This window comes from Pyxidicoccus sp. M15 (genome assembly GCF_056858435.1).
The window spans coordinates 11,217,733-11,330,294 of the sequence record NZ_CM166495.1 but is presented as its reverse complement, the minus strand read 5'-3'; the positions used below and the strand labels follow the sequence as shown (position 1 = coordinate 11,330,294).

Annotated in this window: 97 protein-coding genes and 1 pseudogene (2 of these 98 only partly in view); 42 read left to right on the top strand and 56 right to left on the bottom strand. The window is 70.6% G+C overall.

What is annotated here, in order from left to right; all coding sequences use genetic code 11:
* The 7 genes in view from ACX9TP_RS41905 to ACX9TP_RS41875 are tightly spaced (at most 2 nt apart) and all read right to left on the bottom strand, a layout consistent with a single transcriptional unit that may run on beyond the window.
* A protein-coding gene (locus ACX9TP_RS41905; RefSeq protein ID WP_482976292.1) for a GH1 family beta-glucosidase crosses the window boundary here: on the bottom strand, positions 1–1,270 show its 5' portion. Its footprint begins 101 nt before the window's first position; only the first 1,270 of its 1,371 coding nucleotides appear in the window; the start codon lies at positions 1,268–1,270; its stop codon lies off the left edge, out of view.
* Positions 1,251–2,243, bottom strand: coding sequence for an ABC transporter ATP-binding protein (locus ACX9TP_RS41900; RefSeq protein ID WP_482976291.1), 993 nt, complete (start codon positions 2,241–2,243; stop codon positions 1,251–1,253). Before ACX9TP_RS41900 ends, ACX9TP_RS41905 begins: the two co-directional genes overlap by 20 nt.
* Entirely contained in the window at positions 2,240–4,000 is a 1,761-nt protein-coding gene (locus ACX9TP_RS41895) for a dipeptide/oligopeptide/nickel ABC transporter permease/ATP-binding protein (protein ID WP_482976290.1), read from the bottom strand. Before ACX9TP_RS41895 ends, ACX9TP_RS41900 begins: the two co-directional genes overlap by 4 nt.
* Positions 3,993–4,973 carry an ABC transporter permease gene (locus tag ACX9TP_RS41890; protein WP_482976289.1) on the bottom strand — a complete coding sequence of 327 codons (981 nt, stop codon included), beginning with the start codon at positions 4,971–4,973 and terminating at the stop codon, positions 3,993–3,995. The genes ACX9TP_RS41895 and ACX9TP_RS41890 overlap by 8 nt, the downstream gene beginning before the upstream one ends.
* Positions 4,974–4,975: 2 nt before the next feature.
* A complete protein-coding gene (locus ACX9TP_RS41885) occupies positions 4,976–6,616 on the bottom strand; it encodes an ABC transporter substrate-binding protein (RefSeq protein ID WP_482976288.1) in 1,641 nt (546 codons plus the stop codon).
* Positions 6,613–7,476, bottom strand: coding sequence for a glycoside hydrolase family 16 protein (locus ACX9TP_RS41880; protein ID WP_482976287.1), 864 nt, complete (start codon positions 7,474–7,476; stop codon positions 6,613–6,615). Before ACX9TP_RS41880 ends, ACX9TP_RS41885 begins: the two co-directional genes overlap by 4 nt.
* Positions 7,473–8,699, bottom strand: coding sequence for an ROK family transcriptional regulator (locus ACX9TP_RS41875; protein WP_482976286.1), 1,227 nt, complete (start codon positions 8,697–8,699; stop codon positions 7,473–7,475). Before ACX9TP_RS41875 ends, ACX9TP_RS41880 begins: the two co-directional genes overlap by 4 nt.
* Positions 8,700–9,261: 562 nt before the next feature.
* On the opposite strand from ACX9TP_RS41875, the gene ACX9TP_RS41870 reads away from it, so the two are divergent.
* On the top strand, positions 9,262–9,585 hold the full coding sequence (locus ACX9TP_RS41870) for a hypothetical protein (protein ID WP_482976285.1): 324 nt from the start codon (positions 9,262–9,264) through the stop codon (positions 9,583–9,585).
* A 90-nt stretch (positions 9,586–9,675) separates the two neighbouring features.
* On the opposite strand, the gene ACX9TP_RS41865 is transcribed toward ACX9TP_RS41870, so the two are convergent.
* The 3 genes from ACX9TP_RS41865 to sitA6 all read right to left on the bottom strand — a co-directional run bounded on the left by ACX9TP_RS41865 (position 9,676) and on the right by sitA6 (position 11,903).
* On the bottom strand, positions 9,676–10,314 hold the full coding sequence (locus tag ACX9TP_RS41865) for a hypothetical protein (protein WP_482976284.1): 639 nt from the start codon (positions 10,312–10,314) through the stop codon (positions 9,676–9,678).
* 188 nt (positions 10,315–10,502) lie between these two features.
* On the bottom strand, positions 10,503–11,222 hold the full coding sequence (gene sitI6, locus ACX9TP_RS41860) for a SitI6 family double-CXXCG motif immunity protein (RefSeq protein ID WP_482976283.1): 720 nt from the start codon (positions 11,220–11,222) through the stop codon (positions 10,503–10,505).
* A gap of 6 nt (positions 11,223–11,228) precedes the next feature.
* On the bottom strand, positions 11,229–11,903 hold the full coding sequence (gene sitA6, locus ACX9TP_RS41855; protein ID WP_482976282.1) for a SitA6 family polymorphic toxin lipoprotein: 675 nt from the start codon (positions 11,901–11,903) through the stop codon (positions 11,229–11,231).
* 477 nt (positions 11,904–12,380) lie between these two features.
* Here sitA6 and ACX9TP_RS41850 point away from each other — a divergent pair, with 477 nt between their 5' ends.
* From ACX9TP_RS41850 to ACX9TP_RS41830, 5 genes and pseudogenes are all read left to right on the top strand, one after another.
* A complete protein-coding gene (locus tag ACX9TP_RS41850; protein WP_482976281.1) occupies positions 12,381–13,193 on the top strand; it encodes a hypothetical protein in 813 nt (270 codons plus the stop codon).
* On the top strand, positions 13,190–14,113 hold the full coding sequence (locus tag ACX9TP_RS41845) for a type VI immunity family protein (RefSeq protein ID WP_482976280.1): 924 nt from the start codon (positions 13,190–13,192) through the stop codon (positions 14,111–14,113). The genes ACX9TP_RS41850 and ACX9TP_RS41845 overlap by 4 nt, the downstream gene beginning before the upstream one ends.
* Positions 14,114–14,129: 16 nt before the next feature.
* Complete coding sequence (locus ACX9TP_RS41840; protein ID WP_482976279.1) at positions 14,130–14,567, top strand: hypothetical protein; 438 nt, start codon at positions 14,130–14,132, stop codon at positions 14,565–14,567.
* Between the two features lie 69 nt (positions 14,568–14,636).
* A complete protein-coding gene (locus ACX9TP_RS41835) occupies positions 14,637–14,879 on the top strand; it encodes an IS66 family transposase (protein ID WP_482982306.1) in 243 nt (80 codons plus the stop codon).
* Positions 14,845–15,090, top strand: a pseudogene (locus ACX9TP_RS41830) (IS66 family transposase); the annotation flags it as partial. The gene ACX9TP_RS41835 and the pseudogene ACX9TP_RS41830, both read left to right, overlap by 35 nt.
* A 65-nt stretch (positions 15,091–15,155) precedes the next feature.
* Here the strand turns inward: ACX9TP_RS41830 and ACX9TP_RS41825 are convergent.
* Positions 15,156–15,422 carry a DUF6289 family protein gene (locus tag ACX9TP_RS41825; RefSeq protein WP_482976278.1) on the bottom strand — a complete coding sequence of 89 codons (267 nt, stop codon included), beginning with the start codon at positions 15,420–15,422 and terminating at the stop codon, positions 15,156–15,158.
* Between the two features lie 202 nt (positions 15,423–15,624).
* Complete coding sequence (locus ACX9TP_RS41820) at positions 15,625–15,765, bottom strand: hypothetical protein (RefSeq protein WP_482976277.1); 141 nt, start codon at positions 15,763–15,765, stop codon at positions 15,625–15,627.
* Positions 15,766–16,399: 634 nt separating this feature from the next.
* Here ACX9TP_RS41820 and ACX9TP_RS41815 point away from each other — a divergent pair.
* On the top strand, positions 16,400–16,579 hold the full coding sequence (locus ACX9TP_RS41815; RefSeq protein WP_482976276.1) for a hypothetical protein: 180 nt from the start codon (positions 16,400–16,402) through the stop codon (positions 16,577–16,579).
* A gap of 305 nt (positions 16,580–16,884) precedes the next feature.
* Here the strand turns inward: ACX9TP_RS41815 and ACX9TP_RS41810 are convergent, their stop codons facing one another.
* From ACX9TP_RS41810 to ACX9TP_RS41790, 5 genes are all read right to left on the bottom strand, one after another.
* Entirely contained in the window at positions 16,885–18,933 is a 2,049-nt protein-coding gene (locus tag ACX9TP_RS41810; protein WP_482976275.1) for a TonB-dependent receptor plug domain-containing protein, read from the bottom strand.
* Between the two features lie 134 nt (positions 18,934–19,067).
* Complete coding sequence (locus tag ACX9TP_RS41805; RefSeq protein ID WP_482976274.1) at positions 19,068–20,111, bottom strand: PEGA domain-containing protein; 1,044 nt, start codon at positions 20,109–20,111, stop codon at positions 19,068–19,070.
* 58 nt (positions 20,112–20,169) lie between these two features.
* A complete protein-coding gene (locus tag ACX9TP_RS41800) occupies positions 20,170–21,273 on the bottom strand; it encodes a serine/threonine-protein kinase (protein WP_482976273.1) in 1,104 nt (367 codons plus the stop codon).
* Positions 21,274–21,449: 176 nt separating this feature from the next.
* Complete coding sequence (locus ACX9TP_RS41795) at positions 21,450–22,148, bottom strand: imm11 family protein (protein ID WP_482976272.1); 699 nt, start codon at positions 22,146–22,148, stop codon at positions 21,450–21,452.
* 180 nt (positions 22,149–22,328) lie between these two features.
* On the bottom strand, positions 22,329–23,036 hold the full coding sequence (locus tag ACX9TP_RS41790; protein ID WP_482976271.1) for a metallophosphoesterase family protein: 708 nt from the start codon (positions 23,034–23,036) through the stop codon (positions 22,329–22,331).
* A 90-nt stretch (positions 23,037–23,126) separates the two neighbouring features.
* Between ACX9TP_RS41790 and ACX9TP_RS41785 the strand changes: the two genes are divergently transcribed.
* The 8 genes from ACX9TP_RS41785 to ACX9TP_RS41750 all read left to right on the top strand — a co-directional run bounded on the left by ACX9TP_RS41785 (position 23,127) and on the right by ACX9TP_RS41750 (position 31,950).
* Positions 23,127–25,766: a DUF5916 domain-containing protein gene (locus ACX9TP_RS41785; RefSeq protein ID WP_482976270.1), complete on the top strand. Its 2,640-nt coding sequence runs from the start codon at positions 23,127–23,129 to the stop codon at positions 25,764–25,766.
* 130 nt (positions 25,767–25,896) lie between these two features.
* The gene (locus ACX9TP_RS41780) at positions 25,897–26,778 is read left to right on the top strand and encodes a tetratricopeptide repeat protein (protein ID WP_482976269.1); all 882 of its coding nucleotides are present in this window, start codon (positions 25,897–25,899) and stop codon (positions 26,776–26,778) included.
* Positions 26,779–26,802: 24 nt separating this feature from the next.
* Positions 26,803–27,393 carry an RNA polymerase sigma factor gene (locus ACX9TP_RS41775; protein WP_482976268.1) on the top strand — a complete coding sequence of 197 codons (591 nt, stop codon included), beginning with the start codon at positions 26,803–26,805 and terminating at the stop codon, positions 27,391–27,393.
* A gap of 82 nt (positions 27,394–27,475) precedes the next feature.
* A complete protein-coding gene (locus tag ACX9TP_RS41770) occupies positions 27,476–28,180 on the top strand; it encodes a DUF4384 domain-containing protein (RefSeq protein WP_482976267.1) in 705 nt (234 codons plus the stop codon).
* A 155-nt stretch (positions 28,181–28,335) separates the two neighbouring features.
* The gene (locus ACX9TP_RS41765; protein ID WP_482982305.1) at positions 28,336–29,139 is read left to right on the top strand and encodes a GNAT family N-acetyltransferase; all 804 of its coding nucleotides are present in this window, start codon (positions 28,336–28,338) and stop codon (positions 29,137–29,139) included.
* A 70-nt stretch (positions 29,140–29,209) separates the two neighbouring features.
* On the top strand, positions 29,210–29,896 hold the full coding sequence (locus ACX9TP_RS41760) for an iron-containing redox enzyme family protein (protein ID WP_482976266.1): 687 nt from the start codon (positions 29,210–29,212) through the stop codon (positions 29,894–29,896).
* Positions 29,897–29,991: 95 nt separating this feature from the next.
* Complete coding sequence (locus ACX9TP_RS41755) at positions 29,992–31,011, top strand: SPFH domain-containing protein (RefSeq protein WP_482976265.1); 1,020 nt, start codon at positions 29,992–29,994, stop codon at positions 31,009–31,011.
* Positions 31,012–31,029: 18 nt separating this feature from the next.
* Complete coding sequence (locus ACX9TP_RS41750; protein ID WP_482976264.1) at positions 31,030–31,950, top strand: diacylglycerol kinase catalytic domain-containing protein; 921 nt, start codon at positions 31,030–31,032, stop codon at positions 31,948–31,950.
* Positions 31,951–31,975: 25 nt separating this feature from the next.
* On the opposite strand, the gene ACX9TP_RS41745 is transcribed toward ACX9TP_RS41750, so the two are convergent.
* Positions 31,976–32,419, bottom strand: a complete 444-nt coding sequence (locus ACX9TP_RS41745; protein WP_482976263.1) for a protease — start codon at positions 32,417–32,419, stop codon at positions 31,976–31,978.
* A gap of 209 nt (positions 32,420–32,628) precedes the next feature.
* Complete coding sequence (locus tag ACX9TP_RS41740; RefSeq protein WP_482976262.1) at positions 32,629–33,741, bottom strand: M35 family metalloendopeptidase; 1,113 nt, start codon at positions 33,739–33,741, stop codon at positions 32,629–32,631.
* A 539-nt stretch (positions 33,742–34,280) separates the two neighbouring features.
* On the opposite strand from ACX9TP_RS41740, the gene ACX9TP_RS41735 reads away from it, so the two are divergent.
* Positions 34,281–35,207 (top strand): TPR end-of-group domain-containing protein, encoded by a 927-nt coding sequence (locus tag ACX9TP_RS41735; RefSeq protein ID WP_482976261.1) that lies wholly within the window; start codon positions 34,281–34,283, stop codon positions 35,205–35,207.
* Between the two features lie 246 nt (positions 35,208–35,453).
* On the opposite strand, the gene ACX9TP_RS41730 is transcribed toward ACX9TP_RS41735, so the two are convergent.
* Positions 35,454–35,963, bottom strand: coding sequence for a peroxiredoxin (locus ACX9TP_RS41730; protein ID WP_482976260.1), 510 nt, complete (start codon positions 35,961–35,963; stop codon positions 35,454–35,456).
* 502 nt (positions 35,964–36,465) lie between these two features.
* On the opposite strand from ACX9TP_RS41730, the gene ACX9TP_RS41725 reads away from it, so the two are divergent.
* The 7 genes from ACX9TP_RS41725 to ACX9TP_RS41695 all read left to right on the top strand — a co-directional run bounded on the left by ACX9TP_RS41725 (position 36,466) and on the right by ACX9TP_RS41695 (position 41,684).
* A complete protein-coding gene (locus ACX9TP_RS41725) occupies positions 36,466–36,888 on the top strand; it encodes a PTS sugar transporter subunit IIA (protein ID WP_482976259.1) in 423 nt (140 codons plus the stop codon).
* A gap of 33 nt (positions 36,889–36,921) precedes the next feature.
* The gene (locus tag ACX9TP_RS41720; RefSeq protein ID WP_482976258.1) at positions 36,922–37,407 is read left to right on the top strand and encodes a PTS sugar transporter subunit IIB; all 486 of its coding nucleotides are present in this window, start codon (positions 36,922–36,924) and stop codon (positions 37,405–37,407) included.
* Between the two features lie 4 nt (positions 37,408–37,411).
* Positions 37,412–38,128 carry a PTS sugar transporter subunit IIC gene (locus ACX9TP_RS41715; RefSeq protein ID WP_482976257.1) on the top strand — a complete coding sequence of 239 codons (717 nt, stop codon included), beginning with the start codon at positions 37,412–37,414 and terminating at the stop codon, positions 38,126–38,128.
* On the top strand, positions 38,125–38,892 hold the full coding sequence (locus ACX9TP_RS41710; RefSeq protein WP_482976256.1) for a PTS system mannose/fructose/sorbose family transporter subunit IID: 768 nt from the start codon (positions 38,125–38,127) through the stop codon (positions 38,890–38,892). The genes ACX9TP_RS41715 and ACX9TP_RS41710 overlap by 4 nt, the downstream gene beginning before the upstream one ends.
* A 20-nt stretch (positions 38,893–38,912) precedes the next feature.
* On the top strand, positions 38,913–39,191 hold the full coding sequence (locus ACX9TP_RS41705) for an HPr family phosphocarrier protein (RefSeq protein WP_482976255.1): 279 nt from the start codon (positions 38,913–38,915) through the stop codon (positions 39,189–39,191).
* A gap of 46 nt (positions 39,192–39,237) precedes the next feature.
* Positions 39,238–41,067, top strand: a complete 1,830-nt coding sequence (gene ptsP, locus ACX9TP_RS41700; RefSeq protein WP_482976254.1) for a phosphoenolpyruvate--protein phosphotransferase — start codon at positions 39,238–39,240, stop codon at positions 41,065–41,067.
* Between the two features lie 134 nt (positions 41,068–41,201).
* The gene (locus ACX9TP_RS41695) at positions 41,202–41,684 is read left to right on the top strand and encodes a hypothetical protein (protein ID WP_482976253.1); all 483 of its coding nucleotides are present in this window, start codon (positions 41,202–41,204) and stop codon (positions 41,682–41,684) included.
* Positions 41,685–41,696: 12 nt separating this feature from the next.
* On the opposite strand, the gene ACX9TP_RS41690 is transcribed toward ACX9TP_RS41695, so the two are convergent.
* The 5 genes from ACX9TP_RS41690 to ACX9TP_RS41670 form a co-directional block, all read right to left on the bottom strand.
* Entirely contained in the window at positions 41,697–42,215 is a 519-nt protein-coding gene (locus tag ACX9TP_RS41690) for an MgtC/SapB family protein (RefSeq protein WP_482976252.1), read from the bottom strand.
* Positions 42,216–42,226: 11 nt separating this feature from the next.
* Positions 42,227–42,832 carry an MXAN_6521/LA_1396 family lipoprotein gene (locus tag ACX9TP_RS41685; RefSeq protein WP_482976251.1) on the bottom strand — a complete coding sequence of 202 codons (606 nt, stop codon included), beginning with the start codon at positions 42,830–42,832 and terminating at the stop codon, positions 42,227–42,229.
* 58 nt (positions 42,833–42,890) lie between these two features.
* Complete coding sequence (locus ACX9TP_RS41680) at positions 42,891–45,608, bottom strand: efflux RND transporter permease subunit (protein WP_482976250.1); 2,718 nt, start codon at positions 45,606–45,608, stop codon at positions 42,891–42,893.
* 133 nt (positions 45,609–45,741) lie between these two features.
* A complete protein-coding gene (locus ACX9TP_RS41675; protein ID WP_482976249.1) occupies positions 45,742–47,883 on the bottom strand; it encodes a site-specific recombinase in 2,142 nt (713 codons plus the stop codon).
* Between the two features lie 105 nt (positions 47,884–47,988).
* Entirely contained in the window at positions 47,989–48,567 is a 579-nt protein-coding gene (locus tag ACX9TP_RS41670) for an ABC transporter substrate-binding protein (protein ID WP_482976248.1), read from the bottom strand.
* A gap of 240 nt (positions 48,568–48,807) precedes the next feature.
* Here ACX9TP_RS41670 and metK point away from each other — a divergent pair, with 240 nt between their 5' ends.
* Entirely contained in the window at positions 48,808–49,977 is a 1,170-nt protein-coding gene (metK, locus tag ACX9TP_RS41665) for a methionine adenosyltransferase (RefSeq protein ID WP_482976247.1), read from the top strand.
* Positions 49,978–50,091: 114 nt separating this feature from the next.
* Here the strand turns inward: metK and ACX9TP_RS41660 are convergent, their stop codons facing one another.
* The 3 genes from ACX9TP_RS41660 to ACX9TP_RS41650 form a co-directional block, all read right to left on the bottom strand.
* Positions 50,092–50,970: an IS630 family transposase gene (locus ACX9TP_RS41660; protein ID WP_482974667.1), complete on the bottom strand. Its 879-nt coding sequence runs from the start codon at positions 50,968–50,970 to the stop codon at positions 50,092–50,094.
* The gene (locus ACX9TP_RS41655; protein ID WP_482982262.1) at positions 50,894–51,085 is read right to left on the bottom strand and encodes a helix-turn-helix domain-containing protein; all 192 of its coding nucleotides are present in this window, start codon (positions 51,083–51,085) and stop codon (positions 50,894–50,896) included. Before ACX9TP_RS41655 ends, ACX9TP_RS41660 begins: the two co-directional genes overlap by 77 nt.
* A gap of 178 nt (positions 51,086–51,263) precedes the next feature.
* Positions 51,264–52,097: a penicillin-binding transpeptidase domain-containing protein gene (locus tag ACX9TP_RS41650; RefSeq protein ID WP_482976246.1), complete on the bottom strand. Its 834-nt coding sequence runs from the start codon at positions 52,095–52,097 to the stop codon at positions 51,264–51,266.
* A 391-nt stretch (positions 52,098–52,488) separates the two neighbouring features.
* Here ACX9TP_RS41650 and ACX9TP_RS41645 point away from each other — a divergent pair, with 391 nt between their 5' ends.
* Positions 52,489–55,185 (top strand): CHAT domain-containing protein, encoded by a 2,697-nt coding sequence (locus ACX9TP_RS41645; RefSeq protein WP_482976245.1) that lies wholly within the window; start codon positions 52,489–52,491, stop codon positions 55,183–55,185.
* A 223-nt stretch (positions 55,186–55,408) separates the two neighbouring features.
* Positions 55,409–55,849 carry a hypothetical protein gene (locus ACX9TP_RS41640; protein ID WP_482976244.1) on the top strand — a complete coding sequence of 147 codons (441 nt, stop codon included), beginning with the start codon at positions 55,409–55,411 and terminating at the stop codon, positions 55,847–55,849.
* Positions 55,850–55,898: 49 nt separating this feature from the next.
* Here ACX9TP_RS41640 and ACX9TP_RS41635 read toward each other — a convergent pair whose 3' ends face one another.
* Entirely contained in the window at positions 55,899–56,369 is a 471-nt protein-coding gene (locus tag ACX9TP_RS41635; protein ID WP_482976243.1) for a YchJ family protein, read from the bottom strand.
* A gap of 115 nt (positions 56,370–56,484) precedes the next feature.
* On the opposite strand from ACX9TP_RS41635, the gene ACX9TP_RS41630 reads away from it, so the two are divergent.
* Positions 56,485–57,378 (top strand): undecaprenyl-diphosphate phosphatase, encoded by an 894-nt coding sequence (locus ACX9TP_RS41630; protein WP_482976242.1) that lies wholly within the window; start codon positions 56,485–56,487, stop codon positions 57,376–57,378.
* Between the two features lie 14 nt (positions 57,379–57,392).
* Entirely contained in the window at positions 57,393–57,995 is a 603-nt protein-coding gene (locus ACX9TP_RS41625; RefSeq protein ID WP_482976241.1) for a CoA pyrophosphatase, read from the top strand.
* A gap of 4 nt (positions 57,996–57,999) precedes the next feature.
* Here ACX9TP_RS41625 and ACX9TP_RS41620 read toward each other — a convergent pair whose 3' ends face one another.
* Both ACX9TP_RS41620 and ACX9TP_RS41615 read right to left on the bottom strand, forming a co-directional pair.
* Complete coding sequence (locus tag ACX9TP_RS41620) at positions 58,000–59,415, bottom strand: MBOAT family O-acyltransferase (protein ID WP_482976240.1); 1,416 nt, start codon at positions 59,413–59,415, stop codon at positions 58,000–58,002.
* A 1-nt stretch (position 59,416) separates the two neighbouring features.
* Positions 59,417–62,146 carry a GDSL-type esterase/lipase family protein gene (locus ACX9TP_RS41615; protein ID WP_482976239.1) on the bottom strand — a complete coding sequence of 910 codons (2,730 nt, stop codon included), beginning with the start codon at positions 62,144–62,146 and terminating at the stop codon, positions 59,417–59,419.
* A gap of 193 nt (positions 62,147–62,339) precedes the next feature.
* On the opposite strand from ACX9TP_RS41615, the gene ACX9TP_RS41610 reads away from it, so the two are divergent.
* A complete protein-coding gene (locus ACX9TP_RS41610) occupies positions 62,340–63,404 on the top strand; it encodes a mannose-1-phosphate guanylyltransferase (RefSeq protein WP_482976238.1) in 1,065 nt (354 codons plus the stop codon).
* Positions 63,405–63,433: 29 nt separating this feature from the next.
* Here the strand turns inward: ACX9TP_RS41610 and ACX9TP_RS41605 are convergent, their stop codons facing one another.
* Positions 63,434–65,032, bottom strand: coding sequence for a Tox-REase-5 domain-containing protein (locus ACX9TP_RS41605; protein ID WP_482976237.1), 1,599 nt, complete (start codon positions 65,030–65,032; stop codon positions 63,434–63,436).
* Between the two features lie 255 nt (positions 65,033–65,287).
* Here ACX9TP_RS41605 and ACX9TP_RS41600 point away from each other — a divergent pair, with 255 nt between their 5' ends.
* From ACX9TP_RS41600 to ACX9TP_RS41580, 5 genes are all read left to right on the top strand, one after another.
* The gene (locus ACX9TP_RS41600; protein ID WP_482976236.1) at positions 65,288–67,390 is read left to right on the top strand and encodes a serine/threonine-protein kinase; all 2,103 of its coding nucleotides are present in this window, start codon (positions 65,288–65,290) and stop codon (positions 67,388–67,390) included.
* A 120-nt stretch (positions 67,391–67,510) separates the two neighbouring features.
* On the top strand, positions 67,511–69,346 hold the full coding sequence (locus tag ACX9TP_RS41595; RefSeq protein ID WP_482976235.1) for a CotH kinase family protein: 1,836 nt from the start codon (positions 67,511–67,513) through the stop codon (positions 69,344–69,346).
* A gap of 85 nt (positions 69,347–69,431) precedes the next feature.
* On the top strand, positions 69,432–70,802 hold the full coding sequence (locus ACX9TP_RS41590; RefSeq protein WP_482976234.1) for a phosphomannomutase/phosphoglucomutase: 1,371 nt from the start codon (positions 69,432–69,434) through the stop codon (positions 70,800–70,802).
* A 2-nt stretch (positions 70,803–70,804) separates the two neighbouring features.
* Positions 70,805–71,356, top strand: coding sequence for an NADPH-dependent FMN reductase (locus tag ACX9TP_RS41585; RefSeq protein ID WP_482976233.1), 552 nt, complete (start codon positions 70,805–70,807; stop codon positions 71,354–71,356).
* Between the two features lie 16 nt (positions 71,357–71,372).
* Entirely contained in the window at positions 71,373–72,305 is a 933-nt protein-coding gene (locus ACX9TP_RS41580; RefSeq protein ID WP_482976232.1) for an ROK family protein, read from the top strand.
* A gap of 79 nt (positions 72,306–72,384) precedes the next feature.
* Here ACX9TP_RS41580 and ACX9TP_RS41575 read toward each other — a convergent pair whose 3' ends face one another.
* A complete protein-coding gene (locus tag ACX9TP_RS41575) occupies positions 72,385–72,792 on the bottom strand; it encodes a hypothetical protein (RefSeq protein ID WP_482976231.1) in 408 nt (135 codons plus the stop codon).
* Positions 72,793–72,940: 148 nt separating this feature from the next.
* On the opposite strand from ACX9TP_RS41575, the gene ACX9TP_RS41570 reads away from it, so the two are divergent.
* The gene (locus ACX9TP_RS41570; RefSeq protein WP_482976230.1) at positions 72,941–73,762 is read left to right on the top strand and encodes a helix-turn-helix domain-containing protein; all 822 of its coding nucleotides are present in this window, start codon (positions 72,941–72,943) and stop codon (positions 73,760–73,762) included.
* A 59-nt stretch (positions 73,763–73,821) separates the two neighbouring features.
* Here the strand turns inward: ACX9TP_RS41570 and ACX9TP_RS41565 are convergent, their stop codons facing one another.
* From ACX9TP_RS41565 to ACX9TP_RS41555, 3 genes are read right to left on the bottom strand one after another with little or no spacing between them, the layout of a single operon-like run.
* Complete coding sequence (locus ACX9TP_RS41565; RefSeq protein ID WP_482976229.1) at positions 73,822–74,370, bottom strand: peptidase M23; 549 nt, start codon at positions 74,368–74,370, stop codon at positions 73,822–73,824.
* Positions 74,371–74,429: 59 nt separating this feature from the next.
* Positions 74,430–75,404, bottom strand: coding sequence for a HEAT repeat domain-containing protein (locus ACX9TP_RS41560; RefSeq protein WP_482976228.1), 975 nt, complete (start codon positions 75,402–75,404; stop codon positions 74,430–74,432).
* A 23-nt stretch (positions 75,405–75,427) separates the two neighbouring features.
* Positions 75,428–76,570, bottom strand: a complete 1,143-nt coding sequence (locus tag ACX9TP_RS41555) for a HEAT repeat domain-containing protein (protein WP_482976227.1) — start codon at positions 76,568–76,570, stop codon at positions 75,428–75,430.
* 165 nt (positions 76,571–76,735) lie between these two features.
* Between ACX9TP_RS41555 and ACX9TP_RS41550 the strand changes: the two genes are divergently transcribed.
* Positions 76,736–78,700 (top strand): fibronectin type III domain-containing protein, encoded by a 1,965-nt coding sequence (locus tag ACX9TP_RS41550; protein WP_482976226.1) that lies wholly within the window; start codon positions 76,736–76,738, stop codon positions 78,698–78,700.
* A gap of 84 nt (positions 78,701–78,784) precedes the next feature.
* Here ACX9TP_RS41550 and ACX9TP_RS41545 read toward each other — a convergent pair whose 3' ends face one another.
* From ACX9TP_RS41545 to ACX9TP_RS41525, 5 genes are all read right to left on the bottom strand, one after another.
* The gene (locus ACX9TP_RS41545; RefSeq protein WP_482976225.1) at positions 78,785–80,089 is read right to left on the bottom strand and encodes an MFS transporter; all 1,305 of its coding nucleotides are present in this window, start codon (positions 80,087–80,089) and stop codon (positions 78,785–78,787) included.
* Positions 80,090–80,125: 36 nt separating this feature from the next.
* Positions 80,126–81,136: a MerR family transcriptional regulator gene (locus ACX9TP_RS41540; protein WP_482976224.1), complete on the bottom strand. Its 1,011-nt coding sequence runs from the start codon at positions 81,134–81,136 to the stop codon at positions 80,126–80,128.
* Positions 81,137–81,292: 156 nt separating this feature from the next.
* Positions 81,293–82,321, bottom strand: coding sequence for a pectin acetylesterase-family hydrolase (locus ACX9TP_RS41535; RefSeq protein WP_482976223.1), 1,029 nt, complete (start codon positions 82,319–82,321; stop codon positions 81,293–81,295).
* Positions 82,322–82,402: 81 nt separating this feature from the next.
* On the bottom strand, positions 82,403–83,920 hold the full coding sequence (locus ACX9TP_RS41530; RefSeq protein WP_482976222.1) for a class I adenylate-forming enzyme family protein: 1,518 nt from the start codon (positions 83,918–83,920) through the stop codon (positions 82,403–82,405).
* Positions 83,920–85,596 (bottom strand): isovaleryl-CoA dehydrogenase, encoded by a 1,677-nt coding sequence (locus ACX9TP_RS41525; RefSeq protein ID WP_482976221.1) that lies wholly within the window; start codon positions 85,594–85,596, stop codon positions 83,920–83,922. The genes ACX9TP_RS41530 and ACX9TP_RS41525 overlap by 1 nt, the downstream gene beginning before the upstream one ends.
* A gap of 200 nt (positions 85,597–85,796) precedes the next feature.
* Here ACX9TP_RS41525 and ACX9TP_RS41520 point away from each other — a divergent pair, with 200 nt between their 5' ends.
* The gene (locus tag ACX9TP_RS41520; RefSeq protein ID WP_482976220.1) at positions 85,797–86,825 is read left to right on the top strand and encodes a BPSS1187 family protein; all 1,029 of its coding nucleotides are present in this window, start codon (positions 85,797–85,799) and stop codon (positions 86,823–86,825) included.
* 132 nt (positions 86,826–86,957) lie between these two features.
* On the opposite strand, the gene ACX9TP_RS41515 is transcribed toward ACX9TP_RS41520, so the two are convergent.
* Positions 86,958–88,955: a CBM96 family carbohydrate-binding protein gene (locus ACX9TP_RS41515; RefSeq protein WP_482976219.1), complete on the bottom strand. Its 1,998-nt coding sequence runs from the start codon at positions 88,953–88,955 to the stop codon at positions 86,958–86,960.
* Between the two features lie 281 nt (positions 88,956–89,236).
* Between ACX9TP_RS41515 and ACX9TP_RS41510 the strand changes: the two genes are divergently transcribed.
* Complete coding sequence (locus ACX9TP_RS41510; RefSeq protein WP_482976218.1) at positions 89,237–92,080, top strand: cation-translocating P-type ATPase; 2,844 nt, start codon at positions 89,237–89,239, stop codon at positions 92,078–92,080.
* 3 nt (positions 92,081–92,083) lie between these two features.
* Here the strand turns inward: ACX9TP_RS41510 and ACX9TP_RS41505 are convergent, their stop codons facing one another.
* Entirely contained in the window at positions 92,084–92,980 is an 897-nt protein-coding gene (locus ACX9TP_RS41505) for a DUF547 domain-containing protein (protein ID WP_482976217.1), read from the bottom strand.
* A 105-nt stretch (positions 92,981–93,085) separates the two neighbouring features.
* On the opposite strand from ACX9TP_RS41505, the gene ACX9TP_RS41500 reads away from it, so the two are divergent.
* Positions 93,086–94,129, top strand: a complete 1,044-nt coding sequence (locus ACX9TP_RS41500) for a Rieske 2Fe-2S domain-containing protein (RefSeq protein ID WP_482976216.1) — start codon at positions 93,086–93,088, stop codon at positions 94,127–94,129.
* 33 nt (positions 94,130–94,162) lie between these two features.
* Here ACX9TP_RS41500 and ACX9TP_RS41495 read toward each other — a convergent pair whose 3' ends face one another.
* Complete coding sequence (locus ACX9TP_RS41495; protein ID WP_482976215.1) at positions 94,163–94,381, bottom strand: hypothetical protein; 219 nt, start codon at positions 94,379–94,381, stop codon at positions 94,163–94,165.
* Positions 94,382–94,526: 145 nt separating this feature from the next.
* A complete protein-coding gene (locus ACX9TP_RS41490) occupies positions 94,527–95,957 on the bottom strand; it encodes a TolC family protein (protein WP_482976214.1) in 1,431 nt (476 codons plus the stop codon).
* A 314-nt stretch (positions 95,958–96,271) separates the two neighbouring features.
* Between ACX9TP_RS41490 and ACX9TP_RS41485 the strand changes: the two genes are divergently transcribed.
* Entirely contained in the window at positions 96,272–96,763 is a 492-nt protein-coding gene (locus ACX9TP_RS41485; RefSeq protein ID WP_482976213.1) for a MarR family winged helix-turn-helix transcriptional regulator, read from the top strand.
* Between the two features lie 43 nt (positions 96,764–96,806).
* Here ACX9TP_RS41485 and ACX9TP_RS41480 read toward each other — a convergent pair whose 3' ends face one another.
* The 10 genes from ACX9TP_RS41480 to ACX9TP_RS41435 form a co-directional block, all read right to left on the bottom strand.
* Positions 96,807–97,601: an energy transducer TonB gene (locus ACX9TP_RS41480; RefSeq protein ID WP_482976212.1), complete on the bottom strand. Its 795-nt coding sequence runs from the start codon at positions 97,599–97,601 to the stop codon at positions 96,807–96,809.
* 16 nt (positions 97,602–97,617) lie between these two features.
* Positions 97,618–98,055: an ExbD/TolR family protein gene (locus tag ACX9TP_RS41475; protein WP_482976211.1), complete on the bottom strand. Its 438-nt coding sequence runs from the start codon at positions 98,053–98,055 to the stop codon at positions 97,618–97,620.
* A 3-nt stretch (positions 98,056–98,058) separates the two neighbouring features.
* Positions 98,059–98,769, bottom strand: a complete 711-nt coding sequence (locus ACX9TP_RS41470) for a MotA/TolQ/ExbB proton channel family protein (protein WP_482976210.1) — start codon at positions 98,767–98,769, stop codon at positions 98,059–98,061.
* Between the two features lie 237 nt (positions 98,770–99,006).
* On the bottom strand, positions 99,007–100,002 hold the full coding sequence (locus ACX9TP_RS41465; protein WP_482976209.1) for an aldo/keto reductase family protein: 996 nt from the start codon (positions 100,000–100,002) through the stop codon (positions 99,007–99,009).
* A 12-nt stretch (positions 100,003–100,014) separates the two neighbouring features.
* Positions 100,015–100,497, bottom strand: a complete 483-nt coding sequence (locus tag ACX9TP_RS41460) for a DoxX family protein (protein ID WP_482976208.1) — start codon at positions 100,495–100,497, stop codon at positions 100,015–100,017.
* Positions 100,498–100,547: 50 nt separating this feature from the next.
* A complete protein-coding gene (locus ACX9TP_RS41455) occupies positions 100,548–101,372 on the bottom strand; it encodes a helix-turn-helix transcriptional regulator (protein WP_482976207.1) in 825 nt (274 codons plus the stop codon).
* Positions 101,373–101,384: 12 nt separating this feature from the next.
* On the bottom strand, positions 101,385–103,349 hold the full coding sequence (locus ACX9TP_RS41450) for an alpha-amylase family glycosyl hydrolase (RefSeq protein WP_482976206.1): 1,965 nt from the start codon (positions 103,347–103,349) through the stop codon (positions 101,385–101,387).
* Between the two features lie 86 nt (positions 103,350–103,435).
* A complete protein-coding gene (locus ACX9TP_RS41445) occupies positions 103,436–105,229 on the bottom strand; it encodes a WD40/YVTN/BNR-like repeat-containing protein (protein WP_482976205.1) in 1,794 nt (597 codons plus the stop codon).
* A 177-nt stretch (positions 105,230–105,406) separates the two neighbouring features.
* Complete coding sequence (locus tag ACX9TP_RS41440; protein WP_482976204.1) at positions 105,407–107,290, bottom strand: YCF48-related protein; 1,884 nt, start codon at positions 107,288–107,290, stop codon at positions 105,407–105,409.
* Positions 107,291–107,359: 69 nt separating this feature from the next.
* Complete coding sequence (locus ACX9TP_RS41435) at positions 107,360–109,270, bottom strand: hypothetical protein (protein ID WP_482976203.1); 1,911 nt, start codon at positions 109,268–109,270, stop codon at positions 107,360–107,362.
* Between the two features lie 458 nt (positions 109,271–109,728).
* Here ACX9TP_RS41435 and ACX9TP_RS41430 point away from each other — a divergent pair, with 458 nt between their 5' ends.
* Positions 109,729–109,959, top strand: a complete 231-nt coding sequence (locus ACX9TP_RS41430) for a hypothetical protein (protein ID WP_482976202.1) — start codon at positions 109,729–109,731, stop codon at positions 109,957–109,959.
* 1,487 nt (positions 109,960–111,446) lie between these two features.
* Here the strand turns inward: ACX9TP_RS41430 and ACX9TP_RS41425 are convergent.
* On the bottom strand, positions 111,447–111,791 hold the full coding sequence (locus tag ACX9TP_RS41425) for a hypothetical protein (RefSeq protein WP_482976201.1): 345 nt from the start codon (positions 111,789–111,791) through the stop codon (positions 111,447–111,449).
* A gap of 329 nt (positions 111,792–112,120) precedes the next feature.
* On the opposite strand from ACX9TP_RS41425, the gene ACX9TP_RS41420 reads away from it, so the two are divergent.
* Positions 112,121–112,562, top strand: partial view of an RHS repeat-associated core domain-containing protein gene (locus ACX9TP_RS41420; protein ID WP_482976200.1) — the beginning only. 6,335 nt of this gene lie beyond the right edge of the window; only the first 442 of its 6,777 coding nucleotides appear in the window; its start codon is at positions 112,121–112,123; the stop codon falls past the right edge of the window.

The following is a 112,562-nucleotide window of genomic DNA, read 5'->3' as shown; positions in this document are numbered from 1 at the left end:
AGACGATTCCGAAGCGCTTCTGGTAGCCGTAGGCCCACTCGAAGTTGTCCATGAGGGACCAGGCGAAGTAGCCGGCCAGCGGCACGCCCTGCCCGATGGCCTCCAGCGACGCCTCCAGGTGCGTGCGCAGGTAGTGGACGCGCTTGGTGTCGCGCACGCGGCCGTCGGCGTCGGGGCCCGTGGCGTAGGCGGCCCCGTTCTCCGTGATGTAGATGCGCCGCGGCTGGTAGTCCTGGTGCACGCGCACCAGCAGGTCCTTCAGGCCGCCCGCGTAGACCTCCCAGTCCATGTCCGTCTTCTCCGGCTCGGCATGGACGGTGCGGGGCTCGTTCTGGGCCTCGGGGATGCGGTCGCTGCGGATGATGCCGCGCGAGTAGTAGTTGATGCCCAGGAAGTCGGTGGGCGCGGCCATGGCCTCCAGGTCACCGGGCTTCACGAAGTCCAGCTTCTCCGAGGGGATGCGCCCCGCGGCCACGTGGTCCGCGATGACGTCCCGCGGGTAGCCCCGGCCGTAGATGGGGTCCAGGTACCAGCGGTTGAAGCCGCCGTCGAAGGCGCGGCACGCGTCCAGGTCCGCCGCGCTGGGGGACGCGGGCTGGGCGGGGACGAGGTTGAGGGTGATGCCCACCTCCGCCTTCTTCACGTTGGCGCGGATGACGGACACCGACTGACCGTGCGACAGCAGCACGTGGTGGGCCGCGGCGAGCGCCTCGCTCCAGTTCTTGTGTCCCGGCGCGTGCTCACCGTTGGCGTAGCCCAGGACGCTGATGCACCAGGGCTCGTTGTGGGTAATCCACTTCGACACGCGGTCGCCGAGCGACTGGCTCATCTGGTCCGCGTACTCGACGAAGGCGCTGACCGTGTCGCGCGCCGTCCAGCCGCCCTTGTCGTCCAGGGCCTGCGGGAGGTCCCAGTGGTAGAGCGTCACCATGGGCTCGATGCCGGCCGTGAGCAGGCCGTCCACCAGGCGCGAGTAGAAGTCCAGGCCGGCGGTGTTCACCTTGCCGCGGCCCGCGGGGAAGATGCGCGGCCAGGCGACGGAGAAGCGGTAGGACTTGATGCCCAGCCAGCGCATCAGCTCCACGTCTTCGCGCCAGCGGTTGTAGTGGTCGCACGCGACGCTGCCGTCCGTTCCGTCGGCAATCTTGCCCGGCGTGGCGGCGAAGCGGTCCCAGATGGACTCGCCACGGCCATCCGCTTCGGTGGCGCCTTCAATCTGGAAGGCGGAGGTGGCCACGCCCCAGAGAAAGTCAGGAGGGAACTGCCGCATCGTCAGGGACTCCTTTCGAGGATTCGAGGTGGCAGCGGACGTGGTGGTCCGCCGCGGGGAGGTGTTCAGCAGGGAGGGTGTCGTGACAGCGCGCCTCCGCGTGGGGGCAGCGGGGCGCGAACGCGCAGCCACGCGGCGGCGCCGGGCCCGCGCCGGCCTTCACCGGCAGCGGCGTATGGAGGAAGTCCGCGCCATCCGGCACGGCGGACAGCAGCAGCCGCGTGTACGGGTGCCGGGGGGCGGCGAGGACTTCCGAGGTGCGTCCGGCCTCGACGACGCGGCCCGCGTACAGCACGAGGATGCGGTCCGCGAGGTGGCGGGCGCTCGCCAGGTCATGGGTGATGAAGAGGATGCCGATGCCGCGCTCGCGCGTCAGGCCGCGCAGGAGCTGGAGCACGCCCCGGCGGGTGGACACGTCCAGCATGGAGGTGGGCTCGTCCGCGATGATGACGTCCGGCTCCACCGCCAGGGCGCGCGCCACGGCCACGCGCTGGCGCTGGCCTCCGGACAGCTCGTGCGGGAAGCGGCGGGAGAAGGACTCCGCGGGCGTCAGGCCCACCGACTCCAGCAGCGCGTGGACGCGCGACGTCAGCTCCGCCCCGGTGGCCCGCCCGTGGCGCAGCAGGGGCCGCTCCAGGTGATAGGCCACGGTGTGGACGGGGTTGAGCGAGGCGAACGGGTCCTGGAACACCATCTGCACGCGGCCCCGGTAGGCCAGGGACGCGCGCTTCTCGCCGGCGAGCACGTTGGTGCCGCCCAGCCGCAGGGTGCCGCCGTCCGGCGCGTCCAGGCGCGCCAGCACGCGGGCCAGGGTGCTCTTGCCACTGCCGGACTCGCCCACCAGCGCGACGATTTCGCCGCGCTTCAGGGTGAGGGACACGTTGTCCAGCAGCGTGCGCCGGGCGCGCGACAGGAAGCCGCCCACGGGGACGGTGCGCGTCAGCCCGGTGGCCTCCAGCAGGGGCGTGCTCATCGGTGGCCTCCACGCAGCGCGGTGCGCGCGGGCGCGAGCTCGTTCGCCGCGAGTGCCACGTCGGGCAGCGGTCCGTCCGTGTCGGCGGCGGTGAGGTGGGGGAAGGACGACAGCAGCAGGCGTGTGTACGGGTGGCTCGCCGAGGTGCGGATGCGCTGCGCCGTGTCCACCTCCACCAGCTTGCCGCCCTGGAGGATGCCCACCCGGTCCGCCAGCGCGAGCAGCAGCGGCAGGTCGTGAGTGATGAAGAGGACCGCGAAGCCCAGCCGGCTCTTCAGCTCCAGCACCCGCTGGAGCAGCTCCTTCTGCACCACCACGTCCAGCGCGGTGGTGGGCTCGTCCATCACCACCAGCTTCGGCTGCAGCGCCAGCGCCAGGGCAATGCCCACCCGCTGCCGCATGCCGCCCGACAGCTGGTGTGGCCACGCGTTCACCAGCCTGGGCTCCAGCCCCACCATGGCCAGCAGCTCCCGAGCGCGGGCATACGAGGACGCCCGCGAGGTGGGGCCATGTGCCGCCAGCGTGTCGTGGAACTGCTCGCCCAGGGTGAGCACGGGGTTGAGCGCGCTCATTGCGCTCTGGAACACCATGGACACCTGCGCCCAGCGGAAGGCGCGCAGCGCGTCCGCACCCAGCGCGGTGACGTCCGTGTCGCCCAGGAGGATGCGCCCCTGCGAGATGCTCGCCGCGGGGGGCAACAGGCGCAAGAGCCCGTAGCCGATGGTGGACTTGCCGCTGCCGGACTCACCCGCCAGGCCGAAGACTTCTCCGGGGGCGATATCGAAGGACACGGAGTCCACCACCCGCGAGCGACCGCGCTCCGTCGCGTAGTCGATGCACAGCTCGCGCACGCTGAGCAGCACGCCGGGTGGGAGGGGCTCACCCTGCGCCGCCGTCACCGCGGGCGTCACCGGGGCCACGGCCGGAGGCATGCGGAGCGAGGGGTTGGTCAGCTCGTCGATGGCGGAGGAGAGCAGCGTCAGCGAGAAGCCGACCAGCGCGATGCACACGCCGGTGGGGACGAAAATCCACCACGAGCGCGTCAGCAGCGCCGCGTCGTTTCCCGCCCAGTAGAGGTTGGTGCCCCACGTCACCGAGCCCACGTCGCCCAGGCCGAGGAACTCCAGGCCCACCTGCGCGCCCACCGCGTACAGCGTGTTTCCGATGAAGGACGAGCCCACCAGCGAGGCCATGTTGGGCAGCAACTCCCGCGCGACGATGCGCGAGCGGCTCTCGCCCACCACGACGGCGGCGGCCACGAAGTCGCGGTTGCGCAGCGCCAGCGCCTCGGCGCGGAAGACGCGCGCATTCCAGGCCCAGCCCGCCACCGTCAGCACCGCCACCATGCGCATGGGCCCGGACGGCAGGTACGCGCCCAGGACGATGGCCAGCGGCAGCCCGGGGATGACGAGGAACACGTTGGTGGTGAGCGACAGCGCGTCGTCCACGCGGCGGCCCAGGTAGCCGGCCGTCACGCCCACCAGCGCGCCCACCAGCGTGACGAGCGCGCCCACCGCGAAGCCCACCGCGAGCGTCTCTCGCGCGCCCACCACCGTCTGGGCGAGCACGTCCTGCCCCTGGCCCGTGGTGCCGAAGAGGTGCGCGCGCGAGGGCGGCTGGTGGGGCCGGCCCACCAGGTCGCTCGGGTCCATGACGAGCCACGGCCCGACGAGGGCGAGCACCAGGAAGAAGAGCAGGATGCTCCCGCCCACCGCGGCCTTCCGGTGGCGGAGCAGGCTTCGGATGGAGTCACGCATGGGCGCGGGTCCTCGGGTCCAACCAGAGGCAGAGCAGGTCCACGGCGAAGTTGGCGGCCAGCACCGCCAGGGTGATGACCAGGAAGAGCCCCTGCATCAGCGGGTAGTCCTGGTTGCGCACCGCGAGGATGAGCAGGTACCCGGTGCCCGGATACGAGAAGACGATTTCCGTCAGCAGCGAGCCGCTCAGCACGAAGCCCAGCGCCATGCCGAAGCCGGTGACGTTGGGCAGCAGTGCGTTGCGCGCGGCGTAGCGCAGCATCACCTGCCGCGGCGGCAGGCCCTTGGCGTGCGCCAGCCGCAGGGTGTCCGTGCCCAGCGTGGCCACCATGGTGTTGCGCATGCTCAGCATCCACCCGCCCAGCGTGGCCACCACGATGGAGGCCGCCGGCAGCACCGCGTGCCGCGCCACGTCCGCCGCGAAGGCGAACGACAGCCCCGGCTCCATGTCGTGTGAGTACGCGTGGCGCAGCGGGAACCACCCCAGCCCGAAGCCGAAGAGGTACAGCGCCAGCATGGCCAGCCAGAAGTAGGGGAACGCGCCCAGGAAGGCGAGCGCGGGCGCCACCACCGAGTCCAGCCACCCGCCCCGGTTCCACGCGGCCAGCACGCCGAGGAACGAGCCCAGCACGAAGCTGAAGACCACGGCGCACCCCGCCAGCCCCAGCGTCCACACCAGCCCGGTGCCGATGACGTCGGACACGCGCGACGGGTAGTACGCGTAGGACAGGCCCAGGTCTCCGGTGAACAGGTGCTTGAGGTACGTGAAGTACTGCACGTGCAGCGGCGCGTGGGTGAAGCCGAAGGCGGCGCGCAGCGCGTCCATGGCCTCGGGCTGGATGCGGCCCTCGAAGCGCGCGAACATGGCCGTCGCCGGGTCCCCGGGCGCGAGCCGGGGGATGACGAAGTTGAGCGTGAGCGAGGCCCACGCCGCGAGCAGGTAGAAGCCGAGCCGCCGCAGAGCGTACTGCATCGTCAGTTCTCCCTCGGAGCGAGCGACGTCAGCACCAGCAGGCTGTCGGGCTCGGCGTGGGGGGACAGGCGCGCGTAGGGGCGCGACTGGCTCGGCCAGCCCGTGAAGCGGCGCGAGTTGGACTCGCCCCAGGACGGGTTGGGGAAGAGGGGAATGGCGGGCGCCGTCTCCGAGAAGCGTCGCTGCACCGCGGCCATCAGCGCCTTCTGCTCGTCCGGCGACGTCTCCGTCTCGAAGCGCATGAGCAGCGCGTCCGCCTCCGCGTCGCCGAAGCGGTGCCAGTTGAACGCGGCGACCTCACCCACCGGGCGCACCGTGCGCGGCGACAGCAGCCACTTGTAGAAGATGTACGGCGTGGGCCCGTCCAGAGACCAGGAGATGGCCAGCTGGAACTCGCCCTTCTGCAGGCGCGCGTACCAGGCGCCGAACTCGTACGTCTTGAGATGTGCCTGCAGGCCGAGCTTGCGCAAATCACGGGCCAGCACCTGCCCGGCGCGCACCCAGTCGGACCAGCCGCCCACCACCTCGATTTCGAGCTCCAGCGGCTGCCCGTCCGCCATCCGCCGCACGCCGTCCGGCCCCTTCTTCAGGCCCGCCTCGTCCAGCAGCGCGTTGGCCGCCGCCTCGTCATGGCGCACCCACGCGCCCTTCGCGGCTTCCGCGTCGCGCCAGCCCGTGTACGAGTCATTGAGGGCCGTGGCATCCGCCGGGCGCGTGTAGCCATACATGGCGATGTCCACCAGCCGCTCGCGGTCCAGCGCCATGCTCAGCGCCTTGCGCACGCGCACGTCGTCCAGCGGGGGACGGGTGGTGTTGGGGTAGAGGAAGACGGTGCTGCCGAAGAGGGGGAACCAGCGCGCGTGGTGCTCCGGGTCCTTGGACACGAAGGTGCGGTCCACGGCGGGCACGAAGTTGCCGGCCCAGTCCACCTCGCCCTCCACCAGCGCCAGGTTGGCCTGGTCATTGGTGGGGAAGGCCAGGAAGCGCAGCGCGTCCACCGCGGGCCGGCCCGGCTGCCAGTAGCGCGGGTTGCGGCCCAGCTCGTACACCTGGTTGCGGAAGACGCGCACCTGGGTGAAGGGCCCCGTGGCCACCGGGTCCGGGTTGGTGAACGTGACGGGGTCCGCCACGTGCTCCCAGATGTGGCGCGGCACCAGCGGCTGGTGCGCCAGCTCCGTGAAGCCGGGGATGTAGACGCGCGAGAAGTGGAAGGCCACCGTGTGCGGCCCCTCGGCGCTCACCTCGGAGAGGAAGCGCCACGCGCCGCCCGTGTCCAGGGCGGGGTGCTTCTTGAGGAGCTGGAAGGTGTAGGCCACGTCTTCCGCGGTGAAGGGGCGGCCGTCGGACCACTGGACGCCCTCGCGCAGCGTGAAGCGCAGCGTCTTTCGGTCCTCGGACCAGGCGTGCGCGGTGGCCAGCCACGGGTGCCACTGTCCGGTGGAGGGGGTGAACACCTCCAGGCACTCGTAGATGCCAGCCCGCGTGGGCCAGCGCGCGTTGGCGCCGGTGAACAGCGGGTTGAAGTTGCGTACCCACGCGCTCTGCATCTCCACGGACACGAACAGCACGCCCGGAGCGCGCGGGCGCGGCTCCGACGAGCAGGCCATCAGCAGCACGGGGAGCAGCCAGAGCGCGCGACTCATGCACGCCTCGCGTAGACGCGCACGTAGTCCACCTTCATCTGCTGGGGGAACACGGTGGTGCGGTCCGGCGGCCCCACGAAGTTCCCGCCCACCGCCACGTTGAGGATGATGAAGTGCGGATGGTCGAAGACCCACCGCTTCCCGGCGGGCAGCTTCGCGGGCGTCGCCTCGAAGAACGTCACCCCGTCGAGCATCCAGCGGATGCGGTCCGGGTCCCACTCCACCGCGTAGACGTGGAAGTCCTCGTTGAGCTTCCCGCCGCTGGAGACGTGCTCGGCGCCGAGGTTGTCCCCCCCGGAGTAGCCCGGGCCATGGAGCGAGCCGCGGACGATGGCCGGCAGCTGGCCCCGGTACTCCATGATGTCGATTTCGCCGCAGTCGGGCCAGCCGACGTCGGCGATGTTCGAGCCCAGCAGCCAGAACGCCGGCCAGATGCCGCGGCCCACCGGCAGCTGGATGCGCGCCTCGTAGCGGCCATAGGCCCGGTCGAACTTCCCGTGCGTCTTGATGCGCGCGGACGTGTAGTCCTTGCCGTTGTAGCGCTCCTTGCGCGAGGTGAAGACCAGGTTGCCGGCGCCGTCGAGCGAGACGTTCTCCGGCCGCGCCGTGTCGAACTCGAGCTGCTCGTTGCCCCAGCCGCCTCCTCCCACGTCGTGCACCCAGCGGTCGGCGGAGGGCGGGGTTCCCGCCGGTCCATCGAACTCGTCCTGCCACACCAGCTGCCATTCCGGGCCCGGCTGCGGCTGGGCGGTGTCGGGCGGCGGCGCCTCGGGCTTGTCGTTGCGAGGGCTCGCCGGGTCACACGCGAGGACGCCCAGGCCCAGTGCCGCGAGCCAGGGGAGGAGACGGAGAGAGGTCATGCCGTTTTTCCTACGTGTTGGATGGGGAAGAGGGAGCGGCTGCGCAGCGCCGCCTGGAGGACGAGGGTGGCCGCGCCCACCGCGATGGCGCGGTCTCCCAGCGCGGAGGTGACGATGCGCGTCTCCGCCATGGACGTGGACAGCGCCCGCTTGCGCACCGACGCGCGGAGCGGGTCCAGCAGGAGGTCTCCCACCGAGGAGATTTCTCCGCCCAGCACGACGATGGCCGGGTTGAGCAGGTTGAGCAGGCCCGCCACGGCGATGCCCAGGTAGTGCCCCAGGCTGTCGATGACCTGCCGCGCGGCGGGCTCGCCCGCGCGGGCGCCCTCCACCAGGTCCTTCACGGTGGGCGAGCGGCGGCTCTTGGTGCCCATCAGCTCCCGCGCGCGCTCCAGCAGCGGGCCGGTGCCGATGAGGGTGACGAGGCAGCCGCGCAGGCCGCAGACACACTGCGGGCCGGACGGGTCCACGGCGATGTGGCCAATCTCACCGGCGGTGCCGCCCGAGCCACGGTAGACGTCCCCGTGGATGATGAAGCCCGAGCCGATGCCGGTGGCCAGCTTGATGTACGTCAGGTCCTCGCCCCCGGTGCCCGCGCCCCAGTAGCACTCCGACAGCGCACCCAGGTTCGCGTCGTTGTCCACGAACACCGGCATGCCGAACGCGGACTTGAGCCAGTCCTGCACGTCGTAGTCGCGCCACGCGGGCACGATGAGCGGCGACAGCCGGCCCGGGGCGGACGGGTGGACGGGGCTCGGGACGGCCACGCCCATGCCCACCACCGAGCGGCGCGGCACGCGCTCCGCTTCCAGGCACTCGTGCACCAGCTCCTTCACCTTCTGGAGCGTGCCCTTCGGGTCGTCGCGCACCGCCTGGGCGGCGTGCCGCTGCACCCGCACGCGCCCGCGCAGGTCCGTGAGGATGACCGTCACGTGGGTGGCGCCCAGCTCCACGCCGAGGATGCTGTACGCGTCGTCGCAGAAGCCGATGAGGGTGGGGCGGCGACCGCCGCGGGACACCCCGGCGCCAATGCTGCGCACCAGCCCGGAGTGCTCCAGGTCCGCGACGATGGCCGACACGGTCGACGGGCTCAGCTCCGTCCGCCGGGCAATCTCCGCCCGGGAGATCTGCCGCTCCCGCCAGATCATGTTCAGCAACAGGCTGCTGTTCTGCGCCCGCATGCCCGCCGCGTCGACCGTCGTCTCCACCGTTCCCACTCTCATCGTGCCCCTACGCTCCGTTCCGCCGCGGGGAAGCTGTGGTGGGTGCTCAGCGCCACGAGATGCCGTCGCTGAAGCCACCCACCACCTTCCGGTCTCGGACGCGGCTGGCGCCGATTGTGTACTGCTTCGGCGCCGTCGTGAGCGCGACGTCGACCCTTCCCTCCGCCCCCGTACATGCGAAACGCTTGTGCCGCTGCATGCTCCCCTCCACTGCGGGATGACTTTGTACATACGGCGAAGAAATGCAGTGAAGCCGAGAGTCGTCGTCTGCGTTGCGCGCCGCGTTGCCGTCGCTGCGCTGCGTCAGAGAAGAGTTCCTCCTCCGCGCGCCTGCTCGGGCCGGCTGCGCCTCCGGGTCCCCGCCTCCCTCCCGCCGCGAACGTATCCGAGTTCGTTCGAGTGGTGAAGAAAGTACCAGCGTCTCCGTTGCGATTGCAAGCGGGGTACTTCCGGCCAGGCGACGTGTGGGGTGGGGTGGGGTGGGCCTGGGCCGGGCGCGGCCCGGGCGGTAGGCTCCGGCGGCAGGATGGGGCTCGGAGGTCGGGCCCGGAGGCGCACCGGCATGGCACAGGACCTGAACTCGCTGCTCCAGTCGCTGCAGGAGCTGACGCGGGCGGCGAAGGAGGGGCGGCTCTCGCGCGAGGAGCTGGAGGTGGAGGTGCGCAAGGCGACGCTGGCCTTGCAGGAGGTGCTCACGCGGCTGGGCGGTCAGCTCCAGGCCACGGCCTCGCCGGCGACGGCGGCGCTGGTGGAGGTGTTCCGCTCGCAGCTGGCGACGGTGCTCCAGCAGAACGACGAGGAGAACGTGGAGCTGGAGCAGACCGACGAGATGAAGAAGCTCAGCGAGGAGCTGGAGCGCCTCAAGCGGGGCTTCATCCGGAGCTGACGCGAGGGCCCGACACGGCCCCGGAACGCACGACGGCCCGCCAACCCCAGGAGGGTGGCGGGCCGCCTTGTTTCAGAAGAGGTGGGTGCTTCAGGCCGCGGCGGCGGGAGCGGCGCCGCCGGTGGCACCGCCCGCGGGCGCGGCGCCCTGGCTGCCCATGGACTGCATGAGCTGGCCAATCATCTGCACCATCTGCTGGAGCGTCTTGAGCAGCTTCTTGATGGGGTCCTTCTCGTCCTCGTCCTCGGCGACGCCGCCCGCGCCCTCGGCGCCACCGGCCTGCTGCGCGCCCTCGGCGCCACCGGGCTGCTGGGCGCCACCGGCCTGCTGCGCACCCTGGGCGCCACCGGGCTGCTGGGCGCCACCGGCCTGCTGCGCGCCCTCGGGGCCGCCGGCCTGCTCGCCGCCCTCACCAGCCTTCTCGCCGGCCAGCGTCTTCAGCACGCTCACCAGCTGCTGGAGGGTGTCGAGGATCTTCTTGAGCGCCTCCTGCGGGTTGGCCTGCTCGGTCGCGCCGGCCTTCTCCGCCTTGCTCTTGCCGGATACACCCTCGAACCCGCTCTCACCCATCAGCGAGCGGAGGATGGGGTTCTGGCTGAGCGCCTTCAGCGCCGTCTGCGCCGTCTCCAGCCCCGGAATCTTGCCGGCCTCGGGCGCCTTGAGCTCGGAGCCGATGGAACGGAAGGAACCCAGCGAAGGACCCGCGGACAGCTTGGAGATGCCGCTCATGGTTATGCTCCGGGCGAAGAGAGGGGGTAGTTTGATAGGGGCTGAAATCCAACCCCTGCAACCATTGTCGTACATGAGGGTTTTTGGTTGCTTGTTGCCTACATTTTCCCCGTTCTTCGCCTGGAAGTCCTGGAGTGACAGGGGTTTAGGTTGATTGACCTGCCCCCAGAAACGCGGCCCGGCGCCGACTATCGCGTTGGCAGCTCGTGGAAAGTGATGCCGTCCAGCTCCAGGCGGCTCACGGCCTCCACGAACCGCTCGGTGCCGATAACCATCGTGGCGAAGTTGCCGACCCGGAACAGGTCCAGCTCCGGAGGCAGGGAGGCCGCAGCCAGGATGGGTTCATCCGGCCGCCCGAAACCCTGTCGGCCACAGGTCGGGCAGGGTGGAGCCTCATCCGGGGGGAGGCAGTCCGGATGGAGCCGACCGTGAGGCTCGATTTGCAGCTCCAAGAGGTCTGGAGGGTTCTTCTGGCGGAATCGCAGCTCTGTGCGGCAGCCCTTCAGCCCACGCACCCCCTCAGCTTGGAGTCGCTCGAGAGCGTGCCGGTGCACGAGAAGCACCTCGATTACCCAGGCGAAGGGAGGGAGATTTCCAAAGGCAGTGCCCACCAACGGCCCGAAGCCTGTACCGGGCGGCAACATGGCATTGGCGGGCGCCAGAGGACGCACCAGCTCACGAAGACGTGCGAACTCCAGGAAGGCCTCAGGTCTGGCCTTCAGGAACTCGCGTTGCTCGGGCAGTTGGGACAGGTCAACACAAGGATATTTGTGACCCGAACCGGCCCATGTGACGCCGCACGTGTGACACCGCGCGCCGGGAAGCTTCCACTTGTGGGCACCATCCGCTGCCCCGCCGTACTTGCGTGCGACCTCCCTGTCCTGACTCGCCCAGAAGAACTGGCTCATTCGTTCTCATGCTCCCGGGCGGGAATAGTAGGGCTGAATGGGACCACCGACGAGTTCGAAGCGGTGAATCAGGCGCCCCGCGTGCTGGAAAATCTGGGTTGGTGACGCATTGGGGTACTGATTCTTGAAGTGGTGCCACGCTTCATTCCACTGGCCTCCAGGTGCCCCAGTTCCGCTGTGAATGCGGTGATGGAGGTCTCGCGGGATTGGCATGGTGTAGTTGTGGATTCTGACGCCCTGAATTTCAAACCAGTCTTTGAGGGCCTGTTCCTGGGGGAAGATGTGGTGCTTCTCCCAACGGCCAGCCGTGAGCTGTCGTGACGGCGGGATGATGCGGTCCGGGGCGCCGTTCCAGTTGGGGAACACCATGACGGCCCCACCTGGGAGCTTCCCCGCGCCTCCCCAGTTCCTCCGGGGCCCCATTCCCGGTGCCGCAGCAGCCGCAGGCGGGCGCGCGGGAGGGAAGCGCGCCAGCTCGAGTTCTCCGGGCAGCTTCCCGCACGGATAGAAGCCGCACGCGTCCCCCAGACACAGGAGCGAGACGCACTGGTCATCCCCTGGGGCGTGGCACTCCAGCTCGGCCTCGTCCCATGCCTGTTGCATGGGTGGATCGGCGACGGTGGAGCAACCCAGCCAGGAGAAGGCAAACAACGAAAGGGCGAATGCATGAAAGGCGCGCATAGTCAGCGTGCCCTATCATTCCTCCTTGCCCTGGCATCTGCACGAGGCTGGCCCCAAGGGGAGTGGCTGCACTGAAGGGCAGAGGCCCCCCGACACCTCGGTTTCAGCGGCACCGGCTGGGCCAGAGAGGCCGCCCGACAGGCAAGGAGTGCGCGCGCAGGCAGGCGGCGGGGGGCCGCGCACCCCTCGAGGGCCACGGCCCGCCAGCGTCCGAGGGAGCGCACAGAGGGACTACCGGACGCCGAGGTGAAAGTGGCCACCAATTCCGCCTTCTGTGAAGCGGCCCCCTCCCGCGCAGTACCGGGCGCTGGCGCGGTTGCTGGAACCGTACTTCTGCGAAGAGGGCGGTGACTGGCCTCCCATGACCCGGCAATTCATGCACCGCGGGCTCCGCCGCCTCTGCCGGTGAGCGGTATCTTCTCTCGAGGTGCCTTGCGGCCCCGGCTTCCCACCCCCTGCCGCCACTGGATGAAGGACATGCCCGCTCGACGTGCCCCATCTTGGCAACCCGCGCTCCTGCTCGTGGCAAGCGCCCTGCTCGCGGCCTGCGCCAGCGGCCCCCGGCGCGAGGAGCTGCGCCTGGACACGGAGACCGCGCATCGCCTCCGACATGCGGCCCTTCTGGGCAAGGGCGCGAGTGCCCTTGCCTCGGGCGCGGCGCGAGCCATGGGCTCCAACCTCGCTGAGTGGGTCCCTGCACTCTTCGGGGTGCTCGGGAGCGAAGGCGCGGTGGGAGAACTCGAAGAGCGTCTCTGGGAGTGCGCCAGGCAGGCCGAACGCAAGGTGAATGGCCGTTATTTCGGCAATCGGGCGCCGACGCGGGCGGAGTGCGGCGAAGAGGTCAACGTGGATGGCTGCGGCGAGCGAATCACCCGGGCCATGCTCCTGGGACAGCAGAAGCATGTCCTGGCCCTCCAGTGTGCTCGCGAGGTGCTGGAGGAACTGTGGCCCGCGCCGTTCAGCGTCGAGCAGCGCTACCGCTACTACCCGAACGCCCGGTGGCTGGAGACGGTGAGCCGGCAAGAAGAGGCGCGCCTCATCAAGGAAGGATGCTCGAAGGAGCTGTGGCGCACCATCAAACCGGACCTGGTGCTCCATGCGGACGGAGACCTGCTGCGCTCCGTGCTCACCCTGGACTTCAAGTTTCCCTGTCCCAACACCAATGAGCCCAGGTGGACGCGATACGGAGAGAGCAGCGCCTATGCCAACTCCAACCAAGGCGAGGTCTACGAGGGCGCACTGGGGGGAAAGCCCTTTCTCATTTCGCCCGGCCTGGGGGTGGCTCCATGAGCAAGGATATTCCCGTCATCCGCATTCCGAGCATGCGCAGCGATGTCGAGGTTCGCGACGGCGTCATCCTCTGCTTCTTCATGCGCCGCTCGCACGGAGACGTGGCTTCAGCGATGTGGCGCGCCCTGCAGGCCTACAGGCGTGCCATCTCGCCCAACGCATTGAACTGGTACGGCGCGGACGATGGAGACACCCTGCCGTTGGACGCCAAGGGATGGGAGCACATCCGCGAGAGGATGCTCGAGCGGCCATGGGCGGGCGCCGCGCGGCACGTCTCGCTGGCCGAGGCGACTGGCGAAGCGGGCGGGTACCACTTCAACTACGATGGCCGCCAGCTCGAGCATCCCTTGCACTGGCGCAAGGAGGGCGCCAGCAGCGCGGTGTCCTTCTCGTTTCCCACCGAGTACCTCCTGGAGCACGGCCCCGCGCACCTGCGTGCGCTGGCCCTGGAGCTTGGCCGGGAGCTGCCCTTCAGCTTCGGCTACGCCAGCCTCGCCTTCGTCTCGCATCCCGGGCTCTGGCACGGTGTCCGGAAGCAGCTCGTCGGTCTGCTGGAGCGCTACCTGGGGCTGGACCTGTACCTGCTGAGTGAGACGGGCAACGTCATCGGTACCGGGGCGCGGGGGGCGTACTGGCTGACCTTCCTGGGCCCGCCGCTGCTGAACCAGCTCGGCGGTCAGGAGGCGTTGCGCGAGCAGCTCTGCTTCCCGGAAGTCACCTTCGAGCCAATGGAGAGGGAGCGGCTGCTGCTGACGCTGGGGGAGTGGCCAGAGGCCATGGACACGGAGAAGGGGCCCCCTCCCGCGCAGTACCGGGAGCTGGCGCGGCTGCTGGAGCCGTACCTCTGCGAGGAGGGCGGCCTGTGGCCTCCCATGACTCGCGAGTTCATGCACCGCTGGCTCCGCCGGCTCTGCCGGTGAGCGGTAGCTTCTCGAGGTGCCTTGCTGCCCCGGGCCGCTGCTTCGGCTGCAAGAGGCGCCGCCCGCGCGGGTCCACCAGGTGGTGGAGTTGCCGCGCATCGTGCCCGAGGTGAAGCAGTACGCGCTTCACGCGGGCTGGTGTGCCGGCTGCAACGCCTGGCGCTGCGCACCGTTGCCGGCGGGCGTGCCCGAGGGCAACTTCGGGCCGCGCCTGACGGGCTTCATCGCGCTGTGCACCGGACGCTTCCGTCTGTCCAAGCGGCTGGTGCAGGAGTGGGTGGAGGACGTGCTGGGCGTGGACCTCGGGCTCGGCAGCGTCAGCAACCTCGAGCAGGCGGTGAGCCAGGCCCTGGCAGCTCCGGTGGACGAGGCGCGCGCGTACGTCCAGACGCAGCCGGCCGTGCATCAGGACGAAACCGGATGGTGGCAGAAGCACGCACGCGCCTGGCTGTGAGTGGCCAGCACCGCGGCCGTGGCGGTCTTCCTCATCGTCAAGAGTCGCGGCAACGCCGTGGCCCAGACCATGCTGGGAAAGAACTTCGGGGGCACGCTCATCTGCGACCGGTGGTGTGACTACAACCGGGTGCACGCCCTGAAACGGCAGGTCTGCTGGGCGCACCTGGTGCGCGAATTCGAAGGCTTCGTCGAGCGCGGCGGGGAGGCGAAGCGGCTGGGAGAGTTGCTGCTGGCGGAAGTCTTCGTTCTCTTCGAGTGGTGGCACCTGGCTCGCGTTTGTCTATACCGAGCGCATCGAGCCCACCAGTAATCTCGCCGAGAGGGACCTGCGCCATGCTGTCATCTGGCGCAAGACCCGCTTCGGCACCCAGCGCGAGGCCGGCAGCCGCTTCGTCGAACGCATCCTCACCGCCGTGATGAGCCTCAGGAAGCAGGAGCGCAACGTGCTCGACTCTCTCACGGACGCCCTCGAAGCTCATCTCCACGGCACGCCCGCGCCCTCGCTGCTGCCCGGCACGTAACCTCAGCTCACGTTCCCGGCCCGTCACAGTCCCTACCGCGACCTCAGCGAGTTCGTCGTTTCAGCTCAAGGGCACTCGCCCAGGCTTTCTTCGACGAAGTAGGAGCTCCTGCGTCCCGTGCGTTCGGGCGTGCTGCCGCAATAGCAGCGCTCCGTGCCGACCACCGTGGTGTGCGTGGCGTCGCTGTAATAGGTGATGAAGGACTCCGTCAGACAGATGAGCCGTTGCTCCTGTGAGTCCACCTCCGGCTGCAATCCCGCGTCGGTCTCGTCCACGCCACAGCCGAACTGAAAGCCGACTACCGCTAGCCCCAGAATCAAGAATGAACGCATTGCTCCTCCAGATGGGTGAGGTGCTCCAGGTGATTGCAGCGAGGGTATGATGCCATGAATTCCCGCCAGCACATGCGGGCCACTCCATTTCGTGGCACATGAAATACTCCAACACCTATAGAAAGACGCTCACGGGGGCAGGCATTGTTTCTGTCACACGTGGGCAATGTCTGGATCCAGAGGAACACAACTGGATGGATTTCTAGCGGTTGGGAGGAAGCAGCTCCCGGAGGGCGTCGGCGACGAGCCCCTTCGCTCCACGTGCCGCCGTCTCCAGCATGTCCCGGATGCGGCCGAGCGTGGCGGGCTCCACGCCCTCCAGCGCGCTGAGCGCCGCGCCCACTTTCTCCGAGTCCCCGGCAGACGCAGCAGGCGGGGAAGCAGCGACACCGCCGCCTTGAGCAGCGGTGGAGAAACTGCTGAGGGTGGTGCGCCACCGGGTGCTGCGCCTGCTGGAGAAAAGAGGGGCCTGCCCGCGCGAGGGCCCGAGGACGCGCAGCTCACGTGGAGGGCTGAGCGAGACACCCACCGTCTCGGATTCTCCAGCGACGAAGGGCCTGCCCTTGCGAGCGGGCTTCCACCGCGCGAGGGAGCGCGCAGGTGGGACTGATAACCGGAGCCTCCCGGCAGACCCGTTCTGACGCTTCGTCTGACATCGGGCCCGGCTCGCTCACGGCCATGGCATCCGAGCGCTCGGAAGTCACCAGCTGGGCCACAGAGGCCGCCCGACAGGCAAACCGTGCGCGCGCAGGCAGGCGGCGGGGGGGCCGCGCACCCCTCAAGCGCCACGGCCCGCCAGCGTCCGAGGGGGACGCACAGAGCGGCGACCGGACGCCGAGGGGAAAGTGGCGGAGGCCCCTCGCCTACGTGGTGGGCAGCCAACGGCTTGTCGCCCGGGGCCGTGAATCATCCACGCGGGGCGGCGCTGCTCACGCTAGGGTCCGCCACACTGACGTACCCCTTCCCCGGAGAAGACGATGCCCCAGGACAAGAAGACCCCGGCCGCGACGAAGGTTCCGGCCGAGAAGAAGGCCCCGGCCGCGCCCGCTGCGAAACCGGCGCCCGCCGCAACCGAGAAGCCCGTGCGCCGGGCAGGCAAGCCCAGCAACTCCTTCCTCGTGCAGAACCCGCCCTCGAAGCGGTTCCCCTCCCGCTGAGGAGGTCGCCAGAGCGCGTCATCCGTGAGTGACGCGCCACTCCCGGGCGTGGCGAACACGGCGTGGAGGGAGAGGCGGAGCGCTTCAACCGCCATCCCCACCGGGACTCCCGTCCCGCCACCCCTGCAACCCGGAGCCCCGATGTAGGCACTCCCGTTGTCGGACGTGACAGCGGGCGCGTTGTCCCAGGAACGCAGTCAGCAGGAGTGCTCCGGCCGTACGCGCCTGCGCGAAAACGAATTCAATATGTATGTGTTTCTCGCGCGTTGCCTCTGCGCCTGCCCGCCGCGTCGTGCATTCTCAGACTACGAGTCGCTCCCCGGGTCGAGCAGGTAGCTCACGCGCACCAGGAACTCGCGGGAGAAGACTGGCAGCGGGGCGTGGCCGCCGTTGTAGGGCTGGGCCAGGCGGAAGTCCGTGCCCATCAGGTTGTAGATGCCCGCACCCAATTCCAGCCCCGGCGTGCCCACGTTCTGCGCGCTGACGAAGAGGTTGAGCAGCAATTGCGTGGGCAGCGTCTCCACCGCCGAGTCCCCCGCCTCGTCCGGCGCATCCACCGCGTAGCGCTTGCCCACGAGCACCGCGCTGGGGCTGACGGTGAGCCACGGCAGCACCTTCACGTTTCCGGCGACGGACGCCTTGTGGGTGGGCATCGCGGTGAAGGCGTTGGAGTGCCCGGGCACCTGGTAGTCCTCCACGTCGTTGCGTCCGGACGGCGTGTAGAACGAGTAGTTCAGCGCGAGCCGGCCCCAGCCCGCGCGCAGGTGGTAGTCCAGCTCGACGCCGCGGCTGCCCAGCCGCCCGAGGTTCCGGTACGCCTCCGTGTTCGACACCGCGTCGTACGAATAGATGATGGGGTCCGTCACGCCCATGTCGAAGACGTTGGCGCTCACCGTCTGCCCCTCGCCGAGCCGCAGTGTGCCCTCCAGCTCGAACACGGTGGTGCGCTCCGGCCGGACGTCGTCGCCCAGGCTGATGTTCTCGATGCCCGGCGCGCGGAAGGCGCGGCTGAAGAGCGCCTTGGCGCTGAATGGCCCGAAGGCGCGCAGCAGCACCAGCCGCGGCACGAAGGAACCGCCGAAGGCGCTGTGATTCTCGTAGCGCGCGCCGGCCACCACCGTGGCGATGGGGTTGTCCAGGTAGGCCTCCATGAAGCCCGCCAGGTTGAGGTACGAGACGCGCTCGGCGCCCTCCTCACCGAAGGCCGTCTGCAGGCCCACGTCCGCGGGCCCGTTGAGCCGGCCCTCGTCGGACGTGACGTCCACGCCTCCGGTGAGCTGGAGGAAGTCCAGCGCCGCCCAGCGCGCCATGGCCCGCCCGCGCAGCCGCCGCACCTGCTTGTCGTAATAGAAGGCCGAGTCCTGGTCCGAGTCGCGGAACGGCTCGGACAGGGTGAGGTTGAAGCGCGAGGCGAGCTCCAGGCGCTCGCTGGGGCGGAACCTGTTGCTCAGCTCCGCGTGGAAGGACTCGAACTCGGTGGGGGCCGGTGCGTCGAGCACCTCGTCGAAGGCGACGATGGTGGACGTGGTGTTGCGCTGGTACAGCACGCTCAATTGCAGGTCCTTGTAGCCCACGCCCGCCTGGACCGTGGTGGGGTCCAATTGGCTCTGCCCGCCCATGGTGGCCGAGTTGCCGAAGTAGTCCTGGAACTCGGCGTCGCTGCGCTGACCCTGGCCCATGGACGCGGAGGCGAAGACGCTCAGGCCCGGCGCGGACTCGAAGACCTTGCGCCCGGAGACGGTGAGGCTGCGGCGGCCGTTGACCGTCTCCAGCTCGCCGTAGGTGCCCGTGAGCTGCAGGTCCGTGCTGCCCTGGACGCCGCGGGTGATGACGTTGATGACGGCCAGTTCCGCGTTGCCGCCGTAGATGACCGAGCCCGGGCCGCGCACCACCTCGATGCGCTCCACCAGCTCAATCGGGAACTCGTGGCCGAGCTGCATCGTCGAGTAGAGCTGCTCGTTCATCTCCTTGCCGTCGATGACGAGGAGCACCTTGCCCTCGTACCCCCACAGGCCGCGGAAGCCGGGGCCCACCGAGCCCTGCACGTCCACGCCGAAGAAGAAGCCTGGAATCTGGAGCAGCAGGTCCATCAAGTCCCGAGCGCCGGAATCGCGAATCTCGTCCGCGTTCATCGCGGTGACGACGGCGGGGGACTCCTGGAGCTTCGTGACGGCGAAGGAGGCCACCTGGCTGTGGACCTCGGGCTCCTCGCCGGTCGGCTCGGCGTCCTCCGGGGGCGTGGAAGGCTCCACCTCATCCGCGGAGGAGGAGGGCTCCTGTGCGAGGGCGGGGCTCGTGCACAGGGCGAGGGACAGGGCTACGGGACCAACGGGCCACCAGGAGCGGACGCGCATGGGACTCTCGGACAAAGGTGAGCGCCGGCCTTCGGGGCCATCGCTCGGGGGTGTGGGGAGGGGACAGGGCGCGCCGGCCTCGGGGCTGGCGCTCGGGGGAAGGGGCGGGGAGCCAGGGCTCCCGGCGCGGTGGCTCAGCGAACGCGGACGGCGGTGAGGCGGTCGGGCTCGACTTCGACGGTCAGCTTGCGCTTCACCACGCCGTTGACGCGGACCTCCACGCGGGCGGGCCCGGCCGGAAGGCCCTGGGCCTTGAGGGGCGGGAAGCCATAGGGGCGGTTGTTGATCCACACCTCGCCGTAGAGCGCGGGCGACGTGACGTCGAGGTCCCCCTTCCCCGTGGCGGCGCGGGCCACGGGAGGCGGTGCGGCGGGCGCCGGAGTGGCCACCGGCTGCATGGCCGCCGCCGCGGGACTCGTGGGCGCCGGAGCCGCCGCCACCGGCTGCGGCGCGGGGCGGGACGGCGGAGGCGTCAGCTCGGCGGTGAGGTCCTTGTTGATGGAGTGGACCTCCTCCTCGCCCAGCTCCACCGTCTGCTCGGACAGCCGGCGCTCTCCCTGCGCGAGCGCCACGCGGTACGTCCCCGCGCGCAGCGGCACGCGCGCGGGCGTGAGGTCCACCGTCTTCCCATCCACCAGCACCATCAACCCCGGCGGCGTGGACGTCACCAGCAGCAGCCCGTTCCGGGGCTCCTCGGCCGCCGCGTCAGGCTCCTCGCGAGGCTGCGAGCGCGACGCCACCCGGACGGGCCGGGCCTTCGGCTCCCTGCGCGTCGGCGCGGAGGGCTCGCGCACGGCCCGGGTCCGCTCGCCGCGCGTGCGGCTCTGCTCGCGGGTCCGCAGGTCCGCGGCGATGCGCAGCAGCTCCACCAGGTCGCCCTTGTCGTCCTTGCGCAGCCGCAGGGCCTCGGTGAACTCGGCCACGGCCGTCTCGTAGTCGCGGTCCTCCAGCGCGGCCAGCCCCGAGGCGCGCCGGGCCCGGGCGAGTCCGGAGCTCGGGTCCTCCGCGGGCGCAGGCGCGACGGAGGCCACCGTCACTGGAGACGGGGGCCTGGGCGCCTCGGCGACGGCGGGGGCCACGGGGCTCGCGGCGCGGCGGCTTCGCAGCACACCGTAGACCACGCCATTGGCGGTGACGGTGCCCAGCAGGATGACGGCAATCCAGGTCGACTGTTTCATCGGTGTCTCACTGCGGCCCGAGGGAGCGGAGGGACTGCCCCGTCAGGCCACGGCCGCTTCAGGCGGCGAAGTACCAGAACAGCGCGGTGCCAATCGCGGAGACCCCCGCCGCCACCGCGATGCCCCAGGGAAATCCCGCCGCGCCCGCACGCGCCGGAGCCGTGCCACTCGGAGTCAGCGCGAGCAGCCCGGTGCTCTCTCCCGCGGGAGGCGGAGGCTTCGCGCTCGGGGAGCCGCTCGGCGTGCGGGCGGTGCCGGAGCCGAACGCGGGCAGCGCCGTGGGCAGCTGCCCCGACGGGTCCGGCGGACACAGCTTCGTCACCAGCATGGCCAGCTCGCGCCCGCCCGACGTCCAGTGCTGCGAGGAGCGGAACCTTTCCAGGTCCACGTGCAGCTCGCGCGCGCTCTGGTACCGGGCGTCCGGCTCCTTCTGCAGCAGCTTGAGGAGGATGGCCTCCAGGCCGGGCGGGAAGTCCGGGATGGCCTCAGACGGCGCGGGCACGTGCGCCTGCGACGCGGCGACGATGGTCGCCTCCACCGTCTCCCGCTTGAACAGGCGCTTCCCGGTGGAGGCCTCGTAGAGGACGATGCCGAGCGAGTACAAATCGGAGCGGTGGTCCAGCTCCCGGTTCGTAATCTGCTCCGGCGACATGTACGGGTACTTCCCCTTCACCACGCCGGTGACGGTGCGCTCCATGTTGACGGAGCTCTTCACGATGCCGAAGTCGGCCAGCTTGACGATGCCGTCGCGCGACACCAGCACGTTGCCGGGCGTGATGTCCCGGTGCACCAGCTTGAGCGGCGTGCCGTCCGGCAGCGTCTTCGCATGCGCGTACGAGAGCGCGTCGGAGATGGCCAGCCCCACGTCCACCGCCACCCGCGGCCCCAGCGGGAAGGCGCCCTTCCACGCCTGGCGCAGCACCCGGTCCAGGGACTGGCCCTGAATCCACTCCATGGCCAGGTAGTACTGCCCGTCGATTTTCCCGAAGTCGAAGACCTGGACGATGTTCGGATGCGTCAGCAGCGCGGCGACCTTCGCCTCGTCGGCGAACATCCGGCTGAAGGCCTCCAGGTTCGCGTACTCCGGAAGGATGCGCTTGATGACGCAGGGCTTGGAGAAGCCGTCCGGCCCGTCGATGGAGGCCAGCAGCAGGTGTGCCATGCCTCCAGACGCGAGTTGCTGGAGAATCCGGTATTTTCCGAAATACGCCTCTCCTGTGTCCAACGCGCGCCTCAGGTATAGCTGGAAAAAGAGGAACGTACTGGAGAAGCGGCCTACCCCACAAGTTTGCAACCGGGTGTCAACCAGATTTGAACACCGGGGAGGGGGGCCCTCCCTCAGACGGGCTTGGGCGTCTTGCGGCGGGCCTTGCGGTGCTGCTTCTTGGGTGGGGGCTCCGTCACCTCCGCGAAGCGCGCGCCGGTGATGCCCGCGTGCTCGAGGGCTTGCTTGATGCCCTCGGAGACGATGAGGCTGACGGGCCAGCCCCAGGAGCGGAAGACGCGGGCGCCGTCCGTCTTCTCGGGGTCGATGCGCAGGCCGCGCACGCTGCGGTAGTGACCCACGCGCTCCGGCCGTCCATCCTCGGGGGTGTAGCGGTGGACCTCCGCGCACCTGCGGTCGTCGATGCAGCGCACCAGGCGGGTGGCGACGAGGATGAAGTACGGCTCGTCGCAGTCCTCCACCTCCACGGGTAGGAGCTGCACGTCGTCGGGCGCCAGCTCGCGGAAGATGGACGCCACCCGCGCGTGCACCACCGGCGTGAGGCCGGCGCCAGCCAGGGAGAAGTCGAGCGGGCGACCCTGCGGCTGGACGGTGGCGCGCAGCTTTCCCAGGCCCCGCACCGGCGCGCCGGAGGTGAACAGCCAGACGGAGTCCACCTTCTTCTTGCGCTCCAGGGAGAAGGGGTCCCCCAGCTCGCGCCGGCCGGGGGCGCGGAAGTCGTCGTGCAAGTCGTAGTAGCGCACGGGCCGGGCCGGCCGGGAGGGCGCCCGACGAGCGGCCGACTTCCGGCGGGAGGGCGCTTCGAAAGACACCTCGGCCGGAGTCTCCCACAGGCTGTCGGCACGGGGGCCGTCAGCCTGTCTCGGGGAGCGTCGCGCCAGAAGGCGAAGCGCCTCGGTGAGCCGCCTGAACATCCGCCGATTTTACCCCGTCCCCGACAGGGAGGGAGCACGGTGCACACGACGCCCCGGCTCCCCTGCCTCCTCCCCGGGCTACCAGGAGGTATGCAGGGAGTAGCCCGCGGTGCGGGTGTCCAGGCTGAGGAAGGAGAACTGGCCCTCCGAGCACGTGCCACTGTTGAGGAACAGGCGGCTGCCGTGCTCCACGCGCATGCCCAGGTGGGTGTGCCCGGTGACGACGATGTCCGCGCCGCTGTCGTTGGCGCGCGCCAGGGCCCACTGCTGGAAGGTGCAGCGCGCCGGGTCCGGCAGCGCGTTGGTCAGCCGCGCGTCCAGCGCCTGGAACATGCGGAACATGGCGCGCAGCCGCATCCGCCGCAGCCAGGCCCCCGCCCACACCGCCGCCTCGGACAGGAAGCGCGCCTTGCGGATGACCCAGTCGTGGTGATGACCGTGGGTGAACAGCATCCTCACCCCGTCGGCCTCCAGGACGAGCTGCTCGGGCGCGCCCAGCAGCGTGCCGGCCACGAGGTCATGGTTGCCGTGGATGTAGTGGTACTGGGGCCGCGCGAAGCGCCCGACGATGTCGGGGTGGGCCGCGCGGGCGGCGGCGAGCTCCGCCGCCTGCCTCCCCGGCGTCCGCGAGGTGAGTGTCTCGAAGATGTCACCCAGCAGGACGATGCGCTCGAAGTTGCTCTCCAGGAAGCGCAGGAAGCGCAGGAAGCCGGAGTCGTCGTGCCCGAAGTGGTCCGCGGCATCGCGCCGCCCGAGGTGCAGGTCCGAAATCACCGCGATGCGCATGGGTCCTCCTTGCTCCTTTCGTGGATAACGCGCTCGGGAATTTCGAACCACGTGACTCGTGCGGGCCGGTGTGTACCGTGCGCCACTTCCATGAATCCTCGCGTCGTCCCGTTCACGCTCTGCATGCTGCTCCTGGGTGGCTCGCTGGCCCGCGCCCAGGTGCCGGGGCCTCGCCGGAGGATGACGGCGGTGCGCGTGGAGCAGCCGCCCGCGTTGGACGGCATGCTCGACGACGAGGCCTGGAAGCAGGCCACCTTCACCTCCGACCTCATCCAGAAGGAGCCGGACCAGGGTCTCCCCGCCACGCTGCGCACGGAGGTCGCATTCGTCTACGACGAAGACGCGCTCTATGTCGGCGCTCGGATGTTCAGCGACTCCTCCACGGACATCGAGACGGTGATGACGCGGCGGGACGAGAGCGGCGTGGCCGAGCGGCTCATCGTCTCGCTCGACACCTGGCATGACCGGCGCACGGCCTACAGCTTCGCGGTGACGGCCGCGGGCCAGCGCGTGGACTGGTTCCACCCGGTGGACAGCGAGTACGAGCGCGACTTCTCCTTCAACCCTGTGTGGCAGGCACGCACCCGGCTGACGGGCGAGGGCTGGGTCGCGGAGCTGCGGATTCCCTTCTCCCAGCTGCGCTTCAACGACGGGGACGAGCAGGTGTGGGGGCTCAACCTCAACCGCTACGTGCCGCGCCGCAACGAGGACGACTTCTGGGTGGCGGTGCCGCGCCACGTCACCGGCTGGTCCTCGTGGTTCGGAGAGCTGACGGGCGTGCGCGGCGTGCGGCCCTCGCGCCGGCTGGAGCTGCTGCCGTACGTGGCGGGGGACTGGCAGGTGAGCTCCGGGCGCAACCCGCGCGCGGGCACCCCCTTCGACGCGCGTCGCGACTATGCGGGCAGGGTGGGCGGCGACGCGAAGGTGGGCCTGGGCCCCAACCTCACGCTGGACGCCACGGTGAACCCGGACTTCGGCCAGCTGGAGGCGGACCCGGCGGTGGTGAACCTGAGCGCCTTCGAGACCTTCTTCGAGGAGCGCCGGCCCTTCTTCACGGAAGGGGCCCAGCTCTTCACCGGCAACGGCCCCGCGTACTTCTACTCGCGCCGCATCGGCGCCTCGCCGCGCCTGCTCGGGGATTTGCAGTCGCAGAGCGACTTCGTGGAGGCGCCCCGGGCGAGCACGCTGTGGGGCGCGGGGAAGCTCACCGGGCGGCTGGCGTCGGGCCTGTCCGTGGGGGCGCTGGCGGCCGTCACCGGCCACAGCTTCGCGGATGTCTACGACTTCGACACGGCGGAGGAGGGCCGGGTGAAGCTGGAGCCCTTCACCGGCTACGGCGTGGTGCGCGTGCAGCAGGAGCTGGGCGAGGGCTCGGTGGTGGGCGCGATGCTGACGGGTGTGAATCGCTCGCTGACGACCACGGGCCGGGGGCAGAGCCTCGCCTTCAACCTGCCCCGGCAGGCCTACACGGCGGGCGCGGACGCGTCGTTCCGGCTGGGCCCTGGCGGCGAGTACGCGCTCACCGCGTACGCGGGCGGCAGCCACGTGAGCGGCACGCGCGAGGCCATGGTGCGGCTGCAGCGCTCCAGCGCGCGCTACTTCCAGCGGCCGGACCAGTCCTACGCGCAGCTGGACCCGGAGGCCACGTCGCTGTCGGGCTACACCGCGGGCGCGGCGCTGGAGCGGGTGAGCGGCCGCAACTGGCTGTGGCTTGTGCGCGGCTACGCGGAGTCGCCGGGCTTCGAAATCAACGACGTGGGCCGGCTCCAGTCGGCGGATGACCTGGACGTGGAGCTGGGCCTCACGTACCGGGACACGGACCCGGGCCGGTGGCTGCGCGGCCTGGAGGCGACGCTGTCGCTGTACAACGACTGGAACTACGGCGGGGTGCGCCAGGCCACCAGCCTGTCGTCGACGGTGAATGCCACGCTGCCCAACTTCTGGACGGCGGAGGTGACGGCCACGTACCTGCCGCGCGCGCTGTCGGACGTGCTGACGCGCGGCGGGCCGCTGATGCAGACGGGGCAGGGCGTGGACGTCATCGCCGAGCTGTCCAACGCCTTCAGCGCGACGACGCGCTGGAGTCTGGAGGGGAAGGCGTGGCGCTACGAGACGGGCAGCCACGGCTACACGGTGGGCGGCAGCCTGGGCGTGCAGCCCACGCGGAGGCTGCGCCTGTCGGTGGAGCCGGGGCTGTCGCGCTACACGGAGGAGCCGCAGTACGTGGCCACGGTGGCCGGCGGCCGGCCGGAGACGTACGGCTCGCGCTACGTCTTCGGCGCGGTGGCGCGGCGCGAGCTGTACGCCCGGCTGCGCGCGGACTTCTTCGTCACCCCGGAGCTGAGCGTGGAGCTGTACGCGGAGCCCTTCGCGTCCAGCGGCAGCTACAGCCGCTTCGGGGAGCTGCTCCAGGCGCGGGGCCGCGCGCTGCTCCGCTATGGCGATGAGAATGTCACGCGCGAGGAGGGACAGCTGCGGGTGGTGGACGCCTCTGGGACGGCCTTCGAGGTGGATGACCCGGACTTCAACCTCCGCTCGCTGCGCAGCAACCTGGTGGTGCGCTGGGAGTTCCGGCCGGGCAGCACGCTCTTCTTCGTGTGGCAGCAGGACCGCTCCAACGAGCAGGCCCTGGGGCGCGTGCTGGAGCCGGACGCGCTGGGCAACAGCTTCTCCGCCCCGGGCAGCCACACCTTCGCGGTGAAGCTGGCCTGGTGGCTGCCGGTGAACTGACGTGCCCCCCGCGCGGGGACATCCCGGTCCCGTGCCGCGGCCGTGAGGAAACGGTGGGGCCTATCCCCGGTGAAGCGACGTGCTCTACCGTTCGGCGTGCGCTCCGCGCCTGGTTCCAGGGGAGAACTCCATGCCGCTCCGCTCACTGCGTCCGCTGTTGTTGCTGGCCTCACTGCTCGTCGGCTGCTCATCCGGCCTCCGCGTCAACGTCCTCGAGCCCGCGCGAGTGAATGTGGGCTCCTCCACGAAGCTCGTGGTGGTGCAGGCCGAGGGCCAGTCCACCGTGCAGGACGTCGTCCTCCAGGAGCTGTATCGGCAGAGCCGGCAGGACGGCTACTTCTCGTTCACGGACCGCACCCACGCGGGCGGCACCGTGACGCGCACGGGGAGCGAGGTGCAGCTGCAGGGGGACAAGGCCACCGCCCTGGAGCCGGGCGAGGTCGGCCTGCGCATCGACGTGCTCGGCTGGGACGCGGACCTGGAGAAGCGCCAGCTGGAGACCCGGGACGAGAAGGGCAAGATGAAGAAGACCCGGAAGCAGGTCTTCGTCGCGAAGCTCGTCCTGGGGGTGACGGCCTTCAACTCCTCGGGCAGGGTGCTGCTCGCGGAGGAGGAGTACTCGGGCCAGCTCGAGTCGGAGCGCGTGGACACCCTGCTGCGCATGGTGGCCGAGCAGCTGGTGGACCGCGTGCTCCGGGACATCACCCCGCGCCAGGTCTCCCACTACCTGCGCATGGATGACGAGGACGCGGCGCAGAAGGACATCGTCAAGGTGGCGGAGAAGGGCGACGTCGGGCAGGCCATCTCCCAGCTGACGGCCTACGTCGAGCAACATCCGGACAACGCGGGTGGCTGGTACAACCTGGCCGTGCTGCTGGACGCCAGCGGCGAATACGAGAAGGCGCTGGAGCACTACTCGCGAGCCATCTCCCTGACCTCCAAGGACTTTTATGTGAAGATGAAGGACGCGTGCTCCAGCCGGCTCGCGAGTCGTCAGGCGCTGCTGGAGTGACGTGGCTGTTGGGAGGTGTCGCGGTTGAGTCCGGCGTCCACCGCTCCCCGGGAAGGTCCCTCCGCGCGGGCGGTGTCTTCGGCGTCGGATGACCTGACGGCGCTCTACCGGCGCTTCGGCCCCGCCGTCCACCGCAGGGCGCTGTCGCTCACGCGTGACGCCGAGGAGGCGCTCGACGTCACGCAGGACACCTTCCTGGCGTACATGAAGGTGCGGGACACGCCGCGCGACGAGGCCTCGCCCTTCACGGTGCTGTATCAAATCGCCACGTATCGCGCGGTGGACCGCGTGCGCCGTCGCGCGCGCTGGTCCGGCCGCCTGGGCCCGCTGTCGGTGGAGGACGAGGACGCGGAGGACCGGCGCCAGGAGGCGATGACCTCGCACTCGGGAGGACTGGAGCGGGTGGAGGCCCTGCAGGACCTCGCGCTCCTCACCCAGGGCGAGGACGAGGAGGTGCTGACGGTGGCGGTGCTCTACTTCGTGGAGGGCCACACCACGGAAGAGGTGGCGCAGGTGCTGGACATGTCGCGCAAGACGGTGTCCCGGATGCTGGCGCGGTTCGCGGAGCGCGCGCGCAAGCGCAGCCTCCGGCTCACGCCCGGGGGGACGCCGTGAAGGCAATGGAGCGCCACCAGGTGGATGCGCCGGCGCCGCACGCGCGCCGCGAGGTGGAGGCCAGGATGGCGGGAGCCGCGCCATGAGCGAGGGAGCGCGCCGCATCAAGGATGCGTTGCTGGAGCGCTACCTCGCGGACGCGCTGACGCCGGAGGCTCGTCGCCAGATGGAAGCGGTGCTGGCGGAGTCGGCACCGGACCGGGAGCGACTGGAGGCGCTGCGGGCGGACTCGGCGGCGTTCCTCGTCCAGCATCCGCCCGGGCCGCTGGTGGCCCGCCACGAGGCCGCCGGGCCCGCGCGGCGGCGGCCCTGGTGGGTGCTGCTGGTGCCGGCGCTCGTGGCCACGGTGCTGGTGGTGGTGTGGCCTCGCGAGGGCCCGTACACCGTGAAGGGCACGGTGTCGCTGGTGCTGCACCGCAAGGCGGGCGACGGCAGCGCGCGGGTGGAGCCGGGCGCGACGCTGGCCCCGGGAGACGTCCTCCAGTTCGAGGTGAAGGCGGCGGAGGACGGCTACGTGGCGGTGCTGAGCCGGGACGGGCAGGGCACCGTCACCGTGTATCACCCGTTCGGCGGCACGGAGGCGGCGCGCTACCAGGCGACACGTCCGCTGCTGCCGGCCGCGATTGAGCTGGACGCGGTCCGCGGGCACGAAGAGGTGTACGCGCTGCACTCGCGCGAGCCCTTCGCCCTGGACTGGGCCGTGGCCGCGCTGAAGGAAGGCCAGCGGCTGGACGCGGTGGCGCCCCGGGGCGTGGCGGTGGAGCGCGTCGGCTTCGACAAGCGCTGACCCGGGCCCGGAAGCACCGTGAAGAAAAAAGTCCCACCGAAAATCCCCCGCGCGATGAACGAGGAGAGCGGGGGCGGTGGCGGCCTCGGGTCCTTGGGGGGCCCGTGTCGCCATGCCTGTCGGGTGCCCTCCGCCATGCAAGGGGGAAGGTGAAGATGACGACGGTACGGTGTGTGATTGCCTCGGAGCAGCGTCAGTTGGACGACGCGCTCCGGGTGCGCTGGGCGGTGTTCGGCGCGGAGCTGGGACTGCTGGGGAAGCCTCCTCCGGCGCCACGGGACGTGAGCTGCTTCGACACGCTGGAGACGACGCTCCACTTCGTCGTCTACGCCGGGGACACGGCGGTGGCGACGTCGCGGTTGCTGCTGCCGAACGCGGAGGTGGCGCGCGCTTCGGGACAGCGGCTCGGAATCGAGCTGGAGCAGAAGCTGGACCTGCGCCAGGTGGACGCGCCGGGCATGCGGCTGGCGGAGACGACGCGCTACTGCGTGCTGCGCGGCTACCGCGGCTCGGAGGTGCTGCTGCGCCTGCAGGCGGAGATGTACCGGGAGAGCCGCAGGCGCGGGGTGACGCACTGGATTGCGTCCGCGAACACGGAGACGGACTGCGCGCAGGACGCGCTCATCGCCTTCCAGGTGGCCGCCCGGATGCGGTGCGTGAGCCCCCACTGGAAGGTGACGCCGCACGAGCCCGTCCAGGCACCCGAGGTGCCCGAGGCCCCGCTGTACACGCCCGAGGAGCGCCTGCGCGCGTGCCTGGGCCGCTTCGACGGCCTGCGCCTGCCGCGCACGCTGTCCCTCTTCGCGAAGAAGCTGGGCGCACGCTTCATCGGTGAGCCCCTCTACGACGCGCGCTTCCGCCGGTACGCCACGCCGCTGGTCGCCGCCCTGGACGCGATTCCCGCCAGCACGCTGGCCTGGTTCGATGCGTTATCGGTGAGCGCCTCGCGCGCCGCCTGAAGTCCCCACCCCACCACCACTCCATTTCAACAGCGGGCGCGCCACGGGTGCGCCCGGACGGGAGAAGCACATGTTGACGGACCTCATCGTGAAGCTGGAGCAGGAGGCGAATCGTCTGGTGCGCGAGCTGGACGCCCACCCGGACGCGCGCAATCTCTTCGAGGGCACGGCGGACGCCGGCCAGTACGCCGGGTATCTCGTGCAGTCGTACCACTACGTGCGGTGGACGGCGCCGCTGCTGGGCCTCGCGGGGCGGCGCATGCAGCGGCTGGGACGCCACCCCGCGCTGGCAGGGCTGCTCGTGCAGAAGGCGAAGGAGGAGTCGGGCCACGAGCGCTGGCTGCTCTCCGACCTGCGTGCGCTGGGCTGGACGAAGGAGCAGGTGGAGGCGACGCCCGCCTGCGCGGCCGTGCGCGCGTACGTGAGCTGGAACCGCTTCACCGCGGAGGCGGGCGTGCCCACCGCCTTCCTCGGGACGGCGTACGTGCTGGAGCACCTGTCCGTGGTGCGCGCGGGGCTGGCGGCGGAGCGCCTGGTCTCGCGCGGTGCCATCCCCGACATCCGCCGCGCCGTCACCTTCCTGCGGGGCCACGCGGGCGCGGACGGAGACCACGTGGAGGAACTGGCCGGTGTGCTGGGCACCCTGCGGGACGCGGTCGAGCAGGAGGCCATCCTCCTCTCCGCCACCACGACGCGAGCCCTCTACCCGGCCCTCTTCGCCCCCGCCACCGGGGCCGCCGCCCACGACGTGGGCTGAGCACCGACACCCGCCCTCTCGCACTTCGACTTGCGAAAGTGTCCCGAAGACACTAAGAATGTGTCTACGGTACACGAAGCGGGAGGGCGGGCCCAATGTTCATCGGGTACATGAAGGCGGCACCGACGACGTACGTCATGCAGTTCGAGGGGGGAAGGGTGGTCCGCGAGGGGGCGGGGCTCTCGTTCTTCTACTGGAAGCCGGCCGCGACGCTGGTGTCGGTGCCGCTGTCGAGCGCGGACGTGCCCTTCGCCTTCAACGAGGTGACGCGGGACTTCCAGGCGGTGACGCTGCAGGGGCAGCTCACGTACCGGGTGGCGGACCCGAAGCGGCTGGCGTCGCTGCTGGACTACTCGGTGGGGGCGTCCGGGCGCTACCGCTCGGACGACCCGGAGAAGCTGGCGGAGCGACTGGTGCAGGTGGCGCAGGTGCGCGCGCGCACGGTGGTGCAGGGCATGCCGCTGCGCGAGGTGCTGGTCCACACGGACACGATTGAGGCACAGGTGCTCGCGGCGCTGGCGGTGGCGGAGCCGGTGCGGGGGCTGGGCGTGGAGGTGATGGCCTTCTCGCTCCTGTCGGTGCAGCCGACGCCGGAGATGGCGCGGGCGCTGGAGGCGGAGGCGCGCGAGGGCCTGCAGCGCTCGGCGGACGAGGCCATCTACGCGCGCCGCAACGCCGCCGTGGAGCAGGAGCGCCGCATCAAGGAGAGCGAGCTGGCCACCGAGCTGGCGGTGGAGGCGCGGCAGCGCCAGATTCGCGAGGCGAAGATGTCCGCGGACATCGCCGTGGAGGAGCAGCGCTCCGCGCTGATGGAGCGCTGGAGCCAGAACGAGCGCCAGGCGGCGGACGCGCGAGCCTACGCGCTGGAGAAGACGCTGGCGCCGGTGCGCGGCGTGGACTGGAAGACGCTGATGGCCACGTCGGCGGGGGGCGGGGACCCGGCGCTGAACATCGCGCTCGCCTTCCGGGAGATGGCGGAGAACGCGCAGCGCATCGGCGAGCTGAACGTGTCGCCGGACCTGCTGCACTCGCTGATGAGCGCGTCGGGCGGTGGCGGTGCGAAGCCCGCGCGGCCCGGGCAGGGCCACAAGCCGAACGAGCCGCGCGAGCGCTGACGCGGAGAGGGGGCGGCCATGTACGAGAAGATAGTCCTCGTCACCCGCCGCACGCGGCTGGCGGGGCTGGTGGAGCGCTTCAACACGAAGAAGCAGGCGAAGTTCTACGTGGAGCACGCGGGGCAGGACTTCGAGGAGTTCTCCCGCGAGGACGAGTCGTACCGCCGTGCCGTGGACGCGCTGCGCGACACGCTGGGCCTGGGGCTGCCGGTGCAGCAGGTGGACCGGAGCCTGGTGCCCACCTTCCTCTTCACGGGGAAGGAGGTGGTGGTGGTGGCCGGGCAGGACGGGCTGGTGGCGAACGTGGCGAAGTACGTGGGGGCGCAGCCGCTGGTGGGCGTGAATCCGGACCCGGAGCGCTTCGACGGCGTGCTGCTGCCCTACCGGGTGGCGGGGGCGCGGGGCGCGGTGCGCAAGGTGCTGGAGGGGAAGGCGGACTTCCGGCAGGTGACGCTGGCGGAGGCGCGGCTGGAGGACGGGCAGCGGCTGCTGGCCTTCAACGACTTGTTCATCGGCGCGAAGTCGCACGTGTCGGCGCGCTACCGGCTGCGCTACGGGGAGCAGGAGGAGTCGCAGTCGTCCAGCGGGGTGCTGGTGTCCACGGGGGCGGGCTCCAGCGGGTGGCTGTCGTCGGTCTTCACGCTGGCGCGGAGCCTGACGCAGCAGACGGGCGGGGTGCCGGGGCAGCCGTGGAAGCTGGCGTGGGAGGACCCGAAGCTGGCCTTCGTGGTGCGCGAGCCCTTCATCAGCCGCCACTCCGCCGCGGACGTGGTGGGCGGCTTCGTGACGGCGGAGCGCGAGCTGGTGCTGGAGTCGCGGATGGCGTCGGGGGGCGTCATCTTCAGCGACGGCGTGGAGGAGGACTTCCTCAAGTTCGGCGCCGGCGCCACCGCGCGCATCCGTCCGGCGCAGCAGCGCGCGCGCCTGGTGGTGGGCTGACGCGCGCGGCCTGCCCGGCCACCGCTCAGGGGGCGAGGACGGACGTCTCCACCTGGGGGCACTTCACCGGCAGCTCGCGGAACCCGTCCAGCGTGTGCGGCACTTCCGCCTGCTGCGTCGTCACGTCCATCAGCCGGCCCCGGAAGGTGATGAGGTAGCGGCCCGGCTGCGTGAAGTCATAGGCGAGCGCGACATTCACCCGGCCCTCCACGGAGGCGCCCGGCGCCACGGCGACGTAGTCGTCCGCGCCCGGGTTGCCGCGCTTCAGCATGGGCCCCGCGTAGGACAGCTCCGTGCCGTCGCGCGTAATCTGGAAGATGTCGTTGAGCAGCCCCTCCAGCGGCGTGTGCCAGTCGAGCACGTACTGCGGCTTCGACGTGGGGTTGCTCAGCCGGAACACCACCTCCACCGGCTCGCCCGCCTTCACCGTCTTGGGGGCACTCAGCGCGCACTCCAGCGTCGTCGCCATGGCGGACTCCTCCTGTCGCGCCGCGGTCGGCGGCGGTGTTCCCTCGGAAGAACGTGACGCGCACGCGCCACCCATGACTCCCAGGCACAGCAGCGTGACGCGACCCAGCTTTCCACGTGTCATGAAATCGAGGCTCCCGGTTCCGCGAAAAAAGAAACGGGGGCGTCGCCGCCCCCGTCCCGACTTCTCATCATGTCACCGCGCCGGAATTACGGCAGCGACGGCGTGTTCTCCGCGAAGTACTCGTGGCTGTCCGCGTTGTCCAGCGCGCGGGTGGGGTTGGAGGTGGCCAGGCTCTTGGCGGCGCTCTGGCCGTAGGCCCAGTCGTCCGTGTCCGCGACCACCGTGAAGTGGCTCAGCTCGTGGATGAGCGTGCCCGCGCGGGAGTCCGTGCCCGTGTTGGGCGCGCTCCAGAACGCGTTGCACACGTAGATGCGGTACGGCGAGTTCTTGTACACGTACGCGTAGGCGCTGTCCGAGCAGCCGCAGTCGACGACGACGGACCGGGTGTCGAGGGCGCTCTTGATGGACGTGAAGTGGGCCTTCGCGGTGTTCCAGCCGGTGCTGGTGTAGTTGCCGAACCACGTCTTGTAGCGCGAGGTGTTGCCCGGCGTGGTGTTGGTCAGGTAGCTCACCGAGTTGTTCGCGTAGGTCTTCGCGGAGTTGAACGCCGTGGTGACGGACGTCACGCGGGTGCTGGAGCAGTTCGCGGTGGACAGCGCCTGGGCGGTGACGGTGCCCGGGGTGGCCTCGGCCTCGGGGTTGGCGGAGGGACGACCCTCGATGAACACGGTCAGGCTGTCGGAGGCCAGCTGCGACACGCCGTCATGCGTGGCGTCGTGGTGCCCCGAGGAGTCGAAGCGGATGCTGTAGGTGGCCGTCTTCGACAGGTCGTAGGCGGACGCCAGGTCCACCTGGCTCGACACGCTCTGGCCCGGCGCCAGGTTCAGGTAGTCCGTCGCCTGCGGCGCGGCCCACTTGTAGTGGCGGCCGTTGTACTCCACCGAGACGCCGTCGGCGGTGACCTTGAACAGGTCCTCCTTCAGCCCGTCCACCGCCGTGTGCCACTTGAGCAGGCGCACGGTGCGCGACGAGACGTTCGTCATCGTCACCGACACCAGCACGTTGTCACGCGCGGCCAGGGAGGACTTCTCCACCGACAGCTTCACCGCCACATCGCCCGCGACCGCGTCCTGCACGGTCTCGTTCGACTCGAGCGCGTCTCCGGCACGCTCCTCCGGCGCTCCGCAAGCACCCAGCAGGGACACGCTGGCAACTGCACCAATCCACCAATTGAGGCGACCGCGGGGGTTCAGGCTCATGTCGGGGACTTCCTTTCGGCTCGGGGGGAACTCAGCGGCGGCGCGGCGGCGGCGAATGCCGGCCTGTCGCGCTATTCCGTTTATATCGAGCTGAAACCAGTCCCGTCCAGGGTCCACATGTTACGTGATGTTACGAGCGCTGCCGCCGCAGGTGGCTACGAGTGCGCATAGGTGACGACCATCATCACCAGTCCGAACAGCTGCACCGCCATCAGCGGGCTGACGGCGAGGACGACGACGTCGAAGAAGCTCTCATCCGGGGTCTTCATGACCGTGCTCTCCCTGCCTCGCGTGTGTCGCGTGGCACTCCTCGCTTGAGCAAGGCCCGGGCCAGCGCGTGACGCATGCGGCGTGGCGCGCATGAAGTGAAGCACTTCGCGGGGTTGCGCCCGGGGCACCACCCTTCGGGCGAGGCTTCAACACGCGTGCGGGACAATGTGTCAGCGGCGCGTGTTCGCGCGTGGGACGTGGGCGTGCGGCTCCGGCATTGCGGTTCTTGAAGTGGCGTCAAGGTCGCTTCGGACCCCTAGACTGCCGCCATGCGAATTCCCACTTCCGCCTTGTTGCTCGTCCTCGCCGGCGCGTGCGCGCATGCGCCGGCCTCCACGGAAACCTCCGCCGCCGCGGCGCAGACGCCCGCGAAGGCGCCTGTCGCGGAGCTGCCGTTCATGGAGCCGCCCGCGGCGCCGATGCCCGGCTGGCAGCTCGTGAAGCGCGGGGACGCGTTGATGAGCGAGAGCAGGTACGCCGAGGCGCTGGCGGAGTACACGCGTGCGATGGACGCGGGGAACACGAACCGCAACACCGCGTACTCCGCCGCGTGCGCGCTCGCGCTGCTGGGGAAGAAGCAGGAGGCGCTCGACCAGCTGTCGCGCGCGGCGGAGTGGGGCTTTCGCGACGTGAGGTGGATGCAGCAGGACGAGGACCTGGCCTCGCTGCGCACGGAGCCGGCCTTCACCGCGCTGGCGGCGCGAATCCCCACGCTCCCGGAGAAGGACCCTGCGGCCCATGCCGAGCTGAAGCGGATGTTCACCGAGGACCAGGCGGACCGCTCGCCGCCACCGGCCTCTCCGGAGGCGTGGAAGGCCGTCACGGCGCGCGACGAGCAGCGCCGCGCGCGGGTGAAGGAGCTGGTGGCCGCTGGTGAGCTGAAGGAGGGCGCGGACTTCCTCGCCGCCGGGTTCATCTTCCAGCACGGCAACACGCTGGAGGACTACGCCATGGCGCGGGAAATGGGCGCGGAGGCCGCGCGCCGCGGCCATCCCGGGGGCCTGTGGCTGGCCGCCGCCGCGTGGGACCGCTGGCTGATGCACGCGGAGCGGCCGCAGCGCTTCGGCACGCAGTACCGGGGTGACATGCAGACGAAGCAGATGAAGCTCTACACGGTGGACCCGAGCGTCACCGACGAGGAGCGCGCACGCTGGGGCTTCCCGCCGCTCGCGGAGATTCCCACCTCGCTTCGGTAGCCCGTGCGTCTCGTGGCGGCCCGCACGCTCCGGGCCGCGCGCTCCGGGCTCATTCCGGGCCGCGCGCTCCGGGCTCATTCCGGAGTCGCTCGCGCCGGGCCGCGCGCTCCGGGCTCATTCCGGAGCCGCGCGCTCCGGGCCGCACGCTCCGGGCTCAATCCGGAGCCGCGCGCTCCGGACTCATTCCCGGCCCGGGGCGCGGGCGCCTGTCTCGTGGCGGACGCGCCCGCCCGGTGCCGCCAGCGCCTACTTCGCGGCGGAAGCCCCCGTCGCCGCATCCCCCTCGCGAGCGAGCGTGCGCACCAGCTCCAGCGCGCGCCGCACGTGCTCGCCCACGCGCAGCTGCGACTCGAACGCGTGACGGATGACGCCCTTGTGGTCCACCACGAAGGTGACGCGTCCGGGGATGAGCCCCAGCAGGGAAGGGGGCACGCCGAACGCGTCGCGCGCCGCGCCGTCCGAGTCGCTCAGCAGCACGAAGGGCAGCCGGTGCTTCGCGGCGAAGCCCTCGTGCGACGTCACCGAGTCTCCGCTGATGCCCACCACCTCCGCGCCCGCGGCCACGAAGTCCTCGTACTGGTCCCTCAGGCTGCACGCCTGCGCGGTGCAGCCCGGCGAGTCATCCTTCGGGTAGAAGTAGACGACGAGCACCTTCTGCCCCAACAGGTCGCGCAGCCGCACCGGGCGGTCTCCCGCCCCCTTCAGGGTGACATCGGGGACAACATCTCCTTCCTTCAGCAACTTCGACCGCGCCATGACGCCTCCATCCGCCCCGGGACGTCACACCGGCGCGTGCGATGCGCTGGATGCTGACGAGTGACTCACAAGTCAATCCATTCACGCCCCCAGGGCGTCAGGGGGGACCCAGGTGCGAGGCCCCGGGCGCACGGCTTCAGCGGAAGTCATATGAGTCCCCTCTATCGTTCCGGCCGCCACTCGTTTAATAGGGCGCTTGCTTCCCTGCTGTACGGGCGGTGGGTCGGGGTGGGTGGAGTGAAGGCGACGGCGCGCATCGCGCAGGTATCAGCAGCATCCGATAAGGTGTGGGGGGAGCGAAGTCGCTCCCCCGTCCGGCAGGCGACAGCCCTGCACGCGGCCGGACCCGAAATTTCGGGCATGGGAGCCACTGTCGTCTTACCTTTCGACACAGGAAGTGGGAGCGTGGGTCTGGGGTTCAGGGCGGAAACTTTCGCCGGAGTTGCGCAACGCGGCGTTCAGGCGTAGACCGCAAACTTCGGGGGGTTGGTCAGGAGCGGACATGGTCGGCCTCGTCGTCGCATCGCACGGGCGTCTAGCGGAGGAGCTGGTCTCCACTGCGGAGCAGATCGTGGGAAAGCTTCCCGCGGTGGCAACCTGCAACATCGAGCCGGGGACTCCCGTCGAGGAGCTCCGCGCGAAGATGAAGCAGGCGATTGCCCGCGTGGATGAGGGGGAAGGTGTCATCATCCTCGCCGACCTCTTCGGCGGCACTCCCTGCAAGGAGTCGCTGATGATGTGTCAGCGGATGAACCTGGAGGTCCTCGCCGGCGTCAACCTGCCCATGCTTCTCAAGGCGAACTCGCTCCGCAACGAGCAGCTGTCCCTTCCGGAGATGGCCAACCAGCTGGCTTCCCATGGCCAGCGCAACATCACCTGCGCATCCGCCCTGCTTCGCGAGGCCCAGCAGCAGCCGCGAACTTGACGGACCCGCGCGGGTCGGCGATTCGAGACTGCCGTGATCACCCTGGTCCGCGTCGACAACCGCCTCATCCATGGTCAGGTCGTCGAGGCCTGGCTGCCCTTCCTCAAGGTCTCCCGCGTCGTCGTCGCGGATGACGAGGCGGCCTCCAGCCCCCTCATCCGGGCGGCCATGGCCCTGGCCGTCCAGAGCGCCATCGAGGTGCAGATCCTCCCGCTGGCCCAGGTGGACTTCGCCGCCCTCTCCAAGGACGGGGTGCGCACCCTGGTGCTCCTGCGGGACGTGGCGGCCGTGCCCTTCGCCTTCGCGCACGGGCTGTCCATGGACGAGCTGAACCTGGGCAACGTGCACTTCGGCACCGGGCGCCGGCAGGTGTCCCCGTCCGTCTTCCTGGCGGAGGCGGAGCTGAAGACGCTCCAGCAGATGTCCGAGCAGGGCGTGCGCGTGGAGGCCCGGGCGGTGCCCTCGGAGAAGCCCGTGGAGCTGCTGGACCTCTCCGACCGGTGGGCGAAGGCCGGGTGAGCGTGTGAGCGTCGTCTGGACCCAGGTGGCGCTCGCGGGGCTGTGGGGCGGACTGGTGGCCTTGGAGCGCAAGGCGTTCCTGCAGGCCATGCTGTCGCGCCCCCTCGTGGCCGCCACCATCATGGGGCTGCTGCTGGGGGACGTGCCCTCCGGCCTGTCCGTGGGGCTGCTCCTGGAGCTGTTCTTCCTGGGCACCGCCAACCTGGGCGCCGCGCTGCCGGAGAACGACACGCTGGCGGCCACCGGCACCAGCGCCGCCGCCGCCACCCTCACCGCCGCCACCGGCGCGGGGTCCACGCCGGCCATCTGGTCGCTCGCCGTGCTGCTGTTCATCGGCCTGGGGCGGGTGGGGCGCCGCGGAGACAGGCTCCTGGAGGGCTACACGGCGCGGCTGGCCCGGGTGGCGCTGGCCTCCGCCGAGGCCGGCAACCTCACGCGCGCCGTCCGGCAGAACCTGTGGGGCATGTGGCCGCACTTCGTGCTGTACGGCGCCCTCACGTCGCTGTGCGCGCTGGCGGGCTTCTTCGTGGAGCCGCTGCTGCAGGCGCTGCCCCCCGCGGTGATTCGCGGGCTGGCGTGGGCGTGGCCGGCCATGGCCTCGGTGGCGGCCTCGCTCGCGGCGCAGGGCAGCCACGCGCGGCGCGCGCCCCTCTACGCGGCGCTGGGCGCGGCGGCGGTGACGGTGGCGGTGGTCCTCCTGCTGCTCCAGGAGCACCGGTGAGCGCGCCCGACCTGCCCCTGCCGCCGTGGGTGCTGCTGCGCGTCTTCCTGCGCTCGCTCTTCCTCCAGGCGTCGTGGAACCCCAAGGGCATGCAGAACCTGGGGCTGGCCTACGCCGTCTACCCCGCCCTGGCGCACCTGTACCCGGACGGCTCCGCGCGCGAGGAGGCGGTGCGCCGCCACCTCGTCTTCTTCAACACCCACCCCTACGTGGCGGCGGCCATCGTCGGCGGCGTCGTCAACCACGAGGTGCGCATCGCCCGGGGGGAGGAGACGCCGGACAAGGTCGTGGCCTTCAAGGCCGCGCTGATGGGGCCGCTGGCGGCGCTGGGCGACGGCTTCTTCTGGCTGTCGCTCAAGCCGGCGGTGGGGGCGGTGAGCGCGGCCATGGTGCCGCTGCTGGGCGTGTGGGCGGTCCCCCTCTTCCTGGTGCTCTACAATCTGGTGCACGTGCTGTTGCGCGTGCGGCTGTACTGGCTGGGTCTGTCCCTGGGAGACCGGCTGGTGGAGGCGGTGGCCCGGGCCAACCTCCCGTCCCGGGGGGCGAAGCTGCGGGCGGTGGCGGCGACGAGCGCGGGCGGCCTGGCCGCCTGGCTGTCGGTGTCCTTCGGGACCAACGCGGGAGGGGCCCGTGCGCCCTTCCTGGCGGCCGGGTGTCTGGCCCTGGGGGTGGCGTCCTACGTGCTGGTCAGCCGTCGGGTGCCGAACTACGTGGTGCTCTACCTTGCCGCGGGGCTGGCCTGCGCGGCGGGAGCATTCCTTTAAGAAGAGAGGTGGGAGTCGCGATGGCAACCGTGGCCGAAGGGACATACGAGATCATCAACGCGCTGGGGCTGCATGCCCGGGCCGCGGCGCAGATGGTCAAGGTGGCCAACCGCTTCAAGAGCGAGGTCACCCTCGAGGCCCAGGGCCAGCGGGCCAACGCCAAGTCCATCATGGGGGTGCTGATGCTCGCGGCGGCCCAGGGCACCCAGGTGAAGGTGACGTGCAAGGGGGATGATGCCGACGCCTGCCTCCAGGAGTTGGCAAAACTCATCGGGGACCGTTTCGGCGAGGCCCAGTGACGGGTGAGAATGCGAACGCGGTAGAGCCAAGGGAGAAGATGGGAACGTGAGCAGCCAGGCCACACCCACCCTGAGGTTGTTGGGCATCGGCGCCTCTCCTGGCGTGGCGGTGGGCCACGCCTTCATCCTGGACCGCAAGCGCATCCGCACCCCCAAGCTCCGGCTGGCCGAGGCAGAGGTCGAGCCCGAGCGGATGCGGATGAAGACGGCGATTGATTTGTCCGACCGCCAGCTCGCCGAGCTCAAGGACCAGATTACGCGCACCGAGGGCAGCGACCACGCCCTCATCCTGGAAGCCCACCGGCTGATGCTCCACGACCCGATGCTCGTGGACGAGGTCAACCGGCTCATCATCGACGACCGCATCAACGCCGAGTGGGCCGTCCGGCGGGTGGCGCGCAAAATCAAGCACCTCTTCGACAACATCCCCGACGAGTACTTCCGCGAGCGCCGCTCCGACGTGGACTACGTCGCGGACCGCATCATCCGCAACCTGATGGGCCAGGTGGTGGACGAGGAGGTGGAAGTCCCCGCCGAGGCGATTGTCGTCGCCCACGATTTGTCCCCCGCGGACGCGGCGCTGATGGCGCGCAGCGGGCGGGTGGCGGGCTTCGTCACGGACCTGGGCGGCCAGACGAGCCACACGGCGATTGTCGCGCGGGCGCGCGAGACGCCGGCGGTGGTGGGCGCCGGCCGGGCCAGCGAGCAGATTTCGCCGGGCGACCTGGTGGCCATGGACGGCATCCGGGGCGTCATCCTCGTCAACCCGTCCGACGAGCAGCTCGCCGTCTTCCGCGAGGACCAGCGCCGCTACCAGGAGGGCGAGCGGCTGGCGCTGACGACGAAGGACCTGCCGGCGGTGAGCACGGACAGCTACCGCATCCGGCTCTACGGCAACATGGAGTTCCTGGAGGAAATCCCCTCGCTGCTGGCGCACGGCGCGGAGGGCATCGGCCTGTACCGCACCGAGTTCATGTTCCTGGACCGGAAGACGGCGCCGACGGAGGAGGAGCACTACCGCGCCTACCGGCAGGTGCTGGAGGCCATGGGCGGGCGCCCCGTCACCATCCGCACGTTGGATTTGGGCGGCGACAAGGTGCCGGGCAAGACGAAGCACGAGAAGGAGCCCAACCCGGCCATGGGCCTGCGGGCCATCCGCTACTGCCTGTCCAACCGGGAGCTGTTCCGCACGCAGCTGCGCGCCCTGCTGCGCGCCAGCGTGCACGGCAACCTGCGGCTGATGTTCCCGCTCATCTGCGGCGTCAGCGAGCTGCGCGAGGCGCGCAGCGAGCTGGAGGCGTGCCGCACGGCGCTGGGCCGCGCGGGCGTGCCCGTGGGCAAGCGCTTCCCGGTGGGCATCATGGTGGAGACGCCGAGCGCGGCGATGATTGCCGACCGGCTGGCGCAGGAGGCGGACTTCTTCTCCATCGGGACGAACGACCTCATCCAGTACTCGCTGGCCATCGACCGCCAGAATCGCGAGGTGGCCTACCTCTACCGGCCGCTGCACCTGTCAGTGCTGCGCATGCTGCGGACCATCATCGACGCGGGCAAGGCGGCGAACATCCCGGTGTCCATGTGCGGCGAGATGGCGGGAGACCCGCTGTACACGCTCGTGCTGCTGGCGCTCGGCTTCGACGAGCTGTCGATGACGTCGGGACAGATTCCGGTGGTGAAGCGCTTCATCCGCCGGGTGAGCCGCGCGGATGCCGTGGAGCTGCTGAAGGGCGCCATGGAGCTGACCACCGCGGAGGAAATCGAGCGCTACGTGCGCACGGAGATGGACCGCCGCTTCGCGGAAGTCATGGAGCCGCCCTCCCACCCCGGCGAGCCCGAGCCCGCCGAGCACCAGCCCACGGACCGCACCACGGGCTGACAGCCCGCCTCCCTCCCCGCCGTGGGGGGAGGCAGGGCCCGCCCGCCCGGACGCGGGGCGGGGAGGGGGATGCCGGAGGCTTCCCACCATGCCCAGTTTTCCCCAGGACGCGTACACGACTCCGGGGGGCGAGCATGTTCAATCCAGCGAACATCCACATGGGCATGACGGCGAGGGACCGGGACGGCGAGGTGGTGGGCACCGTCATCTCCGTGGACGCCGGAGGCTTCTTCGTCGGGAAGGGCCGCTACTTCACCCGGGACTTTCGCGCGGCCTTCTCGGACGTGATGGACCTGGACGGGGACGACGTCTACCTGCGCGAGGCCGTGTCGGACATGCCGGGGGTCGACCCGGCGGCCCTGTCCGACGGGCGGCGGGGCGTGAAGGCCCCGGAGCGGGCGCTGGAGCACGACCTCACCGGAGGCCTGGGGCTGGCGCCGGAGGACGTGGAGCCGGGCGCCCCGGCGCACCGCGGGGGCGACGCCGTCCGCGAGGTGGACCCGGCGGTGGTGGCGGTGCGGCAGCCGCCCGGGAGGATGGAGCGGCGGGCGCGGGACGAGGACGAGCCGCCTCGCCGCGAGGCGCCGTCCGACATGGACCCGAGCACGCGCCGCTGAAGCACGGGCCGCTCATTTCCCGTCGCGGGGCGGGGGCTCGGAGTGGAGGGAGGCGGCGACGTCCTCGTCCGCCTTCAGCCCGCGCCGGGTGCGGTAGCGGTGGATGGCGCGCTCCAGGGGGCGCAGGCCCACCAGGCACAGCATGGCGATGGCCATGGTGGTGACGGCCGCCATGAAGAAGCCCAGCCCCGCGGCCAGGCCCACGGAGGCGGTGAGCCACAGGTTGGCCGCCGTCGTCAGCCCCTTCACCTGCCCGCCGTGGCGCAGGATGACGCCCGCGCCCAGAAAGCCGATGCCCACCACCACCTGGCTGGCGATGCGGCCGATGTCACCCCGCGTGCCCTCGGGGGCCTCCGCGCCGAGCACCACCTCGACGAAGACGCTGGCGAGGGTGAAGCAGCACGCACCCAGGGACACGAGGATGTGGGTGCGCAGGCCGGCGTCCTGACCGCGCACCTCACGCTCCAGGCCCAGCACACCGCCGAGCAGCGCGGCCAGGGCCAGCCTCAGGGCGATGGTCTTCTCATCCACGGGGGACGAGCCTACTCACCCAGCTCTATCTTCTCGTCCTTGTCCTCGTCGGTAAGTTGGGGATTGGGCAGCGTGTCCAGCGTGGCCCGCAGCAGCTTCGCGGAGGGCACCACGTAGGGGCGCACCTCCTCGCCCAGCTCCTCGACGTACTGGGCCACGCGCTGCTCGTAGTCCTCGTCCTTGGAGCCCCAGCTCCCGCCGGCCTCGGCGGCCCAGACCTCCTCGCCGTCGCGGCACCGCGTCAGCCGCGCCTTGACCGAGGCCTCCGCGCCGTCGTCCTTGCCCTTGAGGGCAATGCTCGGGTCCAGCCAGAGCACGCCCTCCACGCCCTCCACGCACAGGCCCTTGAAGGACGTGTCCCCGGGCCGCTCGGGCAGCGCCAGGTTGGACTTCACGATGAAGTCCCGGTTCTGGTTCACCCACTGGCGGGCCAGGAGGCTCCACAATTCGCCCACCGCGGGCATGCCGTTCGGCAGGGGCTGTGTCACCACCACCAGCCGCTTCACCTGCTGCTTGTCCACCTGCTCGTAGTCGGGGCGCACCCGGTGGCTCTTCACCGTGGAGCACGCGGACAAAAGGCCCAGCCCGAGCACGGGCAACAGTCGCTTCGTGTTCATGTCCCTCTCTCCCAGCCCCCTTCGTGGGAAGGGGGCCTCCTTCGAGCACACCGCGGCTTCAGGCCGCCTTCGTCTCGCTGCTCGCGTCGCCGCTGGACGTGCCGCCCGTCCCGGGCGCCGCGCCGGCCTCGCGCTGCCGGCGGTCATGCATGAGCTGCATCACCGCGGCCAGCACCGTGAAGGACACCACCAGCGTGGTGATGAGGCCGATGCACGCCACCAGGCCCATGGAGCGCAGGCCGTTGTGGGCGGCGGCCAGCAGCGCCGCGAAGCCCGCCACCGCCGTCAGCGTGGAGGACGCCACCGCCGCGCCCACGCTGCGCAGCGCCACCAGGGGCGAGGTGCCCTCCAGGAAGCGGTGCAGCAGGTACAGGCCGTGGCTCACGCCGAAGCCCAGCAGGATGGGCAGGATGATGATGTTCATGAAGTTCAGGCGCAGGTCCGTCAGCGACATGATGCCCAGCATCATCGCCACGCCCACCCCGAGCGGAATCACCGACGCCAGCGCCAGCTTCGCGTTGCGGAAGTCCAGGAAGTGCATCAGCAGGATCCACAGCGCGGTGAGCACCACGGTGACCTTGCCGTCCCAGAGCACGATGCTCGCCAGCTTCGCGTACAGCTGCGTGGCGCCCGCGGCGCGGAACTCCTTCTGGGTCGTGGGGCCCTGCGCGTCCCAGGCGTCCTTGTCGAACGCGCCCGGCGAGTACGTGGCGCGGATGGAGCGCGTCTCGTCCGCGAACTGCATCATCTTCTTGCCGTCCAGCAGGTCCACGCTCGCGTAGATGTACGTGAGGTAGCCCTGGTTCTCCGGCTGCGCGGTGGGCAGGTTCTTGAACTGGGCGGTGTAGTTGGCCGGCACGCCGTGGACGTCGAAGGGCTTGGCGTCCAGCACCTTCTTGAAGAACTCGGCCTTGTCCTGCATCTCCGGCGGCAGCGCGGCGGTGGAGAAGCCCTCCGCCTCCAGCTGCGCCATCTCCGCCTTCCACTCCTCGAGCACCTTCGCGTTGGCCTCGGCCGTCTTCGCGGGCGGCACGAAGGTGAAGATGCTCACCACCTGGTCGATGGACGGGTACTTCTCCGGGTGCTGCGTCAGCTCCCGGTAGACACCTTCGGCCTGGTCCAGGTCCTTGGTGTAGATGGCCATCGGGTCGCTGGAGATGTTGAAGCGCTCGTTGATTTCGTCCTGGAGCACCACGGAGGACATGCCGTCCGGGATGAGCGCGCGGGTGTTGTAGTTGAAGCCCACGCCGTACTTGAGGCGCTCGAGGAAGCCGAGCTTCACGCCCTTGGGCGCCTCCGCGTCCAGGCCCGCCCAGGGCACCGCGGCGGCGCAGATGACGGCCACCGCGAGCGAGCTGATGGCCAGCACCAAGCCCGGCTTCGGGATGCGCAGCTCCTTGCCGGTGGCGGCGGAGGTGTTGGGCGGCGGCTTCATGACGCCGATGAGCTTCTGCGGCAGGGCCGGGTTGATGCGGCCCGCCAGCGACAGCAGCGCCGCGCTCCACAGGAACAGCGTGAGGCCGAGGATGAGCGTGCCGCAGCCGGCCAGGAAGCCGAACTGGCTGAAGCCGCGGAACTCGCTGACCATCAGCACGAAGAACGAGCCGCCCGTCACCACCGCGGCCACCGCCGCCGGGCGGCCCGCGTTGACGAAGGCGTCGCGGATGGCCACGTCGTACGGCTTGCCCGCGCCCAGCTCCAGCCGGGTGCGGAACATGAAGTGGATGCCGTAGTCGATGCCGAACCCCATCAGGATGCCGCCCAGGATGGAGGTAATCATGTTCAGCTCACCCACCGTCGCGTAGGTGAAGCCGAGCGTATAAATCGTCCCAATCACCGTGCCGCTCACCACGATGAACGTGGGCGCCAGCTTCCGGAAGAAGACGATGGTGATGAGGAAGATGGCCACCAGCGCGATGACCGTCACCGGCTGGAGCGACTCTTCAATCGCGAACGAGTCGTCCACCGTCGTCTTGTAGGAGCCGGTGAAGCCGTAGGCGATGGTGGTCGCGCCCTTGCCGTCCTTCGAGCCGTCGCGCTTGAAGGACTCCTTGTCGTAGTCCTCGACCAGCTTCACCTTGCCGGGCTGGGCGGAGTACGCGTCCAGCTGGCCCTTGAGCTTGTCGAGATACTCCTTCGTCTTGCCGATCTCCGTGGTGTCCCACATCGGCTTGATGAGCATCAGCACCATCTTCTTGTCGGTGGAGATGTTGTAGTCGTCGCGGATGCTCTTCTTGCCGACGGAGGAGTACTTGTCGACGAGGTCCTGCATGTCCAGCTCGACGGGCTTGGAGCCGCCCAGGTCGATGAAGAACGGGTTGCTGCGCTTCAGCTTGTCGCGCAGGAAGGCCATGATGCGGCGCTTGCCCTCGACGAGGTCCTCGGTCTTCACGAAGAGGACCATGTTCTGCTGGATGAACTCGACGGGCAGCTTGTAGGAGACGTTGCGGACGTTCTCCTTGTCCGCCTCGAGCATCTTCGCGAGGTCATCCGCGGTGCTCTTCATGGCGGCCTCGTCCGAGGAGCGCAGGGCGAGCATCAGGAAGCCGCTGCCGCCCACCATGTCGATGACCTGCTTGACGTCCTTCACCTCCTGCAGGTCCTGGGAGATGAGGTCGAGCTGGTTGGAGTTGATGCGCAGCTTCGACGTGCCCCAGGCGGACAGGCCCAACAGGGCCAGCAGGACCAGGAGGACCGCCCCGGGCCGGCGAACCAGCAGGCCGGCGAAGGCGTAGGCGAAGCGGGAGTGGGAGTTCGGGTTTCGGGCGCCGCTCATGCGGCGGCGACCCTACCGGCAAAAGCCCCCGTCAGGAAGCAGAGCCCGTCCGCCCGGCCGTTCCCCGGCCGCGGGCACGCCGGGAATAATTCGTCATGCGCGTGTCACGGCGGGCAACCGGGCCGCCCGTTCTTCAGGGCGCCGGCGGCACGGACACCCGGAGCACGTCGGGCGCGGTGTCCCGGGGCGGCAGGAGGAAGGAGCGGGGGGCCTTCACGAGGTGGGCGGCCAGCGCGCGCAGCAGGGGCAGGGCCTCGCGGGTGGGCACGTCCCGCGCGCGCAGGGCCACTCCCAGGGCGAGCGAGAAGGAGACGGTGAAGTTGAGCAGGCCGGTGAGCGCCGCGCCCGCCAGCGCGGCGAGGAAGTCCGGCTGGAGCACCGCGTCCGCGCCCAGCGTCCCGCCGGCGATGGCCAGCGAGCCGAGCACGAAGGTGACGTGGCGCACGTCCAGCGTCAGGCCGAAGAACCGGCCCACCACGGGCATCAGGGCCAGGAGGAAGCCCAGCGTCACGTTGACGCCCAGGCCGGAGGCGGCGTGCTGGAACCCGGAGGCCAGCCGGCTCGCGCCGGCCTCGCCCAGCAGCCGGCGCAGCACGCGGTGGTGCGCGAGCGCCTCCGGCAGCCGCCGGTACACCACGAAGTTCTCCAGCCACCCGCCGGCCACGCTGCTCAGCCACAGCAGCACGCCGGTGAGGGCCGCGAAGACGAGCGTGCCGCTCTTCCACGGGTGCATCGACGCCACCGTGGCCTGGGCCTTCGCCGGCGTGAGGAAGGTGTGGCCCGTCACCGCCTGGTACGCCAGGGCCAGGGCCAGCGCCGCAGGGGCCACGACGCCGAGGTTGCCCGCGAAGGCCGCCAGCTGCGAGCGGGTGATGCGGGGGATGAGCTCCACCAGGCTCGCCAGCCGCTCGCCCCGCGCGCCCTCGCCCACCGCGCCCGCCAGCGTGGCCGCCGTCACTGACGGCTGCTTGGTGGCCAGCGTGAAGCCCAACAGCTGGATGAGGAGGAAGCCCAGGGCGTAGTTGAGGCCGGTGCCCAGCACGAGGAAGAAGGGGGCCAGCGCCAGCCCGGAGATGACGAACTTCATCGCCACCGCCGCGGCCGTCACCAGCCCGCCGCCCGCCGCCGAGTGCACCATGGCGTGGAACTCGGCGCGGGAGCTGGTGATGTAGTGCTCGCCGGAGTGGCCGGCGCGCTCGATGATTTTTCGCGCCAGCATCCGCACGTTGCGCTTCGCCAGCTCCACGACGGAGCGGTCCGCGTGCGCGCGCCGCAGCAGGTCCACCAGCAGCGTCATCGCCTCGCGCCAGCGGGGCTCGCCGCGCGGCGCGCCCAGCACCCGGGCGATGGCCTCCATGCGCTCCAGGCTCCGGCGGATGCGCTCCAGCCGGTACACCAGGTCCACGCTGACGCCCGCGTCCTCCAGGTGGCGCGACACGCTGGACACCACCTGCCGGCAGTCCGCCACGCAGGTGGACAGGTCGCGCAGCGTGTCCTGCGCCGCGTCGCGCGCGAGCACCGCGTCGCACACCATGCGCAGCCGCAGGAAGGGCGAGCCCCGGAAGGACGTCTCCGGGCTGCGGTCCCTCACGTCCTCGGCGGTGCCCAGCCCGGCCGTCTGCACCGCCAGCAGCAGCAGCGCGTCCAGCATGTCCGCGCGCACGCGGGCGGCGGGCACCGGCTCCGGTGGGCGCGCGTCACCCACCAGCGACGCCAGCTTCGCCAGCAGCGCCGGGGACAGCGCGGCCAGCCAGTCCGCGTCGGCGGGCACGGGGAACAGGCGCAGGAGCAGCTCGGACAGCTTGCCCGGCTCGGGGGGCGCGGGGAGCAGCGCGCGCGCCAGCCGGTCGGAGGCCTCGGAGAAGAAGCCCTGGCCCGCGGGCAGTCCCACCTGGGCGAAGAGCTTCAGCCCGCGGCTGCCGTCGCACACCGCGGACACCAGCCGGGTGACGGCGACGCGCATCGCGTTCTCGCCCTCCATCACCCGCACCATCAGTGTCAGGCGGCTGTCCGCGGCGGACAGCGGGGGCTCGTCGGCGTCCACCAGGGCATGGGCGGGGATGCGCTCGTGCAGCCACAGCATCCACCGCTCCACCCACTCCAGCCGCGCCTCCAGGCCGCCCTCGGGCACGTCGCACAGGAGCCGGTACAAGTCGCGGACGGCGGGGTTGCCCGGAGAGCGGGGGGCGTACTGGACGCAGAAGGCGTCCACCTCGCGGGCGGACGGGCCGGTGCTGCGAACAGGTGGGGGCTGGACGGGGGCGGGGGCGGTCATCGGCCAGTCGCTCGGGGGGAGCGAGAGCCTATTCGATGACGCGCCGCACCGGAACCCTTCCGGTGGCCGGGCGCCTGGTGGCCCGGCCGCCGGGTGTGGCAGGGACTACTTCTTCTGCACCTTCGCCAGCTCCGTGCGCATGCGCGTCAGCAGCAGCTCCCACCCGCCCTGGGCGAGCAGCGGCTGCACCTGCGTGTCGCGGATGTCCTGGAGCATGGAGGAGCCGAGCACCGTCACGTCCACCACCTTCCACGCGGCGGCGTCCTTCGCCAGGCGGTACTTCAGCTTCATCTCCTGCGTCTTCAGCGGGTGCTTGATGAAGATGGTGGAGGCCACCGTCGCCTCGTTGCCCTTCACCTCGGCGGGCTCGTAGGTGATGGAGTCCAGGTTCTTGAAGTTCTCCCGCACGCGGGGGAAGGCGATGCCCGCGAAGAGGCCCTGGAACAGCTCCACGAACTCCTTGCGCTGGGCGTCCGTGCCCTTGGCCCAGGAATCACCGAGCAGGAACTTCCCCTGCTCCTCGCTGCCGAAGTGCTTGAGGGCGGCCGCGTCGCGCTCGTAGCGCACGGACTGGACCACCGTCTTGACCGGCTTGGCGACGGCTTCGTCCTTCGGCGCGGCGAGCGCGGGGACGGCGAGGGCCATGACGGCCAGGAAGGTGACGGTACGGAAGCGGGCGTTCATGTCGGGCGGTCCTCCAGGAGGGAATTCGCGTGCTGCCTGTTAGCGCAAGGGAACGGCTGGCGCCCGGTGAAATTCACCGCCTCCTGGGGACCGAGCGTGCGGCGGGGGCCGCCTGCCCGCAGGGCTCGAATGGGGGCCGTAGGATGAATGAAGAGGACCCGCCAGGGGTTTGACTCCTCTAGGACACGACGTTTAGTGTCCGGACCCTCGCGCACAGTCCCGCGCCAGTTCAGAGACGACATGCCTACCGACTATTTGTTCACGTCCGAATCCGTCACCGAAGGCCACCCGGACAAGATCGCTGATCAGATCTCCGACGGTGTGCTGGATGCCATCATCGCCAAGGATCCGCAGGCGCGCGTCGCCGTGGAGACGCTCGTCAAGACGGGCCTCGCCATCGTCGCGGGCGAGGTGACGACGAACTGTTACGTGGACATCCCGCGCATCGTTCGCAGCACCATCTGCCGCATCGGCTACACCGACAGCTCCATGGGCTACGACGGCAACACCTGCGGCGTCATGGTGGCCATCGAGGGCCAGAGCCAGGACATCGCCCGCGGCGTCGACAACAAGAAGGACCAGGGCGCCGGCGACCAGGGCATGATGTTCGGCTTCGCGTGCGACGAGACGCCGGAGCTGATGCCGGCCCCGCTGCACTACGCCCACGCGCTCACCCGCCGCCTGGCGGACGTGCGCCGCAAGCAGCACGACTGGATCCGCCCGGACGGCAAGAGCCAGGTGACGGTGCAGTACGTGGACGGCCGCCCGGTGCGCATCGACGCGGTGGTGGTGTCCACGCAGCACGCCGAGGACGTCTCCAACAAGAAGATCCAGGAGGCCATCCGCGAGGACGTCATCGCGAAGGCGCTGCCCAAGAAGCTCATCGACAACAAGACCAAGTTCTTCATCAACCCCACGGGCCGCTTCGTGGTGGGTGGCCCCATGGGCGACTCGGGCGTGACGGGCCGGAAGATCATCGTCGACACCTACGGCGGCATGGGCCGTCACGGTGGCGGCGCGTTCAGCGGCAAGGACCCGTCCAAGGTGGACCGCTCGGCCGCGTACATGGGCCGGCACATCGCGAAGAACGTGGTGGCCGCGGGCCTGGCCAAGCGCTGCGAGGTGCAGGTGTCCTACGCCATCGGCGTGGCCGAGCCGGTCAGCGTGATGGTGGAGACCTTCGGCACCGCCACGGTCCCCGAGGAGCGCATCGCCAAGGCCGTGCGTCAGGTGTTCGGCCTGCGTCCGCGCGAAATCACCGAGTACCTGGACCTGCTGCGGCCCATCTACCAGAAGACCGCCGCGTACGGGCACTTCGGCCGCTCCGAGAAGGAGTTCACCTGGGAGCGCACCGACAAGAAGGACGCCCTGCGTGACGCCGCCGGCTCCAGCCGCCTGAAGGCGGTCTGATTCGGTAAGGCTTCGCTGCTGGCTTGAAACCGCGCGCCTGTCCCTCAGAGGGGCGGGCGCGCGTTTTCGTTTCAGGGGCCCCTAGTGGAGTGTCCGCGAAGTAATCCAACATAGTCAGCGGCGGTGTCGCTCGAACCAGTCGTGCATCTTGGCCCGAGTCCAAAACCAGGTGAAGGGATGGGCGTAGAGGCGGTTGTACTCGGGCCAGCTTGCATCGAGGTGGGCGATGAAGTCGGAGCGGCGCTTCCAATCGCCGCGCTGCAGGTAGCGCGCGCTGAAGGCCCGCAGCAGCAACTCGGCCTGGTTGAGCCACGAGGCATGAGGTGGCGTTACGAGGACACGCACGTGGTGGTAACTGCGCAGCAACTCGCGTGTGTCCTGGGCGATGTGGCTGGAGCCTCCATCCCAGATGAGGTGGACCCGTCGAGCCTTGCGGTAGGGGTGCAGCAACTGGGGCAGGACTGCGCGCAGGCACGCCCCGTCGTTCTTCTCCAGGCACCAGCCCTGCATGGTGCCCGTGTGCACCACCAGCAAGGCCAGGAAGTTCACCGTCCCATGGCGCACGTACTCGAATTCGCGGCGCTCGATGAGGCCCGGACGCCCGAGGCGGGTAGCACAGCGGCGCTCAAGCACCTGGATGTTGGGCTTCTCGTCCACGCACAGCACCACCTCCTCGCGTTGGGCCAGGGCCTGGGCCCGCTCGTAGCACCAGAGGACCGCCGCCGCCTTCTGGCGGAAATCCTCGTCCAGGGTAGGCGTCTTCCAATACCGGCTCCGGTGAGGCTGCAGCTCCGCATGCTTGAGGATGAGCGCTACCGTGGAGTGCGACAGGGTGGGCGCGATGCCGCGCTCGCGGGCGACGCGCGCCAGCGAGCGGGTACTCCACTGGGTCATGTGCAAGCCCACTCCCGCTGGCTCACAGCAGGCCAGTTGCTCCACTTCTACGAGCTGTAGGGGGGGAGAGCCGCGATGGGCGGCCAGAACGAGGAGCATCCCAGACCACGAAGGCCCCCGCTGCTTCGTAACGTCGGCACAAGCTCCAGATGCTGGTGCGGTCCAGACCGAAGTGCTCGGCCAAGTCCTGCACAACGGTGTCCGGGTCGGCCATGGCCAGCAGAATGCGTGCCCGGCGCGCCACCCGCTGCTCGGTGCGGCCGTCGCGCACTAACTCCTCCAGGAGGGCAGTATCCTCCTGGGAGAGCTGGATGATTCGCGGAGGTCGTCTCCTCATTGAGGAGAACTATTCATCCTCCGCGACTATGTCGACTTACTTCGCGGACACTCCACTAGAGCAGCCCCTGCGCCTTCAGCGCGTCGATGGCGGCGGCGAGCGCGGGCTGCGGCGACGGCGTCTTGCCCGGGGGCGACTGCACGGCGCTGACGAAGACATGGTTGCCGCGCGGCGAGGCGACGTGGCCCACCAGCCAGGTGATGGTGCCCTCGGGCTGGGGATACGTGCCCGTCTTGCAGCTGAGCACCGCGCCGTCCTTCCACGGGCCGCCCATGTTGATGCCGTCGCGGATGCTGGCCACGGTGTCCGGGCCCTGCACCAGCGTGGCCTTCACGGCCTCCAGCGTCTTCGGGCTCACGGGCAATTCGCCCCGGTACATGCGGGCGAGGAAGGCGAGCTGCTCGTCCGGGGAGACGCGCAGCGGGCCGCCCAGCCAGAAGCGGATGATGTCGCCGGAGGCGTCCGCGTTGCCGTAGTGGAAGCGCTTCAGCCACTCCTCCATGCGCTTCTTCCCAACCTGCTTCGCCGTGCCCTGGAAGAACCAGAGCGCCGAGCGGCGCATGGCTGTGTCCATCGTCTGGTCCTGGTTCCACATCTCGACGGCGTGCTTCGTGCCGTCCCACTTGCGCACCTCCGAGGTGCTGGAGACGACGCCCGTCTCCAGCGCGATGAGGGCGTGGGGCACCTTGAAGGAGGACGCGGGCACCAGGCGCTTCGCGCACTTCTGGGCGTCGTTGCGCGTCACCGTGCCCGTCGCCAGGTCCATCAGCAGGAAGCAGCCCGGGTGCGCGGGGGCGGGCTTCTTCGCGGGCTCGGCGGCGCAGAGCGTGGAGGCAAGGGTGGCGAGCGCGAGCAGCGCGGCGCGTGCGAAGCGGTGGGGTTGCGGCATGCGGTGGCTCCTGGAAGGTGGGGGTGCTGGGGTCCGCCGGGGCGGGTGGGGCCTCTGGAGCAAGGTGTGGGCCAGTCTGGGGGCGGGGGGAAGGGGTTGTCGACCGTGGCTGTGTGCACACGGAAGGCGTGGGCGTCCGACCGCAGGGGGCCGCCACGGTGCGGGGATTCGACATGGGATTGCACCTGCCTCTGCTTCCACGAATTCGAGACCGGGCACCGGGAAAGTGAATGTCGCGGCCGCGGGGGAAGGGGCGTAGCTTCGCGGCGGGAAGATTCACGGGCGGCGTCGTTGGGTGGGCGTGGGTTGCCACGGCACACAGGCAGGGAGCTCTGAGTTGGTCGAGGACACGCCTCGTTCCCGGAGTCCATGGTTGCGCCGGGCGGCCTTCATGGTCCTGGCCGCCGCGGCGGGAGTGGTTGCTGCTTCGGTGGGCCTGCCGTCCGTGTGGAGCTCCACGGGTGAGTCGGTGCCCCCGGCCCTGTTCCTGGCGAACGCGCCCACGCGCACGATTGAAGCGCGTGTGAGCTACCCGGGGGCGGACGTCCATCGCCCCTACGGGCCGCTGCGCTCGGGAGACACCGGGGCCGTGCCGCCCGCGCCCCTGCGCGAGCTGGCGCGGATGGAGGCGCAAGGGGACGTGCACGGACTGGCGGCGGCGTACCTGGTGCGCGGCAACACGCAGATGGCGGCGCCCTACCTGGCGAAGGCGGTGGAGTCACCGGACGTGGCCAGCGACAGGGCCATCCTCGCGATGGAGCGGAAGGATTACGCGAAGGCGCTCGAGTTGCTGGAGGGCGCGCTGAAGGCGGACCCGAAGCACGCGCAGGCGCTGTGGAACCGCGGGCTGGTGCTGAAGGAGCTGGAGCTGTGGGCGCTGGCGGCGCAGTCGTTCGACGCGGTGGCCGCCCTGGGGGAGCACGGGTGGGCGGCAGAGGCGCGGGCGCGGACGGCGTCGTTGCGGAACCGCCTCGTGGACCACTGGCGCGAGTATTGGGATGCCTCGGAAGCACTTGTCACTGGAGAGAGTCATGTCGCTCCAGAGATGCTCCAGTCGCGGCCCGGCCTCTTCCGCGCGAGCTTGTATGAGGCCATCCGCACCGCAACATCGGTGGAGCGCCTCCATGCGCTGTGGCCGCTCGCCGAGGCGTTGGACGTCCGTTACGGAGAGTCCTCGCTCCGCGATGCCATCCGCTGGGCCGAGGCCCGGGACTTCCGCCGACGTGGGCCGCTGGCCGCGCGCTACCTGGAGCTGTACCGCACGCACAGTGTCACGGGCGGATTGCCCGCGTACCTGGACGAGCTGCTTCGGGCCGGAGAGCGTGACCTGTACATGGGCGCGCTCCTCCGCGAACGGAAGGTCCGGGAGCACCTGGACACCTTCGCGGAATTCGCGGTGCAGTTGGGGGACCCCTGGTTCCTGTTGATCATGGAGCATGAGCGGGCCACGGCGGCCGTCTATCGCGGGGAGCTCCTTCAGGCGGAGCAATTCCTGCTGCGCGCGGTGGAGCGCTGCAAAGCACATCCCATTGGCTACCGGTGCATCCTCATCGAGTCGGAACTGGGAGATCTCTACCGTCAGCTCCATCGCCTGTCGGAGTCCAACCAGCATGCGCAGGCGGCGCTCACGGGCTACCCGGGCGACAGCCGGTGGAGCGAAGCGCGGCACCTGTTGCAGTTGGGGCAGAACGCCCGCTATCTCGGCGACGCCGCGCTGGCCCGGGCCTACTTGGAGGAAGCCCTGGTCCGAAACCCGGAGGACTGTGGCATCCGCCACTTCGTCCGGGCCAACGATGCGCTGGCGCTGATGGGCAGGTTCTCCGCTGCGGAGGCACGCGCGAGCATGGCACAGGCACTCTCGTGCAAGGGGCCACTGTCCATGGCGGGCGCCAAGACGCTGGCGGACCTGGCGCGAGTACTCCCCGACGTGGCGCAGGACCAGCGGCTTCTGGAAGGACTCGCGGCCAGACGCAGCCAGGGCAAGCTCACCCCGGGAGAGTTGGCGCTCGCCGCGCACATCGAAGGACGCTTCCATGTCGAGCGCGAGAGGGCCAGGGGGGAGGACTTGCTCCGGCGCGCCATCACCCTGGCGCGGGAACTGCCCCCCTATAACGTGGATGCGCGCAAGGCCCGGGCCTACAGCTACGCCTCTCTTGTGTTCGCAGCCGGCAAGGCCGGTGAATACGAGCGGGCGCTCGCGCTGTTCGGCGAGGAATTGGGCGGGGAGCTCCCCCGGAAGTGTGTGTTGGCGGCGACGGTGGATGAAGAGCGCACCCTCATCGTCGCACTGGGACCGGACGGACAGCGATGGGGCCACTACGACGCAAGCCGCACCCTGGCGCTGGGCGAGGACGTGCGAGGGCTGGTGCCCGAAGCGTTGGTTGCGCCGCTTCGCGGTTGCGAGCAGGTGGACGTGGTGGCTCGCCCACCGCTGCACGGCCGCGCGGGCCTGCTGCCCGCGGACCTGGCCTGGTCCTACTACGTCCTCCGACCGACGCCACCCGCGCCGGCGCCTGGCCCGGTTCGCCGGTTGGTGGTGGCGGACGTGGTCGCGCCCAGGGCGCTCGGACTGCCGTCACTCAATGCCTGGGATGGGGCCACAGAAGAGGGAACCACGCTCCTTTCCGGAACGAGTGCCACCCCGTCCCGCATGTTGGAGGCAATGGAGAGGGCAACGGAGGTCGAGGTCCATGCCCATGGGCTGGTGAACCCGAACCTCTCCGAGGCCTCCCTGCTGGTGCTCTCGCCAGAGGAGGGAGGGCGCTACGCATTGACGGCGGGAGAGGTCCAATCCCGGCGACTCCAGGGACAGCCCCTGGTCATCCTGGCCGCATGCCGGGCCGCACAGGGTGCTCCCTGGACGTATGAGCGCTTCAGTCTGCCGGTGGCATTCATCGAGGCGGGAGCGCGTACGGTCCTCGCCGCCACGGTGGATGTGCCGGATGAACAGGCGGGCCTGTTCTTCAATGCGGTTCGGGACCGCATCCGGCGTGGAGTGCATGCCGCCGTCGCGCTTCGTGACGTGCGCATGGAGTGGATGAAGCGGGAGCCCGAGAGCTGGGTCCGCGCGGTGCTGGTTTTTGATTGAGGATGGGATGTGCCCATCCGGAGCGTGGAGGGGGAATACAATGATGAAGCGATTGCTGCTGTGTGCCTTGCTGGCGGGTTCGCTGGCGGGATGCCGTATTCTGGGTGAGCCCCGGCCCACACCGAACACCTGCCCTGAACCCGGGCCGGTACCCAGTCCGCCGCCGGTCTCGACACTGCCTCCCGGCGGGGCCCTGCCCCAGGGGGCGACGCAAATTGTCGGCGTGCTCTGTCCGGAGACAGGGGCCTTCGCGGCGGCAGGCGTCAACGTGTCGGGCCGGGCCTTCACCTACGTGGTCGCGGGGGAGCGGGGCTCGCGGGAGTCGTTCCTCGCCAATGCCTACAGGGCGGGCGTGCCTGTCGTGCTCTACACCGCGCCCGTGAAGTTGGTCGGAGGGAAGGGCTCGGGGACGAGCGCGGCCGTGACTTCGGGAGCGACCTCGGGTTCAGCAAGCGATGCAATGACAGCGGACCCGTGCGAGATCGCGAACGAGATTGGAGATCCTCCTCCGGATGACCCGAAGGACAAGGGCAACTCCACTTCGGGCCCGGTGGACACCCTCACCCGCCTGGCATGGGAAACGGCCAACGCGGTCGATGGCGTCAGCGACCCCGCGGCTGCATCCAGCACCCAGCCTGCTCCCGGGACGAGCGTCCCCCGTTAGTTCATGAGCGCGGGGCCGCCTTCCTTCAGGCAAGGAGGGCGGCCCCCTGCTACCCGGGGAAGGTCGCCAGCGTGAGGGCCTCCGGAGGGCCCTTCAGCTCCTTCGGCAGCACCGTGACACCGGACAGGTACCGCCAGCCCGTCCCGTCGTGCCGGAAGTCCGAGCGCTCCACGAAGGACTGCTCCTTCCCCTTCTCGAACACCTTGGCGAAGAACAGCACCTGCGCCAGCCCGGACGCATCCGGTGCCTTTCGGTCCATCACCACCAGCTTCGGGAACTGGTGTCCCTGGGCGTAGGTGCGCAGCCCGCGCAGGTACTCCTCCTGGGGACGCGCGCGGTCCGGGTGGTCCGGGTGCAGTGTCTTCCACAGGTACGCCACCTCGCGCAGGGCGAAGGCGCTGTAGCGGCTGCGCATCAGTCGTTCGGCGTCGGGGGCTTCCGCCTCTCCACGGTGGAACGGGGCGCAGCACTCCTTGTAGCGGAGTCCGGAGCAGCAGGGACAGGGTGGGGCAGGGGGCATGGCGCGCCGTCCAGCCTACCCCGGGGGCGTGCCCGTGCGTGCGGGCCCGCACAGTGGTGGAGGAACGCCCTTGCTGGCGGGGGAGTCCGGACATACATCCGGGAGCCGCGCCCCTATGAGCCTCCTCCAAGCCATCGTCCTGGGACTGGTCCAGGGCCTCACCGAGTTCCTCCCCATCAGCTCCACCGCGCACCTGCGCATCGCGCCGGAGCTGTTCGGCTGGAAGGACCCGGGAGCCGCGTACTCCGCCGTCATCCAGTTGGGCACGGTGGCCGCCGTGCTCATCTACTTCCGCAAGGACATCGTCTCGCTCACCGCGGCCTTCTTCCGCGGGCTGGCGCGGCGCGAGCCCTTCGGCACCCTGGAGTCGCGGCTGGCGTGGTTCGTCCTCGTGGGCACGCTGCCCGTCGGCATCTGCGGGCTGCTCTTCAAGAAGCTCATCGAGAACCAGTTCCGCTCGCTCTACATCATCTCCGGCAGCCTCATCGTCCTCGCGGTCATCCTCTTCCTGGCGGAGCGGTTCGCCTCCCACAAGCGGACGCTGGAGGACATGCGCTGGAAGGACGGCGTCATCATCGGCCTGTGGCAGGCGCTGGCGCTGATACCGGGCTCGTCGCGCTCGGGCACCACGCTGACGGGCGGCCTGTCGCTGGGCTTCAAGCGCGAGGACGCCGCGCGCTACTCCTTCCTGCTGTCCATCCCCGCCACCACCCTGGCCGGCGTCTTCGAGCTCAAGCACCTGTTGGAGGCCACCGAGCGGCCGTCCGCCCTGTCCCTGTGGGTGGGCACGCTGGTGGCATTCGGCTCGGGCATGGCGGCCATCGCCTGGCTGTTGCGCTACCTGCGTACCCGCACCACGCTGGTCTTCGTCGTATACCGCGTGGCGCTGGGCGTGCTCCTGCTGGTGCTCCTGCAGACGGGCAAGCTCCGGGCGCGCTCCGGCCTGGAGAACATCGACCTGCCGGCGGAGCCGGGCACGCAGCAGATCGAAAAGCAGGTCACGGACTAGGGAAGGGTGTCGTCGTGAGCGTGGAGGTGCTGTTCCAATCGCTGGAGGCGAAGCTGTCCTCGCGGCCGGCGCGTACGGTGGACCTGCCGGGGCTGGTGCTGCGCGAGGCCGCGGTGCTGGTGCCCGTGTTCGAGCGGGACGGCGTGCCGCACGTGCTCTTCACGCGCCGGCCCGCCAACCTGCGCACCCACGCGGACCAGTACAGCTTCCCCGGCGGCGGGCGGGACGCGGAGGACGCGACGCCGCTGCACACCGCGCTGCGCGAGACGGAAGAGGAGCTGGGCATCGACCGGAGGCGCGTGCGGGTGCTGGGCATGCTGGACGAGGTGCCCACCATCTCCCAGTACCGCGTGCGCCCCTTCGTGGGCGTCATCCCCGGGGACGGCCAGTACGCCCCGAGCGCGGACGAGGTGGCCTTCATCCTCGAGGTGCCGCTGGCGAACCTGCTGGACCCGGCCATCCTCCGCACCGAGCGCAAGGAGGTCTTCGGCGCCGAGCGCGAGCTGTACTTCTATACGTACGGCACCCACGTCATCTGGGGCGCCACGGCGCGTATCCTCCGTGAGTTCCTCAACCACGTGACGCAGGTGTCCGAGCCGGCCCGGGCGCCGGGCTGAGTCGCTAGAACTGCAGGTACACGTACGGGCGCGTCTCCACCGAGGACAGGTGGCGGATGCCCAGGCCGAGCAGCACCAGGGCCACGGCGCGCACCGGCACGGGCATGCGGACGAAGAGCTCCGAGGACACGGTGTAGAGCTTCAGCGGCACCGCGTGGAAGAACACCGCCGCCGCCAGCATGCCCCACACCAGCGGGCTCACGTTGGCGATGCCGGGCACGCCCGCCATCATGCGCTCGTAGAACTCACCCGCGTGCGTCATGTCCGGCGCGCGGAACACCACGCGCGTGAGCACCACGATGGTGAAGGTGGTCAGCATGCCCAGCGCCACGCGGGGGATGCCCGGCGACTCCGGCTTGCCCACCCACCACTCCCAGCAGCGGGAGATGCCCAGCGCCACGCCGTGCACCGCGCCCCAGACGGCGAAGCGCCAGTCCGCCCCGTGCCACAGGCCGCCCAGCACCATCACCGTCATCAGGTTGAAGAGCACCCGCGGCTTCGACACGCGGTTGCCGCCCAGCGGCCGGTACAGGTAGTCCCGCAGCCACGTGGACAGGCTCAGGTGCCACCGGTTCCAGAACTCACCGATGTTCTTCGCCAGGTACGGGCGGTTGAAGTTCTCGGGGAATTTGAAGCCGAACAGCGCCGCCACACCGATGGCGATGTCCGAGTACCCCGAGAAGTCGTAGTAGAGCTCGAAGGTGTAGGCCACCGCGGCGACGATGCACTCGGCGGAGGCGTACTTCTCCGGCGCGCCGAAGACGGGGTCCACGAGTGCGCTGCCCAGCACGTCCGCGATGACCAGCTTCTTCACCAGGCCCACGGCGATGCGGAACAGCGCGTGGCCGCCCTGCTCGGGGGTGAGGCTCGGCGTCTCGCGGAAGTGCACCATCAATTCCGACGCGCGGACGATGGGGCCGCTCACCACGCGGGGGAAGAAGAGCATGTACAGCAGGTGCTCGAAGAAGGAGTGCTCCGCGCTCGCCTTCCCCCGGTACACGTCCACCGTGTAGCTGATGGCCTGGAAGACGAAGAACGACAGGCCCACCGGCAACAGCAGGTGGAAGGGCTCCGTCCGCACGCCGACGCCCAGCGGCGCCAGCAGCGACACCACCGTCTGCCGCAACAACTCCAGGTACTTGAAGCCCGCCAGGAGCCCCAGGTTGCTGACGATGGACAGCGTGACGAGCGCCTTGCGCACGCCTTGCGACTGCGCGCGGGCCATGCCCTTCACGCACAGGTGGTCCACCGTGACGCCCGCCAGGAAGATGAGGAGCGGGAAGGGCGTGAAGACGGCGTAGAAGTAGATGCTCGCCAGGAGCAGCACGGCCATGCGCCCCCAGTACTGGCGGTGCACGGCCCAGTAGGTGGCGAACACCACGACGACGAAGGCGAGGTATTGGAGGCTGTGGGACAGCACGTCAGTTGTCCTCCACGCGCGCGGTGGGCTGGGCCTTCCGGTGCAGCTCGTAGGCGGCGAGGAAGTCGCGCACGAAGGCGCCCGCCAGCCGCGCGTAGCCCTCCTGCGTCAGGTGCACGCCGTCCGCGTGGCCCAGCGCCGGCTGCGCGCGCTGCCAGCGCAGCATGGCGCGCTCTCCGCCCATGGCCGCGCGCGGAGACCAGTACGCGCAGCCCGCCTCCTTCGCCACCTGGGGCAGCGTGTTCAGCACCGAGGCCAGCGCGGGCGCCTCGCGCCACTGGCCGTCCGCGTCCTGCTCCAGCCGGTCCGTGGGGCCCAGCAGCAGGCACTCCGCGTTGGTGGCCTTGCGCAGCCGGGCGATGAGGGCGGGGTAGTCGCGGCGCAGCCCTTGCGCGTCCAGGTCCGCCTTGCCGGCTTCGTTGGTGCCGTACCAGAAGACGAGCAGGTCCGGCCGGCGCGAGGTGAGCTGCGCGTCCACCGCCGCCGCGTCCATGTCCCGCAGCGTGAAGGCGGTGGCGCCGGGCAGCCCCAGCGCGTCCAGCACCACGCCGGGCGTGTCCTGCTCCAGCGCGGCGCCCAGCACGGTGACGCCGCCCTGCGCGGGCGCGGACACCTGCACGGTGTGCGCGGGGCCGCTGACGGGGAAGGAGCGGATGCGCACGGTGGGCGCGGCGAGGGGCTCGGGCAGCGGCGCGTCCGGCGGCACCGGCTGGCCGTCCACGAGGATGTCCGGCGCGCCCGCGTCCGGCACGTCCAGCGTGTACAGGTCCAGCCGTCCCGAGGGCGCCTTCGCGTCCGGGCAGCCCTTGCAGAACTGGATGCGCAGCTTCGCGCCGGGGGCACCCACGGCGCGGATGCCGGTGAGGCCCCAGAGGCCGCCGGGGGCCGCGTCCAGCGCGTCCTCCACCGTCCACTCGCCCTCCAGCTCGCGGGCCACGCGCGCCGTCTCCAGTCGCGGGGACGGCTTGCCGGCGGCGATGAAGCCCCGGCCCGCGTCGCCGAAGCGCTTCGCCAGCACCTCGCGCACCGCGTCCGTGAAGTAGTGCGAGGCCGTGTGCGAGGCGCCGAGCTGGGAGATGCCCACGCGCACGGACTCGCCGGCCTCGCGGCGGCCCAGCCGCTCGAAAGTCTTCACCAGCGCCGCGTCCGCCCCTTGCAGGCCGGGCGGGTCCGCCACGGGCACCAGCGGCGCATGCGCCTTCGCGAAGGAGCGCTGGAGCGACAGGTCGAAGAGGTGGCCCAGCAGGTCCGAGCCCTTCACGCGCGGGTGGACGAGGTCCTCCAGCATCAGCCCCTCGTCCAGCCAGCGACTCGCGGAGCCCTCGCCGCCCATGGCCGTGAAGGCGTCATAGAAGGCGCAGCCGCCCACGCGGGCCTCCTCGCGGAAGATGTCGCCCACCTCCTTGGAGCCGCGGCGCGGAATCACGTCGCCGCTCAGCGTGCGCACGCCCGCGTCGATGGGGGACATGACGAGGCACGCGGAGTCCGGCACGTTGGTGCGCACGCGGGCGATGAGGTCCTTCATCTGCTGGCGCACCTGGTCCAGCGTGGTGCGCTCGCGCGAGTAGAAGAAGGCCTCGTTGCCGCCCACCATCAGCACCACCAGCGACGGCTTGCGCTGGCGCAGCTGCGCGCGGAAGGCGGCGGGCTGGGCGCGCAGGTACACCTCCGCCATGCCGCCCAGCAGGCCCACCGTGTCGTAGACGACGCCGGGCGTGCCCTTCTCCAGCGACACGCCGTGCAGCTCCACCTTGCCGGACGTGGTGAGCGACAGCGTCTTCGCGCCCTCGGGCAGCGAGACGCGGGCGAAGGCCGCCTCGGACTTCGTCTTGGAGAAGCCGCGCGTCTGGATGCGCTGCACGGGCTTGCCGTCCACGGACAGCTGCACGGAGCCGCTGGCGGGCTGGGCGAGGAAGAACAGCTCCGCCACCCGCGAGCCCTCCACGTCATAGCGCGTGCTCTGCGTGCCGCCGCCGGAGGTGAAGGCCACGCCCGTCCAGCCCACCCTGTCCCGGGGCCACTTCGTGTCCACGAGCCGCGCGATTTCCCAGCCGTCCGAGCCGCGCCCGGAGCGCGTCCAGCGGCCGGCGCTGGCCGGGCGGGTGATGAAGAGGAAGCCCTTGCCCCCCGCGCCGAAGCGCTCCTGGAGCCTGTCGCGCACCATGTCGGTGATGTGGTCGGACGCGACGAGCGAGTCACCCAGGTGCACCACCCGCACCGGGGTGCGGCGGGTGTCGGCGCGCAGGTCGGCCAGCGCGCGGGTGAAGGGGGCGAGCCCGTCCTCCAGGCACCTGCCGTCCGGGGCGGACTTCCGGCAGTTCATCTCGATGTCCACGTGCCGGGCGCCCATGCGCTCACGCAGGGCCTCCAGCTCCAGCGCGCGGGCCAGGGTGGGGGCGCTCAGCTCCTCCAGGCCGATGCCGGGCGTGGTGGGCACCAGGGGCAGGGCGGGGACCGTGTCGGCCACGGACGTCCCGGCGTCGGGCTCCTCCTCTTCCGGAGGAAGGCTGTCCGCCACCATGGTGTCCGTGGCAGGCGGGCGCGCGGGCTTCTTGCCCGTCAGCGACGCCGGCAGCACGAGCGCCACCAGCTTCGGCCCGAGCGGGCCGCTGCGCTGCAGGCTCGGGACGGGGCGGAGCGACTCGGGCACCGGTGCCAGCGACAGCCCCAGCGCCAGCGCGACGGTGAGGAGGAGCGTCAGCCCGGTGGATCTGGCCTTGAGGAAGTCCAACAGCGCGGCATGAGACTGGCTTTTTGGGGACGGGTCAAAACTCCTACCCACCTTCGGAGTCTCCCCGGGCGGGGAGCAGGCGGGCTGCCGTCCGTCCTGGCGGCCCGGGAAGAGGCCCCGGGCGGCGCGTTCCCCTTTTCCGCAGGGGCCGAAACGGTATGGTGCGCCGCCATACCAGGAGTTCGATACCCGTATGGCCCTCTACCCCGTCATCATGGCCGGTGGCTCCGGCACCCGTTTCTGGCCCCTGTCCCGCCAGGCGCGCCCCAAGCAGTTCCTGCCGCTGGCCTCGAAGCAGCCCCTCATCACCGACACCTCCGCGCGCCTCAAGGGGCTCGCCTCGGTGAAGGACACCTTCATCGTCTGTGGCCCGCTGCACGCCAAGGCCGCCGCGAAGCTGGTGAAGGGCCTGCCCAAGGGCAACCTCCTGGTGGAGCCGGTGGCGCGCAACACCGCCCCCGCCGTGGCCCTGGCCGCCGTGCAGGTGGCCGCCCGCAACCCGAAGGGCGTCATGGTGGTGCTGCCCTCGGACCACCACGTGGCGGACGTGCCCGGCTTCAAGCGCACCCTGGCGGAGGCCGCGAAGCTCGCCGAGGCGGGCCACATCGTCACGCTGGGCATCAAGCCCGCGCACCCGGAGACGGGCTATGGCTACATCCAGGTGGGTGAGGCCCTGGAGGGCGGCGGCCGCAAGGTGCAGGCCTTCAAGGAGAAGCCGGACCTGGAGACGGCGAAGGGCTACCTCGCGTCCGGGGACTACCTGTGGAACGGCGGCATCTTCCTCTTCCGCGCGGACGTCATCCTCGAGGCCTTCGCGAAGCACATGCCGGAGATGCAGAAGGGGCTGGACGCCCTGCGCAAGGCCGCGGGCAAGCGCACCTTCGCGTCCGTGCTGAAGAAGGTGTTCCCCAAGCTGCCGTCCATCTCCATCGACTACGGCGTCATGGAGAAGGCCTCCAACATCGCCGTGATTCCCGGCGACTTCGGCTGGTCCGACGTGGGCTCCTTCGCCGCCATTCCGGAGGTGCGCCCCGCGGACGCCAACGGCAACGTGGTGTCCGGTGACGCCGCGGTGGTGGTGGACTGCAAGGGCTGCGTGGTGCTCGCCGACAAGCGCCCGCTGGCCGTGGTGGGCCTCACCGACGTGGTGGTGGTGGACTCCGGCGACGCCGTCCTCGTGGTGCCCAAGGACAGGAGCCAGGACGTGCGCAAGGTGGTGGAGGCCCTCAAGGCCCGCAAGCTGACGAAGTACGTGTAGCGCGGCGAGCGGCTCCCCACGCCCGCGCTTCAAGGCGCGGGCGTGTGGACGACCTCGACCTCGTCGAGCCGCGCGCCGTCGAACAGCTTCCGCAGCGCGCGCTCCGCCTTCGCCTCCGCGACCTGCCAGCGGACGCGCGCCCCCGCGGCGAGCGCCGCCTGCTGCTGCCTGCGCGCCTCCTCCACGAGCGCCTTCGCGCCCCACCGTGAGAACCAGGGCTTCGGCGTGAAGTCGTCGTTGAAGCGGCTGGCGAAGCCCGGCCCCCGCGCCTCCAGCAGCACGCCGTCCGCGAAGCCGTCGAACCGCGTGGCGTCCTTGCGCCCCGGCTCGCCCAGCCAGTACGCCTCGCTCGCGGGGTGGCCGGACACGTGCTCCTGGTAGCGCGCCGCCCGCGGGGACAGCAGCTCGCGCGAAGGCCCCCAGCGTCCGGGCCCGCCCACCGGCTCGGGCAGGCGGCGGGGCTCCGACAGGGCCGCATCCAGATGAAGGACGGCGGCCGCGCCCGTCCCGTCGCCCAGCACGGTGACGGCGCGGCCCACCTGCACCGCGACGCGCTCCACCACCAGCGTGCCGTCCTCCGCCAGCGACACCACCGGCACGCGGTGCGCCTCCCAGCCCCGGCCCAGCGCCGCCAGCGTGCGCGGCGTGCCCACCACCGTGCCCCAGGTGGACAGCAGCGCGGCGCTCAGCTGCGACAGCTCGCGCACCTGCTCTCCCCGCGTCAGCCGCTGGAAGCGCGCCAGGTACCCGGGCGAGGACGTGACGAGCGCGGCGAGCCCTTCCGGCAGCTGCGCCAGCGCGGACGGGCTGCCTCCCGGCTGCGTGAGCAATTGCCCCAGCGCGAGCACCAGCTCGATGAAGGTCTCCTCCGCGCCGTCCCGCGCCACGGCGTCGTCGCGCACCTCCCCCAGCACCGGGCTGTCCCAGCCTCGCTGGAGCGCGGCGTCCACGGGCCGCCACACGCCCGTGGCTCCCGAGTAGAGCGCGCCCACCACGAAGGCGCCCGCGCGGAAGGCGCCCTCCCTCCACTGCACCTCGCCCACGCGCTGGCGCGCCGTCCCCGTGAGCGCCATGGCCAGGGTGCCATCCGGGCGCAGCACCGCGAGGCGCTCGTAGCGCTTCACGCGCTCCAGCAGCTCCGCGCGCGGCACCTCCTCGTCGCCCTCCACCACCTCGCGCAGCAGCCGCGAGGCGACGCGCCGCGGGCCGAAGCCCGCCGCCGTGACGGGCTGCTCCAGCAGCGCGCCGAGCAGGGCCGAGGCGTCCTCGGGCGACAGCGGCGCCGCGTCGGGCAGCCGCTCGTGTGCGAGGGGGAGCCCGGCCCGCTGGAGCACCTGCACGAGCGCATCGCCGCGCATCCGCTTCTGCTTCACGGCGCTCGCGGCCTGGCCCGCCCGGGCCGCGGCGTCGCCACCGTCGGCGGCCGCTGGCTCCTCCGTCGGTGTGAAGGAGGGCGGCGAGGCGGAGCGGTAGCGCAGCGCACCGCTGTCCAGGTCGCTCAGCGGCATCTCCTTCAGGTGCAGGGGGCCGCACCCGGTGACGGCCAGGAGCGGGATGAGCAGGGTGTGGGACAGGCCGCTGGGCTTGTGGCTGCTACAGCCGTGACGGCCGGAATGACGGACGAACATGGAGGACCTCTCGTCAGTCCCGGAGTAGCAGGCGGGGGTGACAGCCCCCGGAGGCGCCGGATGGCGCCGGATGTGCGCGGGAGAATCTTCGCGAGCCGCCCTGGAAGAATTACGGGTGCGTTGGGACCCGCACACCGGCACTTCTCGCGCTGTCGGGAGGTTGCCCTGTCCATTCGTGGACGAAGGAGGGCTGCACGAAGGTTGCAGAGCCAACGCCGCCCGCCCCACTTCGGGGGCGCAACGAGGGTGGCTTCGATGGCATGCAAGCACTGCGCGGTGACTCATCCGGCCGGGACTCCCTGCCCGGCCGGGCAGGCCGCCTCCACCACGTTCGCGGAGGTGTCGCTGGAAGGGCAGCGGCACGGGCCGCTCGTCTTCAAGCGCCGGCTGGGCGCGGGGGCCCTGGGCACGGTGTACCTCGCCGAGCACCTGCCCAGCGCGCACCGCTTCGCCGTGAAGGTGCTGCACCCGCACCTGGCCGCGCGGCCCGCCGTGCGCACGCGCTTCTACGCGGAGGCCCGCACCCTGCGCGAGCTGACGCACCGCCACGTGGCCCGCGTGCTCGACGCGCGCCCCGGCCCCGGCGGCCTGCCGTGCCTCCTCATGGAGCATGCGAATGGCGAGCCCTTCTCGCGCCTGCCCATGCCGCTGGCCCCGGTGGAGGCCGTGGAGTTGCTCACCCAGACGGTGGAGGCCGTGGAGGCCGCGCACGCGCGGGGCCTGGTGCATGGGGACCTGTGCGCCGACAACCTCGTGCTCACCCGCGACAGGCACGGCGAGCGGCGGGTGAAGGTGCTCGACTTCGGCGCCAGCGCCGTCCTCAGCGCCAGCCTGTCCGCGGAGGAGCGGGCGTGCGGCATGGTGGTGGGCTCGCCCGCGTTCATCGCGCCCGAGCAGTGGTCCGGCGAGGCCGTGGACGGCCGCGCGGACCTGTACGCGCTGGGCGTGGTGGGCTACCTGCTCGTCACCGGGCGCCTGCCCTTCGGCTTCGGCCGTGTGGGCGAGCTGACCCCGCCGCAGCCGCACGCGCTCAATCCCGGCGTGCCGACCGCGCTGTCCGCCGTGCTGCTGCGCGCCCTGGCCCAGCGCCCCGACGAGCGCTTCCCGGATGCGCGCGCCTTCCGCGAGGCGCTCGCCAGCTGCCTGACGTCCGAGGCCGAGCCGCGCTCCCCGTTCGCCGACGAGGAGGAGCCGCTCGCCGACATCGAAGTCGTCGTGGACGAGCTGGTGGAGGGCCCGCCCGCCGGGGTGTCCCCGCCGTTCCCCTACACGGGCGTGCCCTGGGACATCCTCCCGCATCCCATTCCGCTGGTGCCCGCCATGGCGGCCCCGGGAATGAATGCCAGCGTCTCCATCTTCGGGCAGCCGGTGCCCGCGGACGGGGCCACGCCGCTGCACCTCGCGCTGCGCGAGGCCGCGCACGGCGCCGCGCCGGTGCTGGAGGTCTCCGCGCCGTGTGTCCCCGCGCCCGCCGGGCTGCGCGTGCGCGTGGGGCTGGATGCCGCGTCGGGGCTGGTCTCCGTGGACGCCGGTGACGTGACGACGGACGGCTTCTTCGCCGCGTCGCGGGGGACGCTGCCGCCGCTCGCCGCGCGGGTGCCGGTGGAGCTGACCTTCGCCGGGCGCACGGTGGTGTGCGAGTGCGACGTCGTCCGTCACGTCACCCAGGACGAGGCCCGCATCTGGAACGTGGCCGCCGGCATCTTCGTCCAGTACGCCGAGCCCGGTGAGCCGCTGCTCCAGCTGCTGGCGCAGGCGCTCGCGAGCGCGCAGCGGCCCGCGCAGCTCCGTCCGGACGCCGAGCTTGCCCGCCTGCTGTCGCGCGCCGCCGGCGTGGCGAAGGACCCGTACGCCCTGCTGGGCGCGGCGCCGCACGCGGACTTCGACGAGGTGCGCCGCCGCGCCACCGCCGCCCTGCGCCGCCTGGACGGCTTCCGCCAGCGCCAGCTGCCCGTGGAGCAGCGCCGCACGCTGGAGTCCCTGCGCCAGCGCGTGGAGGCCGCCCGCCGCACCCTGGGCGAGCCGCTGAACCGCGCGGGCTTCGATGCCGTCCGGCGCAACCTCGCCGGGCTCGCGCGCTGTGTCGACGCGGGCCTCACGGACGAGGCCGTCGAGCCGCTGCGTCGCGCCTGGCTGGCCGCCCGCCCCGACGCGGAGGCCCGCGCGCGCACCCTCTTCACCCAGGGCCACGCCATGGAGGCCCAGCGCGCCCTGCGCGCCGCGCTCTCGCGCTACTCCGAGGCGCTCGCCCTGGACCCGCTCAACGTCTCCTGGCTGCGCCACTACCAGGAGCTGCGCCGCTCGGCGCGCGGTGTGACCCTGCCGACTCAATCCCTGTCCTCGGGGGCTCCTGCCTGAGAGGGCTACCCCCCGCGTCGGGGCAAAGCCTTTCCCTCCGTAGCCCTCCGCGCTTCGCCTTCACTGGCAAGACGCGGGCCAATCACCCTGGCGTGCGATTTGCTCTTACACGCGGGTGACATGAAACGGTTTGCCCTTCTCGCTGGACTGATGCTGCTGCTGGGCGCGTGTGGAAGCGCGTCCTCGAATCCTCCAACGCCAGACACTCCACTGGATGACTCGGGTGGGTTCGACCGGCCCGGCTCCGATGCGGGCACACCGCCCGATGCGGGTCTGCCGGACTCAGGCCCTGGCGACGAGGACGCGGGAAGGGACGCGGGCGTGCCGGACTCCGGCACCGCCGACGCTGGAGCGCCGGACTCCGGGACGCCCGACTCGGGCACGCCGGACGCGGGCCCCACGAAGCCGCTGCCCGACTGGCCGGCCCTGCAGACGTCCATTCCCGAGTACCGGCTCACCGTGTCGCCCGAGCACCTCCAGGCGCTGAACGACAATATCGAGAACCGGGACTACGAGGTGCCGGCCTCCTTCGCGGCGGACGGGCGCACGTACACGGTGGACCTGAGCTACCGCGGCCGCTCCACCCGCTACGAGGTGAAGAAGCCCTTCCAGGTGCACTTCGACAAGGAGGACCGCTTCCAGGGCGTGAGGCGCATCGAGTTGCTCGCCGCGTACAAGGACGGCGGCTACCTCACGGAGAAGCTCTGGTACGACACCGCGGCCAGCCTGGGCCTGGAGGTGCCCCGCGTCCGGTACGTCCACCTGTACATCAATGACGAGTACGAGGGCGTCTACGTGGAGGTGGAGTCCATCACCAAGGACTTCCTCGCGGCGCACGGCCTGGACGACGACGGCGACATCTACCGCTGCGGCATGCATGACTGTGAGATGCGGCCGCCGCCGAAGCAGCCGTACATGGAGGACTGGGAGAAGAAGACGAACGAGAAGGAGCCCTGGACCCGGCTGTGGACCTTCCTGGACGGGCTCAACCGCACGCCGCCGGACCGCTTCGAGGCCTTCGCGCGAAAGTATGTCGAGCTGGACGACTACATCACCTGGATGGTGCTGGACGCGTTCATCGTCAATCACACACACCAGGACGCGCGCAGCTACCTCATCTACAGCCGCGAGACGGGGAAGTGGACCTTCGTCCCGTGGGACTTGAACAACGCGCTCAGCCTCTACAACCGCAAGACGCTGCACACCAACCAGGGCGTGAAGAAGGACTACCCGCACCCGGGCTTCAGCGGGTACGACCCCAAGGTCTACGAGCTGTACGTCCACCGCCGGGATGACCTGGGCTACAAGGACATGCGGCCCACGTGGAGCACGCTGACCACGCGCATCCTCGACGACCCGACGCTGCGCGCGCAGTACATCCGCCGCATGCGCGAGCTGCTCGAGACGCGCCTCACCGAGGCGAAGCTGGGCGCCCGCATCGACAAGATGCACGCCCTGCTGGCCCCCTTCATCCTCCCGGACCAGGACGGCCACGTCGCGGACAAGTACGTCAGCCCCGCGCACGCCGCGGAGAGCGCCAACTACCTGCGCCGCTTCGTGCGCGAGCGCCGTGCCTGGCTGCTCGCCCACCTGGACGCGCTGGAGAAGCATGGCCAGGGCCCCCTGGTCATCGACCGGGTGGGGCGCGGAGCCTCCGGAGGCTGGTGGGTCCAGCTCTACAACCGGGGCAGCGAGCCCGTGACGCTGGACGGCCTGCGCCTCTCCGCAGACACCCGGGTGCCCTTTGCGCCCCAACTGTCCGCGCGCACGCTGGCGCCCGGGGAGCACGCCACCTATGAGCTCGCGGTGGACCCGGCCCGGACGGAGGTGGGCCTGTTCGACGCGGCGGGAATGAGGGCCCTGGACCTGCTGTGGTTCGCCCCGCTGGCCCCCGGGGAGGCGTACGGCCGGGAGCCCCGGGGGGCCGAGTCGTTCAGGAGTCAGCCCGGGCCTTGAGGCTTGTGCCGCCCGGCCCCGTGCTCGTGTAGAGTCCGCCGCCCTCTGCCATGCCCTCTGGCATCCTGGGGGCGGGGACACCTTCATGAACACGCATATCTTTCGCGAGTACGACATCCGGGGCCTGGTCGACAAGGACCTCACCGCCGAGGTGGTGGAGCTGCTGGGCAAGGGCCTGGGCACCATCATCCGGCGCCAGGGCGGGCGCTCCATCGTCGTGGGCAGGGACTGCCGCGAGTCGTCCACCCGCTTCCGCGACTCCCTCTGCGCCGGCCTCACCTCCACCGGGCTCAACGTGCTCGACGTGGGCGTGGTGCCCACGCCGCTGACCTACTTCGCCGCCAACACGCTGCCGGTGGACGGGCTCGCCATGATTACCGGCAGCCACAACCCGCCCGAGTACAACGGCTTCAAGATTGGCGCGGGGAAGACCACCTTCCACAGCCACGAAATCCAGGCCCTCCGCAAGCTCATCGAGGCGAAGGACTTCGAGGTGGGCTCGAAGAAGGGCCGCGTGGAGCCCTACGACATCATCACCTCCTACAACCACTTCATCCAGCAGACGGTGAAGATGGGCCGCAAGGGGATGCGCATCGTCATCGACGCCGGCAACGGCACGGGCGGCGCGGTGGCGGTGCCGCTGTTCCAGGCCATGGGCTTCGACGTGGTGCCCCTGTTCTGCGAGATGGACGCGACGTTCCCCAACCACCACCCGGACCCGACGGTGGTGGAGAACCTCGAGGACCTCATCGAGGCGGTGAAGCGCGAGAAGGCCGAGGTGGGCATCGCCTATGACGGCGACACGGACCGCATCGGCGTCATCGACGACAAGGGCAACATCCTCTGGGGTGACCAGATCATGGTCCTCTTCAGCCGCTACGTGCTGAAGGAGAGCCCGGGCGCGGCCATCGTCGGCGAGGTGAAGTGCAGCTACACGCTGTACGACGACATCGCGAAGCGCGGCGGCAAGCCCATCATGTGGAAGGCGGGCCACTCGCTCATCAAGTCGAAGATGAAGGAGGAGCACGCGGAGCTGGCCGGGGAGATGAGCGGCCACATCTTCTTCAAGAACCGCTACTTCGGCTTCGACGACGCCATCTACTCCACGGCGCGCCTGCTCGAAATCCTCACCAACGAGAAGCAGCCGCTGTCCGAGCTGCTCTCGGACGTGCCGAAGACGTACGCCAGCCCGGAGCTGCGCTTCGACACCAAGGAGGAGAAGAAGTTCGAGATGGTGAAGCGCGCCACGGAGACGCTGCGCGCGGCGGGACACGACATCATCGACGTGGACGGCGTGCGCGTGACATTCCCCGACGGCTGGGGCCTCATCCGCGCCTCCAACACGCAGCCCATCCTGGTGCTCCGCTTCGAGGCCAACACCCCGGAGCGCCTGAAGGAAATCCAGGCGCTCATCGAGGGCACGGTGGCCAAGGTGCAGAAGGAAGTCGGGGGCTAGCGATGACGGCCCCTCGCATCCTCGCGGTGAGCGGAAGCCTTCGGACTGGCGCCTTCAACCGCAAGCTCCTGGAGGTCGCCGTCCAGCACGCCCGCTCGCTCGGGGCGGAGGTGGACGTGGTGGACCTGAAAGCGCTGAACCTGCCCTTCTACGACGGGGACGTGGAGGCGGCGGGCCTGCCGGCTCCCGTCACCGAGTTGCGCGAGCGGCTGGGCAAGGCGCAGGGGCTCCTCATCTCCAGCCCGGAGTACAACTCGTCCATCCCGGGCGGGCTGAAGAACGCCATCGACTGGGTGTCCCGTCCGCCGGGGCGGCTGTTCCAGGAGAAGTGGGTGGCGATGATGGGCGCCACGCCGGGCATGTTCGGCACCTCGCGCATGCAGCCGCACCTGCGGCAGGTGCTGTCCTCCACGGGGGCGCACGTGCTCCCCGCCCAGGTGCACCTGCCGAAGGCCATGGAGGCCTTCACGCCGGAGGGGAAGCTGAAGGACGACGCGCGCCAGAAGGAAGTGGAGACGCTGGTCGCGGCGTTGGTGTCCAGGCTGAAGGGCTGAGAAAGGAAGGTCGCCGATGCCGACGCTGGGAATCGACCTGGGAGGGACTTTTGCCCGCGCCGCCGTGGTGGACGAGGGCGGGAAGATGCTGGCTTCCGCGAAGGTGGCCCTGGCCGAGCGCAGCCCCGCCGGGGTGGTGGAGACCATCGCCCAGGCCGCGGCCGCGGCCGTCAGGGGCGCGGGCGTCATGGTGAACTCGTGCGGGGTGGGCGCCGCCGCCCAGATTCACAAGGACTCGGGCGTGCTGTCGGTCGCTCCCAACCTGGGCTGGCGCAACGTGCCCCTGGGGCAGATGCTCACCGCGCGGCTGGGCAAGCCGGTGCGCATCGTGAACGACCTGGCCGCCGCGGCCTGGGGCGAGCTGCAGGCCGGCGCGGGGCGTGGGGCGAGCGACTTGCTGGTGGTGTTCGTGGGCTCGGGCGTGGGCAGCGCCATCATCGCCAACGCGAAGCTGCTGGACGGCGCGGGCGGGGTGGCGGGCGAGCTGGGCCACATCAAGGTGGTGCCCGGCGGGCGGCGCTGCGGCTGCGGTGAGCTGGGCTGCCTGGAGGCGTACGCGGGGGGCCACAACCTCATCGCGCAGACGCGCGAGCTGCTCGCGGCCGGGCGCTCTCCGATGCTGGTGGAGTTGACGGGCGGAGACCCGGCGCGGGTGACGCCGGTGACGCTGGAGCAGGCGGCGGAGGCCGGCGACGGCCCGTCGCGCGAGGTGTACGAGCGGGCCGCGCAGTTCCTCGCCCTGGCGGTGGCCAACCAGGTCACGGTGCTCAACCCGGCGCGGCTCATCCTGGGAGGCGGCGTGCTGACCCACTGCGCGGGCCTGCGGCGCCGCGTGGTGGAGGGCGTGCAGGGCTGGTCGTCCCAGGTGTCGCGCGAGGGGCTGCTCATCACCGAGTCCGAGCTGGGTGACGACAGCGGCATCATCGGCGCGGCGCTGCTGGCCGCGTAGCCCACCGCTCCTGCGGCCGGCTCACGAGGCGGCGCTCACCCTCACGGGTGGCGCCGCCTTCTTCGTGGCCCACGTCATCTCAGGCGTGCGCCACCGTGTGCGCCCCGCGCAGGCCCACGTACTGGAGCCCGGCGAAGCCCGCGACGGCCACGGCCTGGAACACGGTGAAGGCGTAGCCCAGCGTGGTGGGCGCCACCCAGTCCGTCGTCAACAGCAGCAGGCTGTCCACGGCCCACAGCACGTTGACCACCAGGATGCCCCAGACGAGTGGCTTCGACACCGTGGGCCGCACCGCGAGGAACACCAGCAGGGCCGCGAAGGGCAGCAGGCTGAAGCCGGCCACGCGCAACAGGCGCTCGTGCAGGCCCAGCAGGTCCGCCAGCGGTGAAGCGGCCAGGAACATCAGCGCGCCGGTGGCGCCGCTGACGACACCATCCAGGAGCAGGGTGCGGCCGAGCAGGGACTTGGAGGAAGAGAGCGCGGTCATGTGTGATTCCTTCGCGATGCGGGTGGGCACGAGCGGCGGTGAAGCCGTTCCGCCGTCGTGATGAACCCAAATTGCGCTTCCCCCTGTCCGGTCTCAATTACGCGGGAGGTAATTGGAGGCACTACGCCCCGCTTCTATGTTTCCGGACATGATGACCCAGAGCCGTCCTGTCGGAGAGCTGCTGCGCATCTGGCGCCAGCGCCGGAGTCTCAGCCAGCTCGACCTGGCGATGCGCGCGGAGGTGTCCGCGCGCCACGTCAGCTTCATGGAGACCGGCCGCAGCAAGCCGAGCCGGGAGATGCTGCTCCACCTCGCGGAGGAGCTCGACATCCCCCTGCGCGAGCGCAACGCGCTGCTCGTCGCCGGAGGCTTCGCTCCCGTCTATTCGGAGGGCAGCCTGGACCAGCCCGCGCTCGAGGCCGCGCGCGAGGCGGTGAACCTGGTGCTCACCGGCCACGAGCCGTACCCGGCCCTGGCCGTGGACCGCTACTGGACGCTGGTGGCCGCCAACCGCGCGGTGGGCCTGCTGCTGGAGGGCGTCTCCCCCGAGCTGTTGCAGCCCCCCGTCAACGTGCTGCGGCTCAGCCTGCACCCGGAAGGGCTGGCGCCGCACATCGCCAACCCGGCGCAGTGGCGCGGCCATGTGCTCGGACGGCTGCACCGGCAGGTGGCCGTCACCGCGGACGAGAAGCTCGCCGCGCTCCATGACGAGCTGCGCGCCCTGCCACCGCCCGGTGGCGGCGCCTGGCCCAAGGGCCACGGGGCGGACGAGCCGGTGAGCGTCGTCGTGCCCCTTCGCCTGAACACGCGCTTCGGGCTGCTGTCGCTCTTCAGCACGACGACGGTGTTCGGCACGCCCGTGGACATCACCCTGTCCGAGCTGGCCATCGAGTCCTTCTTCCCCGCGGACCGGCCCACGGCCGAATTGCTGCGGCGCGTGTCCTCGGAGGGGAAGCCCGCGGACGCGTGAAATGAAAACCCCGCCCCGGCACGTGTCTGGCCGGGGCGGGGCGTGAAGCGGACGGCGGATTACAGCGTGGGGGTGCCGACGCGGTTCTGGCAGTAGGCGCTGGAGCCGCAGGTGGTGCCGACGCTGGTGTACCAGGCCGACTTGCGGGTGCCGTACTGGCGGTTGTCCGCGTGGACGTGGGCGCCGGTGGAGTTGCCGGTGGAGCCCACGAGGCCCAGCGCGCAGCGGTCGCACGTCTTGGAGCCGGACGACGCGTTGGCGTTCAGGTGCAGCTGGCGGAAGTCCCAGCCGCTGCCACCCGTCACCACGTAGTAGTTGCCCGCGCCGCCGTTGCAGGTGGTGCCGCCGCTGCAGTTGGCCGCACAGCCGCCGTAGTAGGCGTAGTAGCGGCTGACGTTGATCATGCCGCGGTGGTTCCACACGCTGCACGTGCCGTTGCTCATGTCGAGCGCGGTGTGGCTGCTGCCCGAGCACGAGTAGTACGTGGTGGAGCCCACGCGGGCGGCGGCGTCACAGATGGGGCCCACGGCCGTCGCGGCGGCCACCGTGGTGGCCCAGCCGGCCACCACGAGGGTCAGCGCGGCCATCGTCAACTTCATGGTCTTCATAGGGGGACTTTCTCCTCTGGGGTTGCACTGCAGTGCTGCGTACCGCGGTGATGCAGGGGTCACCTCCGCAGCCGCTGCTTCTCGCGCAGCAGCAACTCCCACTCCTGGAGGTTGAGGCTCATGGCGGACAGCCACGCGTCGATTTCCGGGTCCATGGCGCGGTCCACGCCGCGCAGGGACTCCATCAGCGGGCGGGCGCTGGACTGGCCCAGCCGGGCCAGTCCCTGGAGCGCCGCCTTGCGTACCGCCGGGTTCGAGTCACTCTTGTAGAGGTCCACGAGCGAGCGTTGCGCGCCCGCGGACTCCGCGCCGGGCACGCCGCCCAGGGCCGTGGCCGCCGCCGCGCGCAGCGTGGGGTCCTCCGCGCGCAACTGCTTCGTCACCTGCTCCACGGCCGCGGGGCCCACGGCCTCCATGGAGACCTCGCCGAGCAGCTTCGCCGCCACCACCGGGTCCTCCGCCGCGGCCGCCGTGGCCACCGCCGCCTCGGACACCCGGCGGTCATGGCCGCTGTAGACTTCCGCGCTCTCCGCGACGAGGTTGTCCGCCACCGCCGCGCGCACCTCGGGGGAGGCGTCCCGCACGAGCTGCTCGTAGCTCACCACGCCGCCATTCTTTTCCATGAACTCCACGGAGGCCGTGGCCCTCATCGCGCGCACGGCCGCCGCCCGGACGGACGGGTCCGAGTCCCCGCTGGCCCTCGCCAGCAGCGGCTGCAGGAGCGAGGGGTCCTCCGCGTTGCCCGCCTTGGTCGCCAGCGCGGCGCCCAGCGCCTCCAGCACGGCCGGGTCCCGCTCACGGGCCAGGGCCGCCTGGAGCCCATCCGCGGACATGGCGAGCGCGGCCTCGCGCAGGCGCAGCTTCACGTAGCGTTGCAGGGCCGGCGAGCCGCCCTTCAGCGCGGCGCGCACGTCGTCCAGCATGCCCTCCACCGTGCACGTGGCGGGCTTGAGGACCGTCTCCTTCGCTTCCGTCGCGAGCGAGGCGCCGGGAAGGAGCAGGAGCAGGGCCGACAGGAGCGTGGTGCGCTTCATGGGGTTCATCCTCGTGCGGAGCATCAGTGCGGCGCTCCTTCCTCGACGAGGCAGGAGTGGTGCTCCGCCTTGCCCAGCCAGATGCGGGCGAAGTCCACCGCGCCCGTCGCGTAGAGGTCCCTGAACTCGGTGTAGTCCTGCACGAAGCGCGGGTCCTTCGCGGCGAACTCCTGCAACAGCGGCAGCGCGTTCGCGCCGGCCACGCGCACCGCGAAGCGGAAGATGGCCCAGCGCACGCAGACGTCGTGCTCCTTCTCGAAGGCCTCGCGGTAGATGTCCAACGCCTTGTCCGGCGAGCTGGTGACGCCCAGGCGGAAGGCGGCCATCTCCCGCACGTCGCGCTCGCGGTCCGTCTTCAGTGTCTTCTCGAGCTGCGCGAAGGAGTCCTCGCCGATGAGCGGGTTGGAGTACGACGGCATCTCCAGCGCGAGCAGCCGCACGGCCATGTCGTCGGACTTGCCGCTGATGTCGAGCAGCTCCTTCCAGTAGGGCGCGTACGTGCCGGTGCGCTCGTAGTCCTCCTTCATCACCCGGCCCATGGTGCGCGTGGCCACCCAGGCCACCGAGTCCACCGTCTCGTCGAGCGCCACGGCCTTCAGGCGCTTCAGGTCGGACGGGCCCATGCGCCGCTGCGTCTCCAGCGCGTCCAGCGCCGCGGAGCGGGCCTGCAGGGAGCCGGTCCTGTCCTCGCCCATCTTCAGCAGCTGCCCGGACACCTTCGCGTCATGCACGGCGGGCGCCGCCTTCACCGCCTCCAGGTAGATGTTCAGCTCCGGGGAGCTGGTGCCCTGAGACCACTCCAGCACCTGGAGCGCGCGGGCCGCGTCATTGCCCACCAATTCCGTGAGGCGCTCCTGGAGGTAGTTCGCGAGGTAGCGGTCCCGGTTGGCGATGGCCGCCGACAGCGCGGCGCGGAACGTGTCCATGGACACCGTCCGGTCGAACTCCTGGAGCCCGTTCCAGCAGCCCGGCATCGGAATCTGCTCCTGCGCCGGCTTGCGCTCCTCGGGCGATGGCGTCACGCCCGGGTCCGCCGCCTGCCCTCCGCCCACGCTCCCGGCGGCGGCGGTGGTGGCGCCGGCCGGCGCGCCGTCGTCGGTGGGGGGCGAGGAGGGGCCCCAGGGCAGCAGCAGCGCCACGGCCGCCGCCAGGAGCAGGGCGCCCACGAGGGCGGTCCAACGAAGGGTTCTGGGAGTCATCGGATAGGTAGGTTAGGCTGAGAAAGCCGCAAATTCTTGAATACTTGGAAAGTGGCGCGGCTGGCAATGGCTTTGTCTCATCCATGTGACAGCCCCCGGGTCACTCCCGCGTCACCCCTCTCAGGAGCCACCTTGAAACCCTCCTCGAATCCCAGGCCGGGCCGCGTGCTCGCGCTGGTGCTGGCGGTCCTGCCTTCGCTCGCGGGGGCGGCGGCCCTCTATGTGAGCCCCAGCGGCTCGGACTCGAATCCGGGCACGTCCACGGCCCCGCTGAAGACGATTCAGGCCGCGCTGGACAAGGCGACGGCGGGAACCACCATTCACCTCGCCGCGGGCATCTACCGCGAGCGGCCCGTCACGAAGCGGGCCGGCACCGCGACGGCGCCCATCACCCTCAAGGGGCCTGAGACCGGGAAGCTGCGCTCGGGGCGCTACAAGGCGGTGCTGTTCGGCACGGGGCGCATCTTCAACATCGACCACGGCCACTACGTGCTGGAGGGATTCACCATCGATGGGCAGGAGAAGCTCGTCAACAAGACCTGGCCCACGAGCCTGTCGGGCGTGCGCCAGTTCAAGGACGACAACCAGGGCCTCGTCGCTGACGGCCGGCTCATCTACATCGGCTCGGCGGAGGCGTCGCGCGACATCACCGGCGTGGTGATTCGCGACATGTTCCTCAACGGGGCGGGCGGCGAGTGCATCCGCATGCGGAACAACGCGCACGGCAATGAAGTCGCCAACTCGGTCATCCAGTGGTGCGGGATGTACGGCAAGGGCGACGACGTGGACGGCTACAAGTACCACAACGGCGAGGGCGTCTATATCGGCACCAGCCCCAAGTCGACCGACCAGCCGATGTATGCGAATGACCCCAGCTCGTTCAATCACATCCACGACAACACGATTCACACGTACGGCTCGGAGTGTCTCAACGTCAAGGAGAACGCCCACGACAACACGTTCGCGAGGAACGACTGCCGCTACAACGACGAGCCGCTGGAGTTCCTCGGCAGCCTCATCGAGCTGCGGGGCCACGCGAACGTGCTGGACACCAACGTCATCTCCGGCAGCCGCAGCTACGCGCTGAAGCTCAAGTCCGACTCCGGTGCGTACGACAAGGGCGGCAACGTGGCCAGGAACAACACCTTCCGCGAGGCGACCGGCGCCTTCATCCGCAATGACCACAGCGCGCCGCAGGGCACCTTCTGCGGCAACACGTTCGATGCGACGGCGCAGCTGGTGACGGGCAACTCCGTGGGCACTCCGACGGCGGCGTGCCCTGGCGGCTCGGACACGACGCCGCCCACGGCTCCGGCGGGGCTCACCGCGACGGCGGTGTCCAGCAGCGACGTCGACCTCGCCTGGAGCGCGAGCACCGACAACGTGGGGGTGACGTCGTACTCGGTGTACCGCGACGGGGTTCGCGTGTGCTCGGTGGCCGTGCTGTCGTGCCGCGACACGGGGCTGAGCCCGTCGACGACCTACGGCTACACCGTGAAGGCGCGCGACGCAGCCGGCAACTTCTCGACCGCGAGCAACACGGCGAGCGTGACAACGCCGGCGGGCACCGGGACGACGCTGCTGGCGGATGACTTCGAGGCGTCCACGAGCTTCCCGTCGGGGGCCTGGGCGAATGCCAGCGGCAACGGGAGCTGGGCCATCGTGACGGATGGAACGAAGGCGGCCCGGCAGCAGTCCTCCTCCTCCGGGACGTACATCGTCACGGCCGGCCAGCCGACGTGGTCCAGCTACACCTGGTCGGCGCGGGTGAAGGTGGGCTCCACGAGCGTCCGCAACGGGCTCGTCGCCCGGTACGTGGATGGCAACAACTTCTACTTCCTCGTCCTCCACAACGGGAACGTGGTGCTGAACAAGAAGGTGTCCGGCTCCACGCAGACCGTGCAGACGGTGCCGTTCACCGCGAGCACGTCGGCATTCCACACGCTCTCCCTGGTGATTCAGGGCACGTCCCTCCAGGGCTACGTGGACGGCGTGCTCCGCGTGCAGGGGACGGACACGAGCCTGACGGCCGGAAGGGTGGGCTTCTACGCGAACGGCGTGGTGACCTACGACGACGCGCGGGCGACCTCTCCGTAGCGCCGTCCTCCGCGCGGGGAGGACGGACCGCCCGTGAAGGCGTGGCCTGTCCCCGCGCGGCCCGGGCGCCTCGGCCGGTCGGGCTCACCGCCCGGCGGTGGGCGCGGGCGCTTCCGAGATGTCGCGGATGCGCGACGTGGCCATCGCCATCGCGACCACCACCACGAGGCAGCCGCCGCTGACGGCGAACACCTGTGGCAGCGCCACGCCCCGCATCAGCCAGCCCGTCACGGCGGCGGAGATGGGCGCCAGCCCCATGAAGATGAACATGAAGATGCTCATCGCGCGGCCCAGCAGGGCGGGCGGCACGCGGCGCTGAATCCACGTGAAGACGGCCACGTGCATGAAGCCGCTCAGCAGGCCGATGGTCAGCAGCAGCGAGGCGCCCTGCCACAGCGCGGTGATGAGCCCCATGGGGATGAAGAGCAGGCCCACCATCCCATCCACCAGCAGCAGCGTGGTGCCCAGGTTGCGGACCCGCATGCCGGGCCGTGCGCCGGCGACGCCCATCCCCAACAGCGTGCCCGCGCCGTGCGCCCCCATCAGCAGGCCGAACCCCGCCGCGCTCGAGCCGGGCAGCCGGCTCGCGAGCACCGGCAGTGCAATCTGGAGGGGTCCTGTAATCAGCAGCGCGATGGCCGACCAGTAGAGGAAGCACGTGCGCAGGTCGCGGTCGTTCCAGCACCACCGCAGGCCCTGTGCCACCGATTGCCACACCGCCTGTCCCGCCGGAGCCCCGGTGCGGTCCGCCGGAGCCGTGGTCATCACCCGGGACAGCGTCCACGCCGACACGGCGAAGCTCATGGCGTCGAACAGGAAGGCGACGCCCAAGCCCCGGGTGTCCGACACCCGCTCGCTGTGGCCATCCCCGAAGGCGGCAATCATCCCACCGGCGAGCAGGGGGCCCGCGAACATCGACAGCTGGCGCAGGCCCAGCACCACGCCGTTGGCGGCCTGGAGCTGCTGGGGCGCAATCACGTGCGGCAGCAGGGACGTGCCCGAGGGAATGCTGAAGGCCATGGCCAGGCCGAGGCCGAAGGCGAGCAGGGAGAGCGAGACCGTCGAGATGTTTCCGGTGAAGACCAGCGCGGACAGGGCCAGGAGCAGCACCGTGCTCACGTGCTTGGTCCACATCAGCACCCGCTTGGGCGAGTACCGGTCCACCACCGCGCCGCCCACCAGCATGAACACCGCGCGCGGCACGCTCATCACCCCGAGCACCAGGCCCAGCACCAGCGTGTCGCCGGTCATCATCAGCACCAGCCACGGCAGGGCGATGATGGTGAACTGGTCGCCCAGCATCGAGATGATGCTGCCGCTCAGCATCCACTTGAAGTTGCGGTCCTTGAACAGGCCGGCGCGTGGCGGGTCGCTTGGATGGGGATTCATGGTGTCTCTGGCTCCTCTGGAACGGAGCCTCCAGCCTCACGCTGCGATAGGGTCAAGCACGGATTGCACCGCGCGCTGCAGGTACTGCCGCACCGCCTCTTCGCGCACCGACGCGGCGGCCACCAGTGGCTCCTGGCGGTAGGCCGCCAGCAGCTTGTCGAACAGCACGGCGTCATGGTCCGCCACGCGCTCCAGCAGGCCCAGCCACTGCTTCCCGAGCGCTCGTGCCCGGGACGCGCCGGGTGATACGCCCTTTCGCATCAGCTCTGCCGCGGAGCCCGCCAGCGTGTCCCACGCCTCGGGCGGCACCTGCTTCAGGCGCATCAGCTCGTCGATGCTCAGGTGCCGTCCGAGCGCGGCCATGCGCAGCTGGATGGCCCGGTCCATGTACGCCACCATGCCCAGGTCGGGCCCCTTGCCGGTCAGCGCGGACGGCTCGCGCCTGTACATCTCGCCCCACCGGTACATGAGGTCGAAGTTCCCATTCATCCAGATGCCCATCAGCGTCATCCAGCGGTGCGCCAGGGGCTGCACCTCCAGGCTGTCCGCTGGAATGCCGGCCTTGATGGTCCGCCGCACGTCGGTGATGAGCGCCACCCAGTCGGTGGAGATGCGCCGCCAGTTGCCGAAGATGGTCTTCAGCTCGTCCGCGCTGAAGTATTTGTCGCAGGTGGTCATCATCCGGATGGTGGCGAGCCAGTCGTCCATGTCCGGCACGCTTCCGGTCTCCAGCTTGGCCTGGAGCATGCCCAGCCGCGCGCGCAGCTTCTCGGCCTGCTCAATCTGCACGTCGAGGGCCCGCAGCTGCTGCTCCACGATGACAGGCAGGGTGGTGCCGCCACCGTCCAGCAGCCGGGCGATGTCCTCCAGCGACAGGCCCAGCTGGCGCATCGCCTGGATGGCGTGCAGCCGGGCGATGTCCTCCGGCCCGTAGAGCCGGTAGCCGCCCTCGGAGCGGGTCGAGGGTGTGAGCAGGCCGATGGCGTCGTAGTGGTGCAGTGTCCGCACCGTCAGCCCGGCGTGCCTGGCGAGCTCCCCGATTCGCATCCCGTGTCCTCCCATCCTGGCCTCCAGGATGAACCCTGACGCTACGTCAGGCTCAAGTCCTGAATGCCAGGGTGGGGGGCCGCTGGGAAGGTGGGGCTCACCACGGGCCAGGGGACCTCCTGGCCCGCCACGAAGTGTACGGATGGCGACCGACGCTCACGGCTCCTGCACGTTGTTCCAGGCGGCATCGCCCGCGACCCACTGGGAGACCCAGTCCTCGAGCGCCACGCCGGTGGTGCTGGTGAGGGTGTCCAGGCTGCCCAGGAAGGTGTGCTGCGTCCCGCGCTTGAGGAAGTACCTCGCGTTCTCCTTCCCGTCGTACGACGTCGTGAGCAGCTGCAGCGTCCGCGTCTCGAAGTCCGCGGCGGAGTAGCCGAAGAAGTTGCTGAGCACGCTGTCCCGGCTCCATGCGAGCAACCCGAAGCGCGACTCCGGATACGTGTCCGCCAGGTACGCGGGGAAGCGCGTGAAGTCCGTCGCGCAGTTCGTGCACGCGGCCGGAATCGTCACGCCCCAGTTCTTGAGCCACGTGTCGAGGAGCGTGCCCGCGGGCGTCACCATCTGCCCCGAGTCGGCGAGGACATGCACCTCGGCCGTGGGGAACGCGGCAACGACGCGCTCGTAGTTCAGTTGCGCGCCGAACGCGCCCGCGCTGCTCCCCCCGAGGAACACGCGCTTCACACCCGGGAAGGTGGAGACGAGCCGGGGAAGCCACGCCTCCACGTTGCTGGCGCCCTTGTGGTGCACCTGCTGCGTGCCGTAGGTCTGCACCGCGTCGCCGCCGTGGACGTCGCCCGTGCAGTAGGGGACGAAGACGTAGGACATGCCCCGGAAGGGGTTCGCCGGCTCCGCACGGTCGAACATGTACGCAGTGCGGGTGCCGTCGGTCTGGAACTGGGCCGCCCGGTAGCCCGTGCTGATGTTGCTCGCGCTGCGCAGCACGAAGCACGTCCGCTCGTCCCAGCAGGCGCCGCCGCCCTGCATGTAGATGTAGAGGTCCGTGCTCGCCTCGTTGGGGTTGACCCCGATGCCCGTCTGCTCGCCGTTGCCGCACTCGGTGCCGGCGATGTCCACCCAGGTCCAGGCGTCGGGCGTCGCGTCGATGGGTGGCTCGTCCTCGTCACCACAGGCGGTGAAGGCGAGCGGAAGCGAAGAGCAGAGGAGGGTCAGCAGGAGCTTGCGCATGCGGCGGGAGTGTCCCCGCCGCCGGGAGTTCCGGCAATCACCCGCTGGCCGCACGGGTGAGGGCCGTGGACTTCTGCACGCTCACGCCCGCGCATACTTCTTGCGCAGCTCCACCTTGAGGACCTTGCCCGAGGGCGTGCGGGGCAGGGTGTCCGCCACGTGGAAGATGCGCGGCGACTTGTACCGCGCCAGGCGGGCCTCGCAGTGGGCGCGCAGGCTGCTCTCGTCGAAGGTGGCGCCCGGCTTCAGGACGAGGACGGCGGCGACCGTCTCGCCCCAGTCGGGGTGCGGAATGCCGATGACCGCCGACTCGACGAGGTCCGGATGGCTGGCGAGCGCGTCCTCCACTTCCTTCGAATAGACGTTCTCCCCGCCGGTGATGATCATGTCCTTCAGCCGGTCGACGATGAACAGGTAGCCGTCCGCGTCGATACGGGCGACGTCTCCCGTGCGGTACCAGCCGTCATGGAAAGCGGCGGCGGTGGCCTCCGGGTCCCGGTGGTAGCCCAGCATCATCGACTGGCACCGCATCCAGATTTCGCCCACCTCGCCCGGCCCGGCTTCCGTCTCCGTGTCGCGCATCACCTTCACGTCGCAGCCGCTGACGGCATACCGGCCGATGGAGCCCGCCTTGGCCACCTGCTCCTCCGGCCGCAGCAGGGTGCCCGTGGGGCCCGTCTCCGTCATGCCGAAAATCTGGAAGAAGCGCTCGGTGCGGTAGCGCTTCGCGAGCAGGCGCGAGGTGTCCGCGTCGATGGGGCCGCCGCCATACAGGAAGGTCCGCACGCTGCCGAGGTCATACCGGTCGAAGTCCGGCACGACGCGCAGGGGCATGAGGAAGGCCACCGGGGCGCCGAAGAACAGCGTGCACCGCTCGCGCTGAATCGTCTCCAGCATGCCGAGCGGGTGGTACTCCGGCATCATCACCACCGTGGCGCCGACGTAGAGGCTGCCCAGCAGCAGGTTGTTGAGCGGGAAGCTGTGCCACACCGGCATCGCCAGCAGGACGCGGTCGGTGGAGTCCAGGCCATAGGCCAGGCTGCTGGCGATGCCCGCGAAGAGGACGTTGGCGTGCGAGTGCAGGCAGCCCTTGGGCAGCCCCGTCGTGCCGGACGTGTAGAGAATCTCCGCGACGTCGCCGGGGGCACAGGCGCGCTGCGAGCGGACGGCGGGCGCCGGAGCCCCGAACATCGTGACTCCGTCGAGCGTGTCATCCCCGCCGAGCAGCAGGACGCGGCACTTCTCACGGCTGCTGTCGGGCACGCCCGTGGCCAGGTCCTTGTCAGCCAGGAGGAGCTTGCTCTCGCTGTGGCCCAGGATGAAGGCCAGCTCCGGCGGGGCGAGCTTGTGGTTGAGGGGCACCGTCGTGCCTCCCAGCCGCAGCGTCGCCAGGAAGCCCACCACCCACGAAATCGTGTTGCGGCCGAAGACGGCGACCTTGTCGCCCGGCCCCACGCCGTACGTCTGGAGGTGGCCGGCCATCCGGGTGACGGCCGCGTCGAGCTCGGCGAACGTCACGCGCCGGCCCGGGGTGACGAGCGCCTCGCGGGTGCCGTACTTCCGCGCCGCCGTGGTGAGCACCTCATCGAGCGTCCACATCACTTTACCTCCTCGGTGAAGGCGCGCTCGATGAGGGCCTGCATCGGCGCGTGCGCCGGAAGCGTGCCGAACGTCTGTCCATGGGCACCGCCCAGGCGCGACTCGCAGAAGGCGTCCGACACCGCGGTGTTGCCCGCGCGGATGAGCAGCGACGCCTGGAGCGCGACGGCGAGCCCCTCGACGATGAAGCGCGAGCGCGTCTCCATGGAGTCCGTGTTGGCCAGCTCCTTGTGCAGGCGCGCCGTCGCCGCGTCGTACGCCGCGTGCCCGCCCTGCGCCGCGAGCAACTCCGCGAAGAGGGCCTCGCGGCTGGCCGGCTCGCGCGAGGCGGCGCGCAGCACGTCCAGGCACTGGATGTTGCCGCTGCCCTCCCAGATGGAGTTGAGCGGGGCCTGCCGGTACAGGCGGGCCAGGTTGGCCTCCTCGACGTAGCCGGCGCCGCCCAGGCACTCCTGCGCCTCGTTGACGAAGACGGGCGTGCGCTTGCAGACCCAGTACTTGCCCACGGCGGTGGCGATGCGGGCGAAGGCGGCCTCCTTCGCGTCGCGGGGGCTGGCGTCCACGGCGCGGGACACGCGCGCGGTGAGCGTCAGGTGGGCCTCGGACTCCAGCGCCAGGTCCGCGAGCACGTTGCGCATCAGCGGCTGGTCCACGAGCCGCTTGCCGAACGCGGTGCGGTGCCGCGTGTGGTGCAGCGCCTGCACCAGCGCCTGCCGCATCTGCCCGCTGGAGCCAATCATGCAGTCCTGCCGCGTCATCGCGACCATCTCCAGGATGGTGGACACGCCGCGCCCCTCCTCGCCCACCATCCACGCGAAGGCGCCGTGCAGCTCCACCTCGGAGGAGGCGTTGCTCCAGTCGCCCAGCTTGTCCTTGAGCCGCTGGATGCGGATGGCGTTCAGCTCGCCGTCCGGCGTGAAGCGCGGCATCAGGAAGCAGGAGATGCCGCCCTCGGCCTGCGCGAGCACGAGGAACGCGTCGCTCATGGGCGCGGAGAAGAACCACTTGTGGCCCACGAGCGCATACGGCTGCCCGGGCCCGCGCGCGCTGCCCATCCGCTGGGCGCGCGTGGTGTTGGTGCGCACGTCCGAGCCGCCCTGCTTCTCCGTCATGCCCATGCCGACGGTGTTGCCCGTCTTCTGGGCCGCAGGGATGAAGCGGCTGTCGTACGTGGCGGAGCTCACGCGCGGCACCCACTCGCGCGCCAGCTCCGGCTGGTGGCGCAGCGCGGGCACGCAGGCGTACGTCATGGTGAGCGGGCAGCTGGTGCCCTGGTCGGCCTGGTTGTGCAGGTAGAAGAGGGCCATGCGGGCCACGTGGGCCCCGGGCGTCGCCTCGTTGCGCCACGCGAAGCCGGACACGCCGTGGGCCATGCCCAGCTCCATCAGCCGGTGGTAGGCGGGATGGAACTCCACCTCGTCGCGGCGGTGGCCATAGCGGTCGAACGGTCGGAACTTCGGCTTGTTCTCGTTGGCGAGGACGGCCAGCTGCTGCATCTCCCCGCCCACCAGGGGGCCGTACTTCGCCAGGTCGGCCTCGGCCCAGCCGCCGCCCTCGCGGGCCACCACTTCGCGCAGGACGGTGTCCGTCTTCCAGGCGTCGTAGACGAGCGGCGGAGGCTGGTTGGTGACTTCGTGGGTGACGAAGCCAGCGGCGATGGAGTGGGGGTCGGTCATGGTGAGGTCCTCCCGCGGGCCGGGGCCCAGACTTCCCCCTGGCTTACCGTGAATGGACGCCTCAGACCACCCGCGCCCCGACCGGAAAGCGCAGGCGCTCCGCAACCATTATTCACGGATGGTGTTGGAGGCCGGAGCGCGCCGTGGGAGCGGCCGTCGCCAGCGGGAATGAGCCGGCTGGCCAGTGAGGAGGCGACTGCTTGAGCAAGCCGACGACGTGGATGCGGTGGTGGGCCCCGCTGGCGCTGGGGCTGGGACTGGCCATGGGCTGTGGCGCCGAGCCCTCCGTGGAGCCGGGGACGGCTCCTCCCGTGGAGAGCGTGCAGCAGGGCGTGAGTGCCTGCACCGGCCCCACGGGCGCCGTCTGTCGCTTCGTCACGCCGGCGGAAGCGGGGACGCCCGGCTCGGGGAGCTACCCGGACCCGCACGTCGTCATCCGTCCCAAGGTTCCGGCGAAGGCGGAGCTCGTCGTCTTCCTGCCCGGCACGGGCGGCAAGCCGGAGAACCTGCTCAGCGGCAACTACGCGGATGCCGACCACAGCATCTACGCCAGCGCCAGCTCCAGGGGCTACCGCGTCATCGGGCTCACGTACCAGAACCTTCCCGCCGTCGGCATGCTCTGCGGGAGCAATGATGGCTGCTTCCTCCCCACCCGCCGCACCCTCATCACCGGCGACGTCCAGCCCGGCAGCGCCGTGACGTCCATGAACCCGGAGGACGCCATCATCCCCCGGCTCACCCGGTTGCTCGTGTACCTGCGTGACACGGGCGACCCGGCCGGCGGCTGGGGCAGCTTCCTCAAGAATCCCTCCTGCATCCCGTTGTTGTGCCGCCTCGACCCGGCGAAGGTCATCGTCTCCGGGCACTCACAGGGCGGTGGCCACGCGGGCGTCATCGGCAAGGACTACGGCGTGCGTCGCGTCGTCATGCTCGCCTCGCCCTGCGATGCGCTCGGCAACACGGGGACCTCCGCGAGCTGGACCCTGCCGCCGTTCACCACGCCCACGGGCGCGGACACGTACCGCGGCCTCATCGCGCGCGGACAGACGGGTACCGACTACACGCGCGACAGCTGCGACCCGGATGCGCCCAGGCACTGGGCCCCGGAGCGGATGAACGCGCAGTGGCGCCGCATCACCAGCACCACCGGCCTGTGCCCCACGGACCCGCACGCCTGTGTCGTCCGGGACGCGCAGTTCTTCACCGAGTGGCAGAGCCTGTGGCCGTAGCGCCGTGAGCCGCTTCTTCGGACGGCCCCTGGACGCGTGCTTCCACCGCGGCCCCTCGTGCCAGCGCACCGCCCCCCGGACGCGGCCGGGGGGCGGTGCATCCCATCACTGAGCGCCGGCCAGGCCCTCCGGCTACGGCTCGAACTTCAGGAACAGCAGCTCACCCTTGTCGTCCGGCGGGGTGAGCACGGTGCCATCGACGGTGACGGGGCGGGAGAAGACGCCGCGCACCAGCGTGTGCCCATCGGGCAGGACGTCCAGGCCCCAGGTGTCCAGGTAGGGGTCCAGCACGCGAGACCAGCGGTGCGCCCCCGTGGGGCCGTAGCTGGCCACGAACGGGTTGACCTGCGTCGAGTGCCCCACCACGCCGCCCCCCAGGTCGATGGTGGTGAAGGTGCGGCCCTCGACCGAGATGTTGCCTGCCGCATCCGCGCCGAGGTGATGGAAGTAGTCCTGGCCGTTGCCGCCGAAGCCCCGGGCCCAGGTCTCGCTGCCCGAGGCGGACACCACCCCGAGGAACCCGTTGTGCCGGGGCAGGCCCACCTCGTCGGGCGGGCTGGTGATGGTGGTGCCCGCGAAGGTGATGTCGCCGGAGAAGAAGCCACCGAAGGCCACCGCATCTCCCGGCATGCGCGCGAGCGAGAGCACGGTGCCCTCCGCGTCGTTGAAGGCCTTGGACCAGAGCAGCGCCCCCGCCGGGCTGTACGAGGCGATGAACGGCGTCGAGTCCGACGTGGCGCCCAGCCGTCCCGTGCCCGCCGCACCGCCGACGAAAATCTGTCCCGAGGCATTCGTCATCACGTCATGGCCGCTGGTGCCGTCACTCCACGGGTTGCTGGTGCCCTCCGGCACGGCCAGCGACCACAGGTGGTCTCCCTCCCAGGAGAACCGGGCGAGGAACATGGCGTCCTGCGAGTGGGCTGGCCCGGACTCCATCGTCCCTCCGCCCAAATCCAGCCGGCCGGTGAAGTCGCCGGTGACGATGAGGCTGCCGTTGGCGTCGGTGGCCACCCCGCGGCCGATGGCGCGCAGGTACCTTCCGCCGTCACCCTGGGGCACGAAGCCGTGGGCCCACACGAAGCCGCCATTCGGAGAGAACTTGGCGATGAACAGCCCGTACGTGCCGTCGTTCGTCGTCGCGGGCAGGGGGCCTCCGCCGAAGTCGGGAGCGCCCGTGTAGCCGCCCACCACGAGGATGTTGCCCAGCGAGGTGAGGGTGAGGTCCTCGATTTCGAGGCGGTCGGTGGAGGCCAGGGGCGCATGGACGCGCGACCACTGGTGGCTGCCATCCGGGCCGTACTTCACCAGGGCGAAGTGGTAGGGCGAGGTGAAGGTCTGCCCGCCGAGCTGGGCCTGCGCGTCGAACGAGACGGCGACGACCTGGCTGCCGTCGGCGCTCACCGCCGAGGCCTCCGGCCGCTGGCTGCCCGCCCCACCGCGCTGCCGGGCCCAGGCGAGGTCTCCGCTCGTGCCCCGGCGGTCGCAGTACGTCCGCGCGACGGTGAGCACCAGTCGCGGCCGCTGGTCCTGCTGCGAGCGCTCCAGTGAGTAGAAGTCCACGCCATTGCCACCGGTGGGCACCAGTCCGAAGGCGTACATCCCCTCGCCCCTCACCACCGACGACACGTCGAACTCGACGGAGCTGTTGGTGGTGACGGCGCCCAGGTCCGCCAGCGGACCGCCAATGCGTCCCGGGCGGGTGTTCCACGTCAGGGTGGACTGGTTCCAGCTCGAGCCGACGCGGTGGAGCGCCGGGCCGTCCGTGCTGCCGTCGAAGGCGTACAGCTGGAGCCGCGCTCGCGTCACCGTGACGTCCGCGAGCAGACCGGGGGCGACGGAGAAGCGCAGGTAGGCCTCCATCTCCGGGTCCCCATCCACGAGCAGCTCGGGGCTCTGACCCCAGTTCACGTCCGGCCACTGCGCCGCGACGTAGGCGTCATCCTGCGGGGGCACCACGACGTCCTCGTACCGCGTCACCTGCTGGCAGGAATCCAGCGCCTCCTCTTGCGACTGTGCCTCCACCCGGGGCTCGCTCTCCTCCGCCTCCGGCCCCGCCACCCCACCACACCCCACCATCAACCCCAGGGCGGGCAGCAGCCCCAGCCCCTTCCTCCATTGCTTCGCGCTCACGTACGCCTCCCGGACGAATCGTCCGTGAGGACGGATTGCACTTGCAGTGCCAGTTGCATTGGCCCCTGGGAGGCGGGATTGGAGGGGCGGCGCGGAACCTCGACGGAATGCGGCAGGCCCCGAGCTTCCCTCTGGCGGACACGAGGCGGCGCCCGAGGGCAATTCGCTGTCCACCGAGCCAGCTTCCAGCCCGGGCGGAGGGTTCCGGCCGTCTTGCCTGCCCGTGAGATGGATGGAACTGGAGGCCACCGTCACCAGATTGGTCGAGGAGGAGCCGCCTCATGCACGACTCGCCCCCTTCCCAAGACCTGGCGCGCACGCCGCCGCACGCCGGGCCGCCCGCCGCCCAGGCTACCCCGTGGCATGCCCTGCCTCCCGACACGGTGCTGTCCCGGGTGGAGAGTGGCCCGAAGGGCCTGACCGAGGAGCAGGCACGCGAGCGGCTGGCGCGCGTCGGGCCCAACGTCATCCAGCGGCAGAAGGGCGAGGGGCCGCTGAAGCTGCTCTGGCGGCAGGTGAACAGCCCCTTCATCTGGGTGCTCATCGCCTCCTCGGTGCTCGCCATCGTCATGGGCAAGGTGACGGACGGCCTGGTGGTGGCGGCCGTGGTGGTGCTCAACACCCTCATCGGCTTCGTGCAGGAGTACCGCGCGGGCAAGGCGATTGAGGCCCTCAGCCTGATGGTGCCGGAGAGCGCCACCGTGCTGCGTGGGGGGCAGAAGCGCTCGGTGCCGGCCGCGCAGCTGGTGCCCGGGGACGTGGTGGAGCTGGCGTCGGGCGACAAGGTGCCCGCGGACATGCGGCTGCTCGCGTCGCGCAACCTCCAGGTGGAAGAGGCCGCGCTCACGGGCGAGTCGGTGCCGGCGCAGAAGCACGTGTCCCCGGTGGAGGAGGCGGTGGAGCTGGGGGACCGGGCGAGCCTCGTCTTCGGCGGCACGCTGGTGACGTCCGGCACGGGCTCCGCGGTGGTGGTGGCCACCGGCCCTGCCACCCAGCTGGGCCGCATCTCCACGCTGCTGAGCCAGGCCGCGGACCTCCAGACGCCGCTGACGAAGGCGCTGGCCGTCATCGGCAAGTACATCACCGTGGGCATCCTCGCGGTGTCCGCGGTGCTGCTGGGCGTGGGGCTGTGGCGCGGCTACGAGGTCAGCGAGGCCGTGGTGGTGGCGATTACCCTGGCGGTGGCCGCGATTCCGGAGGGCCTGCCCGCCATCGTCACCATCGCCCTGGCCATCGGCGTGCAGCGCATGGCGGCCCGGCGCGCCGTCATCCGCAAGCTGCCCGCGGTGGAGACGCTGGGCAGCACCACCGTCATCTGCTCGGACAAGACGGGCACCCTCACGCGCAACGAGATGACGGTGCAGGCGGTGTGGACGCCGTCGGGCCGCTGCTCGCTCAGCGGCGTGGGCTACGCGCCCACCGGCGAGCTGCGCCGGGACGGACAGCCCCTGGGCGCGCTGCCCGACGACGTGCGCGAGCTGCTGCTGGCCGGCGCGCTGTGCAACGACGCCTCGCTCCAGGGGCGGGGAGACCGGTGGGAGATGACGGGGGACCCCACCGAAGGAGCGCTGGTGGTGGCGGCGGAGAAGGCCGGCCTGCGCGTGGACGAGGCGCGCACGAAGCTGGCGCGCCTGGACGCCATCCCCTTCGAGTCCGAGCACCAGTTCATGGCCACCCTGCACGAGGACGGGCAGGGGGGCCGGCGCATCCTCCTCAAGGGCGCGCCGGAAGCGGTGCTGAGCCGCTGCGCCCCGCACGACGGAGCCACCCCGGAGGCGGTGCTGGCGGAGGTGGAGCAGCTGGCGCGACAGGGCATGCGCGTGCTCGCGGTGGCGGGCCGCGACGTGCCCGCCTCGCACGCGGGCCTCTCCGAGGAGGACGTGGCCGGCGGGCTGCGGCTCTTCGGGCTGGAGGGGATGATTGACCCGCCTCGCGAGGAGGTCATCGCCGCGGTGCGGATGTGCCACGAGGCGGGCATCGTCGTGAAGATGATTACGGGTGACCACCCGGCGACGGCGGAGGCCATCGGCGTGCAGCTGGGGCTGCTGAAGGAGGGCGCGTCGGGCCTCACCGGCGCGCGGCTGGCCGCCGTCGACGACGCGGCGCTGCCCGAGGTGGCCCTGGGGACGAACGTCTTCGCGCGCGTGGCGCCCGAGCACAAGCTGCGGCTGGTGCGGGCGCTCCAGTCGAAGCGGCACGTGGTGGCCATGACGGGGGACGGGGTGAACGACGCGCCCGCGCTCAAGCAGGCCAACATCGGCGTGGCCATGGGGATTACGGGCACGGCGGTGTCCAAGGAGGCGGCGGACATCGTGCTCACGGACGACAACTTCGCCTCCATCGCCGCGGCGGTGGAGGAGGGACGGCGCGTCTACGACAACCTCATCAAGTCCCTGGCCTTCGTGCTGCCCACCAACCTGGGCCTGGCGCTCATCCTCATGTTCGGCGTGGCCTTCTTCCCCATCCAGGACCTCGGGGGCGAGCAGGTGCCGCTGATGGCCATGCTCCCCACGCAGCTGCTCTGGATAAACCTGGTGGCCACCGTGTCGCTGGCGCTGCCGCTGGCCTTCGAGGCGAAGGAGTCGGACATCATGCGCCGGGCGCCAAGAGACCCGGACGCCCCGGTGCTCAGCCGCTTCGTGGTGAGGCGCACCGGCATGGTGGCGCTGCTGATGGCCGCGGGCGCCATCGGCCTGTTCCTCTGGGAGTACCGGCGCGAGCTGCCGCGCGTGGGCCACGCGCTGGCGCTGGCCGAGGCCCAGACGATGGCCGTCAACACCGTCATCAGCTTCCAGATCTTCTACATGCTGATGTGCCGCACCCTCACCGGCTCGCTGCGCAAGGTGGGCCTCTTCAGCAACCGCACCGTCTTCGTCGGCGTGGGCGTGCTGGTGGTCCTGCAGCTGGCCTTCATGTACGTGCCCTTCATGCAGCGGGTGTTCGGCACCGCGCCGCTGTCGCTGGAGGCCATTGGCCTGTCCGTGCTGCTGGGGGCGGTGGTGCTGCCGGTGGTGGGGCTGGAGAAGTGGCTGCTCCAGCGCAGCGGCACCGAGGTGGTGAAGCAGGTGCACCGCGACGGGAAGGAGCCGCCGCGCCGGGGGCCTCGCGAGCGGCTGCCCGCGTGACGTCTAGGGACGGGGCTCGCGGGCGGCGGCGTCCGGGAGCGTCCAGTCCTCCGGCGTGTAGACGATGTGGCAGCGGTCCAGCTTCGGGCCGCAGGCGCGGTCCAGGTCTCCCCGCGTGGCGCAGCCGGGCCGCTCCTCGCAGGTGTCCGGGAGGAAGGCCCAGACGAGCTGGAGCACGTTGCCGCCGCGCCCCTCCGGCAGCGCGCGGAGGAAGTCGTCGCGGTACGTGTCGAACAGGCGCGCCAGGTGGACGGTGTCGCCGTCCAGGTCCACGTGGCGCTTGTCGGCCATGAAGCGGCGGCTGGCGTCGTTGAGCTGCGCGTCCAGGAACTCCGGCTGGAAGTGGGCGCCGTCCAGCCGGGGGCCGCCGCGCGCGCCCTGGAAGAGGGCGAAGTGGATGCGCGGGTCGGCGAACTCGGTGCGCAGCACGCGGTTCTCCAGCGCCCACAGCGTCAGCCGCTCCCCGCCCACCGGCCACGCCCGGCCCCAGAAGAAGCGCCCCAGCCAGGGCTGGCGGACGGACTCCAGGTACGGGTAGCCGTCCACCACCTGCTGGAGGACGAGCGCGTTGTAGGCATTGAGCCAGTAGGCGAGCGCGTCCTCGGGCGTGGGGAAGACGTCCGGCCGGTTGTGGGGGGAGAAGGAGGCCAGCGACTCCACGAAGCCGTCCAGCGCCTTGCGCTCGCGGCCCACCGACGCGAAGTCCACGTCGCCGTCCGGCCGCACGTGCCGCAGCACCTGCGCATAGCCGTTGTAGTGGAAGGGCTCCGCCGCGTCGGGCACCCGCGCGGGCAGCAGGCCCTGCACGTGCAACGCCGCGGTGGCGGCCGCCAGGGCCGTCACGGCGAAGAGCAGGGCGGGCACCCGGAGGCGGCGCAGGAGGGAGGGGGGAGCGTCCACTGCGCTACATCATAGACCAGGGCCCGCGCGAGGCGCTGGAGCGGGACACCGGCCTCACATTGCCGAGGGACGGGCTCCGACGCACGCCGCTATACTTGGGGCGTCATGGTGCCCCCGCCCGACGTCATCCGTCACTTCCACCCCGTGCTCCCCGCCCGCTCGCTCGGCAAGAAGCCCGTGCGCGTGGAGGTGGCCGGCCGTGCCTATGCCCTCTTCCGGGACGCGTCGGGGAAACCCGCCGCGCTCGCGGACGCCTGTCCCCACCGCTTCGCGCCCCTGTCGAAGGGCCGGGTGCGCGCGGACGGACGGCTCCAGTGCCCGTACCACGGCTGGCGCTTCGACGCGGAGGGCAGGGGCGCCAACCCCAGCCAGCCGGACCTGCGCCACTGCGACGCGCGCAGCTTCCAGGTGGTGGAGCGCCACGACTACCTGTGGCTGGCCGAGCGGGACACGCCGCTGTCCGCCATGCCGGACATGGAGGCCGACGGGTACGTCTACGGCGGGGCCTTCTCCCAGCTCTTCGAGGCGCCGCTGCACGTGTCGCTCGACAACTTCAGCGAGGACGAGCACACGCCCTACGTCCACACCCGCCTGGGCTGGGACGACCCGCGCGCGGACCAGGTGGAGTACGAGGCGCACAACCACGAGGACCGCACCGAGGTGCACTACCGCGCGCCCCAGCGGGCCGCGCCCCTCATGAAGCTGCTCGGCGTGCGCGACGGGGACTATTTCCAGAACGACTGGGTGACGCGCTTCGACCCGGTGCGCAGCCGCTACACCGTGGGCTGGGTGTCACCCACGGGCAGGCAGCGGCCGTTCGTCACCCGCGCCAACATCTTCTTCGTGCCGGAGACGGCGACGACCACGCGCCTGCACGTCTTCTCGTTCCTCAAGTGCGTGGTGCCGGCGATGCGCCCGCTGCTGCCCGTGGCGGCGCGCGCGGCGGCCGCGCTGACGTGGTGGGAGGTGCGCGACGACGCGCGCTTCATCCCCACCGTCGCGGGCACGCCCTACAGCCACAAGGGCATGCGGCTGGACAAGTACGACAAGCCGCTCGTCCACCAGCGCCGGCTCATGGAGCGCATCTACTACCGCACCGGGCCTGGTGTGGCGGCGGTGCCGCTCGCGCGCGAGGCCTCCAGCGGCTGAGGGGCCCCGCGGCGCGGGCTGGCGCGGCGGCCCTCAGTGGATGGAGGGCGCGGGCTCCTGGTAGGGCGTCGCCGTGCCGCCGACTCCCGCGCGGGCCTCCCAGGCGTTGCAGCCGCTGTCGCCGGACACCTCGAGCTCGTACTTGCTGAGCTCCGGCTGCATGCACTGACTCGTCTCGTCGCTGCTCGGCTGGGGATGGTGGCTGCTGAAGTACTTGCAGCCCTTGCAGTTCCCCCATTGTCCGTCCGACATGACGTCCTCCTCGGGAAAGGGTGGATGCCTCTCCCCCGAGGGTGGGGCTGGTGGTGGGCGCTCACAAGCACCGCTCGCCACCCGCGCTCCAGGGCAGGCGGCCCGGCGCCCGGGAATGGGCGCCGGGGCCATGAAGCCCGGGCGACTACTGCTGCGGCGCCGGCTGCGGCGCGGGCTGCTGCTGCGCGGGCTGCTGCTGCGCGGGCTGCTCCACCGGCCGCGGCGCGGACTCGCCCGGCAGCGGCTGGAGGTGCGGCGGCACCGCGTCCGGGTCCTTCAGGTCCGAGTCCAGCGCCCGGGCCTCGAAGGCGCCCACGGAGCGCAGCAGGCGCAGCGCCGCGAGAGCCGACTGGAGGCGCTCGTTCACGAAGCCAATCTCCGCGCTGGTGAGCGCGGTGTTGGCGTCGGCGACCTCCAGGTAGGTGGCCACGCCGGCCTTGAAGGAGACGTCGGTGAGGCGCTGGGACTCGCGCGCCAGCTCCACCGTCTGCTCCGCCTTGAGGCGGTTGGCCAGGGCGCTCTCCAGGTCCAGCTGCGAGCGCTTCACTTCCTCGCGCGCGGTCAGCTCGGCCTTGCGCTGGTTGGCCCGGCTCTCCGCGATGCGGGCGGAGGCCTCGGTGAGGTTGGCCTCGCGCAGGCCGCCGTCCCACAGCGTCCAGGACGCCGCGAAGGTGATGGCCCAGGTGTCGGACTGGCCGGTGAAGCCGGCCGCGTTGACGACGCGGTACGCGCCGTTGACGCCCAGCGTGGGCAGGTAGGCCAGCCACGCGCCCAGCTTGTTGGTGCGCGCCAGCTCCAGGGCCTCACGCGAGGCGGCCACGTCCGCGCGCTGCTCGAGCGAGCGCTGGTAGAGCTGCTCCGGGTCCGCCTTCGCGGCAACCTGCGGCTCGGGCGGCGGGGCCACCTCGAAGTTGGCGTCGTCGAACGCCAGCAGGGTGGCGAGCACCAGCCGGGCGGAGATGGCCGCGTTCTGCGCGCGGATGAGGTCCTGCTCGGCGCGGGACAGGTCCTGCTCGGCGCGCAGCTGCGCCACGCGCGTCACCGTGCCGGCCTCGAAGCGCACGCGGGTGTCCTTGGCGCGTGCCGCGTTGAGCTCCACCAGCCGCTCCTGCACGCGCACGGCCTGCGCCTGCGCCGCGGCGCCGTAGTACGCCTGCGCCACGCCGAAGAGGATTTCGCGCCGCGCCTGCTCCACGTTCAGCGCCGCCACGCGCTCGGACTTGTAGGCGGCGGAGATGCCGGCCCACAGCTGCGGGGCGATGAGGGCCTGGCGCACTTCAATCTGCGCCTGGCGCTGAATCAGCGGCTGGATGGTGATGGGCACCGGGGCGATGGGGCCGGGCGGGATGATGGCCGCATCCGAGTTGCGGATGATGGCGCCGCTGGCGACGATGGTGGGCAGGTAGCCCGCCCAGGCCTTGCGCGAGGCGGTGTCCGCCTGCTCCAGGCGGGCCTGCGCGGCCTTCAGGTCCAGGTTCTCCTTGCGGGCCCGGGAGAGTGCGTCCTCCAGGGTCAATACGGGCGGCGGTGCCGCGGCCAGGGTGGCCGCCAGGGTCAGCGCCAGAAGTGAGCTCATACCGCCTCTACCTCCTCAGGGGCCCGCGCCGGCGCGAGCCACGACGTCCAAATGGACTTGCTACGGGTTGTCTCTGCACTGCGAGCGCCCGGATTTCTCCTCCGGGTGCCTCGGAAACGACAGGAAATCAGCGGTGCGCACACTGCCGGGGCTAATGGGACTCATCCTCGGCAGGGCCACCCGACCCCCTGTCCTTCCTGGGCCCGGGGACGCATAGGCCAGGGCGTCCGAAATTGGAAGCTCCGGAATGTATTAATCGTCAAAGGTTGATGAAGTCAATTGTTTAGGTGCTCGTGGGGAATTACATTGAAGGCATGAGCAGCGAGCACGTGGAGCGGAAGACGAGGCCGGCGGAGTCTCGACGACGGGGCGAGGCCGCCACGGAGGTGGAGGAGCGGGATTTGCCACGCCAGGCGTGGACGCTCCTCTTCGAGCTGATGCACGCGCACATGCGCAACTTCCCGGCGCTGGCGGCGGAGTTCGAGCTGTCGCCGGTGCAGGCGCACGTGCTGCGGCAGCTGGGCGAGGCCCCGCTGGCGATGAGCACCCTGGCCAACTACCTGTCGTGCGACGCGTCCAACGTGACGGGGCTGGTGGACCGGATGGAGGCGCGGGGGCTGGTGGAGCGGCGCAGCTCCGAGCAGGACCGGCGGGTGAAGATGCTGGTGCTGACGGACGCGGGCGCGGCCCTGCGCGAGCGGCTGCTGGAGCGCATGGCCGAGCCGCCCGAGGCCATCGCGGCGATGAGCGACGAGGACCTGCGCGCCCTGCGCGACATCATGCGCCGGGCGCTGAAGCCGCAGTGAGCATGCAGGCGGCCAGCGCTCCCCGGGAAGGGGAGCGGCCGCTTCAGTCCAGCAGGAAGGTGTACGAGTACTTCATCTCCGTGGAGACGGCCTCGCCGCCCTTGATGGCGGGCTTGAAGCGGAAGCGCTTGATGGCATCCCGCGCCGCTTCATCCAGGCCGTAGCCCGGCCCCTTGAGAATCTTCGCGGCCACCACCCGGCCCTCGTTGTCGATGGTGATGGACAGCGTCACCGTGCCTTCGATGCCGGCGCGGCGGGCCTCCTCCGGGTAGGGAATCTTCACCTCGGAGGCCACGGTGGGCTCGGAGTCCACCTGGTAGATGGGCGTGTACTTCGGCGCCGAGTACCCCTTCACCTCCTTGGGGTCCTTCGCGGTGCGGTCCACCTTGCCGTAGGACGTGTTGCCCACGGGCGCGGCGAAGGTGCCGGCGCTGGTGGTGGACGACATCGTCATGCCCACCACGAGCGGAGGCGGCTTCGCCTGCGGCGGCGGGGGCGTGTCGTTGGGCGGGGGCGGAGCCTCCACCGGAGGCGGCGGCTGGGGCTTGGGGGCCTCGGCCACCTTGATGGGCGGAGGCTTCACCGGCTTCACCTTGGGCGGAGGCGGCTTGGGCTCCTCCTTCTTCTCCTCGGGCGGCGGGGGCGGGGGCGGCTTCTGCACCTCCACCATGACCAGCTCCACCGGGCGCTGGACGACGGGGCGGGGACGCTCCGCCATGCGGGCGAGCATCCAGAAGCCGCCGCCGTGCAGCACCAGCGACACGAGCAGGAAGGCGACCACCGCGGCCTGCGAGCGGCGGGGAGGCAGGGACGAGTTGTCGAGGACCGCCTGGCTCATGGGGTGACGTCTCGCTTCAGGGCGCGGCGGGCGTGGCGGCGGGGGCCACGTCCTTCTCGATGTTGAGCGCGAACTTGGCGATGCCCTGGCCCTTCACCACGTCGATGAGCCGCATCACCCGGCCATACGCGAGGCTCTGGTCCGCGCTGATGATGGCGCGGGTGTCCTTGTCCTTCGCCACCTGCTCGGCCACCTTCGTGGACAGGTCCGCCTCGCTCACCTCGGTGCCGTCGAAGTAGAGCTTGCCGTCCTTGGCCAGCACCACGTTGACCAGGCCCTGCACCGTCTCGCCGCCGTTGGCCGCGCGGGGCAGGTCCACCTCCACCGTCTCGCGGACGATGAAGTTGGCCGTCACCATGAAGATGATGAGCAGCACCAGCACGATGTCCACCAGCGGCGTGACGTTGATGCCGGTGATTTCCTCGTCGTTGTCCTGCTGCGCGCCTCCCGCCATGGCCTAGCGGACCTCCGCGGCGCGCGGGGCCGCGTCGGAAGCGGGGCGCTCGGCGCGCAGGCTGCCCACCAGGGCGAAGCCCAGGGCGTTGGCGCGGCTGGTGAGCGTCTTGAGCTGGCGGTTGAAGATGTTGAAGGCCACCACCGCCGGAATCGCGACGGCCAGACCCACCGCCGTGGCGACGAGCGCCTCGGAGATGCCGGCCATCACCGTCTGCTGGATGGCGGCGCCCTTCACGGCGGAGGCGCCCAAATCGTGGAACGCCTTGATGATGCCGAGCACCGTGCCGAACAGGCCGATGAAGGGCGCGTTGTTGCCCAGCGTGCCGAGGAAGGACAGGAAGCGCTCGTACTGGGGACGCTCGCGGGCCATGGTGGAGGCAATCACCTGCTCCACGGTGTCCGCGCCCTGGGCGGTGGACGCCAGCGCCTCGCGGACGACGGCGGCCTCCATGCCGCTTCTACCTTCCACCGCCTTGCGCGCCGCCTCGAAGTCACCGCGCGCCAGGCGCACGGCCAGCCCTTCCGAGTCCGGCAGCCGGTGGCGGGCGAAGTACACCGTCCGCTCCAGCATGATGGCGATGGAGAGCACCGAGAGGACGACGAGAATCCACAACACCCACTCGGCGGAGGTGAGCGTCACGCCGAGCAGCTTGCTGCTGAGCCAGCCAAGCTCGGGTTGACCCGTCTGGGACAGGAGGAGGTAGGGCGTCATGAAGGGAAGCCTAAGTGTAGGTGGGCTACGAGTCTCAAGTAACCCGGTTGCCAACTCGCGCGCCCATCTCTTGTTCCCCGAGCCGGGAAAGTCAAATGGAAGGGCGGGTTTGGTGCCCATCCGCTCGCTGGGGGACGGGGATGTAGCGCGGAAGTCGAGGGTGTCACGCCCCTGGTACGTCCCAGGGCCCGCCGTGTTACCGGCGGGCAGAGAAAGCGGGGGCTCCCTCGGAAGGTCTCACGGGCGGCGGGGCGGGCTCTCGGTGAGGGCCGGGTCCTTCTCCACGGCGGGGCCCAGCACCGCGTCGATGCGGCGCAAGAGCTCCGCCTCCAGCTTCACGCCAGCGGCCTTCACGTTGTCGTGTACCTGCTCCGGGCGGGTGGCGCCGATGATGGCGGAGGAGACATTCTTGTTCTGGAGCACCCAGGCCACGGCGAGCTGGGCCATGGTGAGGCCGGCCTCCTTCGCCAGCGGCTGGAGCTGCTGCACGCGGGTGAGCACGTCGTCCGACAGCAGCCGGGTCATGAAGCGCGAGCCGGTGGGGTCCGTGGCGCGGCTGCCGGCTGGCGGCGGCTTGCCGGGGAGGTACTTGCCGGTGAGCACGCCCTGGGCAAGGGGCGACCAGACAATCTGCCCCAGGCCTTCCGCTTCCGAGGCGGGGATGACCTGCGACTCAATCACCCGCCACAGCATGGAGTACTGGGGCTGGTTGGAGATGAAGGGCACGCGCAGCTCGCGGGCCAGCGCGGCGCCCTGGCGAATCTGGTCGGCCGTCCACTCGGAGACGCCGATGTAGAGCGCCTTGCCCTGGCGGACGAGGTCGGCGAAGGCCAGCATCGTCTCCTCCAGCGGCGTCTCGAAGTCGAAGCGGTGGGCCTGGTACAGGTCCACGTAGTCCGTCTGGAGCCGCTTCAGCGAGCCGTCGATGGACTCCAGGATGTGCTTGCGCGACAGGCCCCGGTCGTTCTTCCCGTTGCCGGTGGGCCAGTACACCTTGGTGAACAGCTCGTAGCCGGCGCGGCGCTGGCCCTTCAGCGCGCGCCCCATCACCTCCTCGGCCCGGGTGCCCGCGTAGACGTCCGCGGTGTCGAAGGTGGTGATGCCCGCGTCCAGCGCCGCGCGCACGCACGCCAGCGCGGCCTCCTCCTCTACCTGCGAGCCGTGGGTAATCCAGTTGCCGTAGGAGATTTCACTGACGACCAGACCGCTGCGTCCGAGATGGCGGAAGTGCATAGGCGCGCGAGACTAACCATGCGCCGCGAGCCTCGCACGGCCGAAGGTGCGCCAGAGTCCACCGGCCCACGCCACCCAGGCGATGTAGACGAGCTGGAAGGGGATGCGCAGCCAGAAGTACCAGTCCGGCAGGGGCAGCACATGCGAGGCGCTGTTCGCCGCGGCCTCGTGGATGTTGGCGGGGAGGATGGCCACGAGCAGCGCGATGAGCCCCAGCGCCGCGAGCCGCCGGGTGCGCCCGAGCAGCATCCCCACGCCGCCGGCCACCTGGAAGACGCCGGAGAGCAGGACCCAGAACAGCGGGGACGGGAGCTGGGGCGGAATCATGGCCTCGTAGCGCGCGGGCATGAGGAAGTGCATGACGCCGGCCCCGATGAAGAAGAGGCCCGCGGCCACCGCCGCCCTGTCCCGGGGCGTGGCGAGCGCCGGGAGGCGGCGCAGCGGGGGCAGGTGCAGCAGCGCGAAGAAGGTCAGCAGGACGAGCGAGAAGGTCATGACGAGCTCCTTGAAGGGTGGCGTCGGGCGGGGTGTCCGCCGCCGTGCCTTCAAGATGCGTCGGTGGGACGGGCCTTCGCTTGAACGAACTGGCTACGGCGTTGGAGCGACGAGGGCGTGGTGCCGAACATGCGCCGGAACGTCCGCGTCAGGTGGGCCGAGTCCGAGAAGCCGGCCGCGTGCGCCGCCTCGCCGAGGGTGCGGCCCGCGGCGATGGCGCCCGCCGCGCGCTGGAGCCGCAGCCAGAGGAGGTAGGGGCGCAGCGGCACGCCGAGCGAGTCCGTGAAGGCATGCATCAGCCGCCCGGGGGACAGGCCGGCGACCTCGGAGAGGGCTTCGAGGGACGTGTCCTCGGGGGCGGGCTCGGCGCGCAGGTGGCGCAAGAGCTTGCGCACGCGCGGGTGGACGCGGTGCGGAGTCTCCGGCGTGCCGGAGAGGGCTTCGAGGGTGGACTCCATCCATGGCCCCACGGCGTCGTGGGGGATGGGGCCGCCGCGGGGCAGGGCGCTCAGCAGGGCGTCGCGCCGGGCCTCGTCGAAGAGGCGCACCGGACCTGTGAGCGAGCCCTGGAGCCGGATGCCGTCGTGGCTCTCCGGCTCGACGAAGAGGAGGAGCACCTCGCAGCCGCGCGCGTCGATGGAATGGGACGCATCGGGGCCCACCAGGACGCCGGCCGCGCGCTCGGCCGACTTCAGGCCCTGCGCGCGGACGGTGAGGGTGCCCTGGCGGCAGAGCACCAGGTGCATGGCGTGGTGGGCGTGCTTCGTGGACTGGTCACCCGGGCCCCACATCGCGAGCGCGGCGGGCCAGACCACCAGCGGCATGTCCGGCCACGGGGCCCGGGGCGCGAGGTCTGGAGGTCGGGCGAGCAGCATGCGAAGCGCGTTCTACCAGCGGTCCCTCGAAAGGATGACCGCGCTGTAGCTCCCGAGCGCCAGGCCGCCGCGCGCGGGCATTCCGTCCCGCCCGCCCCACGAGGCCCAGAAGTCATTCGTGGAGGTGTTGCCGAAGTCGGGCGAGTAGCCCTGCCAGTCGCTGTTGAAGCGCACCCGCCACAGGCCATCCGAGGGCAGGCCGAGCTCGTACCAGGAGAAGGCCCGGCTGCCGAGGTTGACCAGCACCACCACGTCGTCGCCCGGGCCGCCGTGCTGCCAGCGGTGGAAGGCGAGCACCTTGTCCGAGTGGTTGAGGTGGAAGACGTGGAGGTGCTCACCGCGCAGGCCCGCGGTGTTGTCGTGCCAGTTGCGCCGCAGGTGGATGAGGTCCTGGTACGCCTGTCGGATGCCGGTGAACCAGCCGGCGCGGTTCCAGTCGAGCGGGCTGCCGTCGTCGAAGTGGCCGTCCTGCAGGAACTCCTGCCCCATGAAGAGCATGGGGATGCCGGGCGCGGTGAGGGTCAGCGCCGCGCCGAGCACGGACTTCTTCTTCGCGCGCCAGCTCCCGGTGTCGCCCGGTGCGACCTCCGAGGGGATGCGGCTCCTGCCGTTGGCCACCTCGTCGTGGCTCTCCGTGTAGATGACGCGCTGGGTGGCCTGGCCGTTGTAGCGGGCGTACAGCGCGTCGCGGACGGCGTGGAGGTCGCGACTCTCGTCGAAGGGCGTGGTGAGCGCGGCGCGCACGGGGTGGACGAACGACGCGTCCCACTGCGAGTCGCAGCCGGCGCCCTGGGGATGGGTGAGGGCCGGGTCTCCGCCCATGTCCTCCGCGATGACGAGCTTCCACGGGAACTCGCGCTTCACGGCCTCGGAGATGGAGCGGAGCAGCTCCCAGCCGGCGGGGTTGTCCACGCCGTTGGCGGTGCGAATCTCCTTCGTGGCGTCCAGGCGCAGGCCGTCCATGTGGTACTCGCGCAGCCACATGAGCGCGTTGTCGCGCAGGTAGTCGCGCACCTCGGGGCGGCCATAGTCGGGGCGCGTCTGGCCCCAGGGGGTGTTGGCGCGCTCGTCCGTGTAGAAGTACATGCCGCCCCTGCCGAACGTCTCGCCGTCGAAGTCCCAGTGGGGCAGGTCACTGGGGCCCAGGTGGTTGTAGACGACGTCGAGGATGACGCCGATGCCGCGCCGGTGGGCCTCGTCCACGAAGCGCTTGAGGTCGTTCGGCGTGCCGTAGGAGCTCTCCGGCGCGAAGGGGAAGGTGGGGTTGTAGCCCCAGGAGAAGTCTCCGGCGAACTCGGACGAGGGCATCAGCTCCACCAGGTTGACGCCGAGGTCTCTCAGGTAGTCGAGCTTGTCGATGGCGCTCAGCCAGTTGCCGGGACCCCAGCCCGGCGCGTCGTGGAAGGTGCCCACGTGCAGCTCGTAGAGGACGGCCTCGTTGAAGGCCGGCATGCGGAAGTGGCTGTCGTAGCGCCAGAGGAAGTCGCGGTGGTCGACGATGACGCTGTTGCCGGTGGAGGTGGTGACGTCCGCGGCGCGCGGGTCATTGCGCCAGCGCCAGTCGCCGTACTTGCCCTGGATGACGTACTGGTACTGGTGCCCGTTCCAGGCGCCGGGGACGTCGCGGGAGAAGTTGCCCGAGGGCTCGCGGGCCAGCTCCACCGCGTGCCAGTTGCTGAACTCGCCCACCACCTGCACGCGCTGCGCGTGGGGGGCCCAGACGCGGAAGGTGGTGCCGCCGTCGTAGGGGATGGCGCCCATGCCGCCGCGCCAGGAGGGCTGGGGCCAGGCCTCGGGGACGAAGGTGGTGAGGTCCGCCGGCGCCTGGAGCTTCTCCGCCGGGCCGAACAGCTCCGGCGCGGAGCGCGTCCGGGGCGAGCGCTGCAAGACTTCGTTGCCGCGGGCCTTGCAGATGGCCTCGTGGAAGTCCTTGCGTGGTTGCTTCAGTGCTTCTGGTTTCACCTTGTTCGTCGCCATGTCATCCCCCCGTGGATTCCGTGGGGCGGCATTCCGACAGCGCGGCCGGGCGAGGGCAACCCGGCGCAGGTACGAACGCGTTCAGTTCAGGGCAGTGGCGCGGTGCTCCGTGGAGCTGCGTTCTTCACGGTCCGCGCCGCAATCTGGAACAGGTGGAGTGCACGGGCATATCCCCCGGGCCGCCGGGTGAGACTCTCGTGCCCGCCGCATTCGTCTGCTTCGAAGGTCAGCCTGCCCTCCTTCACGGGGCTGGAGGGACAGGCCCACTCGAGGACCACCTTCCTGCTGTTGGTGGAGCCGCAGTCGGTCGGAGCTTCTTCGTGGGTGGCGGCCTCCTCCAACTCTCGGAGGATGCGCTCCCCCTCGGCGCGTGAGAGTTTCCGTGCGTCGGCATTCCAATGGTCGACGCGCACGGCCCCCTCCACCAGGCGGTTCTCCTCCAGCCTCCCCGAGAGACTGGCGCCATCCCGGGTGAGCTCCAGACGGAGTGTGTGCTCGACGTGGTGCTCGCAGCCCTGTTCGATGAAGCGGACATCCATGGTGGCGGGCGCAGTGGAGCGCAGGCACTCGAAGGGGGAGCTCACGCGGGCCTCGCCCGCTGAGGGGCCGGCGTTCATCTCGAAGTCGTAGGTGTCCATTGCCTCCGTGGCAATCACCCATTCGCGCCCGAAGTGGACGTCCGGGGAGCGCAGCAGCGTGCCCGTCGCCGTCCTGGCCAGGGCCGTGCCCGTCTTCAGGAACACGAGCCGCTGGATGGGCGTCTGCGGGAAGCGCCCCACCTTCACCCAGCTCCGGCCCGCATCGAAGGTGGCGACCACGTGCTCACCCGACCACCCGAGCCACTCTTCGGAAGACTTCTGCGCGATGCCGTCCAGTGGCGTGAGGACGCCGGTGCCCGCGCTCGGGAGGGGGCCTGCCCACGCGAGCCGTCCCGAGACGTGGGTGCGCAGCCGGCTTCCTCCGAGCGTCACCACCGCGTTTCCGCCCATGGCGACCGCGTCCTCGTTCAGGGCGGGAATCCACGAGGCCGGAGCACCATGGCCTGTTCCCAGGGTGATGACCTGTTGCCCGCTCGGTGTCACCGCGAGGCCCAGGCCCGAGTCCTGCTCTTCGGCGGTCAGGGGCCGGGCCTGCCACGTCTTCCCGCCGTCGGTCGTCTGGAAGCGGCTTGCCTCGCCAGCAATCCAGGCCACCTCGGGCGTGAGGCGGACCACCTGGAGGAGCCGGTCGGGTTCCGGAGGGCCGAAGTCGCTGTCGACCAAGGGTGGCTCGGGAGCCGTCAGTTGCTGCCAGCGCTCACCGCCGTCCCGGGTCTCCCACAAGGTTCCTCTCGACCCGAGGACCCAGCCCCGCTCCGTGTCGAGGAAGGACATGGACCTGCAGCGGTCGAGGGCGTTGAAGGGCGTGCCCTTCAGCGCGCGCCAATGGGCACCCGCGTCGTCGCTGCGGTGGATGCCGCCGGAGGAGCCACAGAGCCACGTGCGTTCGCCCGCGCGCTGCAGGTCAAAGACCCACAGGTCTTCCGACAGCGGCACGGAGTGCCAGGTGCGCCCCGCGTCCACCGTGCGGAGCACCCGCGCGCCCATGTAGCCCGCGATGATGCCGATGTCGGGCGTGTACCAGACGAAGAGGTCGAGGTTGTGGTGGTCGTCGAGGATGCCCCGGGAGAGCGCGGCAGTGAGCTCCGGCTCCTCGCGCCAGGAGCGGCCGGCATCCGCGCTGCGCATCATCTGGAAGGGAGCGGCTTCGTTGCTCGGCCTGCCGCTGCGCGAGCCAGTCACCACGGCCCACCAGTCCCCGTCCATCCGTTGGGCCACGCTCGCCACCCGCTGGTAGTCGAGCTCCTGGACGCCCAGGTCCACGAGGAGGGTCGGAGCCACCGTGCGAGCCGGCTCGTCCCACGGAGGGAGCTGGCCGCGGGTAGGGCACCCGGGTTCCGTTACCAGCAGCAGCCCGAGCAGGGCAGGTAGGCACGAGGCGGGACTCATGGTGGAACCCTCCAGGAAGGCCCGTCTATCACGGTGGCGCGCGCCGCCGTGCAGGCCCAGGGGTGGCGCTCAGCGGGGCGCGTTCTTCAGGACACGCATCGCGACGTCGTGCGCGTGGATGGCCCGCTCATAGCCCGCGGGGAAGAGATGGGGGAACTGGGTGCAGTCATACGCGCTGAGCTCCAACCTGCCTCCCTTGGCGGGGCTGGAGGGGCACGTCCACTCCATGACCACCTCGAAGCTGTTGGTGGATTGGCAGCCCGTCGATTGCTCCTCGTGCAGGATGACCTCCGCCAGCTCCCCGACGATGCGCTCTCCCTCGGCGCGAGAGAGGTTCCGGGGCTCGATGGGTGCTATCTGCTCCATTCCTCCCAGAGACCGCACTCCCGTGAGCTTCGCGCCGTCCTGGGCGAGCTCCAGCGTGAGCGTGTTCTGGGCGCCCATGAAGCAGCCCATCTGGCCGAACTGGACCTTCAGGGTGGCGGGCGTGGTGGAGCGCACGCAATCGAAGGGAGCGAGCGCGGGGCCTTCCGCCGGTGCGGACCCCGTGCCCACCGCGAAGTCGTAGATGTCCATGGCATCCGTGGTGACATCCCACCGGCTCCCGAAGAAAAGGGCGTGCGAGCGCATCAGCGTGCCGTCCGCCGCGCGAGCCAACGCCGTTCCCGTCTTCCGATACACGAGCTGCTGAACGGGCGACTTCGGGAACCGCCCCACCTTCACCCAGCTCCGGCCCGCGTCGAGGGTGGCGAGCACGTGCTCACCCGACCACCCGAGCCAGCTCTGCGCGGACCGCTTCGCGACGCCGTCCAGCGCAGTGAAGGTCCCGGTGCCCGCGCTCCGGAGCGCGCCTGCCCAGACGAGCCGGCCCGAGACATAGGTGCGCGGACCGGGCTCCCCGCGCTCCCTCGCTGCGTCCCGTCTCTCGAATGCCACCACCGCGTCATCGCCCAGGGCGACCGCGTCCTTGTTCAGGGCAGGAACCCATGTGTCCGGAGCACCACGGGCCGAGCCGACGGTGACGATGCGCTGCCCGCTCGGAGTCGTGGCGACGCGCGGACCCTCGTTCAGTTGTTCGGAGGTCAGGGGCCGGGCCTGCCAGGTCTTGCCGCCGTCGGTCGTCTGGAAGCGGCTCACCTCGCTGGCAATCCAGGCCACCTCGGGAGTGAGGCGGACGACCTGGTGGAACGTCTCGGGCGCCGCGGGTGAGTCGACCCTGGCCGCGGCGGGAGTCTTCAGGGGCCGCCAGTGCTCGCCTCCGTCATCGGTCTCGAACAGGGCGCCCGTCTCCCCCAGGACCCAGCCCCGCTCCGGGTCCACGAAGGAGAGCGAGACGCAGCGGTCCTCGGTGGCGAGGGGCGTGCGCAGCTTGCGCCAGGTCGTGCCCGAGTCATCGCTGCGATGGATGTTCCCGGTGGAGCCGCAGGCCCATGTGCGTCCGCCCACGTGCTCCAGGTCATGGACTTCATGGTTCCACACGACTTCGGGCAGCTGCACGTACTTCCAGGTGTGCCCCGCGTCCTCCGTGCGCAGCACCCCCTTGCCCAGGTTGCCCGCGATGAGCGCGATGTCGGGCGTGAGCCAGACGAAGTGCTCGAGGCGGAAATCCCTGTAGAGGCCGGCACCGTTCAGCGCGGCGGTGAGCGCCGGGTCCTCCCGCCACGAGCGGCCGGCATCCGCGCTGCGCAGGACCTCGAAGTAGGGCGCACCGCTGATGAGCGGCTTGTCCCAACGCCAGGTATTCCCCAAGGCCCACCAGTCGCCCTCCTTCCTCCAGGCGATGCTCTCGACTCGCTGGTAGCCGAGGGGCTCGACGCCCAGGTCCGCGAGGATGACCCGCTCCACCGTGCGAGGCGGTGCATTCGAGGAGGCGGGCTCGGGGCGGGTGCCGCACCCGGAGCCAGATAGCAGAAGCAGCCCGAACAGGGCGGGTAGGCACGAGGTGGGGCTCATGGTGGAACCCTCCAGGAAGACCAGCCCATCGCGGTGGCGCGCGCCGCCGTGCAGGCCCGTGTATGGCAATCAGTGGGGCGCGTTCTTCAGGGTGCGCATCGCGACCTTATGCAGGTGGAAGGCGCGCGCGTAGCTGTTGGGGAGATATCCGCTCGTCCTGTCGGGCATGGTGCAGTCATCCGCACGGAGCTCCAGCCGGCCCTCCTTGGCGGGGCTGGAGGGACAGGTCCACTCCATGACCACCACGACGTGGGTGGTGCTGCCGCAGCCCCCTGGCACTTCCTCGGGAGTCACTGCCTCCGCGAGCTCCCGGACGAAGCGCTCCGCGTCGGCGCGAGTGAGGTTCCGCGGCTCGATGGGCTCCGTCTGCATCACCCCTCCACGAGAGCGCACTCCCGTGAGCCGGGCTCCTTGCTGGGTGTGTTCCAGGGTGAGCGTGTTCTGGGCCCCGGTGATGTGGCCCTGACGGCCGAACTGGAGCTTCAAGACGGCGGGCACGGTGGAGAGCACACACTCGAAGGGGGAGCTCGGGCGGGCCTCACCAGCGGCGGGCCCGGTCTTCACCGCGAAGTCGTAGGCGTCCAGGGCATCCGTGGTGGTTTCCCATTGGCGTCCGAAGTGGAGGGCCTCGGAGCGCAGCAGCGTTCCCGCCGCCGTCTTCGCCAGCGCCGTGCCCGCCTTCAGGAACACGAGCTGCTGGAGGGGTGACTGCGGGAGGCGCCCCACCTTCACCCAGCTCCGACCCGCGTCGAAGGTGGCGACCACGTGCTCACCCGACCACCCGAGCCAGCTCTGGGGAGACCGCCTGGCGACGCCGTCCAGCGTCGTGAGGACGCCGGTGCCCGCGCTCCTGAGGGGGCCGGCCCAGGCGAGCTGGCCCGAGACGTAGGTGCGCAGACCGGACTCTCCAAGCTCCATCGCGGCGTCCCGTCGGTCGAGTGTCACCACCGCGTCATCACCCATGGCGACCGCATCCTTGTCCAGGGCGGGAACCCACGTGCCCGGAGCGCCTCGGGCTGCTCCGACGATGATGACGTGCCGCCCCTCCGGTGTCTTCGCGACGCGCAGGCCCGCGTGCTGCTCTCCAGCGGCCAGCGGCCGGGCCTGCCACGTCTGGCCTCCGTCGGTCGTCTGGAAGCGGCTCGACTCGCCGGCCATCCAGGCCACCTCGCGTGTCAGGCGGACCACCTTGTGGGGCTTCTCGGGCTTCGGGGGCAGCATGGGATGGCGTTGGACCGTCGGGAGATCGGGAGCGTTCAGGCGAGCCCAGTGCTCCCCACCGTCATTCGTCTCCCACAGGGAGCCGTTCAGCCCCAGGGCCCAGCCCCGCTCCGGGTCGAGGAAGGACATGGAGATGCACGGGGCATGGACGGAGAAGGGCGGAAGCACCAGCTCCCGCCAGCTCGCGCCCGCGTCGTCGCTGCGGTGGAGGCCTCCCGTGGAACCGCAGGCCCACGTGCGTTCACCCGCACGCGCCAGGTCATGGACCCACAGGTCCTCCGGTAGCGGCACGGACGCCCAGGTGCGCCCCGCATCCACCGTGCGCAACACCCGCGCGCCCAGGGCGCCCGCGATGACCCCGATGTCGGGCGTGTACCAGACGAAGATGTCGGGGCGGAGCTTGTCGTCGCTCACGACGCGACCGAGCGCGGCGGTGAGCTCCGGGTCTTCCCTCCACGAACGGCCCGCATCCGCGCTGCGCAGTATCTGGAAGGGAGGCGCTCCGTTGCTCGGCTTGTCCCCACGCGAGACGCCCACCACGGCCCACCAGTCCGCCTCCGTCCGGCGGGCCACGCTTGCGATCTGCCGGTAGTCGAGCTCCTTGACGCCCAGGTCGACCTGGCTCGGTTTCACGTCGCGAGGAGGCGCCTCCGCTCGAGGAGGCTCGCTCGACGCGGGGGACTCTTCGCGGGTGCGGCACCCGGGTCCTGCCAGCAGCACCAGCCCGAGCAGGGCTGGCACCCACGAGGTGGGACTCATGGTCTGAATCCTCCAGAGACGCCAGTATACGCCAACTGGAGTGGCTTCTCGCCGATGACGCCCAGACAGGAAATCTATCAAGACATGCTGAGGTGGACGCTTCCCTGGCTGCGCAACGTGGCGACCTGGTCATGGTGGCAGCGCGCGCTAGACCGTTCGGCCTATTACGAGTCACAGCTCATACACAGCCTGTACAATTGTGCCGCCTCACCTGCGAGAGAAGCTCCAGTGGCAGGGGCCCGGGTGACGCAGGGCCCGTCGCCCGTCTGCCGGGCCGGCCGCTCACGGCGGTGAAACGACTGTTCCCGGTGGGGCCGTGACGCATCATCCGGGCGTCGCTTGTGGGGAGTGGTCCGAGTGTCCGACACTCCCTCTCCTACATGGCCGCCAGCGAAGAACGCCGCTTCCAGGCATTGGTGCTCGCGCCCGTCCGGCGTGTGCAGCGGCGTCTCAATGCCGTGGCCTGGACCGAGGCCGGTGTCGCCCCGGTGTGGGCCACCGCCACCGCGTGCGTGCTCGCCCGGCTGCTGCTTCGCGGCGCCGTGGTGTGGGCCCTGCCTCTGTTGCTGGCCGCGGGCTTCGCATGGTGGTTCTGGCGCGCGCGCTCGCGTGGGGTGTCGCTGGAGTACGCCGCCGTGCTCGCGGACCGCTCGGCGAGTGCGGGCGGACTGCTGCTCACGCGCCCGTAGGGCCACGCTCGCCACCCGCCGGTAGTCGAGCTCCTGGATGCCCAGGCGCACGAGGACGGTCGGGTCCACCGTGCGAGCTGACCCATCCCACCGAGGGAGCTTGCCGCGGGTGGGGCACCCGGGTTCCGTCACCAGCAGCAGCCCGAGCAGGCCTGGTGCCCACGAGGTGAGACTCATGGTGGAACCTTCCAGAATTGCCAGTCTGCACCCGTGGGCGTTGCCGCTGTGCCAGCGCCGGTCCTTCGAGACGGCATCCGCGGTGCTTCCAGGCGGCGCTCGGGGGTATTCGCATGCAGGAGTGGAAATTGAGCTGCAATGGCAGTGTGGCTGCTGACCCGGAATTGGTTCTCCGTGAATAGGAATCGTTGAGTTCTTGACGGTGTGAAGATAGGGTCGCGCCGCCTCTGTCCTGACCTGCATCGAGCGCCAAGGGTCGATCCGCCAGACGGCATGACCTCCGCTCCAGCACAGAGTCCACACCGCATGCTCCTGCTTCGCCCGATGTATCGCTGTCTGGTTTTTGTCGTGTCTTGCGTCGTCCTTCTCCTGTGGGGAGAGGCTCGCGCCGCCTGCGTAGACGGCTCGACGCAGACCTGCTCCGCCAACGGCTGCAAGGGGACAATGACTTGCGAAGGGACGCAGTGGGGAGCTTGTCAGTTCTCGGGGGAGTCCATCCAGCCATGCTCCGTCTGCGGTCGCAGTGGCACCCGGCGCTGCACCACCGGCTCGGGTGAAGACGGCCTGGGTGGGCAGATCATCCCCAATTCCTGTTCGGCCTATCAGTCGGAGTCCTGCAACAGCTGTGACGATGATGGCGACGGACAGGTGGACGAGAACGCCGCCAACAATGGCCCGGTGACCAACGGCGCCTGTTCCAGCGAGGTGGGGTGTCCTGGAACGCGCACGTGCCGCAACGGTGCCTATCAGTGCGTCTACCAGACGGGGATTCGGCTCTCGTGTTACCGCGATTACGCGACTCCGTGCGCCAACTCCACCGCCGCGTGCCTCGCGGACGGCACCCTGGGGCCCTGCCAGCCTCCGACGCCCGGACCCGAGCAGTGCAATGGCTGTGACGACGACCACGACGGGGTCGAAGATAACAACGCCGGGCTGCCGATGGGAAGCCTGACGCGGGAGTGTCAGAGCAGCGCTGGTTCCTGTCCGGGCTCGTCGCAGACGTGCCACAGGGAGGTCCTGAGTGGCTACCCGGTCTTCTATTGGGGCGACTGCACGGCGCCCGCGGAGAGTTGCAACGGCGCCGACGACGACTGCGACGGCAGCATCGACGAGAGCGACGTCTGCCGGACGGACCAGGCCGTGTGCCAGTGTCAGCCGCGCTCGTGTGCCGAGCAGGGGAAGAACTGCGGCACCATCGATGACGGCTGCGGGTGGCCGCTCAGCTGTGGCACCTGCACAGGTGGAAATACGTGCGGAGGGGGTGGCACACCGAACGTCTGCAGCGGGGCGTGTACGCCGCTGACCCAGGCTCAGGCCTGCCAGGGACGGTGCGGCATCGTGTCCAACGGATGCACCGGAAGCCATGACTGCGGAGGCTGCACCAGCCCCCAGACGTGCGGCGGCGGAGGAACGTCGAACGTGTGCGGGTGCACGCCCGTTGCCCAGGCGACGGCGTGCTCGGGGAAGAACTGCGGCACCGTGCCCAATGGCTGTGGCGGGACGTACACGTGCGGCGGTGGCACCTGCACCAGTCCGCAGACGTGTGGTGGCGGAGGAACGCCGAACGTGTGCGGCTGCACCATCACTCCCCAGGCGACGGCGTGCGCGGGGAAGACGTGTGGCACGGTGTCCAACAACTGTGGCGGGACGTACACGTGTGGGACCTGCTCGGGCTCCAATACGTGTGGCGGCGGAGGCACTCCGTATGCCTGTGGTTGCACCCCCCTTTCCAGATTCGAGGCCTGTGGTGAGGAGCGCCAGTGCGGCACCGCCTCGAATGGATGCGGTGCGCAGCTGAGCTGCGGCACGTGTCCGACGGGGACGACCTGCAAGTTCGGGGTGTGCCAGGGCAATCCCGACGGGTTCTGATTCGCGAGGCGGATGCGCGGAGAGGCGAGGCCTCTCCGGGCGACAGGCCTTCTGACAATGGTTTGCGAGACGCGCCGGAGTCATCCGGCGTCACCGCTTGCTTCAAGGTGTTGGGATGAAACGCATTCTTTCGGTGCTGACGCTGGTGGTGTACTGCACGCAGATGGCGGTCTCCTGCGGCTATGCGCTGGACGAGCCAGGGAGGCCGGAGTCCGGGGGCGTGACGCACTCGCGCCTCACGGGCGACCAGGAGCTGCCCACGCCGCAGGACGCCGTGGTCCGGAGCGAGCTGGATGATGAGGGGCTCGTGCCCGGCGCCGTGGCGGGAGGCCTGAGCGTGACGCCGGGCGGCGCGGCGACCTACCACGTCCCGCTGTGGGTCCCCCAGGGGCGTGCCGGAGTGCAGCCATCGTTGTCGCTCGACTACAACAGCCGGGGGGGCAACGGCCTGCTGGGCATGGGCTGGAACCTCAGCGGCTTGTCGCAGGTGGTCCGGTGCAACAAGACGCTGGCCCAGGACGGAGCCCCGGCACCGGTCCAGTTCGACGATACGGATG

Bases quoted from the DNA above. Each gene is read 5' to 3' on its own strand.
- ACX9TP_RS41885 (WP_482976288.1), bottom strand. From the start codon at position 6,616: ATGAGTCGCGCGCTCTGGCTGCTCCCCGTGCTGCTGATGGCCTGCTCG.
- ACX9TP_RS41450 (WP_482976206.1), bottom strand. From the start codon at position 103,349: ATGGCGACGAACAAGGTGAAACCAGAAGCACTGAAGCAACCACGCAAG.
- ACX9TP_RS41810 (WP_482976275.1), bottom strand. From the start codon at position 18,933: ATGCGCGTCCGCTCCTGGTGGCCCGTTGGTCCCGTAGCCCTGTCCCTC.
- ACX9TP_RS41845 (WP_482976280.1), top strand. From the start codon at position 13,190: ATGAGCAAGGATATTCCCGTCATCCGCATTCCGAGCATGCGCAGCGAT.
- ACX9TP_RS41825 (WP_482976278.1), bottom strand. From the start codon at position 15,422: ATGCGTTCATTCTTGATTCTGGGGCTAGCGGTAGTCGGCTTTCAGTTC.
- ACX9TP_RS41650 (WP_482976246.1), bottom strand. From the start codon at position 52,097: ATGCCGCAACCCCACCGCTTCGCACGCGCCGCGCTGCTCGCGCTCGCC.
- ACX9TP_RS41530 (WP_482976222.1), bottom strand. From the start codon at position 83,920: ATGTGGACGCTCGATGAGGTGCTCACCACGGCGGCGCGGAAGTACGGC.
- ACX9TP_RS41475 (WP_482976211.1), bottom strand. From the start codon at position 98,055: ATGGCGGGAGGCGCGCAGCAGGACAACGACGAGGAAATCACCGGCATC.
- ACX9TP_RS41580 (WP_482976232.1), top strand. From the start codon at position 71,373: ATGCCGACGCTGGGAATCGACCTGGGAGGGACTTTTGCCCGCGCCGCC.
- ACX9TP_RS41630 (WP_482976242.1), top strand. From the start codon at position 56,485: ATGAGCCTCCTCCAAGCCATCGTCCTGGGACTGGTCCAGGGCCTCACC.
- ACX9TP_RS41605 (WP_482976237.1), bottom strand. From the start codon at position 65,032: ATGTTCGTCCGTCATTCCGGCCGTCACGGCTGTAGCAGCCACAAGCCC.
- ACX9TP_RS41870 (WP_482976285.1), top strand. From the start codon at position 9,262: ATGGCACAGGACCTGAACTCGCTGCTCCAGTCGCTGCAGGAGCTGACG.
- ACX9TP_RS41655 (WP_482982262.1), bottom strand. From the start codon at position 51,085: ATGGCCGACCCGGACACCGTTGTGCAGGACTTGGCCGAGCACTTCGGT.
- ACX9TP_RS41465 (WP_482976209.1), bottom strand. From the start codon at position 100,002: ATGCACTTCCGCCATCTCGGACGCAGCGGTCTGGTCGTCAGTGAAATC.
- ACX9TP_RS41705 (WP_482976255.1), top strand. From the start codon at position 38,913: ATGGCAACCGTGGCCGAAGGGACATACGAGATCATCAACGCGCTGGGG.
- ACX9TP_RS41865 (WP_482976284.1), bottom strand. From the start codon at position 10,314: ATGAGCGGCATCTCCAAGCTGTCCGCGGGTCCTTCGCTGGGTTCCTTC.
- ACX9TP_RS41785 (WP_482976270.1), top strand. From the start codon at position 23,127: ATGAATCCTCGCGTCGTCCCGTTCACGCTCTGCATGCTGCTCCTGGGT.
- ACX9TP_RS41850 (WP_482976281.1), top strand. From the start codon at position 12,381: ATGCCCGCTCGACGTGCCCCATCTTGGCAACCCGCGCTCCTGCTCGTG.
- ACX9TP_RS41760 (WP_482976266.1), top strand. From the start codon at position 29,210: ATGTTGACGGACCTCATCGTGAAGCTGGAGCAGGAGGCGAATCGTCTG.
- ACX9TP_RS41660 (WP_482974667.1), bottom strand. From the start codon at position 50,970: ATGCTCCTCGTTCTGGCCGCCCATCGCGGCTCTCCCCCCCTACAGCTC.
- ACX9TP_RS41470 (WP_482976210.1), bottom strand. From the start codon at position 98,769: ATGACGCCCTACCTCCTCCTGTCCCAGACGGGTCAACCCGAGCTTGGC.
- ACX9TP_RS41570 (WP_482976230.1), top strand. From the start codon at position 72,941: ATGATGACCCAGAGCCGTCCTGTCGGAGAGCTGCTGCGCATCTGGCGC.
- ACX9TP_RS41745 (WP_482976263.1), bottom strand. From the start codon at position 32,419: ATGGCGACGACGCTGGAGTGCGCGCTGAGTGCCCCCAAGACGGTGAAG.
- ACX9TP_RS41670 (WP_482976248.1), bottom strand. From the start codon at position 48,567: ATGAACGCCCGCTTCCGTACCGTCACCTTCCTGGCCGTCATGGCCCTC.
- ACX9TP_RS41875 (WP_482976286.1), bottom strand. From the start codon at position 8,699: ATGAGAGTGGGAACGGTGGAGACGACGGTCGACGCGGCGGGCATGCGG.
- ACX9TP_RS41610 (WP_482976238.1), top strand. From the start codon at position 62,340: ATGGCCCTCTACCCCGTCATCATGGCCGGTGGCTCCGGCACCCGTTTC.
- ACX9TP_RS41675 (WP_482976249.1), bottom strand. From the start codon at position 47,883: ATGACCGCCCCCGCCCCCGTCCAGCCCCCACCTGTTCGCAGCACCGGC.
- ACX9TP_RS41575 (WP_482976231.1), bottom strand. From the start codon at position 72,792: ATGACCGCGCTCTCTTCCTCCAAGTCCCTGCTCGGCCGCACCCTGCTC.
- ACX9TP_RS41480 (WP_482976212.1), bottom strand. From the start codon at position 97,601: ATGAGCCAGGCGGTCCTCGACAACTCGTCCCTGCCTCCCCGCCGCTCG.
- ACX9TP_RS41755 (WP_482976265.1), top strand. From the start codon at position 29,992: ATGTTCATCGGGTACATGAAGGCGGCACCGACGACGTACGTCATGCAG.
- ACX9TP_RS41500 (WP_482976216.1), top strand. From the start codon at position 93,086: ATGGTGCCCCCGCCCGACGTCATCCGTCACTTCCACCCCGTGCTCCCC.
- ACX9TP_RS41600 (WP_482976236.1), top strand. From the start codon at position 65,288: ATGGCATGCAAGCACTGCGCGGTGACTCATCCGGCCGGGACTCCCTGC.
- metK (WP_482976247.1), top strand. From the start codon at position 48,808: ATGCCTACCGACTATTTGTTCACGTCCGAATCCGTCACCGAAGGCCAC.
- ACX9TP_RS41510 (WP_482976218.1), top strand. From the start codon at position 89,237: ATGCACGACTCGCCCCCTTCCCAAGACCTGGCGCGCACGCCGCCGCAC.
- ACX9TP_RS41835 (WP_482982306.1), top strand. From the start codon at position 14,637: ATGCTGGGAAAGAACTTCGGGGGCACGCTCATCTGCGACCGGTGGTGT.
- ACX9TP_RS41800 (WP_482976273.1), bottom strand. From the start codon at position 21,273: ATGGCACACCTGCTGCTGGCCTCCATCGACGGGCCGGACGGCTTCTCC.
- ACX9TP_RS41750 (WP_482976264.1), top strand. From the start codon at position 31,030: ATGTACGAGAAGATAGTCCTCGTCACCCGCCGCACGCGGCTGGCGGGG.
- ACX9TP_RS41780 (WP_482976269.1), top strand. From the start codon at position 25,897: ATGCCGCTCCGCTCACTGCGTCCGCTGTTGTTGCTGGCCTCACTGCTC.
- ACX9TP_RS41765 (WP_482982305.1), top strand. From the start codon at position 28,336: ATGACGACGGTACGGTGTGTGATTGCCTCGGAGCAGCGTCAGTTGGAC.
- ACX9TP_RS41590 (WP_482976234.1), top strand. From the start codon at position 69,432: ATGAACACGCATATCTTTCGCGAGTACGACATCCGGGGCCTGGTCGAC.
- ACX9TP_RS41685 (WP_482976251.1), bottom strand. From the start codon at position 42,832: ATGAACACGAAGCGACTGTTGCCCGTGCTCGGGCTGGGCCTTTTGTCC.
- ACX9TP_RS41730 (WP_482976260.1), bottom strand. From the start codon at position 35,963: ATGGCGCGGTCGAAGTTGCTGAAGGAAGGAGATGTTGTCCCCGATGTC.
- ACX9TP_RS41895 (WP_482976290.1), bottom strand. From the start codon at position 4,000: ATGCGTGACTCCATCCGAAGCCTGCTCCGCCACCGGAAGGCCGCGGTG.
- ACX9TP_RS41560 (WP_482976228.1), bottom strand. From the start codon at position 75,404: ATGAAGCGCACCACGCTCCTGTCGGCCCTGCTCCTGCTCCTTCCCGGC.
- ACX9TP_RS41890 (WP_482976289.1), bottom strand. From the start codon at position 4,973: ATGCAGTACGCTCTGCGGCGGCTCGGCTTCTACCTGCTCGCGGCGTGG.
- ACX9TP_RS41495 (WP_482976215.1), bottom strand. From the start codon at position 94,381: ATGTCGGACGGACAATGGGGGAACTGCAAGGGCTGCAAGTACTTCAGC.
- ACX9TP_RS41695 (WP_482976253.1), top strand. From the start codon at position 41,202: ATGTTCAATCCAGCGAACATCCACATGGGCATGACGGCGAGGGACCGG.
- ACX9TP_RS41805 (WP_482976274.1), bottom strand. From the start codon at position 20,111: ATGAAACAGTCGACCTGGATTGCCGTCATCCTGCTGGGCACCGTCACC.
- ACX9TP_RS41540 (WP_482976224.1), bottom strand. From the start codon at position 81,136: ATGCGAATCGGGGAGCTCGCCAGGCACGCCGGGCTGACGGTGCGGACA.
- ACX9TP_RS41645 (WP_482976245.1), top strand. From the start codon at position 52,489: ATGGTCCTGGCCGCCGCGGCGGGAGTGGTTGCTGCTTCGGTGGGCCTG.
- ACX9TP_RS41725 (WP_482976259.1), top strand. From the start codon at position 36,466: ATGGTCGGCCTCGTCGTCGCATCGCACGGGCGTCTAGCGGAGGAGCTG.
- ACX9TP_RS41595 (WP_482976235.1), top strand. From the start codon at position 67,511: ATGAAACGGTTTGCCCTTCTCGCTGGACTGATGCTGCTGCTGGGCGCG.
- ACX9TP_RS41585 (WP_482976233.1), top strand. From the start codon at position 70,805: ATGACGGCCCCTCGCATCCTCGCGGTGAGCGGAAGCCTTCGGACTGGC.
- sitA6 (WP_482976282.1), bottom strand. From the start codon at position 11,903: ATGCGCGCCTTTCATGCATTCGCCCTTTCGTTGTTTGCCTTCTCCTGG.
- ACX9TP_RS41900 (WP_482976291.1), bottom strand. From the start codon at position 2,243: ATGAGCACGCCCCTGCTGGAGGCCACCGGGCTGACGCGCACCGTCCCC.
- ACX9TP_RS41635 (WP_482976243.1), bottom strand. From the start codon at position 56,369: ATGCCCCCTGCCCCACCCTGTCCCTGCTGCTCCGGACTCCGCTACAAG.
- ACX9TP_RS41740 (WP_482976262.1), bottom strand. From the start codon at position 33,741: ATGAGCCTGAACCCCCGCGGTCGCCTCAATTGGTGGATTGGTGCAGTT.
- ACX9TP_RS41735 (WP_482976261.1), top strand. From the start codon at position 34,281: ATGCGAATTCCCACTTCCGCCTTGTTGCTCGTCCTCGCCGGCGCGTGC.
- ACX9TP_RS41565 (WP_482976229.1), bottom strand. From the start codon at position 74,370: ATGAAGACCATGAAGTTGACGATGGCCGCGCTGACCCTCGTGGTGGCC.
- ACX9TP_RS41525 (WP_482976221.1), bottom strand. From the start codon at position 85,596: ATGACCGACCCCCACTCCATCGCCGCTGGCTTCGTCACCCACGAAGTC.
- ACX9TP_RS41545 (WP_482976225.1), bottom strand. From the start codon at position 80,089: ATGAATCCCCATCCAAGCGACCCGCCACGCGCCGGCCTGTTCAAGGAC.
- ACX9TP_RS41535 (WP_482976223.1), bottom strand. From the start codon at position 82,321: ATGCGCAAGCTCCTGCTGACCCTCCTCTGCTCTTCGCTTCCGCTCGCC.
- ACX9TP_RS41440 (WP_482976204.1), bottom strand. From the start codon at position 107,290: ATGAGCCCCACCTCGTGCCTACCCGCCCTGTTCGGGCTGCTTCTGCTA.
- ACX9TP_RS41880 (WP_482976287.1), bottom strand. From the start codon at position 7,476: ATGACCTCTCTCCGTCTCCTCCCCTGGCTCGCGGCACTGGGCCTGGGC.
- ACX9TP_RS41770 (WP_482976267.1), top strand. From the start codon at position 27,476: ATGAGCGAGGGAGCGCGCCGCATCAAGGATGCGTTGCTGGAGCGCTAC.
- ACX9TP_RS41455 (WP_482976207.1), bottom strand. From the start codon at position 101,372: ATGCTGCTCGCCCGACCTCCAGACCTCGCGCCCCGGGCCCCGTGGCCG.
- ACX9TP_RS41435 (WP_482976203.1), bottom strand. From the start codon at position 109,270: ATGAGTCCCACCTCGTGGGTGCCAGCCCTGCTCGGGCTGGTGCTGCTG.
- ACX9TP_RS41790 (WP_482976271.1), bottom strand. From the start codon at position 23,036: ATGCGCATCGCGGTGATTTCGGACCTGCACCTCGGGCGGCGCGATGCC.
- ACX9TP_RS41815 (WP_482976276.1), top strand. From the start codon at position 16,400: ATGCCCCAGGACAAGAAGACCCCGGCCGCGACGAAGGTTCCGGCCGAG.
- ACX9TP_RS41490 (WP_482976214.1), bottom strand. From the start codon at position 95,957: ATGAGCTCACTTCTGGCGCTGACCCTGGCGGCCACCCTGGCCGCGGCA.
- ACX9TP_RS41680 (WP_482976250.1), bottom strand. From the start codon at position 45,608: ATGAGCGGCGCCCGAAACCCGAACTCCCACTCCCGCTTCGCCTACGCC.
- sitI6 (WP_482976283.1), bottom strand. From the start codon at position 11,222: ATGAGCCAGTTCTTCTGGGCGAGTCAGGACAGGGAGGTCGCACGCAAG.
- ACX9TP_RS41460 (WP_482976208.1), bottom strand. From the start codon at position 100,497: ATGACCTTCTCGCTCGTCCTGCTGACCTTCTTCGCGCTGCTGCACCTG.
- ACX9TP_RS41485 (WP_482976213.1), top strand. From the start codon at position 96,272: ATGAGCAGCGAGCACGTGGAGCGGAAGACGAGGCCGGCGGAGTCTCGA.